Here is a 115,343-nt window from a genome sequence, read left to right on the forward strand (position 1 = left end):
ACTACCTGACCGCGCATGGTATCGACGCGAGCCGCCTGGAAGGCCCGATCGGTCATGGTGAGAACGATCCGATCGACACCAACAAGACGGCAGCGGGTCGTGCTCGCAACCGTCGCACGGAATTGCAGGTTCAACAGTAATCGAACGACAGGCGTTAACGAAAAATCCCGGCTATGCCGGGATTTTTCTTATATGCATACAGCAAACAGTTGCGAATTGTGTCGTACGGTAGCGAAAACGCACGATGTAGCTGAACAAACCTTCACCGAAAGCATACATCTCGACATACCGCGGTACGGATTCCTTAACAGTTTTGCTACACTTCTCGGGCTTGCTGTTAGGGACAACAAGCAAGGTAGCGAATAAGTCCCCCGCATACCCATAAGTTCTGCCGCGCGATTTCCGTCTGGGGTGGAATGGACGCGAATACCAATAATCGAGGAGACACCTGATGAAACGTAAGGGCCTTTATTTCTTGATTGCTCTTGCCCTGGGCGGCGTAGGTGCCGTTCACGCGCAGGACAATACGGCAGCGGCTGCTGGCAGCAGCACTTCCGCGCCGGCATGGCCAAATGGTTTTGATGATCGCTGGTACGTCGCTCCGACCCTGGGCGGCTATTACAACGACACCGATCGCAACACCCACAGCCGCCAGATCTTCTACGGCATTTCCGTGGGTAAGTTCATTAGCCCGAACGTTTCGGTGGAACTGTTCGCCGACCGCACCAGCCGTGACGCCGATACCGCCACGTTCGGCCAGGGCAACAAGTGGTCGAGCAACAACTACGGTGTGTCGGCCCGCTACTTCTTCGGTGACTGGAACTCCTGGCGTCCGTACCTGATGGGCGGCATCATGGGCAGCTACCACATCAATCCGGTCAATGATGGCTGGGACCCGGCCGTGCAGGCTGGCGCGGGTCTGTCCAAGACGATCACCGACAGCGTCGACTTCCGTGTTGAAGCTGCGTACCGCTACGACTACGACGACAAGACCCAGCCGGCTCGCAACGGTTACGGCGACTGGTACCTGGGCTTCAGCCTGGTGGCTCGCATCGGCTCGGTTCCGGCTCCGGCCGCCGCTCCGGCGCCCGCTCCGGCTCCGGTTGCTCCGGACTGCTCCAAGCAGTTCCGCAACGGCGTGAACCTGTGCGACAACAAGTGCCCGGATCTGCCGGAAGGCACGATCGTTGGTCCGGACGGTTGCCCGGTCCACGTTGTCATCGACCTCAAGGGCGTGAACTTCAAGTTCGACCGTCCGAAGAAGGGCGAGACCAACATCGAGCCGACCCTGGCCGAGCCGAGCAGCGATTCGCTGGCTATCCTGGATCAGGCGGTGGATACGCTGAAGCGCTATCCGCAGGTGAAGGTGATGGTGGCTGGTTACACCGACAGCGTCGGTACCCCGGCTTACAACCAGGGCCTGTCCGAGCGTCGCGCTCAGATCGTGTACAACTACCTGACCTCGCACGGCATCGATGCAAGCCGTCTGGAAGGCCCGGTTGGTCACGGCGAGAACGATCCGATCGACTCCAACAAGACGAAATCCGGTCAAGCTCGCAACCGTCGTACCGAACTGCAGGTTCAGCAGTAATCGAACTGCAAAGCGTTATGGAAAAGCCCGGCTCAGGCCGGGCTTTTCTTTTGCCGTCCCATTAATCTTTCAACGCCATGTCCATGTCTTCCAATGCCCCGCGCTTTGGTCTTGCACGCGTACTCAGCAAGCTGGGCGTCTGCTCGCGCAGTCAGGCGGAAAAGGCGGTGCGTGAGGGCAGGGTGAGCGTGGACGGCCGGGTCGTGCGTGATCCAGAGCAGTCGGCAGATCCCGAGCGTCAACGCATCCGCCTCGACGGTGAGGATGTCGTCGCGGCGAAGCGCGTGTATGTGGCGCTTAACAAGCCGCGAGGCATCGTGGTGAGCGCAGCCGACGAGCGCGGCCGCGATACGGTCTACGAATTACTGGCAACTTCCGGCTTGCCTTGGCTTGGTCCGGTGGGGCGGCTCGACAAGGCCAGCGAAGGGCTGTTGCTGCTCAGCAATGACAGCGTATGGGCCGCGCAGCTGACCGATCCGCGTTATCACGTGGACAAGACTTATCACGTGCAAGTCGACACGATTCCGGATCAAACAGTGTTGGAGAGGGTGACCGGCGGTGTCACCGATAAGGGCGAACATTTGTCGGCAAAGCGCGCTTACCTGCTGCGTACGGGAGAGAAAAACGCTTGGCTGGAAATCGTGCTCGATGAGGGGCGCAACCGCCACATCCGCCGGTTGCTGGAAGCGCACGGCATCGGTGTCATGCGCCTGATTCGCGTAGCCATTGGAGACCTTGTGTTGGGTGATCTCGCCAAAGGGCAATGGCGCCATCTGACTGCTGCTGAAGTTGCAGGCTTGCGTCATGTGTCGGGTGATCAGGCATCCACAAACGCGCCATCCCGCAACACGATCAGCTCAAAGCGCACTTCCGCACGATCTGCAGCATCTGCTCGATGGCCGCGTGACCCAGCACGGCGTAGATAGTGTTGCGGCAAGCGCATCGGGCGTAACCATCATGGCTGTCATTCCCGAAAAAGCGAGAATGACAGCCATGGGTTTTACGACTGAATCAGCCGATCACGCCCAGTGCACGACCAACTTTGGTAAACGCCGCAATCGCCCGGTCCAGATGTTCACGCGTATGCGCCGCGCTCATCTGCGTGCGGATGCGCGCCTGGCCCTGCGGCACCACCGGATAGAAGAACCCGGTGACATAAATGCCTTCCTCCAGCAGCGCAGTCGCCATTGCCTGGGCCTTCTTGGCGTCGTACACCATCACCGGCACGATCGGATGCACGCCCGGCTTGATATCAAAACCAGCCTTGGTCATCTGGTCGCGGAAATACTTGGTGTTTTCCTGCACGCGCTCACGCAGGTCTCCTGCCGAGTCCAGCATGTCGAATACCTTGATCGCCGCAGCCACGACATGCGGCGGCAGCGAGTTGGAGAACAGGTAGGGGCGCGAGCGCTGGCGCAGCATCTCGATCACTTCCGCGCGGCCGGTGGTAAAACCGCCCAGTGCACCGCCAAGCGCCTTGCCCAGCGTACCGGTGAAGATATCGATCTTGTTCAGTACGCCATGCACTTCCGCCGAGCCGCGGCCGTGCGGCCCAAGGAAGCCGGTGCAATGACATTCGTCGATATGCACCAGTGCGTTGTACTTGGCCGCCAACGCGGTGATCTGATCCAGCGGGGCAATAAAGCCGTCCATCGAGAATGCGCCATCGCTGGTGATCAGCTTGGTGCGGACGCCAGCGGCATCCGCGGCTTTCAGCTGCGCTTCCAGGTCGGCCATATCGCAGTTCGCGTAGCGGAAGCGCTTGGCCTTGCACAGGCGGATGCCGTCGATGATCGAAGCATGATTGAGCGCATCGGAAATGATCGCATCTTCCTCGCCGAGCAAGGGCTCATACAAACCACCGTTCGCATCGAAGCACGCGGCGTAGAGAATGGTGTCTTCGGTGCCGAAGAACTGGGCGATCTTCTTTTCCAACTGCTTGTGCAGATCCTGGGTGCCGCAGATAAAGCGCACCGAGGCCATGCCAAAGCCGTGGGTGTCCAAGGCATCCTTGGCGGCCTGGATCACTTCCGGATGATCGGCCAGTCCGAGGTAATTGTTGGCGCAAAAATTCAGCACCTTGCGGCCACCCTCCAGCTCGATCTCGGCCGACTGGGGCGAGGTGATGATGCGCTCGGCCTTGAATAGGCCCTGTTCGCGGATGGATTCGAGTTCTTGGGCGTAACGCGCCTGGCCGGAATAGCTCATGGGGAGACTGCCAATTGGAGGAGATTGCAATTGTCGGACTTTCGGGCTGAGCTTTGAAGAGCGGGGCCGGGGATGAGTGGCCAGGGCGCAAGTCCGTTCGCTCAACGTACGCCAAGGCATTGTGCTTTGGCGTCCCGGCATTTTGCCTTCGTCACTCGGCCTTATCCCTGCTTTTCGTCAATGCAAGCCGAAATCGTCCCGTGTCGTCTTGCCTTTGTCGTCGATGCCCTTGGCATCGAGTTTCGGCGCAAGCACAAATACGCGGCTATCGTCGATCTTGCCGTGCATGTATTGCCTTACGGCGTCGGCGCGCCGTTCAGCCAGATGGCGCAGCGCGTCCTGATCCACGTTTACGTTGGTTTCCATCAACTTGGTCATCACATCCGGCGGCTGTGACTTGGTCAGGCCGATGAAGTCGCGCGGCTTTTTGAAATCAGCGTGCTTGTAGGCCTTGGCCAGGTACTTGTTGTAATCGTCCGTGCCCGGTTTGACGGGCGCAGCCTTGGCGGCGGCGGTGCCGATATCGTCGGCTTCTTCTTTCTGCACGGCTTGATCGACCATCACGGTGCGCAGGCCATTTTCATCGAAGGCGGGATCGACGCGGCCGGTGATATCCAGCTTCAGCGATGGTTTCTTGTTGAGAATGTCGACGATCTTCGCCAGCCGGTCGTCGGCCTGTTTATCGAGCACATCGGAACCCGGTGCGAATTCCACATAGCCAAGATCCTGCTGCCCGCCACCCATCGCCGAGGCCAGCAAGCGGAACGGCGCGGTGACGGCGCGTTTGATCAAATTGACAAAAGCCTGCCAGATCACGCCGCCAAGACTGAAATGCGGATCGTTGAGTGATCCGGATACCGGTACGTGGATATCGATGTTGCCGTTGGAATCCCGCAACAAGGCCACCGCCAATTTCACGGGAAGATGGCTGATGCCTGGACCTTCCATGCGATCGCCAAAGGTGAGCTGGTTCAGCACGATGTGGTTGTCGGCGTTCAACTTGCCCTGGTCGAGCTGGTAATGCACGTCCATGGTCAGGCGCCCTTTGGTGATCGGGTAACCGGCGTATTTGCCGGAGTAGGGCGTCAGATGTGTGAGCTCCACGTCATTGGCATTGGCCTTGATGTCCAGGAAGGCGACCGGCGTGAGCGGATTGATGCTGCCGTTGATGTCGACCGGCGAGTTGTTGTCGAGCGAGCCTTGCAAGGTGACATCGGCGGGTTTATCGCTGGTGTCGGTACCGAACGCACCGATCTTGCCCGCGAGCTGGGTGATATTGGCGGTGTAGTTGGGCTTGATGAAGTTGTCGGTGTAATTGAGATTGCCATTGGCCAGAGTGATCTGGCCGATATGGATCTGCGGCGGTGGCGCAGCGGCCGTACTGGCCGAGGCGAGGGTGGCGGATGAGCTGGTAGCGGGCGCGGGTGGTGGCGTATTGGCCGGCGCCGGTGGCGCAGAACCGTTCTCCGCACGCGTGACCGACACCGGCGCTTGCGCGGGATTGGACACTACATCCTGCACATTGATGCGGCCGTTGGCGTTGACGATCACACGCGCATAAAAGTCATTGAGCGCCAGTCCACCGATATCCACCTGTGGAGCGCCTTGGCCCATGCGTACCTTCATGCCGGTGGCCACCAGCGAATTCCAGCTCAGGAAATCATCGTTGGTGACTTTATCCAGCACCTTTACCCGGCCAAGCACCATGCGGCCCTGATAACTGATCAAGGGCGATGGCTTGCGATCGCGGTAACGGGCGCGGCCGTTGGCGCTTAACACAGCGCTGTCCAGGCGCACGTTCAACGGCACCTCCACCAATGATGCAAAAGGCGCTACGTTCAGCCGTGTCGCCTGGATACGCAGATCTGCGTCCAGCGGCTCTGGCTTTACATTGCCGTTGACGTTGAATTTGCCGCGACCAATGCCTCCGGCCAGATCCAGCTTGATCGGCTTGTGCATATCGTCAGAAAGCTGATCCATGCCGAACTTGTCGGCATTGATCACGATATGCCCGTCCTTGCTCGGCAGGCTGGGGTCGGTCAACGCAAATGTGCTGCCGTCAATGCCCAGATGCGTAATGCTCCAGTGCCATGACGATGAGGCTTCCTGCTTGCCATGCGAGGGCGCGGATTTCATCAGGCCAGTAAGGTCGATGTTGCCGTTTTTCAGGCGCCGTGCGTCGATCTTCAAACCCTGGAGCGTTACATTGCCAAGCTGCGCAACGCTGCTGCCAAGATCGAGATGATCGATCTCGGCCGTCAGTGCCTGCCATGCGACCGGTTTGCGGCCGCGTTGTTCCAGCGCAAAGTTGTTGGCCGCCAGCTTGCTGTTGTCCATGGTCAGTGCAAGCGTCTTGCTCCAGTCGACTTGCAAATGCATGTCACCATCAAGCGTACCGCTGGCAATCTGCGCATTGAGCATCGGTGGCGCCATCGCGAGCAGCGGCTGAAGGCTTACGCCATTCATGCTCACTTCGCCGTTGTAGCGGTCGGCGCTCATGAACAGACTGCCGGTGGCATGCACACTGCCGCCAGCCAGCCCGGACGTGATGTCGATCGTGCCCGGCTGCGTGGACACCGTGGAAAGAGTACGTATCGTGCCGCGCAGACTATCCAGCGTCAGCTGCGCGGGTTTGGGGCCACTGCGATCGGCATAGTCGAACGTGCCGTTTTCTATCGCGAGTGTGGAGATCTGCGCATCGGTTGGCGGCGTGCCCGGTTTTGTAGGCGCCTGGCCCTTGCCGAGCAGGGCATCGAAATTGGTGTGATCGCCCGGCAGCTTGGTGTAGTGCAGCTTGACCTGGTCCAACTGGATCGTGCCGAAGTGATAGCGCGACAGTAGTGGTTGCACATCATCCAGCGTGGCGGTGCCGCGGCCGAGCTCCAGCATCGGCGCGTTGTCGTGCGTGGTCATCGCAAAGTTGTCGACCTGCAGCTGACCTTGCAGCTGCAGTTGCTGGTTCGGCTGCGTTTCGATGAAGTGCAGATCCAGCTTGCCCGAGAGCTGGCCACTGGGAATATTCGCTGGCAGCGGCTCGGGTACGTAAGCGAGATATTTCGCCAGATCAAGGTGATCCATGCTGAAGCTGATCACCGACTCGTGGCTGTCTGCAAACGGTTTGGTCTGCCCCTGGATACGCAGCGGACTGCCATCCACCTGCATCGCCAGCAGCGGTTGCACGAAGATATCCGTGTCATGCGGCAGGTTGGCCAGGAACGGAATGCCGATTTCCAACTGATCGACGTGATGCACAGCGTTGAGCACCTTGTCGTCAAAGGTGATATCGCCGTTGTGTACGCTGATGTTGGAGAGCGCAAACCGGGTGGGCGATGCATTCGGCTCCGCGGGCTTGTTGGCGAAGCGCTGCACGATATCGGTGAAGTTGAACTGCTGCGGTCCGGTGCGGGTAATGTGGATCTGCGGATGCACCAACGAGAGTTCGTCCAACACTGGCGCCATGCGAAATAGCGAGCCCCAGGACGCGTTGATCACCAGATTATCGACGTCAATGAACGGTGAAGTTCCGTCGCGCTCGCCGATATGCAGCTTGTCCACTGCCACGTGTAGCGTGTATGGATCGACGTGGACCGCCTCGATCGTTATCGGACGATCAAGCTGCTCGCTGAGCTGCTTTTCAAGCTGGTTCTTGATGATGCCCGGCGCGATAAAGAACCCGAACAGGCCGAGTAACACCAGGAAGATGACAATAACCAGCGCCGTGATGCGCAGGCCGCGGGATCGATAAAGGCCTATGGCGCGTTCGCGGCCGGCCTCCACCAGGGCCTTGGGTGATGCGTTCCGGTTTGCCATGCCGTCGATGCTCCCTTCAACATCGCGGACCGACCGTGCCCGGCAGCAGCCGTGCACTTACCTAAGTCTGAAACTCATGTCGGCACGCCCGGGACGAAGTGTAGCCCGCGGCGTAGAAGTTTGCGCAGCACTCAGTCGGCAATTTGCCGTTTCATTGCCTTCCCGCTGGGGGATGTGGGGAAAGCACATGGATATTCCGGATTTTCAAAGCTGGGCACCTTCATGTGCCCAGCTTTGAGGGGTGGGGAAGCAAAGGGTCAGTACCAGGAGCAGACCACCTTGCCACATACACCGGCATCCATCAGGTCGAAGCCCTTCTGGAAATCGTCGATGTGGATCTGGTGGGTCAGCACCTTCTGCAGCGGGAAGCCGGTCAGCACCATCTGGGTCATCTTGTACCAGGTCTCGAACATGCGGCGGCCGTAGATGCCCTGCAGGGTAAGGCCCTTGAAGATCACCCTGTCCCAGTCGATGCCGGCGCCCTTGGGCAGAATGCCCAGCAGCGCGATCTTGCCGCCGTGGTACATGCCATCGAGCATGTCGTTGAAGGCGCGTGGATTGCCGCTCATCTCCAGGCCGACGTCGAAGCCTTCCATGTGCAGGTCTTTCATCACGTCTTTCAGTGACTGGTTCGCCACGTTGACCACGCGCGTGGCGCCCATGTCAGCGGCAAGCTTGAGGCGGTAGTCATTGACGTCGGTCACCACTACGTTGCGCGCGCCGACGTGCTTGGCGATGCCGGCGGCGATGATGCCGATCGGGCCTGCGCCGGTAATCAGCACATCTTCGCCGACCAGGTCGAACTCCAGCGCGCAGTGCGCAGCATTGCCGTAAGGATCGAAGAAGGCGGCGAGTTCGGACGGGATCTGGTCCGGAATCGGCCACAGGTTGGAGGCCGGCATGGTCATGTATTCGGCAAACGCGCCGTTGCGGTTCACACCGATGCCGATGGTGTTCGGGCACAGATGCTGGCGGCCTGCACGGCAGTTGCGGCAATGGCCGCATACGATATGGCCTTCGGCGGAAACGCGATCACCGATCTTGTAGCCGGTGACGCCGGGGCCGATCTCCACGATGCGGCCGACGAATTCGTGGCCGATGGTGAGGCCGGGCTTGATGGTGCGCTGGGACCATTCGTCCCATTTGTAGATATGCAGGTCGGTACCGCAGATGGCGGTCTTTTCGAGTTTGATCAGTACTTCGTTCGGGCCGACTTCTGGTACCGGCACCTCTTCCATCCAGAGGCCTTTCTCGGCGTGGCGCTTGACCAGGGCTTTCATCGTTTGCGGCATGGGGCACATCCAAAGCGGGCGGGGGAATGAGCACAACCCGCTAATTATAGATCCGCCATGCAGCATGCCTTGACGCGCTGCGGCATCACCGCCGCAGCGCTAAGCCTGCCTGCGGCCTACAGGCCGCGAGGTTGTCAAAGATCCAAGCGGTCGTAACTGCGCTTGAACACAATCGGCATCTCCACCTCCGTGGTGGTCCAGGTTTCCGTCACGGTCAGGTGATGGCCGTCAGGCGAACGCACCCAGGTCTGGTCAAGGCGGGTGCCATCTTCGAATTGCATCGACACGTGCATGCCGTCTGGCGAGAGCTGTGTCTGCACCTGGGCACTGCCACTGAGCGACTGGCGGGTGACGCCGTCGAACTTGGTATCAAGGCGATCGGTGTTGTTGTAGTCCACCTGTACGCCCTTTTCCGTCTGCTGCACGTTGAGCAAGGCGTCGTCGCTGAATAGAGGGGGCGTGGGATCTTTCTTCGGTGCGGTCTTGCTACTGAGCAAGTCCTGGGAGTCATGACCGCCGCCGCCATGCCGGCCACCACCACCCATACCGCCGCCGCCCATGCCACCACCACCCATACCATGACCGCCGCCGCGGCCGCCGGAAGAGTTGGAGGACGATGCCGGGCTACCGCTCGAACTTGCGCTCGCTGGTCTGGAGGAGGGCGCTTCTTCGCGGCGCTTCTCCGCATGCAGGCGGCGGGTGATGTCCTCCGCGCTGTCGCTCGCCTTGTCGTTGAGTTGCCAGATGCCGGTGAAATCCGGGTTGGGCGGCTGGTTCTGCGCGATAGCCTGGCTGGCAAGCAGCACACCCGCGGCTAGCAACAGGAATGACGAGCGGGGGAGTTTCATTGGATGCATGGGTCTTTTGTCTCAGCAATAAACCGGAACTTGGAGAGTTCAACGCACCGATAGCCATCCAGTGCACGTCGATGGTCGACAGGCCAGCGGCAAGGAAGTTGCGCACATCGCATAAAATGGTTTGATGCCAGCCGATCGCCGCCCACTTGCGATATTCCTGATGGGCCCGACCGCGTCGGGCAAGACCGCGCTGGCCTGCGCGCTCAGCGAGCGTTTTCCGCTCGGCTTGATCAGCGTGGATTCCGCGCTGGTCTATCGCGGGCTGGACATCGGCACCGCCAAGCCGGATGCCACCACGCTGGCGCGCTATCCACATGAGCTGATCGACATCCGTGATCCGGCCGAACCTTACTCGGCCGCCGACTTCAGCGTGGATGCGCAAGCGGCCATGCGACGCATACATGGCTCGGGCAAAGTGCCGTTGCTGGTTGGCGGCACCGGCTTGTATTTCCGGGCCTTGCAGCGGGGTCTGTCGAGCTTGCCGGAAGCCGACGCCGGGATCAGGGTGCGGCTCACCGAAGAGGCTGCCGTTGTTGGCTGGGATGGCATGCACCGGCGGCTGGCCGAGCTCGATCCGCCTGCAGCCGGACGCATCAAGCCCAACGATGCCCAGCGCATCCAGCGGGCCCTGGAAGTCATCGCGCTCACCGGGCAGCCACTCAGTGCTCAGCAGCAAGGCGGGCGTGGGCAGCCTTTCCCCTGGCGGGTACTCAAACTCGCCTTATTGCCCGAGGATCGGGCTCCGCTGCACGCCCGTATCGCGCAGCGCTTTGAGGCCATGCTGGAGCACGGCCTGCTTGATGAGGTGCGCACCTTGCGTCAGCGCGGCGATCTGCAGCCGGATCTGCCGGCCATCCGCGCGGTCGGCTACCGCCAGGCGTGGGAGCACCTGGATGGTCTCTACGACGCAGCCGGGCTGCGCGACAAGGGCGTCTTTGCCACCCGCCAACTGGCCAAACGGCAGATCACCTGGCTGCGCAGCGAGCTGGATGCGCGCATGCTCGATCCCGAAATAACGGGGTTGCTGGAACGTGCTGCCGACGCCGTCGGCCTGTTTCTTGGCCGGGACTGAGCGACACTCGTGAAGCTTGTGACGCAGTTTTGTTATCTATTTGTCATAACTTACAAAAGTCTTTCAACCACGATTTAAAAGCGGTTAACATTCGAACAACTAGGGCTGAGGTGCCGTTGGCACCGTTTTTTTTCGGCCCATCCGATGGAAGAAAGGGGGGAGAACAAAAATGTCAAAAGGGCAATCCTTGCAAGATCCGTTTCTGAATGCATTGCGCCGTGAGCGCGTACCGGTCGCCATCTATCTGGTTAATGGCATTAAGCTGCAGGGCACGATCGAATCCTTCGATCAGTTCGTGGTACTGCTGCGCAACCAGGTGAGCCAGATGGTCTACAAACATGCCATCTCCACCGTGGTGCCCAGCCGCAATGTCCGTGTCGGCAACGGTCACGAAGGCCATGACGGCCATGAAGGCCACCTTGAGCACGCGTCGGCCGAAAGCGAAGGTTGATTCACCCTGTTCGATAGACAAAAGAAAGGCGAACGTGCCGTGCTGGTCCTGCCGCATTCACGCGGCGGGACCGATGCGGCCGAACGGGCAGAGGAATTCGTTGAGCTGGTGAAATCGGCTGGTGCCGAAGTGCTGGCCACTATTTCTGCGCGCATTGATGCGCCCAATCCCCGTTATTACATCGGTACCGGCAAGGCCGAAGAGGTTGCCGAAGCCGTACGCGCGCTCGGCGCGGATCTGGTGCTGGTCGATCACCTGCTTACACCTGTGCAGGAGCGCAATCTTGAAAAGGCGCTCAGCACTCGCGTGGTCGATCGCGCCGGACTGATCCTGGACATCTTTGCCCAACGTGCCCGTTCGCACGAAGGCAAGATGGAAGTGGAACTGGCCCAGCTCAAACACCTGGCCACCCGCCTGGTACGTGGCTGGACCCACCTGGACACCCAGCGCGGCGGTGCCATCGGTAACCGCGGCCCTGGCGAAACCCAGTTGGAAACCGACCGCCGGCTGCTGGCCGAGCGCGTGAAGATGCTCAGCAAGCGGCTGGAAAAAGTGCAGACCCAGCGCAACCAGCAACGCCGCGCCCGCCTGCGCAACACCGTCCCGCGCGTGGCCTTGGTGGGCTACACCAACGCCGGCAAATCCACCTTGTTCAATACGCTCACGCAAGGCGAGGTCTACGCAGCCGATCAGCTGTTCGCCACGCTCGATCCCACCGTGCGCAAGCTTGACGATCTGAGCTGCGGTCCGGCTGTACTGGCCGACACGGTCGGCTTCATTCGCGAACTTCCACATGACCTGGTCGCGGCCTTCCGTGGCACCCTGGCCGAGGCCCGTGATGCGGATTTGTTGCTGCACGTCAGCGATGCCGCCGACGAAGAACGTGAGCGGCTACATCAGGTGGTCGACCAGGTACTGGAAGAAATCGACGCGGGGGACGTGCCCCAACTGCACGTGATGAACAAGATCGACCTGACCGGCGGCGAGCCACGCATCGTGCGCAATGCAGAAGGCATGCCGCAGCAGGTGTGGTTGTCCGCCTATACCGGCCAAGGGCTTGAGCTGTTGCGCCAGGCACTGGGCGAACTGCTTGGCGGCGAACGCGTGCAATCCGAACTGCGCCTGCCGCTATCCGCAGGCCGCCTTCACGCCAGGCTCCGCGCTGCTGGTGCGATTGCTGAAGAAGCCGTCGATGAAGAAGGCTGGCGTCTGCGTATTGATGCCCCGCGCAGCGTGCTGGCGCCGCTGACTGGCGGGCAGGGCGCGGATATCGCTTTGCTGCGTGGGTTGCTGGGCTCGCCTGATCCGACCTTCTAGCCTGCTTTTCCTTACCGTGTACGGGGGAAGGCCAGCGCCGCTTTTCTTCCTCTCCCCTCCGGGCGACGCAAAGCTAGTCCCTGTGGGAGAGAGGACCGAGGTGAGGGGCCAGCCTCGCGACAACCTTGCATCGAAGCCGCTTCGAACGCGCCTGCAGCGCAAGATTGCCTCCTCACCCCAGCCCTCTTCCCGCTGGGGAGAGGGAGCTAACCTTAGGCATCGCTACGGCTCTTGCCGTCCGTCTCTGCTAGAATGCGATCGTTTGTGCGCGGCACCTTTCCGGCGCTTGCACGTCCCTTTACCCGTCACCATGTCCCATCCTGCACAGAGCGTTTTCCGGCCGTTGCTGCCGGCCTCCCAGCGGCCCCAAGGAGACTGACCATGGCCTGGAACGAACCCGGAAACGGGCAACGCGATCGCGATCCATGGAACAAGAACAAGCGCAGTGCCGGTGGCAAAACGGGCATTGAGACCACGCTCAAGGATCTGTCCAGGCGGCTCGGCAAGCTGGGTGGGCCCGGCGGTCTGTTCACCATCATCGGCGTCTTCATCCTCGCCTGGCTGCTGATGACCAGCTATGCCGTGATCGGCCCCGGCCAGGTAGGCGTGGTGCAGCGTTTCGGCGCCTATGCACGCACGGTCGGCCCTGGGTTCCATCTCAAGCTTCCGTTGCCGATCGAATCAGTGCAGCCGGTGGCCACGTCGCGCGTGCGGGTCATGTCCGACCAGATCCGCATGCTGACCCGTGACGAAGACATCGTCTCGGTGGATTTCAACGTGCAATACCAGGTCGCCGATCCGCAGAAATACCTGTTCAACACCCGCGATCCGGACGGCACGCTGAATGAAGCCGCGCAGGCGGCAGTGAGCGCGGTGATCGGCGCCCAGCCGATGGATGACATTCTCACCAGCCAGGGCGACGGCAACACGCCTGCAACGGCCTTGAGCTCCTTGCAGCAGCAGGTGCGTGATCAGTTGCAGCACACGCTGGACGCCTACGACTGCGGCTTGCACGTTACCGACGTCAGCTTCCAGTCCATTTCGCCGCCGCAGGAAGTGAAAGACGCCTTTGACGACGTCAACGCCGCGCGCCAGGATCGCCAGGGCCTGATCGATCAGGCGCATGCCAACACCAGTCAGGAAATTCCGCTCGCCAACGGCGATGCCAAGCGCATGGCTACCGAAGCGGATGCCTATAAGTCCGAGCGGATTGCGCGCGCCCAGGGCGATGTCGAGCGTTTCAACCTGATCCTGAAGGAATACAAGGCCGCGCCGGATGTCACGCGTCGCCGCCTGTGGCTGGAAACCATGGAAGACATCCTGCACGCCAACAACAAAGTGATCGATGGTTCCGATGGCCGCAGCGTCATCAACATCACCAATGATCGCGCCGACAACCCGCCGGCCACCAACCTGCCCGGCGTGGGCACCGTGGCACAACCCGGCAACACCTTTGGCGATGACGCGGACAAGGGAAAGCAGCCATGAAAACCACTGCTGCCATCATCATCGTTCTGGCGCTGTTGCTGGGTTTCAACAGCTTTTACACCGTGAACGAAGGCCAAAGCGCGCTCGTGCTGCAGTTCGGCAAGATTCTGCGCACCGACAAGCAACCCGGTTTGCATGCCAAGGTGCCTTTGCTGCAACAGGTACTGACGCTCGATGACCGCATCCTGGCGTTTGATGGCCAGCCGGAGCGCTATGCCACGGTCGACAAGCAAAGCGTCAACGTCGACTACTACGTAAAGTGGCGCATCGCCAATCCGGGCGACTACTACCGCGCCACGGGTGGCGATGAACTGCAGGCGGGCCAGCGCCTCAACCCGATCGTCAGCAATGTCCTGCGTGGCATCGTCGATACCCGCAGCTTGCAGCAGCTTATCGCCGGTAACCCGGGTGAGCTCAGCGATGGCACCGTGCAGCAGGCGAACGAGCAGGCGCAGAAGGCACTGGGCATTTCGGTGGTGGATGTGCGCATCACCGGCATCGAATTTCCCGACGACATCAGGGCCTCCGTCTACAAACGCATGCAGACCGAACGCCAGCAGCAGGCCGCGGCCATTCGCGCGGATGGCAAGCAGCAGGCCGAAGCGATCAAGGCCGATGCCGATCGCCAGGCCCAGATCATTCGCGCCAACGCCGAAAGCGATGCCGACAAGGTGAAGGGCGAGGGCGATGCGCAGGCTGCGCAGACCTACGCGCAGGCCTATGCGCAGGATCCGGATTTCTTCGCCTTCTACCGTAGCCTGGAGGCATACAAGAAGGCGTTTGGTGACGGCAAGGGCACCATCATTCTCCAGCCCGATTCCGAATTCCTGCGCTACTTCGGCAACCCGACGCCTGCGCCGGCGCGCCATTAAGCCAGCATCATGTCACGCGATTTCTATGCTGCGTTATGCCTGGTGCTGGTGATCGAAGGTCTGGTGTTGTTTGCCGCCCCGCACGGCTGGCAGGCAATGATGCGCGAGGCGCTGAAGCTGGATCCGCGCACCCTGCGCATGTTCGGTGCGCTGGCCATCGGCATCGGCCTGATCACCTTGCATTGGGTGCACTAGGGCTACGCCATCCACGCAGCCTCAACATTTTCACCGCGCGGTAACCAGAGCGCGCGATAGTTTTCCCGTTCCGCCGATCGGAACGTCTTAGAGCGAGAAGTATCATGGGTAAGTCAGTTGTAATTCTTGGCGCACAGTGGGGCGACGAAGGCAAAGGCAAGATCGTCGACCTGTTAACCGAACGCGTGGGCGCGGTCGCGCGCTTCCAAGGCGGTCACAACGCCGGTCACACCCTTGTCATCAAGGGCAAGAAGACCGTGTTGCACCTGATTCCCTCCGGCATCCTGCGCGATGACGCGCTGTGCCTGATCGGCAACGGCGTGGTGCTGTCGCCCGCCGCACTCAAGCAGGAAATCGAAGAGCTGGAAGCGCAAGGCGTCAACGTGCGTCCACGCCTGAAAATCAGCCCGGCCACGCCGCTGATCATGCCGTACCACATCGCCGTGGATAAGGCCCGCGAAGTCGCCGCCGGCGGCAAGGCCATCGGCACCACCGGCCGCGGTATCGGCCCTGCGTATGAAGACAAGGTCGCCCGCCGCAGCGTGCGCGTGGCTGACCTGATGTATCCGCACGAGCTGCCCGACCTCATCAAATGCGCGGTCGAATACCACAACTTCATCCTGACGCAGTGGCTGAAGGCCGAGCCGGTGGATTACCAGAAGGTGCTCGATGATGCGATCGCCTATGGCGAATTCATCCGCCCGATGGTTGATGACGTGGCCACCATCCTGCACGACCTGCGCAAGGAAGGCGGCAACATCCTGTTTGAAGGCGCACAAGGTGCGCTGCTCGACATCGACCACGGCACCTATCCGTATGTCACCTCCAGCAACACCACGGTAGGCGGCGCACTGGCCGGCACCGGCGTGGGCGCCGGTGACATCGACTACGTGCTGGGCATCTGCAAGGCCTACGCCACACGCGTCGGCGGCGGTCCGTTCCCCACCGAACTCCACGATGAAATGGGCGAGCGCCTGCGCAAGGTCGGCAACGAATTCGGCGCCAGCACCGGCCGGCCGCGCCGCTGCGGCTGGATCGACCTCGTCGCGCTGAAGCGTGCGGTACAGATCAACGGCATCAACGGCCTGGCCATCACCAAGCTCGACGTGCTCGATGGCCTGGATACCATCAAGGTCTGCATCGCCTACGAATACCGCGGCAAACGCCGTGAGCTGGCCCCGCTCGACGCCGACGGCTGGGCCGAGTGCAAGCCCGTCTACCTGGAATTCCCCGGCTGGCAGGAATCCACCGCCGGCATCCGCGACTGGAACAAACTGCCGCCGGCCGCCCGCGCCTACCTGCGTGCGGTGGAAGAACTCTCCGGCTGCCGCCTGGCGATCGTGGCCACCGGTGCGGATCGTGACGACACGATTGTGCTGGATGATCCGTTTGCCTGAGCTTAAGGGATCGGTGAAATATGCAAAAAGGCCATCCTGTTGGATGGCCTTTTTGATTGAATAGCGTACTGATCGGCAGGCTTGGGGGCGCCTTTGATGTACGCCTGGTCAAGTTTTAACCAAAGGTCACGCGCACCAGCTTCCCGAATGGGGGTATTGGCACCGTAAAATCGAAACTACGGTTTCGATTTTACGGTGCCAGGGTCCGAAGATCCAGAAATCGAAACTGTAGTTTCGTTTTCCTTGCAAATCCTCAATAAATACCAATAATCTAAGGCACAGCTTAGATTTCTGGGGGCCTCATGCAAATCCGAGTAGCCAATCCGGCCGATATCGGCCACGCGATCAAGGCGGTGCGGAAGCACCAGCGGGTACGCCAGGACGATCTGGCCGCCATGGTCGACTCCAGCCACGTTTTCCTGCGGGACGTTGAATCAGGCAAGGGCACGGTGCAACTGGGGCGCGTATTGCACTTGCTGGAAGAGCTGGGCATCGGTGTGATTCTGGATGTACCTGACGCCTCCGGAATCACCACCACTAGCACTACCACCAACCCCAGGGCCAGAACATGAATGTTCCCGCCGAGCGGACCTTGGTGGTCTGGGTGGACCAGCAACGCGTCGGCGAGCTGCGTGAAAGGGGCAATCTCTGGACCTTTGCCTACGACGCAGAGTGGCTGGATACGGCAGATGCTTTTGCACTCTCGCCGAGCCTGCCGCTGCAGCGCGAAGAAATGATGGACGGCGCCACGCAACGCCCCGTGCAGTGGTTTTTCGACAACCTGCTTCCCGAAGAGGGCGAGCGCGCGTTGCTGGCGCACGATGTGGGTGTGGATGCAGCCGATGCCTTCGGCCTGTTGCAGAGATATGGACCGGAATCGGCCGGCGCACTGACCTTGCTTGCTCCAGGGGTCACCTTGCCAGACGGTGATCTGCAGGCGCTCAGCGACGAGGCCTTATCTAAGCGCATCCAAAATTTGCCGCGGCTGCCGCTCTCGCATGACGCACCCAAGCGCATGTCGATGGCTGGCGCGCAACACAAATTGGCGGTAGTGCTGGCAGGCGGCCAATTGTTCGAGCCGGTTGGCCGCGTTGCTTCCACGCATATCCTCAAGCCCAACCACCCCAGGCCAGACGACTATCCGCATAGCGCCGTCAATGAATGGTTTGTCATGTGTTTGGCGCACAGGGTTGGGCTCAACGTTCCCAGCGTAAGCTTGCGGCGCGTCCCCGAGCCGATCTACCTGGTCCAACGTTTTGATCGTGAGGGCGAATCACCGGATGTGCGTCGTCGCCACGTGCTGGATGCTTGCCAGCTACTTTCGATTGATCACATTTTTAAATATCAGCAGGCCACTGCCGAAAACCTGCGCGAACTGGCCGAGCGTTGCCGTAGCAGGGCGGCGACACGCCAAGCTATTTTTCGCTGGAGCGTGTTCAACTTGCTGGTTGGCAATGGCGACGCGCATCTGAAAAACTTGAGCTTCTTTCCGAGTGCGCAAGGCATCGAACTGGCACCGCACTATGACCTGCTCAGTACCAGCATTTATCGCGAGGCAAAATGGCGGGACGCAGAATTGATTACGCCCATTGGGCAAGCACGACGTTTTGGAGAAGTTCGTCCTGCGGACATTCACGATTTCGGTAGGGTGCTTGGCCTCCCTGCGGCAGTTAGCCAACGCCTGCTCAATGAAATGCTTGCCAGATTTGCTCAACACGCCAAAGCATGGCTGGAGCGGTGTGAAAGCGATCAAGCATTGGGCTTATTGGCTGGTGAGGCGATGCTGCTCCGGCAAATTGTGCACGGAGCCATCAAAGACATGGCACAGCAGCTTAGCTAAACAAGCTCGATATCATAAAAGTACATTGATACATTAAACATGATCACCGGCGCCATCAAAAGTCAGATCGTCCGCATTTGGGGCGCCTTCTGGGCGGGTGGCATTTCCAATCCGCTGGAAGTGGTCGAGCAGATCACCTACCTGCTTTTCATCAAGCGCCTGGACGATCTGCAAACGCTGGAAGACAAGAAAGCCGAACTCACGCAGCTTGGGCAAGAGGTGCGGCTTGTCACGCAGGGTCTGGCCGATGTTGGAGCCGGGCGGGTTTTCGCGTAACGACAGATCGATCAGGTAGGGCTCGATGCTCCGTAGCTTGACCAGTTTTGCATCGGCCTGCGCCAGGATGGCCCGGGGTTTTCCAACGCTTGCGTCGACGACATGAATCTCCCTGATTCAATGCGGTGCGCAACTGCCAACGCGGTGGCTGGTGACTGGGCCTGATATGTCTTCTTGGACTTAGCCTTCCCTAAAACATCACAGGTATGCAGCCGCATGCCCGCGAGTATCGAAGTTTTCCCCGCGCCGGGCTGGTAGGCCCGAGGTAAGGCCCATAATTTGCTTGGAGTGTGTGTGGTAACACTTGCCGTTGCGTAGCCACGCCATGGCAGGGCTTTGTTGGGGCCGGGGTATGCTCCGAATGTGACCCATTTTGTCCATAGACGCCGCGTCGTCGCCGCTGTTTGAACGCTTAGGGAGAGGTTGGTTTGCGCGTAGTCTGGTTGCTGCTCTCGTTGCTGGTAGCCCATCTGGTTCTGGCGAATCGGAGCGGCCATGCGGAAGATGTGTGGCCGCAACTGACCATGTTGGCGGTGCAGGGGACGGCGCTATGGGCGGTTTTCATGCGCTACAAGCGCAGCCCGACGCTGATCCGGTTGCCGTGGCTGCTGCTGGCACTGGCCGTCTTGATGCAGGTGCTGTGGGGCAGTACCAACCTGCTTACCACGGTACTGGGTGACAAGGGCGGTTATTTGTCCGCGCTCGCCACGGTTTTCTCCAGCTTGTATGTGATCCCGTGCATATTCATGGTGTCACGCTCGTTTGTGCGGAACGAACCCCGTGCCGTAGCGGTGCTGGATCTGGGGATGTCGTGCGTGGTGGCGGGGCTGCTGTATGAGTTCTTTACGCAGATGCTGAGTGGTCCGCTGGCCAAGGACCCTTCCAGCATCTACATAGTCCTCTATCAAGCTGACGCCATCGATTTTTCACTGGCAATCATGGCCATCCTGCGCTTGCTGGGCGCGCGCAGTTTTCGTTGGCGTTTCTTCTATTACGCCGCCAGCAGTTATTTGCTGGTCAATGCGATCGTCGCGACGGTCTACAACCGGGTCGAACTGCATGGCTTGCCCTGGTGGGCCGGCTCGCTGATCGATATTCCCCACGCGCTGCTGGCGCTGGTGGCCACACGGCAGCCGCCCCGCTGGTTGCGCGCCTACCGTCCCTCGCTGGTGGTGTCGCAAACCATCGCATCGTTTGCGCCGATCATCCTGTCGATGATGGTGGTCGTGCTTGGGGTCAGCATGACGCGCATCAGCTTTGTGCTCGGCCTGTCGACGGCATGCGCTTCCGTGTTGTTCTACGGCTTGCGCGTGGCCTTCATCCAAAGCCGCCATATGGACATGCAACGCGCCGGTGACTTGAGCGCGTTGCGCCTGGAGCAGCAGGTTGGCCGCGACCCGCTCACCGGTATTGCCAATCGCGCGACGCTGGACACGCGCCTGCGCGAGGCCTTGCAGGAAGGACAGCGAACCGGCCAGTGTTGCTCGCTGTTGATGATCGATATCGATTTTTTCAAGCAGTACAACGACAGCCTTGGTCACGTCGCCGGGGATGCATGCCTGGTCAGCGTGGCTGCTGCGCTCAGCAGCCAGCTCCGCGCATGTGATCTGGTCGCGCGCTACGGTGGCGAAGAATTCGTGGTCGTGTTGATGGACGCTTCTGCCGAGCGGGCTGTGGAGGCGGGCAGGCGAATGGCGGGTGTCATCGAGCGTTTGGATATTCCACACCGCTGCAGCCCGTATGAGCGGATCACGGTAAGTATCGGTATTTCCACGCAGACGCCCGATATCCTCATGGACCCGGTGTTTTTGCTCGAAGAAGCGGATCGGGCGCTTTACCTGGCCAAGAACAATGGCCGCGATCGCGTGGAAGTCGCCGACGAAGTGCGTTGACGCGACGCCGATGCGTGCTGCGACTTGGTACGCAAGGGAAATTCGCATATCGCGACGGCGCGTTGCGGGTAAGCCGAGCGACTGGCGTGCCGAATCTTTTCCGGTGTTATGACAGAGTCTGCAGGCTCAGGCTCGCATGTCCGCGTAGAGGGCGGCACCCCCGGCATCTGCCCGGGAGAGCAGGGGCGCAGCCCGGTGGCTATCGAATAGGCAGTCGGGCACTCGTCAATAAACGGAAAAGGTTGTCTCATACGCGTGAAGCGTACGTGGTGTGTCATCGATATCCACCGACGATCGTTTTCATGACGGCCTTTCCCCCACCCGGTTTGTCAATCACAGGGAGTGTTTGCATGTCCAAGCTATTTCGGAAAACCGTGGGCGTCTTGTTGCTGGGCATCCCGTTCGCTGCTGCATCGTGGGCGGCGACAACGGATGCCCAGGCTCCTGCGTCCTCTAGTACCAGCAACTATGTGCCCAGCGATGCGGAACTCGCCGCCGCCCATTGCGTGATCGGCGAGGAGCGTTTCCTGCCTGGCGATTATTACTATTGCCTTGGTGGCCTTACCTATGGCCAGCACAATTACGCGCAATCAGTGCGTTTCTTCACCACGGCGGCGAGCTGGGCCAGCAAGCCCGCGCAGTATGTACTGGGTGTCATGGCTTTGAACGGTGATCATCAACCGAGAAACCGCGCGCTGGCGCTGGCCTGGTTTGCATTGGCAGCGGAGCGTCCGGAGTCACGTTTCAAAGCGCCCTACGAGGAAGTCTATAAGGCATCGAACCAGGCCGAACGGCGTGCTGCTGACGAGTTGCTGGAAAAAATGCGCCCGACCTATGGCGATGCCACCGCCGCTGTGCGTGCGCAGGAGCGTTATGTCGAAGGCATGAAATGGCTGGCGCGGATGAACAGCAGCGGCAACCAGTTCTGCATGGAAGGCATGGGAACGCTCGACCGCCCGGTTACGGGTCCCGCTGCCTGTCCGCCGGTCCAGCAGGTAGTGACCACGATCGACAACAAGGCCGCCACTGTCTTCGAAGGATGGGCGGGGCATGTGACGGTGGGGTCGTTGCAGCAGATTCCTTCGTCTTCGGGGCCGACCAATTAGCCCGCATTTACGGTAAAGAAAGCGCATCGCCAGCGTGCGCGACGCAAAGTCCGTTCCAGTATCCGCCGGATGGAGGCTTGGCCCTCATCCGGCGAATTGATTTTGGCGCTATGGGTCTACCATGCGCATCCGATCCCATCCTGTCCGGCTAACTCCACCTCCGGAATTCGGTCAGCTGCATGACTTCTGGCGCTGTCTGAAGGCCACGGGCAGGCTGCACTATCCGCCGTTGATATGAGATAGGGGAGCGCCATGCGTCATCTTTTGTTTTCCGCGATCGCCATTGCCCTGGCCGGTGCTGCCGTCAGTCAGCCGGTACTGGCCCAGTCGAATGCGCCGGCCGAGATCATCGGTACCACCCAGTTGCCGCGCAGCGTGCGGCCTACGCATTACGACGTGGCGGTGACCCCGCACGTCGACGCACTGAGTTTCGACGGCAAGGTCACGGTAACGATCGATGTGCTGACGCCAACGGCCAGCATCACGCTCAATGCGATCGATCTGAAGTTTTCATCGGTCAGCCTGACACCCGTATCGGGCAAGGCCGGCTTTGGTGCGCCGAAGGTTGCCGTGAATGCGGATGCGCAGACGGCCACCTTTACCTTCGCCAAGCCGGTGCCGGTCGGCAGCTACCGCCTGAGCATGGATTACACCGGCAAGATCGATACGCAGGCTAACGGCTTGTTCGTGATCGATTACGACACCAAGGCTGGACACAAGCACGCCTTGTACACGCAGTTCGAGAACTCCGATGCACGCCGCTTTATCCCGAGCTGGGACGAGCCCGCCTACAAGGCCACCTTTACGCTGACGGCTACGGTGCCCACCGGTCAGATGGCCGTGAACAATATGCCGGTCGTGCAGAAAACCGATCTCGGTAACGGCCTGACCCGCGTGCAGTTCCAGCAGTCGCCGAAGATGTCGACCTATCTGCTGTTCTTCGGCACCGGCGACTTCGATCGCGTGACGACCAGCTCCGATGGCACCGAGATCGGCGTAATCACCCAGAAGGGGCTCTCCTCGCAGGCCGGTTTTGCGCTGGATTCGGCCAAGACCATCCTGCACGAATACAACGGGTATTTCGGCACGCCGTACCCGCTGCCCAAGCTGGACAACATCGCCTCGCCGGGCAGCAGCCAGTTCTTCGCTGCGATGGAGAACTGGGGCGCGATTTTCACTTTCGAATACGCCATGCTGCTGGATCCCTCGATCTCCACGCAGGCCGACAAGGAAGAAGTGTTCAGTGATGAGGCGCACGAGATGGCGCACCAGTGGTTCGGCGATCTGGTGACCATGCGCTGGTGGGATGACCTGTGGCTCAACGAAGGCTTCGCGTCATGGATGGCGACCCGCACCACCGAAAAGCTGCATCCGGAATGGCATGCCGAACTGGGTACGGTGGATATCCGTGAGACGGCGATGGCCCTCGATGCGGTGTCTACTTCGCACCCGATCGTGCAGCACGTGGAAACGGTGGAGCAGGCCAACCAGGCCTTCGACGCGATCACCTATTCCAAGGGCGAGTCGGTGATCCGCATGCTGGAGCAATACCTTGGTCCGGATGTGTGGCGTGATGGTGTGCGCCGCTATATCAAGGATCACGCGTATGGCAACACGGTTTCCGACGATCTGTGGAAGGCGATGGAAACGGTCACCGACAAGCCGGTGACCACGATCGCGCACGATTTCACCTTGCAGCCCGGCGTGCCGTTGATTCGCGTGGCGTCGGAGACCTGCAAGAACGGCAGCACCGCGCTCGAACTGACCCAGGGCCAATTCAGCAAGGGCGCCGCCAACCGCATGATGCGGCACTGGCATGTGCCGGTGATTGCGCAAGCTGTGGGCAGTGCACCCGCCAGCGCGCTGGTGAACGGCGATACTTCGCTGGTCGTGCCGGGTTGCGGGCCGGTGGTGGTGAATGCGGGGCAGAGCGGTTATTACCGTACGCTGTACAGTCCCGAGGCCTTCGCTGGGCTCAGTGCGAATTACGCCAGGCTCGCGCCGATCGACCAGCTCGGCTTGCTGGATGACACCTACGCCCTGGGCCTTGCCGGATTGGAGCCGGCGTCCTCGGTACTGGATTTGATCAAGGCAACGCCTGGCGACGCCAATCCGGTGTTGTGGGAAAACATCGCCGGCGTGCTTGGCAGCCTGAATCGCTATTACCGCGACGGTGATGCGGGGCAGGCCACCTTCCGCGCGTTCGCCATCGCCAGGCTGGAACCGGTCTTCAAGCAGATCGGCTGGGAAGCCAAGGCCGGCGAGCCGGCGACGGTGGCGATCCTGCGCGATCAGCTGATCGAAACACTTAGCGATCTGGGTGATCAGCATGTGATCGGGGAAGCACAGCGCCGTTACGCGGCGCAGGCCACGGATCCCTCGGCTGTGCCCGGTGCTTTGCGCAAGACCATCACCGCGGTGGTAGCCTACAACGCCGATGCGGCAAGCTGGAACCAATTGCGTGCGCGTGCGCAGACCGAGAAAACACCGCTGGTGAAGGACACCTTGTACGCCTTGCTGGCAACGGCCAAGGATGAAGCGCTTGCCAAGCGCGCGCTCGATCTGGCGTTGACTAACGAGCCGGGTGCCACCAACAGCTCGAACATGATCTCCACCGTGTCGCGCCTTCATCCCGAACTGGCCTTCGATTTTGCCGTGGCACATCGCGAACAGATGGATCAGTTGATCGATGCCACTTCGCGCAGCGAGTACTACCCGCGCCTGGTCGCCTACTCGCTGGATCCGGCAATGATCGAGAAAATGCGTGCGTTTGCGCAGGCTTATATAGCGCCCACGTCCCGCCGCGGCTCGGATACGGCGATTGCGAACATCCAGTATCGGACTGGGGTGCGCAAGGATCGTATTCCCGCGATCGACACCTGGTTGAAGAAGAACGGCTGAGGTTTGGCGATACCCCCTCTCCACGCGGGAGAGGGGGGCTTTGCCCGGTCCTGGCCCGTAAGAAACCGCGTGGTATGCTCCCGCGGACAGGCGTGGAACGCCTTAAAGGGGAGTCATTCAATGGGTCTGACCGTTTTTGTGGCCATCATCGTGTTGGCCGTTTTGTACGTGGTCTCCATCTACAACGGATTGGTGACCTCGCGTAACAGCTACAAGAATGCATTTGCGCAAATCGACGTGCAGCTCACGCGTCGCCACGACCTGATTCCCAACCTGGTGGAAGCCGCCAAGGCCTACCTCACTCACGAACACAGCACGCTCGAAGCGGTCATGCAGGCACGCAATGCGGCGGTCAGCGGCTTGGCCAATGCCAAGCGCAGTCCGGGCGACCCCCAGGTCATGCAGCAGTTGTCGTCGACTGAAGACAGTCTGACGCAAAGCCTTGGCCGTCTATTCGCAGTGAGCGAGTCCTATCCGGAGCTCAAGGCGAATCAGACGATAAGGCAGCTCTCCGAAGAGCTTACCTCCACGGAAAACCGGGTGGCGTTCGCACGCCAGGCCTATAACGATGCGGTGATGACCTATAACAACCGTTGCGAAGTCTTCCCTGGTTCGTTCATTGCCGGCAGCTTCAGCTTCACCGAGGCGCACCCGCTGCAGGTCGAAGACCAGGCAGTGCGCGAAGCGCCCAAGGTTTCCTTCGGCTAATCGATCGGGCTGCAAAGCTCGGATCGCGTCGATTCGCCGGGGGAAGGCGCCATGGATTTCTTTGCCAGACAGGCGCAGGTGCGCAGCAGCACGCGAGTACTCGTGGTGCTGTTTGCCCTGGCCGTTATCGCCATCGTGCTCGCGGTGGATGTTTCGGTGTTTGCGGTATTCGGCCATCCTTGGCTCAGGGCCGGTGATCTGGTGCGGTACCAGCACCGGCTGATCACGTGGACGACGCTGGCCATGTTGGTGCTGATCTTTGGCTGCGCGTTTTACCGCATCCACAGTCTTGCCGAAGGCGGCTCGGCAGTGGCCGAGGACGTGGGCGGGGTCCCCGTGCCGCCGGATGTCACCGATGCGAAGCTCAAGCGCTTGCGCAATGTGATCGAAGAAGTGGCCATCGCTTCCGGCATGCCGGTGCCCGATATCTACGTGATGCCACAGGAGGCGGGCATCAACGCGTTTGCCGCGGGTTATTCGGCCTCCGACGCGGCGATCTGCGTCACGCAGGGTTGTCTCGACCACCTCACACGTGACGAACTGCAAGGCGTGATTGCCCACGAATTCAGTCACGTACTCAACGGCGACATGCGGCTCAATATCCGCCTGATGGGCTTGCTGTTCGGCATCATGGCGATATCCGTGATCGGGCGGCAGTTCGCCTGGACCGATGACTATGAAGACCCTGAACGCGTGGCCGAGAAAAAAGTGATCGGCTACATGTTTGGCCTGGGTTTCATCATCATCGGGTCGATCGGTTATTTTTTCGGGCGCTTGATTCAGGCGGCGGTGGCACGTTCGCGTGAATCGCTGGCTGATGCGTCCGCGGTGCAATTTACGCGGCAAACGTCGGGTATCGCCGGCGCGCTGAAAAAAATGGCGGTGGTGCCTTGGGGCTCGCTACTGCGAGTCGGAAACCGGCATGAAGTCGCGCACATGATGTTTGGCGACGTGGATAAGTTCAATTCCTGGTTCGCCACTCATCCACCGCTCATGCAGCGCATACGGACCTTGGAGCCCTGGTTCCGCGAACAGCAGCTGTCGGAGCTGGAACGAAGCGTGAGTGGCGCTCTCGCGGAGGATGACGGCGTCGCTTCGGCTGACGTGGATGCTGTGGTGGAGAAGAAGGAATTGCCGCCGCTGGAATGGCCCGGTGATACCGATACAGCGACAGCTGTCGCGCCGGTGGCGGTCGTTGCCGCGGTGGCCGCGAATGCTCCCCCGCAAGAACGCTTCCAGCAAGTACGAACCGTGCAGCGGAGCATGCCGGCGAGCCTGACCACGGCAGCGCGCAAGCCTGAAACCGCACTTACCTTGGCGTTGGCCCTGGCCATGTCGGAGCACGAGGATTTGCGGCCGCGGCAACGGCGGTTTATCGCCAATGCGTTCGGCGATGATGTGCTGGGTGCCACCGACCAGCTGGTCGCCGACGAGCTGACCCTGACGGCGGCCCAGCGCATGCCGCTGATCGCTTTGTCGTTCCCGGCCTTGAAGCAGCTGCCACCGGGGCGCCTGGAAACGTTGCGCGAAACGCTGGATGCCATCGTCAGCGTCGATCCGCAGGTCGAACTCGACGACTATTGCCTGGTACGGCTACTGCGCATGTACCTGCGTGAGGCCGCCAAACCGCGCAGCGCGCCGGTGGAAGGTCAGAAGAAGCTGCCCGCATGCCGCGATAGCCTGTCGCTCGTCTGCGCGGTCGTGGCTGTCTACGGCAGCAATGACGATGCCTCGGCACGACGTGCGTGGCTGACGGCGATGGATCAGGCGTTCCCGGGGGCGACCTTCCAGTGGCAGATACTTCCGATGGAATGGCAGCCGAAGTTGGATAGTGCGCTGGATGATCTCGACAGGCTGCTGCCTGCGGCCAAGGAGATCGTGATTCAAAGCCTGCAGCGTGCGATTGAGGCAGATGGCGTGGTGACGCCAACCGAGAAGGAACTGTTGCGCGTCGTGTGCGCCAGCCTGCATTGCCCGGTTCCACACCAGACGTCTGCCTCGGTTTGAGCAGATGTTTCTACTTCATCAGCCTCAAGAGCCTTGCGAAAGCAGGGCTCCTTACGCCTGCTTGCGGGGCAGGGCTTTAATCCTGCGCGCTGTTTTTAACGACGAGCTTGATCAGATAAACCAGGAAGAAAACCGCGGCACTGGAAAGCAGATAAGTGGCCGCCGCTTTCGACAGCAGCTCGCGGGTTATTGTCATACCGAGCGTGAAGTGAAAGAAAAGCAGCGCCGATGCCGTCAAAAGCACCCACAAGGTCAGGAACATTTTTACAAGAAACGTGTTCCTGGCGGGACTTTTGTTCATGGGGGCTCCGAGGTATGTCCGCCGCGGACGTTGGCGGGGGGAATCGAGCGCAAACCTGCGCTAACGGTTCAAGGATCAGCCTGACAAGTTCTAAGACGTCCAGGGCAGCCCAAAACCTACCTTGCGCGATCAACCATGCCGTATGCCTTTGCGAATCACGGATGCCGCTTTGGACGGCAAAAAAAAGACCCCGCCATAAGCGGGGTCTTGCGTAGGCCTTGCTGGTAAGGCTTAAGCCTCGGCTTCTTCCTTGTAAGCGTCGATCGGAATACACGCGCACATCACGTTCTTGTCGCCGTAGACATTGTCCACGCGTGCCACCGGCGACCAGTACTTCTGCAAACGCAGGCTGGGCAGTGGGAAGGCGGCCAGTTCGCGCGGATAAGCATGCGTCCACTCCGTGCCGGTGACCATGGTGGCGGTGTGCGGCGCGTTCTTGAGCGGGTTGTCCTCGCGATCCAGGCGGCCGTCTTCGATGGCGCGGATTTCGTCGCGGATCTGGATCATCGCATCGATAAAACGATCCAGTTCGTGCAGCGATTCGCTCTCGGTCGGCTCCACCATCAAGGTGCCGGCTACCGGGAAACTCAGCGTCGGCGCATGGAAGCCGAAATCGATGAGGCGCTTGGCCACGTCTTCGGCGCTGATGCCGCTGCTGTCCTTCAGCGGGCGCAGATCAAGAATGCATTCGTGCGCCACCAGGCCGTTGCGGCCGGTGTAGAGCGTTTCGTAGTGAGGCGCTAGGCGCTTGGCGATGTAATTGGCGTTGAGCAGGGCCACTTGCGTGGCCTTGCGCAGGCCCTGCTGGCCCATCAGGGTGATGTACATCCAGCTGATCGGCAGGATGCTGGCGCTGCCGAACGGTGCCGCAGACACCATGCCACCGGCGCCCTTATGAGAAGTACGGCCATGGATGGCTGCTGTTTGATCTTCGTCGGCATGGATGCCGACATAAGTCTTGGGCAGGAAAGGGGCCAGGTGCGACTTCACTGCGCACGGACCCACGCCCGGGCCGCCGCCGCCGTGCGGGATGCAGAAGGTCTTGTGCAGGTTGAGGTGCGAGACGTCCGAACCCCACTTGCCGGGTTTGGCCACGCCGACCAGCGCATTCATGTTGGCGCCGTCGGTGTACACCTGGCCGCCATGCTGATGCACGATTTCGCAGATGCGCACCACGTCTTCCTCGAACACGCCGTGCGTGGAGGGGTAGGTGATCATCAGCGCGGCGAGGCGATCGGAGTATTTCTCGGCCTTGGCGCGGATGTCCTCGACATCGACGTTGCCGTTGCTATCGCACTTGGTGACCACCACGGTCATGCCGCACATCTGCGCCGAAGCCGGGTTGGTGCCGTGCGCAGACTCGGGAATCAGGCAGATATCGCGATGGTCTTCGCCGCGCGAACGGTGATACGCGCGAATCGCCAGCAGGCCGGCATATTCGCCCTGCGCGCCGGAGTTCGGCTGCAGGCTGACGGCGTCATAGCCGGTGCACTCCACCAGCATGGCTTCCAGTTCGTCGATCAGCTGCTTGTAGCCCTGGGTCTGATCGGCCGGCGCCAGCGGATGGATCTGGCCGAACTCGGGCCACGTCACCGGAATCATTTCGGCGGTGGCGTTGAGCTTCATGGTGCAGCTGCCCAGCGGGATCATGGTGCGATCCATCGCCAGGTCCTTGTCGGCCAGCGAGCGCATATAGCGCAACAGTTCGTGCTCGCTGTGATGCGTGTTGAATACCGGATGCTGCAGGAACGGCGTTTTGCGCAGCAGCGTGGCGGGCAGGGCGTTCGGGGTGTTGGCATCGACTTCGTCGATATCGCCCAGATCGGCGCCGAACAGTTCGGCCAGTGCCAGCACGTCAGCGCGGGTGGTGGTTTCGTCCAGGCTGATGCCCACGGCCTGGCCATGGATCTGGCGCAGGTTGAGACCCTTGCTTACCGCTTTGGCGTGGATAGCGTCAGCATCGACGTTGGTGATGTGCAGGGTATCGAAGAAATCGCTGCCCACCGTCATACCGGCGCTACGCAGCGCAGCGGCAAGAATCGCGGTGAGGCGATGCGTGCGGCGCGCAATGCGCTCCAGCCCCTCCGGGCCGTGGTACACGGCGTACATGCTGGCCATCACCGCCAGCAGCACCTGTGCGGTACAGATGTTGGAAGTCGCCTTTTCGCGGCGGATATGCTGCTCGCGCGTCTGCAAGGTCAGGCGATAAGCCGGCTTGCCTTCCGCGTCCACCGACACGCCGATCAGGCGGCCCGGCATGGAGCGCTTGTAGGCATCGCGGCAGGCGAGATACGCAGCGTGCGGGCCGCCAAAGCCGAACGGCACACCGAAACGCTGGGTGTTGCCGATCACGATGTCCGCGCCCCAGGAGCCGGGCGAGGCGATCACGGTCAGCGCGAGCAGGTCGGTCGCCACAGCGACGACACCGCCGCGGGCATGGACTGCATCGGCGACGGCGCTGTAGTCGTGAATCTGGCCGTAGGTGTTGGGGTATTGCAGCAGCACGCCGAAGCTGTCGACGCTGGAAGCTTCCGCCGCGTCGCCGATGTGCAGCTCGATGCCCACGCCATCAGCGCGGGTATGCAGCACTTCCAGCGTCTGCGGATGCACGTCGTTGGCGACAAAGAACACATTGGACTTGGACTTGGCCGAGCGCTTGGCCAGCGTCATCGCTTCGCCCGCGGCGGTGGCTTCGTCCAGCAGCGAGGCATTGGAGATGTCCATGCCGGTGAGATCGGCCACCATGGTCTGGAAGTTGATCAGCGCTTCCATGCGGCCTTGCGAGATCTCCGCCTGATATGGCGTATACGCCGTGTACCAGGCCGGGTTCTCGAGAATGTTGCGCAGGATGACGTTCGGCGTGAGCGTGCTGTAGTAACCCTGACCGATGAAGTTCTTGAGCACCTTGTTCTTGCGCGCGATGGTGCGGATCTTCGCCAGCGCTTCTTCTTCGGTCATGCTGGGCGACAGCGCCAAGGGCTGTTGCGATTTGATCTGGCCCGGCACGATGGCGTCGGTCATCGCTTCCAGCGAACCGTGGCCGATCACGTGCAGCATCTGCGCGATCTCGGCATCGTTCGGGCCGATGTGGCGCTCGATAAAGGCGTGGTGGTGCTCGAGTTCGCGTAGCGATGGGGTGTTGTTCTGACTCATGGCAAGGGCGTCCGAAAAACGCGTGCAGGCCGCACGCGGGGCGCCCCTCTGTCCTTTTGCCTGAGAGTTTGGAAGCGGCGGCTTGCGCCTGTGCTTCGTGCCCCTTCGGCGCCGGATTCAACCGGTCTCTCCAGAGTCTTGGTCCACGGCGGTATGGGGCCTGAGCGATTACGGGCGTTGCGCCTTCGGCAGCGGGTTTGGCCCGCTTCTCCCACCATGTACATCAAGGCGCGAATTATACCTCGCGCCACGCTGTATGGCGCCCTCTTCCTTGCGGGGGAAGAGGGCAGTCCCGCCTTGAAATTTCCACGGAGCGCACAACCGTGGGGACATGTTTCACACCGCAACAATCCCTGTCACCAGCGTGCCCCTGAGCCCGCCCCTCCATCCGGGAGCGGTAGCCGCCATCGGCGAGAGTCAACATCATGAACAAACCGCCCTTCCGCATTGAACAGCTCGATCATGTGGTACTGCGCGTCTACGACGTTCCCAGCATGCTGGCGTTCTATTGCGATGTGCTGGGCTGCACCGTGGAGCGCAGGCAGGATGAGATCGGCCTGGTCCAACTGCGCGCTGGCCACTCCCTGATCGACCTGGTCGGCATCGACGGCAAGCCGGGCCGTCAGGGTGGCGCCGGCCCGGGCACGCAAGGGCACAACATGGACCATCTGTGCCTGAGTGTGGACGGGTATGACGAGGCGGCGATCGTCACCCATCTGAAAGCGCATGGCGTGCATGTCGGCGAGATCGGCAGCCGCTATGGCGCCGGAGGCGAGGGGCCCTCTATTTATCTCTTTGATCCGCAAGGCAACATGGTCGAGTTGAAAGGGCCGCCGACGCACTGATGGCGCACGGGTGAGATTTGCTCAGCGGTATAGAGCCGTGGGCGTTTCGAGCTGGCGCTTGAAAAAGCATGTGTCATTAGTCACGAATTTAACTTTTGCGGTATTTGACTCGTTATAATGGGCATTCCCCAGGACGCTTATGTGCAACCGCCGAGCAGGCGAACTCGACGCATAGGCGTGTGCAGTCCCACGAACGATTCCCCCTCGGCATTCGTGTCGGACTTCACGACGGCTTTTTGCTTTTCGTTGTTGTGAACACGCGGATCCCGCGCCCATACGCATGATGTGTGCGTCAGGCCGATCCGGGCTGTTCCTGGTGCGAGCAAGGAGTTTGAGGATTCACCGGCTTCCCCACCGGCGAATTCATTAACGGCGAATGTATTCGCGATGTTGTCCACGACGCGTTGAAGCTCGCGCTTCAACGCGCACGGGCACGCGCGGCCATCACGACCGGAAAGGTTCCGCGCTGCCGAGGCGCTCTCTCTGCCATGGAATAGACAGGCGCTTCTTCAATGCGTTGCGAACGGCGATGGATATGGCCGCGCAAGCTTGTCGTTTGAGGGTGTCGTTGTGTGTGAATCGGAAGGTTCAATGCGGGCGTTCGATGGCGATCAGACCATGGATGCCGCTGCCATATCGGATCAGGAAGTGGGTGCACTCCTGAGTAATTTGCCTACGGCCCACGGGCCCAAGGTCGTGCAGTCCGTTGAGGCGTCCAGCCTGGGCAATCGCCTGCGGGCCTGGAAGCGTCGCCTGCGTGATCCGGCCAAGCGCGCGCGGCGCGCGGCGCGCGTGACGCGCCACATACGTTTTGTGTATTTCGCCCACGTCGATGATGACAGCCTGTTCGGCGAATACCACCACGAACTGGTGACCGTTGAAGTGTTGCTGGATCGCGTGCTCGCGGCACGCGGCGCCGGCATGAAGGCGATCCACCCCAGCCTGCCGGGCGATGCGGAAGAGCGGCTTTTCAGCCGTCCTCCGCGTGGCAGTTTTTATCAAGTGACGCCGGAATACATTCGCTGGTACGGACGCGATGGCGTGCGTCGCACGACCCCGATGGTACGCGAGGAACTCGCCATCGAGCTGATGGGTGAATACGCATACACCTATGCCGATGCGATGGACGTTGCCACCAACCACTCCGGCTCGCTGACGCGCGATGACCAGACGTGGTTGCTGACCAGATCCAAGGCGCCGATTTCGTGCCGACCGCTGCATGCCACTGAATTCCGGCAACTGGTGAAAGCCATCGAAGCGGCTTACGACGTTCCGCGTGGCGATACGAATGTGATCAGTGCCAACCGGGATATCGCCCAACGCGCGGCTGCACTGCTCGGCGCCGTGCTGGACGAATACATGGAAGCGCCATTCACCACACCGGAACTTGCGCAGGCATTTACCGATTTCCACAGCGCCCATTTGCAGCGCGTGGCAGCGGCATCCCGCCTGGTGGGTTTGTTGCCGATGCCGATTACCGGTGTGTTGGGCTGGTTTTCTGCAAAGCGAGCGCGCATCTATGCGGAAGTGCAGGCACGGTTGGCTGCGCGCTGACTGTCTTGCACCGTCATTCCGGCTTTCACCGAAATGACGGTATGGCAAGGATGGCCTGACGGCTAAAGCGCAATGGGCTTTTCGCCGGCCGCTTTGAGCTTGTCATTAAGCGCAGACAGATCGTGCTGCTTCATATGCTCCCAATCGCCAAGCGTGGCGGTCAGTGTCTGCGATAGCGTTGCGTAAGCCGTCCGCGCATCCGGACTGGGATCGGCGTCGGCGTCGTCGACCGCACTAAGCAACTTGCTCAGATTGGTCGACAGAGCGCGCAGACTGTCGGTACGACGCGGTGGCGCGCCGACGGTATCACGTGGATCGGGATGCAGCGGCATACCGGAAAGATCGGTGGTCTGTGCGATCAGGGCGCCGATCTGGTCGTGCAGCGCGCCGTTGGCATACGCCTGCCGTTCGTCCAGCGCTTGCAGCAGCGCTTCGGCTTCCGCCCCAGCCTTGGATGCTTGTGCCGATGCGGTTTCCACCTTGCGAGCGAGTTCGAATTCACGCTGCATGGCCAGCACGGACACGGTGACGCGCGGATCCGGCTTGACGATCAGCGGTTGCCGATAGCTGTGCCCGTTGACGCTAAGCTCGATGGTGTAGGTGCCGGGAGGCGCCCATACGCCATCCTTCGAATGCTTGCCGGTTTCGCCTTGCGATGCATAGCGAAGATTCCAGACAAAACGATGCATGCCCGGCGTCGTGAACAGTGGCGTGGGAATCGGCACCCACTCCGGGGCAAATTCAAGTTTGGCTGGATCCAGCATCGGCGGTTTGTCATCGCTGCTAAAGCGGCGTACCTGGTTGTTCTGTGCATCCAATATCGTCAGCGTGACAGGGCCTTTCACATGTTCCGGTAACACGTAGTCGATCATGGCGCCATCGGGTGGATTGGCGGCTATGGGTTCGTCTTTCGGCATCGGCGTGCCGGTGAAAGCGGCGTGGCGCACGCGGATCGCATCCGCCGGCTTGAACAGCGTCACCTGGGTGGCGCTCACACCGTCCATTTGGCGCAGAGCCGTCATGTCGTCCATGATCCAGAAGCCACGGCCATGGGTGGCGATGACGAGGTCATCCTGATGCACATCGATATCGCGCACCGATGTCGACGGCAGGTTCTGCTGCAGCGATTGCCAGTGCGCGCCATCGTCGAAGGAGACATACACGCCTTTTTCGGTGCCGGCGTAGAGCAAGCCCTTACGGGCGGGATCTTCGCGCACCACGTTGACAAAGCAGTCGGAGGGGATGCCGCTATCGATGCGTGTCCAGTTCTTGCCGGCGTCGGTGGTGCGGTAGATATAGGGCGCATCGTCGTCCAGGCGATGACGATCGATGGCGAGATAAGCCACATCTGGACTGAAGTGCGACAGCTCGATGCCGCCGACTTTTGACCATGGCGTCAGCGCCGCCGGTGTCACGTTGTCCCAGTGCGCACCTTCATCGTCGGTACGCCACACCAGGCCATCGTCCGTGCCCACCCACAAGGTTTGTGCGATGAGCGGGGAGGGCGCGATGGTGTAGATCACGCCGCGACGCTTGTCGACATGATCGTCGTCGGCGGCGGTCGGGGCGTCGAGATTGGCGGGTACGCCTGCATCGGGGCGGGTGAGGTCGGGGCTGATCGGCTTCCAGTGATCGCCGCCATCGTCAGTTTGGAACAGACGCTGGTTGGCGAAATACAACACCTTGGTATTGCGCTTGGAGAACGCCAGCGGCAGCGTCCACGCCGCGCGGTAATGCACGGCAGGATAGGCCAGGGTGGGGTCGATACTGCGCACTTGTTCCGTGCGTGTGTCGAGCTTGTCGACGCGGCCGCCGTAGACGATATCGGGATCGTCCGGATCGGGGGCGATCATGTCGCTTTCGCCGCCGGGCGCGATCTCGTGGAATTGCGCCATGGTGATGCCGTCGCTGCCGCCGCGGCTGGGCAGCGCCACCGCGCCGGAGTCCTGCTGCGCGCCATACACCCAGTATGGGAAGCGGTTGTCGGTGCTGACGTGGTAGATCTGTGCAGTGGGCTGGTTGTACCAACTACTCCAGGTGGTGCCTCCATTGAGCGTGATCAGCGTGCCTTGATCCACGCCGAGAATCTGCCGGTTCGGGTTGGTCGGGTCGATCCACATTTCGTGGAAGTCATCGCCCGTGGGGTCGCCTTTCAGCGCAATGAACTGTTGGCCGCCATTGTCCGAGCGCAGCACGATCGTGTTCATCACATAGACGCGGTCAGCGTTCTTCGGATCGACGGCGAGGCGGTTGAAATACCAGCCGCGCTGCCAGATGCGCTGATCGTCGGTGGTGTGCTTCCAATGCACGCCGGCGTCATCGGAGCGGTAGAGTCCGCCTTCGCCATCCGGTGCATCAACCAGCGCATAAAGGCGATCAGGCTGGCTGAGTGCCGCCGCCAGCCCAATCCGTCCGGGGTGAGCCGGGAACCCGTTGCCCTGGATCTGCGTCCAGTGCGAACCGCCATCGTGCGACACATACAAGCCACTGCCCGGTCCGTTGGAGGGCGGATAAACGCTCCATGGTGGACGGCGGGTTTGCCACAGCGCGGCATAGATCGTATTCGGGTCGTTGGGCTTGAAAGCAAGATCGATGGCGCCGGTGTTGTTGTCCTTGAACAACACTTTTTCCCAGTGCTGACCACCATCGGTGGAGCGGAAGACACCTCGTTCGGCATTCGGGCCGTAGGCATGGCCCAGCGCGGCTACGAACACCACGTCGGGATTGCGCGGATCGACCAGAATGCGCCCGATCTGGCGGCTGTCTTCCAGGCCGATATGACTCCAATGCTTGCCGGCGTCGGTCGATTTGTACATGCCATCGCCGTGCGCGATGTCCGAGCGCATATCTGCTTCGCCGCTGCCCACATAGATGGTATCCGGCCGTGACGGCGCCAGCGCGAGCGCGCCGATCGATCCCACATGCTCGTCGTCGAAGATGGGCTGCCAGGTGCGGCCTGTGTCATTGGTTTTCCACACGCCGCCATCAACCGCGCCGAAATAGAAATGCCGGTCATCGCCGGGAATGCCGCTGACCGCCAGTACGCGACCGCCGCGGAATGGGCCGATCAGGCGCCAATGCAGCGCTTGGAACAAGGAAGGATCGACGGTTGCGTGCGCGACAAGCGCAACGGTCATCCCAAACGAGAATAAGGCGAGGCGGCGCAGGTGCACGGGGCAAGTCTCATGCGGGAAAGAAGGTTTCTCCCTCTCCCCGGCCGGGGAGGGCGAGTTGCTGGCGCACTGTAACGCGACAGGCCGGCGATCCGGACGGTAAACCGATGGCATATAGCCAAGCGTGCGACCATGCGCGATAACACAAGGCTACCCGCCGTCACCTGGATACCGCATGTTGCCGTTGCGCCGCGCTGTCTTGCCGTTGGCTGTGTTGATGTCGTTGACTTCGGTCCCGTCCGCCTTCGCGCAGGACGATGCCAGTCAAAGCCAGGGGCTTAATCAAAGCCAGGGCGCCAAGAAAGCCACCAATCTAGAGGCGGTGAACGTGATCGCCAACGATTGGCGGAAATATCTCAAAGCCAAGTTGATGTACCAGATGCCGGAGGTGGACGGTCCCAAGATCACCGTCACCAAGAAAACCACGGTGACACATCTGGACAACCAACCCACGGTGATCGGCAATAATCTCAACCAGGTCTTCGCGCGTACGCCGGGCGTGCTTGTTTCCGAGCAGCCGACACCGACGCAATTCAACTTCAGCTATCGCGGTATCGGCAATCCGCAGGAATCGGAATTCGTGCTGGTGATGCAGGACGGTATTCCGCTGGAAGGCGACTGGATCGGTTTTCCCACGCTGTATGCGTTCCCGATGACGCAAAGCCTGGCGGACGTACAGCTGATCCGTGGCGGCTCCAGCTTGATGTACGGACCCGAACCTGAGCCGGTGATCAATCTCGTGTCCAAGCGGCCCGCTCCCGGCACGCCGCTGACGGTGAGCACCGAGAACGTGGTCGGCGAGCATGGTCTGCTTTCCAACTACAACGTGATCGAGCGCAATCAGGGAGCATGGGCATTCCGCGCCGACGCCGGCTACGTGCATAGCGATGGCACGCGCGCGGACGATGGCTCGCAAAATCGCCAAACCGATCTGTACCTGGCCTACAAGCCGGACGAGCATCAGCAATGGTGGATCGATTTTCATGCCATCAGCACGGTATCCGGCAATCCAGGATTGCTGAGTTACACGCAATGGCAGCAGGATCCGCGCACCGTCACCACGCCGTATAACCGCAACTGGGTCAATCGCGATCAGCTGGTGCTGGGCCATACGCGTGATCTGGGCCATAACTGGTCGCTGGAAGCCAAGTTGTGGTTCACCTACCAGGATCTGGTCAGCCGTACGGCGAATGCGCAACTGCCCGGACAACCGCCGCCGAGCAGTACCACGCTGCAGGACGAGGCCTTCCGCACTTACGGTACGGATATTCGTCTGCGCAAGAACTGGGGGCAGGGCAATGCCTTCACCGTAGGCACGGTGCTGTACCACGGCAATGATCCATTCCGGCAATGGAGCAGCCCGGATCTAATGGTGGCGCGCGACGATCACAGTGGTACACAGATCCTCAATGAGAATCGAAATTCGCAGTACGAATCGCTGTTCGCCGAGAACGTCTTCCGTTTGCCGCATCGCATCCACTTCGTGCCTTCGGTGCGCCTGGAGAACGAGCGCATCGCCGTGGATGAAACCGTGCGCCCACCGTTCCTGTCGCGCCCGCTGATCAACGAAGCTGACAGCCGTCATCTGCCGCTGTTCGGTCTCGGGCTGGGCAATGATTTCGGCCACGGCAATGAAACCTATTTCAACGTATCGCAGGGCTGGCGCCCGCTACGCTATTTTGATATTGCCTCACCCTTCAGTAACCTGCTGCCGGGTCACGCCGCGCAACTGTCCAAATCGGTGTCGTGGGAAGCCGGTGTACACGGCGCGCCGGTAACCGGCTTGTATTACGACGTGAGCGTATTCTGGGTTGATTTCAAGAATCGCCTGGAAACGGAGTACATCAATGAGATCGACACGATCGAGGTGAACACTGGCGACACGCGCAGCCGAGGTCTGGAAGCACAGCTCGATTACGATTTCTTCGCGCCGACCCAATGGGCCACGCAAGGGCAGCATCTGGAAGCGTTCTTCAACGCCAGCCTGCTCAACGCCCGCTACACCGCTAGCAGTATCCCGGGGCAGGTGGGCAAGACGCCGGCCTTTTCGCCCGACTATCTGCTGAAAACCGGTATCACCTGGCGCAATGAGCGGGTCAAGCTGAGCCTCACCGCGGTGTCATCGGCGGCGCAGTACTGGCAGGATTCCGATCAATCCTACGGCAGCGGCGAAACCTTCATGCCGGCGCGCATTCCAGCCTATACGGTGGTGGATCTTGCCTCGGACTGGCAGTTGAACCATTCGCTGCGCTTGCTGGCGGGCATCAGCAATCTCGGCAATCGCCATTACTTCGATCGCGTTTGGGACAACGGCTTGGAGCCGGCGTTTGGCCGGACTTGGTATACGGGTTTTGCGTTGACTTACTGATTTTTGAACATCGCTCCGCTCTCCCGAAGGGAGAGCAAGTAAGTCAGCTTCACTTTTACGCGGGGGTCATCATGTCGACACGCGCCTTAGTTCGTTCTCTTTCCGTCATGGCCGGTATGTGGCTGCTTGCCAGCGCTGTGCCACTGCATGCGGATGCGCCGCCGCCGGCCGGCGTGGGCGCCGCGTTCGAATGGCGTTTGGTCGGCCCTTACCGCGGCGGCTGGGCCACCATGGCGGCGGGTGATCCCTCCCGGCCCGATACGTTCTACATAGGCACCGCCGGTGGCGGTGTGTGGAAAACCAACGATGCTGGCCGCACCTGGCAGCCGACCTTCGATGCCATGTTCGCCGCGCCGATCGGTGCCATCGCCGTTGCGCCGTCCGACCCGAACGTGATCTACGCTGGCTCGGGCCAGGTTGCCGCGCGTTATGACGTGGCCGCCGGCAACGGCATGTATCGCTCCGATGACGGGGGCAAGAGCTGGAAACACATCGGGCTGATCGAAAGTAAACATATCGGGCGCATTTTGGTCGATCCGGACGACGCCAACACCCTGCTGGTCGGCGTGCTCGGCCATTACTTCGGCCCGAACAGGGAGCGCGGTGTCTACCGATCCACTGATGGCGGCAAAACCTGGACGCAAACCTTGTTCATCGACGCCGATACCGGTGTGGTGGATCTGGCAGCAGATCCGGCCGATCCACAGACCGTCTACGCCGCGGCGTGGCAGGTGCGCAATTATCCGTGGCTCTCGTATTTCGAGCCGAACGCGGGACCGGGTAGCGGGCTGTACAAATCCACCGACGGTGGCCGCAGTTGGAAGCGAGTCAGCGGCAGCGGATGGCCTGACGGTACGCTGGCGCGTATCGGTATTGCCACGGCCAGCGGCCATCGCGTGTATGCGGTGGTGAACTCCGCCAAACCCAGCAAGGACAGTGGCCTGTATCGCTCCGACGATGGCGGCGCGACCTGGCAGGCGGTAAGTCATGAATCGTGGCTGCCGAACGATTACTTCAGCCGGCTCACGGTCGATCCGAATAATCGTGACCGTCTCTATTCCGCCGGACAGTCGATCCGGCGTTCTGAGGATGGCGGCAAGCATTGGGAAATTTTCAAGGGTGCGCCGGGTGGCGACGACTACCATTTCCTGTGGATCGATCCACGCGACTCGCAACGTATGATCGCGGCAAGCGATCAGGGCGCCGTGGTTACCGTCGACGGTGGCGTTACCTGGAGCAGTTGGTACAACCAGCCGACGGGTCAGTTCTATCACCTTGCCACCGACAACCAGTTTCCGTATTGGATCTATTCCGGTCAGCAGGATTCAGGCACGGTCGGCATTGCCAGCCGCAGCGATTACGGCGCCATTTCCTACCGCGATTGGCGTCCTGTGGGTGGTGACGAGCGCGATTACGATATTCCGTACCCGAACGATGCCGACATCGTATTCGGCTCGGGTCTCGGCGGACGCGTATCGCGCTGGGACCGCCGCACGGGCGTGGTACAGAACGTCGCGCCTTGGCCGGTGAGCAGCTACGGACAGCGTCCCACCGATTTCAAATACCACTACACCTGGATTACGCCGATCGCTTTCTCGGCGAAACCGCCTTACGCGCTGTATCTGGGCGCGCAAGTGCTTTTTCGCACCACGGATCAAGGGCAGCATTGGGATGTCATCAGTCCCGACCTCAGTGCGAAGAAGGCTGGCGCCACGGGGTGCGAGGGCAATCCCTCGGCGCAGCAGGCGCGCGATTGCGGTTATGGCGTGATTTACAGCATTGCGCCATCGCCTTGGACGAACGACGAAATCTGGATCGGCACCGACGACGGCGCTGTCCGGCTTACGCTTGATGGCGGCAAGAATTGGCAGGACGTCACGCCGAAGGATCTGCCCCATTGGGGCATCGTCAGCTCGCTCGACGTGTCTACGTTGCACGCAGGCACCGCCTATGCCGCCGTCGACAATCACCGGCAGGATGATTTTCGGCCGCACGTATGGCGCACGCATGATTACGGTAAAACCTGGACGGATATTTCCGCGGGTTTGCCAGAAGACGATTTCGTAAGCGTCGTGCGTGCCGATACGCAGCGCGAAGGTCTGCTGTTTGCCGGCACCGATCGCGGGATATTCGTATCGTTGGATGATGGCGCGCATTGGCAATCGCTGCAGCGTAACCTGCCCACAGCATGGGTGCGCGATCTGACGATACACGGCGATGATCTGATCGCCGGCACCCAGGGTCGCGCGATCTGGATTCTCGACGACATTACTCCCTTGCGTCAGGCTGGCGTCGATGCCGCGCGCAGAACTATGCTCTTTACACCAGCCAGCGCCATCCGCGTGCGCGCCAACGAAAACCGGGACACGCCGCTGCCGCCGGATGAGCCGCTCGGCAAGAATCCACCCGCCGGCGCCATCATCGACTACCAATTGGCGAACGCCGCCAAAGGACCGGTGACGTTGGATATTCTCGACAGCAGCGGCAAGCTGGTGCGCCACTTCTCCAGCGCGGACAAGCCCGAAGTTCTGCCCGCCGAACGCTATTTCCAGAAAGGCTGGCTCGGTTCGCCGCAAACATTGGGCACCAGTGCGGGCGCACATCGTTTCGTATGGAATCTGCGTTACCCGCGTCCGCAGGCCTTGCTCTACGGTTACAGCATCGCTGCTACCTGGGATTCCGATACGCCGTTGACGCCGGAAGGCCCGTTGGTATTGCCGGGCAGGTACGACGTCGTGCTGACTGTCGATGGAAAGTCTTATCGCGCACCGTTGAATGTGGCGACGGACCCGCGCGTGACGCTCGACCAGCAGACGTTGGCTGCGGGGCTGGCCTTCTCGCAGGAAGTCGGCATTGCTTTGCAGCAGGTGTGGCAAACCCACGGTGAGGTGGACGCCGTGCGTGATCAGCTCGATCAAGCGGAGGAGAAGCTCGGCAGCGATGCCGCGCATCAATCACTGCGCGAAGCTATCGACGCGTTCCGCAAGCAAACCGATCCGCTCGTATCCGGGGACGGCGAAATGTCCACCAACTTGGAAGCCATGAACGACGCGCTCACCGCCATCGCCACCGATATGGAAGGTGCCGACCGCGCCCCGACGGACGGGCAGCGGCAGGCCTTTGACGAGTACAAGTCCAATCTGGACAAGGCCATCGCACAATGGCAATCGATGCGTGGCAAGGATCTGCCGGCGCTCAACGCCCGGCTGCATGTGGCGGGGATGAAAGCGATCACGGTACCGGCGGCGAATCAGATTCACGCCGAAGCGCCGGTCGATTCAGACGATGTGCCCTGATCAGCCATTGAGAAGCGGCGGTGGGGCGGTTCTAGCACCGCGAATTCAGCTCGCCAGGTGCTGGATTCGTCAAAGCCGAGTTCGGCCATGCGCCGGACTCGGCAAGTTGAGCAAGTACGGAACAGCACTTTCTTGTCATTCACCAAATCCACATAGCGCATCTCGCTGTCATATTTCCTCTGACATATTGCACCGCACGATCGCGCGGCCGGTCATGCCGGCGTTTTTGACAATGCAAAAAACGCATGCGCAGGCGCAGTTAGCATCACCTCATGCGGCATGTCAGCGGTCTCATGCTGCGAAGCGGTAAGAGATGATGATTGAAATCACCGGCTCTGCCGTTTTTAGGCTAGAGTCGTGTGCATCACCAACATGATCAGTTTGTTGTCCCGCGTTTAGATAAGGGGAGACGAGCATGACTGTCGTGCCTGAAGCTGTAACGGCGTCCGGGGGAAGATCGCCGGGATTGTTGGCAAGGGAACGCATCATTGCTGGGCCGCGCTTCAATCGCTGGCTGGTCCCGCCTGCGGCTTTGGCCATCCATTTGTGTATCGGCATGGCCTATGGTTTTTCGGTGTTCTGGCTACCGATGAGCAAACTGGTACCCGGTGCGTCCAGTTGCGAAAGCATCGGCTTTTTCGCGCAGCTTTTCGCTACCTCGTGCAACTGGACCGTGCCGGCGGTCACGCACATTTTCGAAACCTTCATCGCCATGCTTGGCATTTCGGCCGCCATCTGGGGCGGCTGGCTGGAGCATGCCGGTCCGCGTAAAGCCGGCTTTATAGCGGCTTTGTGCTGGGGTGGGGGGCTGATCATCGGCGGTATCGGTGTGTCGATGCATCAGTTGTGGCTGACCTTTCTGGGGTGTGGCGTGCTCGGCGGCGTAGGACAGGGATTGGGCTATATCACGCCGGTATCGACCTTGATCAAGTGGTTTCCGGACCGTCGTGGCCTGGCGACCGGCTTTGCGATCATGGGCTACGGTGGCGGGGCGATGATCGGCGCACCGATTGCGGTGGCGCTGATGGCGCGCTTCGCTCAAGGCGAGATACTCGGCGTGGCCAGCACGCTGATGGTGATGGGCGTTCTGTACTTCATTGCCATGTCGGCCGGCGCTTTCGGCTTCCGGGTCCCGCCGAAAGGCTGGACGCCAACCGGCTGGACCGCGCCGTCGACCGCCAGCAGCCTGATTACCCGCAACCATGTCCATCTGAATCGCGCCTGGAAAACGCCGCAGTTCTGGATGATCTGGATTGTGCTGTGCATGAACGTGACGGCGGGTATCGGCGTGATTTCGATGGCCAGCCCGATGTTTCAGGAAGTGTTTGGCGGGAAGCTGCTCGGGCTGGCGTCCGCGACGGCGCTCACTGCCGCACAGAAAGCGGCGATTGCCGCGTCGGCAGCCGGACTGGTGGGATTGATCAGCCTGTTCAACAGCCTGGGGCGCATTTTCTGGGCATCCAGTTCGGACTTCCTCGGCCGCAAGAACACCTACATCGTGTTCTTCGTGCTCGGCATCCTGTTGTATTGCAGCCTGCCGACGCTTGGGCATATGGGATTGGCCGGCATGTTTGTGATTGCGGTGTGCATCATCATCTCCATGTACGGCGGCGGCTTCGCCACGGTGCCTGCTTACCTGGCCGACGTTTTCGGTACACAAATGGTCGGTGCGATTCATGGGCGGTTGCTGACGGCATGGTCGGTGGCGGGTATTGCCGGGCCGTTCCTGATCGCCGCCGTGCGCCAGGCGCAGCTCGATGCCGGTGTGGCGAAGAACCTGGTTTATGACCGCACGCTGTACATCCTGGCCGGTTTGCTGCTGATCGGCCTGATCGCCAACTTGCTGGTCAAGCCGGTCAAGGAAGAGCACCATATGACCGATGAGGAGCTTGAGCGCGAACGCTCACTTCAGCATGAAGCCTCTCACCTTGCAGCCAATGCCGGCCAGGCCGCGCGCGGCGGTTTCGGCGTGGTGGGCATTGTCGTCTGGGCGCTGGTGGGCATTCCCTTCCTGATCGGTGTGTGGATTGCGCTCAGCAAGGCCGCCGTGCTGTTTTGAGGTTGATGTCAGCCATGAAACCCGCCAGGAACGTCGCCACATTGCCGCCGATCGACGACGCGCTGCGTGATGCCGTGCTGGCAGTCACCACCCGGCTGAAAGATCAGCCGGGTGCGCTGCTGCCGGTCTTGCACGGTATCCAGGCGGCGGTGGGTTATGTGCCCGAGGATGCGGTGCCACTGATTGCGCGCGAGATGAATCTGTCGCGTGCGGATGTGCATGGCGTGGTGTCGTTCTATCACTTCTTCCGTACACGCCCGGTCGGCAAGCGGGTGATTTATCTGTGCCGCGCTGAATCCTGCCAGGCAATGGGCGCAACCAAGCTTGAGCAGCATGTGAAGCATCGCCTGGGCGTGGCTTTTCACGAAACAACCGCAGATGGCGAATACACGCTCGAACCGGTTTACTGTCTGGGCAATTGCGCCTGTTCGCCGGCCATGATGGTGGACGATGCATTGATGGGACGCGTCACGCCCGCAAGTTTCGACGCGTGGCTGGAGTCGGAGACGACATGAGCATCACCGTCTATGTACCCCGTGATGCCAGCGCGCTCTCGCTGGGTGCCGAAGCCGTGGCCCAAGCCATCGAAGCGGAAGCCGCGGTACGCAAGCTGGATGTACACATCGTGCGTAACGGTTCACGCGGGTTGTATTGGCTGGAGCCGATGGTGGAAGTGCAGACGGCCAACGGGCGCGTGGCTTACGGTCCGGTGCATGCGGGTGATGTTTCCGCCTTGTTCGATGCCGACTTTCTGCATGGCGGCGCGGATGTACTGGCGTTGGGTCCCACCGAAGACATTCCGTGGTTGAAGAGTCAGCAGCGTCTTACCTTTGCGCGTGTCGGTGTAGTGGATCCACGAAGCCTGGACGATTACCGCGCGCACGGTGGCTATCGCGGGTTGGAAGCGGCGTTGCAGATGGAATCTATAGCGATCGTGCAGGCGGTCACCGATGCCGGACTGCGCGGCCGGGGTGGTGCGGCGTTTCCTGCCGGCATCAAATGGAAAACCTGTCTGGATGCTCGCGCGGACCAGAAGTACATCGTGTGCAATGCCGACGAAGGCGATTCCGGCACGTTCGCCGATCGCATGGTGATGGAAGGCGATCCCTTCGTGCTGATCGAGGGCATGACCATCGCCGGACTCGCGGTCGGCGCCACGCAGGGCTATATCTATCTGCGCATCGAATACCCGCATGCACAGCGTGCGCTCGAAGCCGCCATCGAAGCGGCCCAGGCCGGCGGTTATCTCGGTGCCAATATCTGCGGCAGCGGCAAGCGCTTCCAGCTGGAAGTGCGCATGGCCGCCGGTGCGTACATCTGCGGCGAGGAGACATCGCTGCTGGAAAGTCTGGAAGGCAAGCGCGGGCAGGTGCGATTCAAACCGCCGCTACCGGCTATCGAGGGCTTGTTCGGCAAGCCGACAGTGATCAACAACGTGATCACGCTGGCGAGTGTGCCGATCATCCTCGAGCGTGGCGCGGCGTTCTATCGCGACTACGGCAGTGGCCGTTCACGCGGCACCCTGCCGCTGCAACTGGCGGGCAACGTCAAGCGGCCAGGATTGGTGGAGCGCGCGTTCGGCCTGAGCCTGCACGAGCTGATCGAAGACTACGGTGGCGGCACGGCCAGCGGTCGTCCGGTACGTGCGGTGCAGGTGGGCGGTCCGTTGGGTGCTTACATTCCGGTGTCTCGACTCGACACGCCGATCGACTACGAGGCGTTCGCTGCCATCGGCGGCATGGTCGGTCACGGTGGCGTGGTGGTGTTCGACGATACCGTCGACATGGCTGCACAGGCGCGTTTTGCGATGGAGTTTTGCGCCATCGAATCGTGCGGCAAGTGTACGCCCTGTCGCATCGGTTCGACGCGTGGTGTGGAAGTGATTGATCGCATTCTGGCCGGCGATGCGGCCGAGCGTGAGCGCAACGAGGTGCTGCTGCGTGATCTGTGCCAGACCATGCTGGCCGGTTCGCTGTGCGCGCTGGGTGGCATGGCGCCGTTCCCGGTGCTGAGCGCGATCGATCATTTCCATGAAGATTTTGAGCGAGCGCCGGCTTTCGACCCTCTGCCCCATTAGGGAGAGGGTAGGGTGAAGGAGCCTTCACCGTGTCGGTTTGAGGAGGTAGGTCCATATGCTATCCATTGTCGACATCGATCGCGGCACACCCGCGGTGAAATCCGACACAGTGGTGACGCTGGAGATCGACGGCCGCAGCATCCAGGTACCGGAAGGTACGTCAGTGATGCGCGCCGCCGCGCAGGCCGGCATCAATATTCCCAAACTGTGCGCCACCGACATGCTCGAGGCCTTCGGCTCCTGCCGCCTGTGCCTGGTCGAGATCGATGGGCGCAAAGGCTATCCGGCTTCATGCACCACACCGGTAGCCGCCGGCATGAAGGTCAGCACGCAGACCCAGAAGCTGGCCGAGATCCGGCGCGGGGTGATGGAGCTTTATATCTCCGACCATCCGCTGGATTGCCTCACCTGTCCCGCCAACGGCCATTGCGAGTTGCAGGATATGGCGGGCGTGGTCGGCTTGCGTGAAGTGCGCTATGGCTATGAGGGCGCCAATCACGTTTTCGCCAAGGACAAGCAGGGCGAAGCCAATCCGCATTTCGTGGCCAAGGATGAGTCGAACCCATACTTCACCTTCGATCCGTCCAAGTGCATCGTCTGCTCGCGTTGCGTGCGTGCCTGCGACGAAGTGCAGGGCACTTTTGCGCTGACTATTCAGGGGCGTGGCTTTGAGTCGAAAGTGTCGGCCAGCCAGGACAACCGCTTCCTCGATTCCGAATGCGTGTCCTGTGGCGCCTGCGTACAAGCCTGCCCGACCGCAACGTTATCGGAAAAATCGCTGATCGACCGCGGCCAGGCCGAACACAGCGTGGTGACCACCTGTGCCTACTGCGGCGTCGGCTGCAGCTTCCGTGCCGAGATGAAGGGCGAGGAAATCGTGCGCATGGTGCCGAACAAGGACGGCCATGCCAATCACGGCCATTCCTGCGTGAAAGGTCGTTTCGCGATCGGTTATGCCACCCATCCGGATCGCATTAATGTGCCGATGATCCGGCAGAAGATCAGCGATCCCTGGCGCATCGTGAGCTGGGAAGAAGCGATTGCGCATGTGGCCAGCGAATTCAAACGGCTGCAGGCCGCGTACGGCAAGTTCTCGATTGGCGGCATCACCTCCTCACGCTGTACCAATGAAGAAACCTATCTGGTGCAGAAGCTGGTGCGCGCCGGGTTCGGCAATAACAACGTGGACACCTGCGCGCGGGTTTGCCACTCGCCGACCGGTTATGGGCTGAAGTCGACGCTGGGCGAATCGGCCGGTACGCAGGATTTCGATTCAATCGAGCATGCCGATGTGGTGCTGGTGATCGGCGCGAATCCGACGGATGCGCATCCGGTGTTCGGTTCGCAGATGAAGCAGCGCCTGCGTGCAGGGGCAAAGCTGATCGTGATCGATCCGCGACGCATCGATCTGGTGCGCACGCCGCATATCAAAGCGGACTACCACCTCAAGCTCAGGCCGGGAACCAATGTCGCGGTACTCGATACGTTGGCTCATGTGATCGTCGCGGAAGGTCTGGTCGACGAGGCGTTTGTTGCCGCACGCTGCGAACCAGCAGCCTTCGAGAAATGGCGTGCTTTGGTGGCGCAGGAAAAATACAGCCCCGAAGCCATGGAAGCCGAAACCGGCGTACCGGCCGAACTGGTGCGTGGCGCGGCACGCCTGTACGCCACGGGTGGCAATGCGGCGATCTATTACGGATTGGGCGTTACCGAACATTCGCAGGGTTCCACCGCGGTCATGGCGATTGCCAATCTCGCCATGGCGACCGGCAATATCGGCCGCGAAGGCGTGGGCGTGAACCCGCTACGCGGGCAGAACAATGTGCAAGGTTCCTGCGACATGGGCTCTTTCCCCCATGAGTTTACCGGTTACCGGCACGTCGGCGATGCATCGGTACGTGGTTCGTTTGAAGACGCCTGGGGTGTACGCTTGCATGATGAGCCCGGCTTGCGCATTCCCAATATGTTCGAGGCCGCGCTGGATGGCAGCTTCAAGGGGCTTTACATCGAAGGCGAAGACATCGCGCAATCCGATCCGAATACCCAGCACGTCACGGCAGCCTTGCAGGCGTTGGAGTGCGTGGTGGTGCAGGACCTGTTCCTTAACGAGACGGCCAAGTTCGCGCATGTCTTCCTGCCGGGCAGCTCGTTCCTGGAGAAGGATGGCACTTTCGTCAATGCCGAACGCCGCGTTTCACGCGTGCGCAAGGTGATGGAGCCGAAGGGCCGTTATGCGGATTGGGAAGTGACCCAGTTGCTGGCCAATGCCATGGGCTATCCGATGAACTACACGCATCCATCGCAGATCATGGATGAGATTGCGCGGCTCACGCCGACCTTCCACGGTATCAGTTTCGACAAGATCGATCAGCTCGGATCGGTCCAGTGGCCTTGCAACGAGCAGCATCCGGAAGGCACGCCGGTCATGCATGTGGGCGAGTTCGTGCGTGGCAAGGGGCGTTTCATGCTGACCGAATACGTACCGACCTCGGAAAAGGTCAACGCCGAGCATCCGCTGATCCTGACCACCGGCCGCATCCTCAGCCAGTACAACGTCGGTGCGCAGACGCGCCGCACCGCCAATGTGATGTGGCACGACGAGGATCGTCTGGAAATCCATCCGCACGATGCGGAAGAGCGCGGTATCAAGGAAGACGACTGGGTCGGTATCGAAAGCCGCGCTGGTCAGACCGTGCTGCGAGCGAGGGTTTCCGAGCGCATGCAGCCTGGCGTGGTCTACACCACCTTCCATTTCCCCGGCTCCGGCGCCAATGTCATTACCACTGAAAATTCGGACTGGGCAACCAACTGCCCCGAGTACAAAGTGACTGCCGTGCAGGTCACGCGTGTCAGCCAGCCGTCGGAATGGCAGAAGCGTTACCAGGCTTTTTCCAACGAACAACAGGCATTGCTGGATGCAGCCGAAACACCCTGAAAGCCCGGCCATCGGTCAGGGCTACGTGACGCGTCGCGTTGACCGTTATCGGCATGGCGAACACGAGCAGTTGAACGACGCGATCACCGAAGAAGTGCCGGTGGCAATGATCTACAACGATGTGCCGTTCGCCGTGATGATGGTGACGCCGCTGGACCTGGAGGATTTTGCGCTTGGTTTTTCCTTGAGCGAGGGACTGGTGGCGACGCAATCGGAATTGACCTCCATCGAAGTGCGTCCGCGTCTTGAAGGGGTGGAGCTGGTCATGCAGGTCGCCACCGATGCGGTGGAGCATCGTTTGGGCAGCCATGGCGAGCGCCTGTTGCCGGGGCGCAGTGGTTGCGGCCTGTGCGGCGCGCGCATGCTGGAAGACGCCGTGCGTCATCCCGCGCCGGTGGGTGAGGGGCCGCGGGTCACACCAGCGGCGCTGGAGCGTGCGCTGGATTCCTTGCGCGCCGCGCAGCCGGTGAATGGCGCCACGGGTTCCGTCCACGCCGCGGCGTGGGTGCATGTGGATGGCCGTATCGCGATGGTTCGCGAAGACGTTGGCCGGCATAACGCGTTGGACAAGCTGATCGGCGCGATGGTCAAGGCCAGGCTCGACCCGCAGCAAGGATTCCTGGTCGTCACCAGCCGCGCCAGCTACGAAATGGTGACCAAGGCGGCCAGCGCGGGCATCACCTTGATGGCTGCCATCTCCGCGCCCACTGCCTTGGCGATTCATCTGGCCGAAAGCACCCGCCTCACCTTGGTTGGTTTCGCCCGCCCGGGCAGTTATGTGGTTTACACGCATCCGCAACGCTTGGTGCATGCGGCAGGAGTGAAGGCATGAACATCGAGCGGCTGATCGCCATGGCCAACGATATCAGCCATTACTTCGCTGCCGAGCCGGATAAGGCGGCGGGTGCGGCAAGCGTTGCCGATCACCTGAAAAGGTTTTGGGAGCCTGGCATGCGCCGGCAGATCGTGGCGCATCTTCATGCGGGTGGCGAGGGGCTGGAGCCGTTGACCAAGGTGGCGATTGAACGGCTTGCGCAGATCGACCCAAAAGCGATGAGCTAGCCCAATCTACGCGCCTGTCCAGTAGCGAATCGCTTCCGGCGGTAGATGCAATGCAAGTGTTTCCGGCAGTGGCTGGTTGCCATGCATCGCGACCCATAGCCTGGCCTGTCCGCAGCGCATGCCCCATTGCGTGACACGGCCATTAACATGGCGTACCTCGACGGTTGCCGGTATGGCGTCAGACGATGCATCACGGATGTCTGTGACGCGAATCGCCGAGGGATCAATCATCCATTCCACTTGCATGCCCACAACCGCCTGACCTTTGATCGGCAGTGACACGCCACCCTCGGGCCACACCAAGCGTGGCGCACTGGCCGTGCCGTCGATGTGCCCGCGATGCACGTTGCGATAACCAAGCAAGCGCGCCGCGGCGCCGCTGACCGGTTGGGTATACACCGCTTCCGGAGTACCGATCTGGATAATGCTGCGTCGGTGCATCAACACCAGGCGATCGGCTACTGCAGCCAGATGCGGATCGTGGCTCACCGCCAGTGCAGGAATGCCGAATGCATGGACTTCGGCGATCAGTTCGGCCATCACATCCTCGCGCGTGACCGGATCGAGCGCTGAAGTCGGTTCATCCAGCAACAACAGTTGCGGCCGGCGCGCCATGGCGCGCGCCAAGGCAACGCGCTGTTGCTGGCCGCCGGAGAGTGTCACCGGATAACGCTCGGCCCATTCGGCCATATGAACGCGTTCAAGCCATTGCATGGCCTGTTGGCGGCGTTGCGCGCCGTGCAAGGCAAACGCCACGTTCTGCCAGGCATTGAGGTGTGGAAACAGGGCGTAGCCCTGCGGCAGATAACCCACTGCGCGATGTTGCGCGGGCAGGCCGCCGAAGGGCTCGCCTTGTGCGGGAACCAGTCCGGCGATGGCCCGCAGCAACAGCGACTTCCCTTCGCCACTCGCGCCTAGCAAGACAGTGAAACCCTCGACATCGAAGGCGGCATGCAAGGCAATTGGATGCTGGAGGGTGTAGTCGATGCGCATCAAAGCAGGTGCCGCCGACGTACCGCCAGGCCCAGCATCAGCGGTAGCGGCATCGCTACCAGGAAAAATACCCAGAGCAATGGATACACTGCGCTCAAACCGATGTTCTGCAGATTCACCCACAGTTTGACCGGAATGCCTTGCGGGTAATAAGCAACGATCAGCACCGCGCCAAATTCGCCCAGCGCACGTACCCATGCCAACGCAATGGCTGCAGCGAGCCCGAGCCGCGCCAGCGGCAGGCTTACGTGCAGAAAGCTGCGCCACGGAGAATGGCCCAAGGTGAGTGCGATCTGCTCCAGCTCGCGCGGTACGCTCTCGAAAGCGGCGCGTGCCGCCATGACGTAGTAGGGCAAGGCGCTATAGAACTGCGCCATTACAAAAGCGGGGACGGAATTGGTCAGTACCAGTCCGGCGCGTTCCAGCAGGCTGCCCGCAGGTGCATAGGGGCCATACATCGACGCCAGCAACAAACCCAGTGCCAGCGGCGGTGTAAGCAAGGCCAGTAACAGCAAGGCATCGATCAGCCATTTGCCGCGCATCGGATGTCGCGCCAGCCACCAGGCCAGCGGCGTGCCCAGGGCGATGATCAGGATGAGTGCGACAAGGCTGTAGAGCAGTGAAACCAGCACGGCGCTGCCATCGCCGTCAGCGAAGCCGAAGTCCCGCCAGTGCGTGACCATGACCAGGCCGATGAATGGCGCTGCCAGCAGGATCAGCGTCAGTGCGCTGACGGCAACCGGCAGGCGTGCGCGATGCGTGGCTTCTCTCACAGACCGTTTCCGCGCGGCGGACTGTAGCCATGCTCGCGAAACATGGCCTGGCCTTGCGGACTTTGCAGAAAGGCCACGAAATCACGGGCCAGTTGCGGTTGCCGTGCGTTGCCGAGGACGGCGGCATAGAACACCAGCGGTTGCACTTTCAGCGTCTTGCCGTTGTCCAGCGTGATCGATGCGCGGTCGTACCACGATGATTGCATGGCTGGATCGCCCAGGTTGATTTCATCGGGCAGGCTGATGGTGGGCAGATCATGCGATTGTGCTGCACTGAGGTAGCTGACGGCGGCGTCGATCTGGCCGGCTTCCAGCCGTGACATCAGCGATGGCTCCGTGAAGATTTGCGCGGGATTCTGCGGTGAACCGGTGATCCGCTTGAGCAAATCCGGGCGATGGTAGTAGTCCGCGGCGAGCTGCAGAGCAAGTAGCACGTTGGCGCCCTGCGGATCTACGGCAGGATCGGTGCGTCCCAGGCGCAGCCCCGGTTCGCTCAGCACGTCATACCAGGTTTTTCTGCCTTGCGCCGCGGCGGCAAAATCACCGGCGAAGCGGCTCTTCGGGCTGTAGCTGATCACCATCTGCGTGCTGGCGACGGGAACCGCATTGGCCACCATGTTGGCTTGCTTCAGCACCTGCATGGGGCCGGGCGTGATGGTGACGAAGACATCCGCCTGCAATTGATGTCCCGCCAGCAAATGTGCCAAGGCGTACGATCCCTGACCGATGCCCTGGTAGCTGGCATGGTGAGCACTGGCGAAAGTGGGGCCCGCGGCGCTATCCATCACGACGCCCATTGAGCCCGCATAGGCGACGCGCAGCACTGGCGTGTCTTGCGCCAGCAAGGCCGTACAAACCAGGCTCAGGACGAGTAACCGCCAGCTCCCTTTCCCCTTGGGGAAGCAGAGCAGGGCGAGGGACCGCCTTGGCAAGAAACGCAGCAGTTTCACGAAGCTTTTCCTTCGCCAGATTTATGTAAGCGCTTGCGCGCGCTATCGCGCACATCGACGTCGAACAGGATGTCCAGTTTGCCGCCCTCTGGCGTGGACAGATCAAAGTGCAAGCCTTCGCGCGACGGCAAGCGCGCGCTGAGTGTGCGTACTTCGGCGTCTGGCAGGCCGATGCGCCAATGGGCGTCTTCACGCTGCCAGCCGAGCTGGCGGGCGAGGTGAACGTGCTGTATTTCCTGGCGCCCGTCCGGCAGCCGCGTGCGGTTCTCGGCGACGCCGCCGGCCAACAGTTGCGTCAGCTCCGCTTCGTCGACACGTAGCCGCAGGGTCTGACCTTCCAGTTGCACTCTCATTCGCATACCTCGTGCCAGGTTTGTTCGGTATTGCAGTCGACCAGTTGTGTTTCTTCGTTGGCTTGTAGGGGGAGCGCGCTGGCGCCGACGCGTTCCTGCAAGGCGCGCAAGGAGCGAGCACGCTCGTTATCGGCGGCCATCAGCTCGATCAATGCAGCGCGGCAATGTGCATCCAGCCGCAAGCGCATCGGCAATACATGCCCCGCGAAATGCGTACTGCCCACAGGTGTTGTCGTGGTGAGCAGGCGTTGCAGCAAGGCGGGTTGCAGACGCGGCATGTCGACCGGAACGATCAATAATTCTGCATCCGCGCAGGCCGCAGCAATACCGGCGATGCCACCAAGCGGCCCCGCGTGCGCGATGGAATCGGCAATGCCGTGGTAATCGGGACGCTCCCCGCTGACGTGCACGGTATCCAGGCCGACGGCATGTAGCGTGGCGATCTGGTGTTCGATCAAGGGACGCCCCTGCCAGGGCAGCATGGCCTTGTCGCGCCCCATGCGCGAGGAAAGCCCGCCGGCCAATACCACGCCGATGCGCGGCATGGGGTCAGTGGCCGTGTCCATGCTTGTTTCCGCCCTGTTTCGCTGCAGCCAGCTCGGCATCCCGGTGTTCTTCGCACAGGGAACAACCTTCACTCCAGGCGCTGTCGCCATCGACATAGTGCTCCTGCTTCCAGATCGGCGCTTCGTGCTTGACGGCTTCGATGGCCAGCCGGCAGGTGCGAAAGGCTTCGTCGCGATGTGGCGTGGCGGCAGCGATCACGACGGCGAGATCGCCAATACGCAAGTGGCCCTTGGCATGCGCGATGTACAACTTCATAGGGCCGCCGACTTCCTGGCGCGCGCGTTCGCCAATGGCCTGGAAGGTGCGTAGTGCCAGCGGTTCAAACAGGTCGTAGCTGACGCCAGTCACGACGCGTCCAAGATTGTGTTGCCGCACGCGGCCGATAAACGTGGCGACGCCGCCAAAGCGTGGATCGGAGACGAAATCGAGCGCGCCTGCAACGTCCAACGGCGCGTGGGCGATATCGACAACGGCGGTATGGATGTCGGTCATCGGCTCAGCCTCCGCTTACCGGCGGCAAGATCGCAAGCATACCGTTCTCCGGGATTTGACGATGATTGTGAAGAACTTCCTCGTCGCTGGCGAAGGCCGAACGCTGGATCAGGTTGGGGCTGATGGTTAGTGCGTGTTCGCGCACATAGCGCTGCACCGCTTCGCGCACCTGGGCGATGGTGCTGTGATCGGGCACATCGAGTTCGATGAAGCCGCGTGCATCGGCATCGCGCAAGGCCCCGAACAAGGTGATCCGCAGCATCATGCAGCGCTCTCGCAAGGCAAGGGGAATTCAAGATGGCCGGGGCCGTAGACGTCGACATAGGCGCCGGCGGACAGGGCATCGACATCGGCGGGCACGATGCTCCAGGCATTGGCGTCCGACAAGGGGCGGATGCGGTAGGACTCCTGGCCATCCAGCACCTCTACCGCCAGACGGCCCTGGGCATCGATGCGCAGCCTGCTTTTCAGATGGAAGCGCAGGCGCGGCTTTTTGCTGTACGCGTTGAACAACGGGACTCGCCGCGGTGTTTCGTTCGGCAAGCCAAGCATGACGCGCAAGGCGGGCTCTACAAAAAAGCGCAGGCCGACCGCTACCGCAATCGGATTGCCGGGCAGGCCGAACAGCAAGGCGTCGCCGGGCAGGCGCGCAAACAGCAATGGTTTGCCCGGGCGAATGGCAACCTTGTGGAACAGCGTTTCGGCGCCAATGCGTTCCAGCGCCTGTGGCACGAAGTCGTAACGGCCCATCGATACGGCGCCGCTGGAAATAATGACTTGCGCGCCGGCTTCGCGTGCGCGACGCAGGGCCGACTCAAACGCAACGGCGTCGTCGCCGACGGTTTCCACATGCACGACATCTGCGCCGGCCAGTGGCAGGCGCGCGGCGAGGAACGGACCGTTGGAGTTGCGGATCTGTCCTGCCGCGAGTGGCTGGGCCGGATCGTCGACCAGCTCGCGGCCGGTGCACAGCACTGCCACGCGTGGGCGTTCGGCGACGTGCACTTCGGCGATACCCAGCGCCGCGAGCAGCATCAGATGCTGGGGCGCCAGCACTGTTCCTGCGCTCAGCACGGTTTCGCCGTGATGCACATCCGATCCGGCATGACGCACGTTTTGCCCTGACTCGACATGGGCGAGCAGGCGAATACGCGATGCTGCGAGGCGCTCGGTTTGCTCGACTGGAATCACGCGATCCAGGCCATCCGGCATGCGCGCGCCGGTCATGACCTCCCACGCGCCACCACGTGTGCGGGCGATGCCGTCACCCGCGGCGTGTTCGCCTTCGATCTCCAGTTCGGTGCCGGCGGAGACGGTGGTGTCGCCATGCAGCGCAAAACCGTCCATCGCCGAATTGTCGAACGGCGGCAAATTCATGCTGCTGGTAACGGAGGTCGCCAGCACACGGCCGAGACACCGGGTGCTTGAGCAGGCTTCATTCGGCAGACGCGTGCTGGCGCCCAGCACGATGCGCAAGGCGTCTTCGTAGGCGAGTGTGTCGCCGCTCATGCGTGTCCTCCACCTGCGGCCATGCTCAGCGCGTGGGCGAGAATCGGCGCGAGAATATCCATGCCCTGCGCCGCCGCCTTGGCGCTGCCGGGCAGGGCGATGATCAGCGTCTCGCCGATCAGCACGGCTTCGGCGCGGCTGAGCCAGGCCATCTGCGTGTGCTGGCTGCTCTCACTGCGAAACAGCTCGCCGATGCCTTCGACGTGGCGATCCGCCACCAACGTCAGCGCTTCCGGCGTACGGTCGCGCGGTCCCAGGCCGGTGCCGCCGGTGCAAAGCACCAGGCGTACACCACTGGATGCGAGCGCCCGCAGGCGCGCCGCCAGCGGTTGCGGATCATCCGCCAGCACGTCGGCGTGATCGATATCGGCGCCAAGTTCACGCAGACGATCGACCAGCAACGGGCCGGCCATATCGGCATACTCGCCACGGCTGGCGCGATCGCTGAGCGTCAGCACCGCGGCGCGGATCGACTCCAACCGGGCGATGGCGCGTGGCTTGTAGTGCGCGTGTTCGTCATCACTCATGCCATCGGGATGCAGCCACAAACCTTTCTTGCCGCCTTCCTTGAACAGCAAACGCACCCCGCCGAAGGACAGCGCCGGTTCGACCGGCTTGGTGAGGTCGTACAAGGTCAGCAGCGCAGCACTCGTGCCAGCCAAGGCTTCCATCTCGACTCCGGTGCGCGCGAAGGTGGCGACCTCGCAATAGACGCGGATGGCGTGACGCTCAGGGACCGGTTCGCAACGTACGTTGATGTATTCCAGTGGCAGCGGATGGCATAGCGGCATCAGTTGCGAGGCGTTCTTGGCGCCTTGCAAGCCGGCGATTTCGGCCATCGTCAGCGCATCGCCCTTCGGTAAGCGGCGTTCGACGATCTGCGCGAAAGCCATGGCCCCTGCGCTCAATTCGCCCACCGCCACGGCGCGGCGTGCAGTGATGCGTTTGTGGCGCACGTCGGCCATCTGGAAGTGGGTGCGATCCTGCAAGGGTTAGCCTCCGGTGGATGCGAGATGAGGGGTGATGCCGGTGCGGCCTTCGTGCAGGAAATGTCCTTGTTCCTTGCGGCCGATCTGACCGCCGATGGCATGCACCAGGTCGTCAAGCTGTTCGTCGGCCTGCAGCAGTGGGCGCAGTGGTATGCCGAATTCGCCGAACAGGCATAGGCGCAGGTCGCCGGTCGCGGTGACGCGCAGTCGATTGCAGCCGGCGCAGAAGTCTTTCGAATACGGCGCGATGATACCGATGCGGCCGGCGTAATCCGGGTGACGGTACTCGCGGGCGGGACCGGCGTCAGCAGCGCGTGGCAACACCTGCCAGCCGGATTCCAGCAACTGGGTTTCAAGTGTTTCAGCGCGAACGTGGTGGTCGCGGAAGTACGGCAGGTTGTCGCCGGTCTGCATCAATTCGATAAAGCGCACGCCGAGGCGGCGCTCGCGCAGGTAATCGAGCCAGGACGGCAGCTGCTTGTCGTTGACGTCGCGCAGCAGCACGGCATTGAGCTTGACCGACGGCAGGCCTGCGGCAAGCGCCATGTCCACGCCATGCAGGATGTCTTCCAGGCGGTCGTGGCCGGTGATGCGCGCGAACACGGCGCGGTCGAGGCTGTCCACGCTGACGTTGATGGCGTTCAGCCCGACATCCATCCACTCATGCAGTTTGCGGGTCAGCAGGGTGCCGTTGGTGGTCATGGCCAGCCTGGTGATGCCAGGCACGGCGGCGGCGGTACGCAGGATGTCCGCAAGATCATGGCGGACGCTGGGTTCGCCACCGGTAATGCGCAGCTTGTGCATGCCAAGCACGGTGAAACCGCGCAGCAGGCGAGTGATCTCCGGCAACGACAATGGCTGCGCAGCCTTGGGATCGGGGTGATAACCATGGGGCAGGCAATACGTGCAACGGAAGTTGCACGCAGGAATCACCGACAGTCGTAAATACGGAAACCGGCGGCCGTAGCGATCAGCCAGCGGGGACATGGTCTGTGCTCCTTTCCAAGCCGGGAGGCGAATGCGTTTCCGCGCTCACCCTGGTGATCCTTTGATCACGGACGCCAAGCCGTATTCCCTAGGCAGGAACCGCAGGCCGGACGCCTCGGAGTTGTGGGTTCGCTGTAAGTGTAGCTATCCGCGGGTCCCGGGGGTACGTCCGGGAGATAAATGCAGTTCCTTCTGTGGCGGGCGGTGGCCGATGCCGCGATCAACCGGCCCGGATATCACGCACCACGCTGACCAGCCGATCCCGATGGGCCAGGATCAAGGCCAGCTGGCTCAGCACCAGGCGTGCGGTTTCGTCGTTTACGCCATCTGCATGCGGCGTCATGCTTTGTTCCACTTCGCTGTCGGCGATCCCGGCGGGTGTGTTTGTCGCCAATGCATCGGCCAGATGCTCAAGCTTGGTTACGGCCAGGTTGCCGGCGAGGGTGACGGTGTCGCGCGACTGCGCGGATCCGATCACCTCGCGGTGTGCGCCAAGTGCCGAAATGTGGCCCAGCATCGTATGCGCGATGGTCAGGAACCTGAGCAGGTCTTCGTTGCCGCGGCGCTGGCGACCGGGTTCACGCAGCATGTTGGCGAGCATGCCGCTGAGGGCGGCATCGGCGTTATGGGCCTCGCGCCGGGCGATCCGATAGGTCAGGTCATCGCGCTTGCCGTGGATGTATTGCGTAATGATCTGCTGCAGGTAGCGCGCATCGTTGCGCAAGGTGTCCGATAGCACACGATCCAGCTGACGGCCTTGCCAGTCAGGCAGGATGAGATAGATCGACAGCGCGGCAATCCCGGCGCCGATCAGCGTATCCAGCAGCCTTGGCCACATCACGTCATAGCCGTGGCCAGCCAGGTTGAAGCACAGCACTACGAACAAGGTGATGGCCGCGGTGGCGGTGGTATACCGCCGCAGGCGCGCCGCGAAAAACAGCACGCCCGACAGCATGATCAGCAGCAGTTGCCACGGCGCGGCCGGCAGCATGCGCAAGGTAGCCCAGCCGATGACCACGCCGATCAGCGTGCCCAGCACGCGCTGCAGCATGCGCATCAAGGTCGCCCCGTAGCTGGGCTGGCAGACCAGCAGCGTGGTGAGCAGGATCCAGTAGCCATGGCGCAGGTGGATCAGATGCAGGACGGCGTAGCCGATCATCAGAGCGATGGCCAGGCGAATCGCATGCCGGAAACGCGAGGAGCGCGGCGTCAGCTGGATGCTGATGCGTTCCCAGGCTTCGCGCAGGGTCTGCGGACCGGGGTTTTGCAGCGTGCTTTCCTCATCTTCGGTGCTGCTCATTGGCGGTGTTTCATTTTCCAGCAGCGTCTGGATCGCCGAGATATTGCGCAGCAATGCGTCGAGCGAACGCAGGAGCAAGGCCGGTGGTGCGGGTGTGTCCTTGCGCAGTGCGTCGATGGCCGCGCGCAAGTCCGATTGTGCTGCCCGCATATCGGTCTGCGTGGTGAGCGCGGTGCGCAAGCGCAGCGCATCGGCATGCAAGCGGCAATGGCGAGCCTGTAGCCGCAGGAGGTGCTCACAGCGGAACAGCACGTCGCTGTGATAGAACGCTTCGGCCAAAGCGGCGTAAGGATAGTGCGATGAGCTGATGCGCTCATGGATATCCTGTGCCTTGAAATAGAGCTGCAGGCGTGCAGCTGTCGCGCCACGGGGACGCCGCATGCCGATCCGGTCGATCAGTACGATGCGGGTGTCATTGAGCGCTTCCACCACTTGTTCGTTCTGCATCGCCAGGGTCAGCAGCAAAGCGTCCCGGTCCACGCCATGCACGGGCGTAAACAGTTCTGCCTTGCTTTCCAGGTAGTCGGCCAGGGCATCGAATACCCGGGCCAGGGCGTGCCGTACGGCCAGTTGTGGCGACAGCGTGGCCCACAGCAGGGACAGCGCGCCGTACCAGGCTGCGCCGCCAAGCAGCTGGATCGGCTCGCTCAGCATGTTGGCGGGCGGCGTGGGCTGATCCGCGCCAATCATGGTGTAGACCGCCAGGATCAGTGTGCCGCCTGCCACGGTGGCGTAGCGCGCACTGATCGCGCCCAGCATGACCAGCGCAAAGGTCATCAGCGGCAACGCGAAAGCAAATGCCAGCGGATAAGGCAGCAGCCATTCCACCGCAAAGGCCACGCCGGCGAAGCAGAACAGGGTGATGAGCAGGGTACTGAGCCGGCTGCGCCAATGATCCTCCGTTTCGGCCAGGGCGCAGGCGATCACCCCCAGCATGGCTGAAACCATCACCTCGGCGTGCTTGCTGAGCAGGCAGTAGGCGATGACGCCGCCGAGTGCGATGAGCACGCGCAGACATTCCGCCAGCCGGTCCGAGCCGCGCAGGCGGCGCCAGTGGTGGGCAATGGGGGCATGGGAAAGCATGACGCAAGCATACGATGTTGCGGTGCATCATGTCTTGCGTATCCTGCATCTCCCTCTTCGCCGGGCAGCGCCGCGGCATGAGCCGGGAGAGGGACACCGATGGAGGGTATGAGCTAGATTTCAATCCCCCACCTTTGCCACGCATCCCTGCATGTCCACGACCAGTAACGCCTCACCTGAAGCGTTCGAACTGCATGGCGTCTGCAAGCGCTATGGCGGCGTGGTGGCGCTCGACCAGGTGAGCCTGGGTTTTCCGGCCGGTAGTGCGACCGCTTTGATCGGCAGCAGTGGTTCCGGCAAATCCACCCTGCTGCGAATGCTGATCGGCCTGGAATGGCCGGAGCAGGGCTGGGTAAAAGTGGATGGGCGTGTGCTGGAACCTGCGCACGTGCTGGAACTGCGTCGCCGCGTTGGCTATGTCATCCAGGAAGGCGGCCTGTTTCCGCATCTCACGGCGTTGGGCAATCTGGGTTTGCTGCCCTATCACCTGGGTTGGAGCAGGGATCGTATTCGCGCGCGTGCTGAAGAATTGGCAACACTGGCACATCTGCCGCAAAGCGCGCTCGAACGCTATCCGGCTGAGTTGTCCGGCGGACAGCGCCAGCGCGTGGCCTTGATGCGTGGCTTGATGCTCAATCCGGGTGCCTTGTTGCTGGATGAGCCGTTAGGTGCGCTCGATCCGATTGTCCGCCACGAATTGCAGGATGAGCTCAAGCACATCTTCGATCAGCTGGGCAAAACGGTCATCGTGGTGACGCATGACGTCGCCGAAGCCGCCTGGTTTGCCGATCGCATCGTGCTGATGCGCCAGGGCAAGGTGGTGCAGGATGGCCGGCTGGAAGATCTGCGCCAGCATCCGGTTGATCCGTTTGTCACGCAGTTCGTCGAGGCGCAGCGCACCTTGCGGGAGCGAACCGCATGAAGCGCTGGGTGATGACCATGCTGGCGCTGGTGGTGGTGATGCCGGCGCTAGGCGCGACGCCGGTACGCATCGGCTCCAAGCAGTTCACCGAATCGGTGATTCTGGGTGAAGTGGCGCGTTTGTCAGCCAGAGAGGCTGGCATCGATGTACGGCATCGGCGTGAACTGGGCGGCACCAGCATTCTCTGGAGCGCTTTGTTGCATGGGGATATCGATGCCTATCCCGAATACACCGGCACCCTGACGCATGAGCTGCTCAAGAACGTTGCGCCGGATGCGGACATTCCCACGTTGCGTGCGGCGCTCAGGCCGTTGGGTATTGGCATCACCGACTCCCTCGGTTTCAACGATACCTACGCCATCGGCATGCGCGACGATCAGGCAGCGCAACTGGGTATTCGAAGCATTTCCGATCTGGTCGCGCATCCGGAGCTGCGCTTCGGTTTCTCCAATGAATTCATGGATCGCGCCGACGGTTGGCCGGGTTTGCGGCAACGTTATGGATTGCCACAGAAGCAAGTGCGCGGCCTCGATCATGCGTTGTCGTATCGGGCGCTGTCCAGCAATGCCGCGGATGCGATCGACCTATACAGTACGGATGCGGAAATTCCTTACTACCATCTGCGCACGCTTGACGACGACAAGCATTATTTCCCGCATTACGACGCAGTCTTTTTGTATCGCCTGCAACTGGAGCAGACTAATCCAGCCTTTGTCGACGTTCTGAAGCATCTATCCGGCCGCATTCACGAAGACGCCATGCGGCAAATGAATGCCCTGGTGAAACTTCAGGGAGAGAAGGAAACCGTGGTGGCGGCGGGTTTCCTGGGTGTGCAACCCGATAGCGATGGTACCGGGCTGTGGTCACGGCTGCTGCAGCGCACGCTGGAACATTTGCGGCTGGTGTTGATATCGCTCACCGCTGCGGTGTTGCTCGCCGTGCCGTTAGGTGTTTTTTCGGCACGTTCACGACGGCTGGGTCATGTGATCATGGCGGGCAGTGGCGTTTTGCAGACCATTCCGTCGCTGGCCATGTTCGTGTTCATGATCCCGTTCTTCGGCATCGGCACCTGGCCAGCGATCGCCGCGCTGTTTCTTTATAGCTTGTTACCGATTGTGCGTAACACGTATGCAGGCCTGATGGGTATTGCGCCCGATCTGCGCGAATCTGCCGCTGCATTGGGTTTGCCGCGCGGCGTACGCCTTCGTCGGGTGGAATTGCCGATGGCGATACGCTCCATCCTGGCCGGCGTGAAAACCGCCGCGGTGATCAATGTTGGGACCGCTACGCTTGGCGCGCTGATCGGCGCCGGCGGTTATGGCCAGCCGATTGTTACCGGCATTCGGCTTGATGACACGGGCCTGATTCTTGAAGGCGCCATTCCCGCGGCCTTGATGGCACTGCTGGTGCAGGGGTTGTTCGAGGGTGTGGAGCGTTGGCTTACGCCGCGCGGCATGCGCATCGAGGCGCGGCAGTAAGCGTTTCCTTGGAGGCGTGCTCAGGCGTGGTGAACGAGAGACGCGGATTCATGCGGATCGGTCATGCCCGGATCGTTCTTTATGAGGTCGGCCCAGCGAACTTCGATGCCATTGCGATGGGCTTTCCTGGTGATCTTGATACCGGTGGCATCCATCGTCACGGTAAAAGCTTGTCCTTGAATATCGATTTGGCGCTTGAGTGGTTTGTCCAGTGGTGTCATGAAAATCTCCCGGCAAACATAAGCAACGCATGGCGGATGCGTTTACCTATGTCTCGTTATTGAGTGTTTGTGTGCCGACGCAGTGAAGGTATTCGCGCAGCCAATGCGGGATGTCTCCCTGCGTGATCCACGCCGTCACCATGCAACGACGTTCGTCAAGAACAAGGCAAGGAGTTGTGAGCGTTATGCGTACAACGCTGCCGAGCCGCGCGGATATTCATATTGCGGTACATGACTGCATGTGCCGCAATATGGTTTTGATTCATGTTTTTGGCTGTCTAGGCAAGAAGAAGCTGCGTTTTTCGCGACTTTCTGAGCATGGGTGAAGCATCGCTTGTCCGAAGACACGCAACGCCGTAACGCACCGCGCGCAACAGCTCTGCTTTTCCGTAAGGTTTGCGAAGGACGCTCATGTCGTGCGGATACTGCGGTCCCAGTGCATCCCAATCACCAGAGGCAAGGATGTAATGACGATGGCGCCGGCTTTGCCGCATTTTTCCGGCCATTTCCATGCCGGTGATTTGATGATCCAGGCGCATATCCGTCACCACGACACCGATGTCCGGATACTGGTGCGACAGGCGTAATGCCTCCGCAACACCTCGGGCCTGGAAGACTTTATAGCCCGCTTTGCTCAGCGTGTGCGAAGCGAGGTCGCAGGTGTCCAAATCGTTATCGACCACCAAAACATGCATAACCGCTTTCCATTATGGCGCGGCATCCTGGTTTCCCCGTGAGATGATTTTTGATCTGGTGTATGACAGCGGCATGAACCGGGCCTTCCGGCGGCATGCTGCTATTCAGCATCCAACAGCGTTTTCGCCTAAAGTTGGTGCCAGGAAAAAGTATGCTTTTCGCACCGAATGGCGTGATTATTTGCTTTATAACGACAGGCTAAGCAAAAGCAGTGCCGAAGCGCATGTATAGCCGGCGTTACAAGAGGATGTTTACACTTAGTACACGAAGTCTTGCATACAAGTGAGTCAAGGTGAGGCTGTAATCGTCGAGCATGCGTGGCAGGAAGCCGATTCGAGCGTATGTGTCGGATAGCGGTTACAGTTCACTCGGCACGACGCAAAAATCATGTCGTCACTTCAGGAGAAACCTCATGAATCGCATGGTATTGGGCTTTGCAGTCGCTTGTATCGGTTTGGCCATCGGCGGATGCCAGAATCCGAGCAGCAGCAACAATGGCGCGGCTCCCGCCGCCGGCGGGGAAGGAACGCCTGCTCCAGCCGCGCCAGCACCATCTGCCACCGCCAATGCTCCCGCAGGCGCTCACAGCGCCATGATGCCGCCCGCCGCCAGCGGAACGGCCCAGATGCCGGCCTCTCCGTCGACCTCGTCGGGCCATTAATACCTTGGGCCGGTTTGCCGTCGGCGGCCCTGCCGACGGCAAGCTTGCAGTAGCTGTATTCACAGCTGCTGAAACTTGTTTTGACCTCATCTTCACGTCATTCGGCGCCTTCGGATTTATCGGCCACTGTCCGGGTGAATATTCATTATCTGTTGGGTCATTCCCGAATACCGTTCGTCGCAGTGCCGGGATCGGCACGTTTCGAGTGAGGATGGCATGAAGACTGTTCTGCTCGTCGAGGACAATCGCGATGTCCTTGTTTCCACGGCGTACATGCTTCAGGACGCCGGTTACGAAGTGGTAGCTGCAGCCAATTCCGGTCAGGCCAAGGAAGTTGCCTCGGTCCGAACGGATATCGGCGTGATCGTTACCGATCTGAATCTCAACGAAGGCATGAACGGTATCGAGTTGGGGATGGCCATGCGCGAAGACGGGCTGAAATGTCCGTTGATCGTGATGTCCGGCGATGCCGATCCGCCGGAGCACGGCATGCTTTCCTGGATGACGTACCTGCCCAAGCCGTTTGATCGCAGGGCCTTGCTTGCCGCGATTACCGGTAACGTGCAGCCGGTCGTTTCATAGCCAAGAAGCCACTGGTACGTTCCAGAACAGGCTGCAAAAGTCCGCTCAGCTTTTTTGACAGCGAACGTCCGGCATTCGGTCGGGCATGTATTGGCAGTCGTGAAAAGCGCTGCCTGTCAGTTGCCAGCCGCCATGACCTTCGTCGGCATCCGTGTTCCAGATATACGTCCATGACAGATAGGTCATCGTGGTTTGCGAAACGATGGTGACGTGTTCGCCCGGCTGCCCGGCTATCGGAAGCAATGCAGGCTTTTCATCCAGCGATGCATGCGAATGCAGTGAGGGGGATGATTCGGTATTGGTGGAGCGAATCGCTGTCCTGATGGTAATCAGATCCACATCCGTGCTGATGGCTTTGGCGACGAACTGGCCATTGCGGAAATCATGATAGTTGGCCGTATCGCGCGCGATCTGTGTGCGAATCCAGTTTGCCCACATGGCATACGTAGGGGTGTTGGGAACCAGTTGCATGGTTTGCACGCTGTTGGTTACTTGTTCGTCGCTGATATTCGGCGGCGATGCCAGCGTTATCGTCGACATGACAGCTGAAAAAACCGTAGCGATCGATATTCCCTGTGCCTTTCTCATCGTCACGCCCCTGTGGCTGAGTAAGGATGTAGTTCGTCCGTTTGATGTGGCGAAATCCCTGGTGATTACCGTACCGCCAGAGCCCGCGGCCCTATTGAACCACAACGAAAAAGGCCACCCGATGGGGTGGCCTAAGTCGTTGAATAGGTTGGTGGGCGGTACAAGGATCGAACTTGTGACACCTGCCGTGTGAAGGCAGTGCTCTACCGCTGAGCTAACCGCCCGCCGTGAACGCGCAACTATACGGATTACGAGCGGATAGGTCAACCACCTGGCGGGTTTGCCGTTCCCTTGATCAGCCCTGAGCGCTGGGCGGCTAAAATGTCCCGTTCCCCTCCTTAAGCAGCCTTCCCCATGCACTTCGATCTCTCGCATATCCTGCATTCCCTGCAGAATTTCCACCTGACACCGTGGAAGGCAGTCGGCTATCTGGGCACCCTGATGTTCACCGGCCGCTGGTTCGTGCAGCTGTATTACACCCGCAAATACAAGCGGGTGGTCATGCCGCTTTCGTTCTGGTGGATGTCGGTGACGGGCAGTGCCTTGTTGCTGGCCTATTTTGTCTTCGGCAAGAACGACTCGGTGGGCATTCTTTCCAATTTCTTCCCGGTATTCGTGTCGGTCTACAACCTGGTGGTGCACCTGCGGCATCACAAGAACAATACGACCGGCGACGATACCGCGTGAAAGGCGAGGAGTGAGTGGAGAGGAGTGAGAAGTAAGAGAAAGGCCCGTTTATCGCAGCGCAGAAGCTCTTCTCTCACTTCTCACTCCTCTCCACTCACTCCTGGCTCCCCCTACTCGGGATCGTAGTCCAGATTCGGCGCCAGCCATCGTTCGGCTTCTTCGCGTGTCCAGCCTTTGCGCTTCGCGTAATCATCAACCTGTTCGCGGGTGATGCGGCCCACTACGAAATACTGGCTGCCAGGGTGGGAGAAATACCAGCCGGATACCGCCGCTGCCGGGTACATGGCGAAACCTTCCGTCAGCTCGATGCCGGTGTTGCGGGTGGCGTCGAGCAATTCGAACAGCGCCGTTTTTTCGGTGTGATCCGGGCAGGCGGGATAACCGGGGGCAGGGCGGATGCCGAGGTATTTCTCGTTGATTAGCGCTTCGTTGTCGAGCGATTCCTCGGACTGATAACCCCAGAATTCGCGGCGAACGCGTTCGTGTATGCGCTCGGCAAAGGCTTCCGCCAGCCGGTCAGCCAAGGCCTTGAGCAGGATCGCGGAGTAGTCATCGTGCGCGGCCTCGAAGCGCGCAACGTGCTCTTCGATGCCGATGCCGGCGGTGACGGCAAAGCCGCCCAGCCAGTCCTGCTTGTTTTCGTCCTTGGGGGCGATGAAGTCAGATAGGCAGAAGTCGGGGCGTTCGACAGGTTTTTCCGCTTGTTGGCGCAGGTGATGCAGGCGTGCGCCCGTTTGTTTCCCGGAGCGTGCGAGGTTTTTAGCCGTGGTGATCTCGATATCGTCGCCGATGCTGTGTGCCGGCCAGAAACCGATGACGCCACGTGCGGTAAGCCAGCGCTCGGCAATGATCTTGTCGAGCATCGCCTGCGCATCGGCGAATAGTTCAGTGGCCTGCTTGCCGACGATGTCGTCCTCAAGGATCGCAGGGTAACGGCCTGCCAGTTCCCAAGCCTGGAAGAATGGCGTCCAGTCGATGTACTGGCGCAGTTCGGCCAGATCGTAATCGTCGAACACGGTCAGACCGGGCTTTTGGGGCTGCGGCGGTGTGTAGTTGGTCCAATCGCCCTGAAAGCGCTGATTGCGCGCATGTTGCAGTGGCACCAGGGTCTTGGCGGTGCTGCGGTTCTTGTGGCGTTCGCGAATGTCCGCGTATTCGGTTCGGATCTTCGCCATGAAGTTGTCGACCAGTTCCTTGCTGATCAGCGATTGCGCGACGCCGACAGCGCGCGAGGCGTCCTTCACCCACACGGTAGGGGATTTGTAATGCGGCTCGATCTTCAGCGCGGTGTGCGCACGCGACGTGGTGGCGCCGCCGATCAGCAGCGGAATCTGGAAATCCTGTCGCTGCATTTCGCGTGCGACCTGACTCATTTCTTCCAGTGACGGCGTGATCAGGCCGGACAGGCCGATGATATCGGCGTTGTGTTCGCGGGCGGTGTCCAGGATCTTCTGTGCCGGCACCATCACGCCAAGATCGATGACCTCAAAGTTGTTGCAGCGGAGCACCACGCCGACAATATTCTTGCCGATGTCGTGCACATCGCCTTTGACGGTGGCCATCACGATAGTGCCGTTGTTCTTGCCGGCATCGCCCGTGCGCAGTTTTTCTGCCTCGATATACGGCAGCAGATAGGCCACGGCTTTCTTCATTACGCGAGCGGATTTCACCACTTGTGGCAGGAACATCTTGCCGGCGCCAAACAGGTCGCCAACGACGTTCATGCCGGCCATCAGCGGGCCTTCGATCACGTCCAGGGGGCGACTGGATTGCTGGCGTGCGTCTTCGGTGTCTTCGTCGACGTACTGGTCGATGCCGTGCACGAGCGCATGGGCAAGGCGTTCGTGCACCGGTTTCTCTCGCCAGGCCAGATTTTCGGTAACGGTTTCGCCTTTCCTGGCTTTGTACTGATCGGCGATTTCCAGCAGGCGCTCAGTGGCGTCAGCGCGACGGTTGAGTACTACGTCTTCAACGCGTTCGCGCAATTGCGCGGGCACATCGTCGTAGATCATCAACGCACCAGCATTGACGATGCCCATGTCCATGCCGGCTTTGATCGCGTGGTACAGGAATACGGAGTGGATCGCTTCACGTACCGTGTTGTTGCCGCGGAACGAGAATGATACGTTGGATACGCCGCCTGACACATGGCTGAGCGGGAAGCGCTTTTTCAGCTCGCGCGTGGCTTCGATGAAATCCACGGCGTAGTTGTTGTGCTCTTCGATGCCGGTGGCGATGGCGAAAATGTTCGGATCGAAGATGATGTCTTCCGGCGGAAAGTCCAGTTCTTCGGTCAGCAGCTTGTACGCGCGCGAGCAGATGTCCACTTTGCGCGCGCAGGTATCGGCCTGGCCCTGTTCGTCGAAGGCCATCACCACCACGGCGGCGCCGTATTCCAGCACTTTGCGGGCATGCTCAAGGAAGACGTCCTCGCCCTCCTTCATCGAGATCGAGTTGACCACGCCTTTGCCTTGCAGGCAGCGCAGGCCAGCTTCAATCACACTCCACTTGGAGGAGTCGACCATCACCGGCACGCGGGCGATGTCGGGTTCGGCGGCGATCAGGTTGAGGAAGCGTGTCATCGCTGCCTCGGAATCGATCAGGCCCTCATCCATGTTTACATCAATGATCTGCGCGCCATTGGCAACCTGCTGACGTGCAACGTCAACGGCTTCTTCGTAGCGTTCTTCCTTGACCAATTTCTTGAACTGCGCCGAGCCAGTGACATTGGTGCGCTCGCCGACATTGACGAACAGCAGGTCTGGCGTGATGACCAGCGGTTCCAGGCCGGCGAGGCGGGTGTAGCGTGTGATGTTCATTAATGACGCGCGTGTTCACACCCTCTCCCCTTCGGGGAGAGGGTGTGGGTGAGGGAATAATCTTGCGTGAGGGTTGGACTGCCAGCGTTTGAACGCGAGATCTGTGGCTGCACGTACGAAGCTCCGCGCGCGGCTGTACTCTCGCCCCAACTCTCTCTCCGGAGGGGAGAGGGAGCTGTTTGGGGCAATAAGAAAAAGCCGCTCATGCTGCTTCCTGCTCTTCAGACGGCAGCGCGCGTGGCGCGCATTGGCTCACTGCCTCCGCAATCGCCTTGATATGCGCGGGCGTTGTGCCGCAGCAGCCACCTACCATGTTGAGCAGGCCATCGCGCGCGAATCCACCAATCACCGCAGCCATCTGCGCCGGCGTTTCATCGTATTCGCCGAAGGCGTTTGGCAGCCCCGCGTTTGGATGCGTGCTGACGTAGCATCCGGCCACGTTCGATAGCGTTTGCACATGCGGGCGCAGGTCGGCCGCGCCGAGCGCGCAATTCAATCCCACCGACAGTGGACGGATATGCTTGATCGAGTAGTAGAACGCTTCCGACGTTTGACCCGACAGCGTGCGGCCGGAGCGGTCGGTAATAGTGCCGGATATCATCACGGGCAAGCGGGAGCCACGAGCGCGGAACAGCTCGCTCAGTGCGAACAAGGCGGCTTTGGCGTTGAGCGTGTCGAAGATGGTCTCGACCATGATCATGTCGGCGCCGCCATCGATCAGGCCGCTGGCCGATTCGGTGTAGTTGTCGACCAACTCTTCAAAGGTGACATTGCGAAAGCCGGGGTCGTTGACGTCCGGTGACAGCGACGCAGTTCTGCTGGTGGGCCCGAGAATGCCGATGACGAAACGCGGCTTGTCCGGCGTCTTCGCCGTATACGTGTCACAGGCCGCGCGGGCCAGCTTCGCTCCTTCACGATTCAACTCGTAAGCCAGATGTTCCAGGTGGTAGTCCGCCTGGCTGATGCGCGTGGAATTGAAGGTGTTGGTTTCGATCAGATCGGCACCGGCTTCCAGATAGGCCTCATGAACGCCGCGGATGATCTCGGGCTGGGTGAGCGTCAACAGGTCGTTGTTACCTTTCAGGTCGCAGGAACCGGGATGATCGTGACCATGTGCGTGGTTGCCGTCATGTCCATCGACGAAGCGTTCGCCGCGAAAGCCGGTTTCATCCAGCTGATGACCTTGCAGCATGGTGCCCATGCCGCCATCGAGAATTAGAATGCGCTGGCGCAGAGCGGCTTCGAGCAACGCGACACGGTCAGGATGAAGCCAGGGCAGGGTGCTCATGAGGAAACTCCTTTACGGCTTGCGCGCCAACAGGCTGATGACTTCGAAATGTGGTGCCTTGCGCTCGCGGCTCAAGCGATTGCAACTGATGACCTCCAGCTTGGCCTGGGCGGCGAGCTTGGTCAGATCCTGCTGTGTAAAGCCCAGGTTGCGGTGATCGAAGGGCTCCACGACGGCGCGGTGATCATGTCGGTCGAGGGTAACGGCCAGCAGTTTGCCGCCTGGACGCAAGACGCGCGCGGCTTCGGCGATGGCCTTGGGCGGATGCTCGGAATAGGTCAGCGCGTGCAGCATCAACACCAGATCAAAACGATTGGCTTCCAGTGACAATGCATGCATGTCACCGTGGCGTACTTCGACGTTGTCGAAGTTGGCGAGCCGTTTGGCAGCCGCTTCCACCACGCGCTCGCCCGCATCCACGCAGACGATCGAGCGTGCATGCGGAGCCAGCAGTTCCGCGGTAACACCGTCACCGGACGCGATATCCAGCACATCGCCGGTTTCGAGTAATTGCAGCAACGAACGGGTCAGGGTTTCCCAGGTGCGGCCGGGTGAATAGTGGCGCTCCATGTCGCCTGCAACCGTATCGGCCCAGCCTTCATCGCGGGCGCGTTCGGCGAGTACGCCGGGCAGACGAGCGGCATCTTCGCGTAGCAGGGCGTCATCGATGCTTTCGCGCAGCGAACGGATCAAGGCGTGTTGACGCTCATCGCCTTCGCTATTGGCGCGGTAATAAGCGGAAACGCCGGCACGCCGGTCACGGACCAGTTCGGCTTCCTTGAGCTTAGCCAGGTGGGTGGACACGCGCGGTTGCGCCAGATGCAGCACAGCGGCGAGTTCGGCCACGGTCAGCTCCTCGCGTTCGAGCAGGGCCAGCAGCCGCACGCGAGTGGGATCGGCCAACAGGCGCAACACGCTGGAGGCGGTGGCCAGATCCATCGTGCATCCTTATATCGCGATAGAGAGATGGTTAGGGTAGGTGTGGAACGGGCAAGCGTCAAGAGCCAGGAGAGAAGAGAGAGGAGTTAGAAGTGAGAGGAGTTAGAAGTGAGAGGAGTTAGAAGTGAGAGGAGTTAGAAGTGAGAGAGAGCATCCGTCGGTGCCGACAGGCTTTTCTCTAACCTCTCACTCCTCTCTCTTCTCCCCTAGCTCTTGCTGCACCTGCACAAGGCTCCGTGCCCGCTCCCGGCTAAAATGGCCGGCTCTCCCACCTGTTCGTCCCCGGAGCCCCTCATGGATTTCCGTTTTACCGAAGACCAGCTCTCCATCCAGGCGATTGCCCGCGATTTCGCGCAGAAGCGCATTGTGCCGGTAGCGGCCGAGCTCGACGCCAAGGGCGAGTTTCCGCTGGAGAATATTCGCGAGATGGGGCAGTTGGGCCTGATGGGTATCGAAGTGCCGCATGAATACGGCGGGGCGGGTATGGATCCGATCGGCTACGTGCTGGCGATGATCGAGATTGCCGCGGCAGATGCGGCGACCTCCACCATCATGTCGGTGAACAACTCGCTGTTCTGCAATGGCATCCTCAAGCACGGTACGGAAGCGCAGAAGCAGAAGTACGTGCGTGCCATCGCGGAAGGCGAGGCGATCGGCGCCTACGCGCTGACAGAGCCGCAGTCGGGCTCGGATGCTTCGGCCATGCATACGCGTGCCTGCAAGAATGATGACGGCGACTGGGTGATCAATGGCAAGAAGAGCTGGATCACCTCGGGCCCGGTGGCACGCTATATGGTGCTGTTCGCCATTTCCACGCCGGGTATTGGTGCGAAGGGCGTGTCGGCGTTCATCATTGATACGCAGAAATCGGGCTTCCACGCAGGTAAGACCGAACCGAAGCTCGGTATTCGCGCGTCGGCCACCTGTGAAATCGAGTTCAACGATTATGTCTGCTCGAAAGACGACCTCCTGGGTGAAGAGGGCAAGGGCTTCTCCATCGCCATGGGCGTACTCGACGCCGGCCGCATCGGCATTGCCTCGCAGGCAGTCGGTATCGCCCGCGCCGCCTACGAAGCAACGCTGCAATGGTCGCGTGATCGCAAGGCGTTCGGCCAGCCGATCGGCACTTTCCAGATGACGCAGGCGAAGATCGCCGACATGAAGTGCAAGCTCGACGCCGCCACCCTGCTGACGCTGCGCGCGGCGTGGGCAAAGGGTCAGGCGGAGAAGAATGGCGGCCGTTTCGGCACCGAGGCGTCAGTAGCCAAGCTGGTGGCTTCCGAAGCGGCGATGTGGATTGCACATCAGGCCGTACAGATCCACGGCGGCATGGGCTACTCCAAGGAAATGCCGTTGGAGCGCTACTTCCGTGATGCCAAGATCACCGAGATCTATGAAGGCACCAGCGAAATCCAGCGCATGGTGATTGCACGCGCCGAAACCGGTTTGCGTTGATACGTTGAGCAGTACTCGTGCAGGGTCGTTCAGCCCGTGCGTGGTAACTGGACGGCGTATCACTAGTCCACCGGAATGCGGAATGCATTCCGGTGGCGGATGAAAGAAGGCGTGGTTGTCTTCTCGTGGAGCCTGTTCAAAGGCGTCCACGCAGACGCCGCATCGCAAGGGACGCGGCACCACGTGCGGAAATAGAACGCCCGGCCGTGCACCGAAGTCAGTGACACGGATCAGATCGTGCGTTTCGAAGACGTCCATGTGGATGCGCCGCTTTATCGAGGCGGTTGAAGCACAACCGCGTACTGCGTAATCCCGACCGCAAGGCGTCTTGCCCACTTCACGGGCGCAGCTCGCTCCCGATCGACACGGTCGTAGCTCCCTGATCTGAGCGCTTATCGATAGAGTGAGAGTCATTTCGCGTGGACTGCCAATGCCGCGCCATGCTTGCCATGCCTCGTGGATTCCATCCCATTGCAGCGCAATTAATCGGCGCGGCGACAGGTTGTACTTCGACATCACGACCGGGCCGCGGCGCGTGCTCCGTTTCGCGCATCTCGGATAAGTCGGTTACGACACCAAGTCCCGTCTGATAGGACGTCTGCCGCTTTCTGTTTTTCTCGGCCAATGGAGGGTTCGACAGATATAAATATATACCGCACCACGACGATGATCAGTACATACACTGATGACGTTCGCCGTATTGACCGCCCTGTTGGTGGCTAAAGGATGCGCTGATGGCTTGTGCGATTTGTAGGTGGATGCCGCACGTTCGCGTACGAATGAGGAGTTGTGCGCGTCTGTGGTGTTTTTTAGGCATGGTTTGATAGTAATTTGCCATGTCAACGCGCAACTGATTGTCGAGTTGTTGAGAGCGTTCTTGAGTGGTTGTTTTTGGACCCATAAGAGCGCGCACAGGGATGTTGCTGATAGGGGCGGGACGGATTGTGGAAGCTTCGCAAGTTGCTGGTGTGGCACCGGTTTCAGTCAAGGAGCGAGCCAAGGAAAAACTGATTCGCGACTTGGGTGCAACCTTTATGGCTGCCTTTCGCGATCCGACTACGGTTGAAATCATGCTGAATGCCGACGGCAGGCTCTGGCAGGAGCGGCTGGGTGAGGGCATGCGGCCCATCGGCCGTATGCGAGCCAGTCAATCCGAGGCAGTGATCAAGACGGTCGCGGGTTTCTATGGCAAGGAAATCACCGCGGCCAATCCGGTGCTGGAATCCGAATTCCCACTCGATGGCTCACGCTTTGCGGCGCAGCTCACGCCGATCGTGAGTGCCCCGACCTTTGCGATACGGAAAAGGGCCGTGGCGGTGTTCTCGTTGGAGAAATACGTAGAGAAGGGAATCATGACGGCAAGACAGCGTGAGATTCTTGTGCAGGCTGTACGCAATCACCGCAATATCCTGGTCATCGGTGGAACCGGCTCGGGCAAGACGACCCTGGTCAACGCCATCATTCGCGAAATGTCGGAGCAGTGTGCTGAAGAGCGCGTGCTGATCATCGAAGACACCGGTGAAATTCAATGTATCGCCGAAAATCACGTGCAGTACCGCACGTCGCCGGATATCAGCATGACGCAACTATTGCGCACTTCCTTGCGCATGCGTCCGGATCGCATTTTGGTGGGTGAGGTGCGTGGTCCGGAGGCGCTGGATTTGCTGATGGCCTGGAATACCGGCCATGAAGGCGGAGCTGCGACGTTGCACGCTAATGATGCGCGTGCCGGCCTGAGTCGCCTGGCGATGCTAATCAGCATGCATCCGGATGCGCCCAGACCCATCGAGCCGCTGATTGGCGAAGCCGTGCACGTGCTCGTGCATATCGGACGAACGCCAACCGGTCGAAGCGTTCGCGAAATCGTCGAAGTCGGTGGCTACGACAACGGGCGCTATCAGCTGCGTCAAATCTAAACCAACCTAGTGAGTGAATTTATGGTCAGTAACGCTGCCGTTCTGCGGCTTTGGGAAAAGTACGGCATGGTCATGCTGATGTTGTGTGTAGCGTCGGCGATGGTGCTTGTGCCGGATTTGGCGCACGCGACCGACGTGGGCGCTGGCACAGGCCAGGACAGCCTCCCGTTTGAGACACCTCTGAAAAATTTGGGCGAATCACTTTCCGGTCCCGTTGCTTTTTCAATTTCATTGATTGGCATTGTGGCAGCGGGAGCCATACTTATTTTTGGCGGTGAATTGAGTGGATTTATGCGCTCGATGGTGTTTCTGGTTCTGGTGATAGCGGTTCTCGTCAATGCGTCGTATGTCATTAAATTCATAAGCAGCGACGCAGCGACCATTGCGATGCGTGGGGTGACGGTGCATGGGGCGGCTTTTCTTCAAGGCCTGCAAGTGGTGTTGGGCTGATGGCCATCCGAACCATTCCCATTCGTCGCGTGGGTAACCGGCATACCCTCTTTCTTGGTGGGGACCGTGAACTCGTGATGTTCAGCGGTTTGCTGGCCGGGGCGCTGGTCTTCAGTGCGCAGGAATTCAAAGCCTTCGTGGTCGGCGTCACGTTGTGGACGCTGGCACTGATGGTATTTCGAGCGATGGCCAAGGCTGACCCCAGGATGCGTCATGTATACCTGCGTCAACGTCGCTATCGCGTCTACTACCCGCCGCGCTCCACCCCTTATCGGGTCAACGGTGTCGCCGAGGATAAGCAGTTCCGATGATGCTGGTAATTGTTGCGCTGACTATCGCGATAGCAGCACTGGGCGTGCTGTTGACGCTTACGTTATTCCTGCGCATTCGCAAGCTGGATTCCGAGGTAAAGCTCAGGAAGTATCGCGATGGCGGTCAAGGTACGGCCGATCTGCTCAACTACGCTGCGGTGGTCGACGATGGCGTGATCGTGGGCAAAAACGGCTCGTTCATGGCCGCATGGCTGTACGAAGGCGATGATATCGCCAGCAGTACGGACGAGCAGCGTGAGCTGGTTTCCATGCGGTTGAACCAGGCCATGGCGCGGCTGGGTAATGGTTGGATGATCCATGTGGATGCGGTGCGCAAGCACGCAACCGGCTATGCATCACCGGATGCATCCGCTTTCCCTGACCCGGTGTCAGCGGCTATCGATGAAGAGCGGCGCCGGCTGTTTCAAAGTCTTGGCACGATGTATGAAGGCTACTTCGTGCTCACATTGACCTATTTTTCACCGCCGCTGGCACAGCGAAAATTTGCCGAGCTGATGTTCGACGACGATATGGAAATCGGTAGCCGGGCGGAGCGGACCCTATCGGTGATCGAGCACTTCAAGCGTGAGTGCGAAACCTTTGAATCGCGTATCTCCAGTGTGATTCGCCTGATGCGTTTGCGAGGCCATGCCAAGGATACGGAAGAGGGCGGGCAGGTTACCTATGACGATTTCCTGCGATGGCTGCAATTTTGTGTCAGCGGCACGGATCACCCGATCCAGTTGCCGAGCAATCCGGTGTACCTGGATGCGCTGATCGGTGGGCAAGAATTGTGGAGTGGCGTCGTGCCAAAGATCGGGCGGCACTTTATTCAGGTGGTGGCTATCGAAGGCTTTCCGCTGGAATCCTATCCGGGCATGCTCGGTGTGCTGGCAGAGTTGAACTGCGAATACCGCTGGTCCAACCGCTTCATCTTCATGGACACGCACGAGGCACTTAGTGACCTGGAAAAGTACAGGAAGAAATGGCGCCAAAAAGTACGCGGCGTATTCGACCAGTTCTTCAACACCAATAGCGGCGCGGTCAATCACGATGCGCTGATGATGGTCAATGACGCCGAGGCCGCCATGGCCGAGGTGAATAGCGGTCTGGTGGCGTTGGGTTATTACACCAGTGTGGTAGTGCTGATGCATGAGGATCGCAATCAGTTGGCGGCTTCGGCGCGCCAAGTGGAAAAGGCGATCAATGCGCGAGGTTTTGCGGCACGGATTGAAACGATCAATACCCTGGACGCGTTCCTAGGCAGCTTGCCAGGCCATGGCGTCGAAAATGTGCGCCGGCCGCTGATGAACACACTTAATCTGGCCGACTTGTTGCCCAGCAGCACGATCTGGACCGGCAGCGCTACCGCGCCGTGCCCAATGTATCCGCCGCAGTCGCCGGCATTGATGCAGTGCATGACCCAAGGTGCTACGCCGTTCCGGTTGAATCTGCATGTCAACGACCTGGGTCATACCTTCATCTTTGGTCCAACCGGCGCAGGCAAGTCCACGCATCTGGGCATGCTGGCGGCGCAGTTGCGTCGCTACCAGGGCATGTCCCTGTATTGCTTCGACAAGGGCATGTCGATGTATCCGCTGGTCAAGGCATGTGGCGGTTTGCACTTTGAGGTCGCCGGTGACAATGACAGTCTGGCCTTCAGTCCGCTGCAATTTCTGGAGACGAAGTCGGATCGCGCCTGGGCCATGGAATGGATCGACAGCATCCTGGCCTTGAATGGCGTGAACACGACGCCGTTGCAACGAAACGAAATCAGCAACGCCATGCTTAACCTGCACGCGAGTGGCAGCTCCACGTTGTCCGAGTTTGTGATGACGATCCAGGACGAAAGCATTCGCGAGGCACTTAAGCCTTATACGGCCGATGGCGCGATGGGGTATTTGCTGGATGCCTCTCACGATGGGCTGGCGCTGTCGGATTTCACGGTATTCGAAATCGAGGACCTGCTCAATCTGGGCGACAAATATGTGTTGCCGGTACTGATGTATCTCTTTCGTCGTATCGAGAAGTCGCTGTGTGGTCAGCCGGCCGCGATCATTCTCGACGAAGCATGGCTGATGCTGGGACATCCGGTGTTCCGCGCAAAGATCCGCGAATGGCTGAAGGTGCTGCGTAAATCGAACTGCCTGGTGCTGATGGCGACGCAGAGTCTCTCGGATGCGGCCAATTCCGGCATTCTGGACGTGATCGTCGAGTCGACGGCGACCAAGATCTTCTTGCCGAACAGTTTTGCGCGCGAAGAAGACGCGTCGGCGCTGTATCGGCGGATGGGCCTCAATTTCCGGCAGATCGAGATTATCGCGACCGCCGTGCAAAAGCGGCACTACTACTACGTCTCGGACAAAGGGCGCCGTCTTTACGACCTCGCCCTGGGGCCACTGGCCCTGGCTTTCGTGGGCAATACCGACAAGGAATCCATTACCACCATCAAGCGATTGGAAGCCGCGCACGGTGAGCGCTGGGTGGACGAGTGGTTGCATACCAAGGGACTTAGGATCGCCGAATACGGAGCTACGGCATGAGTTTTTTCAGGAAGAAGTCGCGCCCATCGGCGGAAGACAGCAAAAACCCTTATCTCAATGCGCAGCGAACCTGGAATTCGCATGTCGGCAGCCTGGTCGCTTCGCGCATGATCTGGCAGGTCGTGGCGGTGACCTCGCTGATGATCGTGCTGGCAAGTGTGGGTGGTCTGGTCTACATCGGTAGTCAGTCACGCTTCATTCCTTATGTGGTGGAGGTGGACAAGCTTGGTCAGGTGGCTGCGCAGGCGCCGGTACAGCGTACGGAAGCGATCGACCCGCGCATAGTTCGCGAAGCAGTAAGTAATTTCATTACCAATGCACGCGTGGTGACGCCGGATATTGCGTTGCAGAGAAAGGCCGTCTTCGATGTATACGCCATGCTCAACAAAGGGACGCCAGCGTCAAACAAGATGACGGAATTTCTCAACGGCAAGCCGGAAATGAATCCTTTCAACCGCTCTGCAAAAGAGACGGTAAATACCGAAATCCTTTCCATCATTCCTCAGACCGCCAAAACATGGCAGGTGGATTGGAAGGAAATCGTGCGCGATCGAAAAAGTGGCGCGGTCATCGGCAAGCCGTATTTGATGCGTGCGCTGGTCAGTACCGGCGTACGTGCGGGCGACGGCGGGGCAGGCGATGAACAGATGCGGGTCAATCCGCTTGGCATTTATGTCTCCGACTTTGCCTGGTCGAGACAGAATTAAAGAGAAAGGATATGAAAAAAAGGATTTTTCTGGCCATGGCCGCCGGCCTGGTTGCACAGGCGACGTATGCGGAAACGGATACCGAGCTTGCCGACAACTACTTCAACAAAACCAATCCAGTACTTACCGCACAGGAAAAGGCGGCGCTGAATATATCCAGGAAATGGAGCAACGATTCGGCCAATGGCATTAAGCCCGTGGCGGGTCCCAATGGCACGGTGACCTTCGTTTATGGCGGCACAGAGCCAAGCATCGTTTGCGCCGTGATGCAGGTTTGCGATGTAGCGCTACAGCCGGGCGAACAGGTCAGTTCGGTGAATTTGGGCGACTCGGTGCGCTGGCTGGTCGAGCCGGCGGTGAGTGGTGCGGGTGCCAACGCTATCCAGCATCTCATTATCAAGCCGCTTGACGTAGGTCTGGAGACTTCGTTGGTGGTTACGACCGATCGTCGTACCTATCATATGAGATTGCGTTCGCATCGTACCGAATACATGGCTAGCGTGGCTTTCAGTTATCCGGAAGTCGCTGCGGCGCAATGGGCGGCGCTTCAGCGTGCGCAAGCGACGGAGCGCAAGGTCAATACCTTGCCCACCACCGGCGAATACCTTGGCGATCTCGATTTCAACTACAAGCTTAGGGGGGCGGCGCCGTGGAAACCGGTACGGGTTTATAACGACGGCACCAAGACCATTATCGAAATGCCCAAGGCGATGTCCCAGACCGAAGCGCCAACCTTACTGGCGATTCGCGACAGTGGATCGGCTTTCAAGAAAGACGAGCAGGTGATGGTGAACTATCGCCTGCAGGGTAGCCGTTACATCGTTGATACGGTGATCGACAAAGCTGTTCTGATCGCTGGTGTGGGAAGTTCGCAGCAGAAGGTCATGATTGAGCGGAGCAAGAAATGATGCGCCCCTGCTCACGCTGGCTGGTCTTGCCGATGCTGGTAGCGTTCGCTGGTTGCGCGTCGATGCCTAAACAAGATGCCGCGCGCGCCAGGATTGCATCTGACGTCGGGCAGGCGGCGGCCAATGACGTCATCGGGGCCATGGTGCAAGTGGTTCCACCCGCACAAACGACACTATCCCTCAAGCGTCCGGCTACCGACAGTTTCGGAGAGGCTTTGGTGCAGGGCTTGCGGGCCCGCGGTTACGCTGTGGTAGAGCCCGTATCAGTACGGTCCGGCAAAGCTCGAGCCGGGACAGCGGAAGCGTCGGGTCCAGCGGTTTCGGCACCAGGTGTCGCGTTCGATTACCGCATCGTGGAGGTCGGCAACAGCGGGCTTTATGGCATGACTCTGTACCTGGGAAGTATTCGCCTGGGGCGACTTTACGCGTTGGATCAGGAGCGAGTAGAGCCGGCCGGCCAATGGACACGCAGCGAGTGATGAACCGTCATGGATAGGAATGAATTTGACCCCCTTTCTGACAAGAGACCGCCAGCGAAAGCATCCGGTGTGCGGCGCGTCAACAACATGCCGCTGATGATCGTGTGCGGTGTGATTGTCGTGTTCATAGTTCTTATTGTCATGGTGGCGGCGGAGCGCGCCAGCAAAGTGAAAAGGACGGCAGGGACTGAAATAGGGCGTCTGGACAAGGCGATGGCCGATCAGGTGCTGGGTGCTGCGGCTGGCCGTACCGGCGGTATCGTGGATGCTGACATCAAGGAGCCTTCGCTGCCTATCGCTGTGGTCGACGATCCCGACCAACCACCGTTTCCGCCCGGGAAAGGTGATCCGGAAATGGATGCGCTGCGCGCTTCCCGCATGGCTATGTTGCAGAAAGCCATCAGCGCGAGTATGCAGGTCAGTACGGCGATCCCCAAAAACAATACCAAATCTCAAGCTTCGGCGGTGCAGGCCGGTGGCGCCAATGATCCCGCCCGGATACCTCAGAACGGCACGCAGGATGATCATGCTTCAGATGCGTCACGAAACGGGGTGGAGTTTTCCGATGGCAACGAAGACAAAGCGGATCGCTGGCGTCTCGATCACACAGTGGAAGCACCTAGGACGCCGTTCGAATTACGCGCGGGCTTTGTCATTCCTGCGGTGCTGATGTCAGGTATCAATTCGGAGCTTCCTGGTCAAATCATTGGGCAGGTGAGTCAGGATGTGTACGACACGCCCACCGGCAAATACAAGTTGATCCCGCAGGGTACGCGCCTGGTAGGAACATACAACTCCCAGGTCGTTTACGGACAATCGCGTGTACTGGTTGCCTGGCAGCGATTGGTCTTTCCGGATGGAAAGGCATTGGATATTGGTTCAATGCCGGGCGCTGACGGTGCCGGTTACGCCGGTTTTGGCGACAAGGTCAACAATCACTACTTGCGCATTTTTGGCTCGGCGCTGCTGCTTTCCGGCATCGTGGCTGGCGTCAACTCGTCGCAAACAAATCCCGCTAACGACCCTTTTGGCACATCGACCAATACTCTCCTGACGCAGGCCATAGCGCAGCAGATGGGTACGGTGGCTACCGAGATGGTAAGGAAAAACATCAATATCGCGCCAACGCTTGAGATCCGTCCCGGCTATCGGTTCAACGTCATGGTCGTCAAGGATCTCACCTTTGCAAAGCCTTATCAGCCATTCGATTACTGAGCGGCGTTGCGGCGCTGGCTTCAGAGGAATGGCGAGCCCTGTTACGTGCCATGGGCGCACGCAATGGCCGTAAATATGCCCAATGATGGGTAGCCACAATAGCAAGGAGAAAGATATGTCTTACACGTTCGCCAAAAAAAGTGTGTTGGCGGCAAGCCTGATGGTGGGTGCCGGTTTTGCCGGTTCGGCTTCGGCGACCTTCTTTTGGTTCGTGCCTGCGAATATCGCAACGGAGAAAACGGCTAAGGATATCGAAGTAAATACTAGGAAATTGTGGGGTATTTCCGACAATACGCAGCAAATTTCTTCTAGTACGCAGAATATTTCTAATTATACGAATGATATAAAGGAGATTACAGAGAATAATTATGAGGTAAATAAAAATTTCACCTGGAATGACGAGAGTCAGGTTATCAACAATTACTATGGTTCTGACTCAGGTGTCATTCCGGTCAACACGGCGGTGAACACGGCTAACTACGGTAGTGTTGGAAGCTATATGGAGGATCCCAATGCCAGCAGCAACGGTCAGGGGGCTATCAGTAATCAGCAAGATATCAATAATGACCTGGTTGAGGTGGTGAATCGTCAGAGTACGCAGTTGGATGCGGAAAAGAAGCAGCTCTCTGCTTTCGCGGCGCGTACCTACGATGCGAAAGGCCTTGGTAATCAGATGCAGATTGCCAATTCGCTCGCAGCCCAACAGACCGTGCAGCAAATGGAGACGCGCTCGCTGATGGTCGCTCAAGCCAACGCGCAGGCAGCCGCTGCGCAGGCGGATACCGATCGCCAGGCTCGCGCTTACGCCAAGAGCCAGGCAATGCGGAAGGGTTTGGCTGACAACAGCAAGCTGACGTTTGCTAGCAACAGCGCGGGTCCTGAAGGCTAAACGAATAAAGGGTGCGCCAGCCACATGGCTGGTGCGCTTCTTATCCGTGTTGGCTCGCATGAGGCGCCAGAATGATCATGAAGCTGCTTGTCATGTTGCGCAGAGTCAGCGCTTGTCGATTTTTTTGCACAAAAGCATCGGCAATTGGAGATGGGAAAAAAATAAAAGGATTTAAATCGAATGGTCTTGTCTATCGGAGTGCCTTGCACAAGTGCTTGTCTTTTGAATGATGCCGGGCTTTGCCGCCGGGTAACGGTCTAGTTATGTTCTCTTTTCGTGTTAGATCTTGTGAGATGTTGCTGGCATTGATGCTGTGCCTGCTGCCGGTCGCAGTACAAGCACAGAATGCCCCGCAGGATGGTCAGCTGGTACCCGGCGTGATCAACCTGTTCACTTCGCTGAATCTCAATCTGGATGTTCTCCATGGCGCGGCGGAGAACCTTTTTTGGGGATTGGCAATCATCGGTCTGTTCTGGAGCATGGTTGTTCTGTTATTTCGCCGGGCAGACATTTCCGAATTTTTCTTCGAGATGGTCAGCTTCACCCTCTTTACAGGTCTTTTCTACTGGCTGTTGACTCAGGCCAGTGATTCGAGCGGACTTATTTCCGTTATCACCAATTCATTCAAGCAGCTCGGTGGAGATTTGACGGGGCAAGGCCAGGGCGGCAGTGATCTGGCCGTATCCGGCAATAACATCATCAACATGGGCTTGAGCATCTTTAACACAGCGGTCAACCAGACAGACGGCATGGCGCCGGGTGAGCAGATGATGCTCTTTACTGTCGCTCTATTGGTGCTAGGGGCACTCGCGCTGATCGGAACGCAGGTTGTGCTTGTTCTGATCATGGCCTGGATGCTGGCCTACGGCGGTATTTTCCTGCTCGGCTTTGGCGGTTCGCGTTGGACATCGCTAGTCGCCATTAGCTACTACAAGCATGCGATCGCCGTGGGTATCGCCCTGCTTGGCTTGATGGTGATTGTCGCGTTCGGCGAAAGTGCATTGTATACGTCGACGACCCGGCTCGTTGGCGGTACCGCGATCGATATGTACACGCTTGCGCAAATGTTGGTGCTTAGCCTGATCATGATGGTGCTTTCCATCAAGTTGCCGAGCCTTTTGTACAGGATGGTTACGGGTTCGCAGCTGGGGCTGTTGGCCGGCACCGCAACGATGACCGGGCGCGCCATCAGCACGGGGAGTGGCGCGATTTATAGCTCGGTTTATAACTCCGCGACGCAAGCATTTAACGACTATCGGGCGCATTACCCTTCAATCTCGCATGAACGGAGCGATCAGCGCGGCCATATCGAGGGCGCATCAGCAGTCGTGCGCACTTCGGCCGTCGAGGCTATTCGCCAGGCCACGGTTGGCGTGGGTGTCGGTGATCCTGTTTATCAGTCGATGAATATGCCGCAGTACAACGCGGTAATGGGCCGAGTGACGCCTGAGGCGGTATCGGCGGCAGATGGCCAGAGCGGTAGCGTTTTTACTCACGCAGGCGACTCGAGCCAGCCCGGGTTCCACGCAACCTCACCTTCGGCGCAAGCTTCCCCCGCACCTCAGAAGACGAATTCGCAAGTAGGTGAGAATAGCGGGCCTGCAACATCCAACACGAATGTTTTGTACCGCGCGGGTTTGGCATCTGCGGGTACCACATCCGGTAGCGTTGCCATGCAGGAAAGCACGTCCCGCCATCCGATGCAGGGCGGTGCATCAAACGCCGCGTCGGCTGCGTCTAAAGCATCGGGTGCCGTTGCAACCGATATGACGGATGTACGTCAGCATGGTGGCATGGCGGCCGTCGGCGGCGCAGGAGCAATTACATCCGCCGCTGGGGCGACGCTTGGTGGTGGATTTCAGCCCAACATGCCCGCTCCGCAGACGTCCTCCGGCCATGCTGCTCAAGGCTCGCCACGGACGTCATCGGACGGTGTGTCCAACCAACAGGCGGGAGTCGCGGTGGCGGCCACTGGCGCGGCGATGGCTGCGGCTGGTGCGACTCAAAGTGCTGGGGCGCCAGCAAACATGCCCACTTCGGTGGCGTCTCCCGGCAAACCGGGTCAAGGTTCACCTGGCGTGTCGATGGATGGCGCGTCCAGCCAGAAGGTCGATGCCACCGTGGCAGCCACCGGCGCAGTTCAAGTCGGAGTGCAGCCGAACATGCCGGTGTCGGCAGATACTTCCCAGAAGCCTGTCGGTGGATTTCAGCCGAACATGTCTGCCTTGTCGTCATCCGGCAAGTCGGACCAAGGCCTGCCGCGGACATCGCCGGATGCGTCCACGCAAAAGGCCAGTACAACAGTGGCGGGCGCAGGTGTGGCTCAAGCTGGGACGCAGCCGAACATGCCTGTCCCGGCAGAAAAATCCCAGGAGGCTGGCGGTGGATCTCAGCCGAATGCGCCTGCTTCGTCGTCGCCTTCTGGCAAGTCGGATCAAGGTCTGCCGCGGACGTCGTCAGATGCGTTCACGCAAAAGGCCAGTACAACGGTGGCAGGCACAGGTGCTGCCCAAGGCGGCACGACCCAGTCGAACATGCCGGTCACGATGACTTCATCCCAGAGGCCGAACCAGGATTTGCTCCGGAATGCTCCGGATACATCGACCCAGAAGGCGGTTTCGTCTACTCGTACACTGGCGCGAGACGATCAACCCAGTCCGGTTGTTTCCAGTCGACCGGTCAAGAGCAAGTTCAAGCGCCGTGCCGGAAAAAACAAGATTGCATTGAAGCGTGAAGCCGGCAAGACCTCGTCTTCCGCCGATCCACGCCATCCGCGCAAGGACAGAAAACCTGTCAGGGACGACACGAAACCTGCCAATAGCGGCAAACCTGACCATGCCGGACCCACCGCACCCGCCGAAGATGAAGTGACGTCTTTACGAGATCGATCGTCATCGCAGTCCGGTGCAGACGCTGACGGAGATTGAGTCATGTTTCCCGCGTTGCCGGAAATGCCACCGCAGCAACAGGAAATGGTCGTCTGTTCCATAGGCGCCGGTTTGGCCTACGGCGTGCCGGTGAATATCGTTCTGGCGGTAGCTCAGCAGGAAGGAGGCAAGCCAGGGCAGTGGGTCAGAAACACTAACGGCACCTATGACGTAGGGCCTATGCAATTCAATACCACTTATCTGCGCCAATTGGCTCAGTACGGTATTACTCCGCAATCCGTTGCCCAACCTGGTTGCTATCCCTATCGATTGGCCGCGTGGCGGCTGCGTGGACATTTGAAGAATGACATGGGCGATATCTGGACACGCGCGGCGAATTACCACTCTCGAACACCGCAGTACAACGCACCGTACCGTCATGAAATCCGCCGGAAAGCGGATGCGTGGGGAAAATGGCTAACCGCGCACTATACGACCCATACAGTAGATACGTTGTTCTCCACGAAATTGGCAGGTACCGAGTGATCGTCCATGTTCAAACACATGACAGTGGCTTACAGCAATTAAGAGTGGTCTTGGTGGCCCGCGCAGGGTACTTTTGCTACAGCGCATGATCGTGCTTATCTGCGTCCAGGAAATTGCGATGGTGGCTGTGCGCACATTCCAAATCGTGTGGCGGGCATGCACGGCAACCATGTCGACGCAGGGTCAACGGCGACTTGGGTGGACAGCAAGCCCTTGATCCTAAACGCCTCGCTGGCAGCAAATATCTCGCTGATATTTGTAGCGCATCTGGATCAATTCCCATGGCTGCCAGTTGCCGGAATTTATGAAGACAATGCGCTGCATCGCATCCGGGCTGGATTGGAAATTCCGGTGAATTGCCTGAATCGCGTGCTGAAATAGCGTTACGAATAGGCCATGGCAGAGTCAATCTGCAAGTGCGTCGTCGGTGCAGTCAGCAGGCTCGATTGGATCTATCTAGTGTCGCTGCGGGGGTGGAGACACGATGAAAGTCGCGCCTGACGATCCTAAAAGACCCGCGGCTTCAAGTAGCGATTCGCATGTCACGTCGTCTTTCAGGTCGATGCGTCGTTCATGCATCACGTATTCGTCGTCGCCAAGCCAGGCAAGTCACGTGGGTAACTCAACGTGACGTTTTGCATGAGCGTGATCCCCAGAAAAACAACACCCTACCTCGGTGCACGAGGTAGGGTGGGGAAGGATCATCTCATTGGCCCCGGCATAGCCGGGGCATTGGTCGGGATGGCGATTGCCTCAATGCGGCGTGTGTTCGTGACGCGCCAGCTTGTGCGTAGTCTCATCCAGCTTGTCACCCAGCATGCGGCGCACGCTGACGTAGAACACCGGAATCAGCAGCAGGCCGAGGAAGGTGGCGAACATCATGCCGCCGATCACGCCGGTACCGATTTCGTGACGGGAGTTGGAGCCGGCACCGCTGGAGGTGACCAGCGGCAACACGCCGAGGATGAAGGCCATCGAGGTCATCAGGATCGGACGCAGACGTTGACGGGCTGCGGTAAGCACAGCGTCGAACAGCGTCTTGCCTTCGGCCTGCTGCTCCACCGCGAATTCCACGATCAGGATCGCGTTCTTCGCGGCGAGGCCTATCACCGTCACCATGCCGATCTTGAAGTACATGTCGTTTGGGAAACCGCGCAGCATGCAGGCCAGGGTTAAGCCGAGCACGCCTAATGGCACTACCAGCAACACTGCAACCGGAATCGACCAGCTTTCATACAAGGCAGACAAGCACAGAAACACGATCACGATCGACAGAATCATCAATAGCGTCGCCGAGTTGCCTGCAAGTACCTCCTGATAGGACTGGCCGGTCCAATCTGCACCAAAGCCTGCGGGCAGATCGGTGTTGATGATGTCCTGCAGCGTTGCCATCGCCTGGCCGGTGGAATAGCCCTTGCCGGCATCGCCCACGATTTCGATCGCCGGATAGCCGTTGTAGCGCGTAAGCGAAGGTGCGGCCATGCTCCAGGTGGAATGCACCACGCTGGACAGCGGGATCATGTTGTAGGGGCCATTGACCGACGGAGTGGCCGAGCTGGTGGAACTGGTGCTGGTGGTGAGCGTACTGGGCGTGTATATGTGACCGAATGCATCGGTATCCATGCGATACGCTGCGTCGGCCTGTACCATCACGCGCTTCACGCGGTCTTCGTAGATGAAGTTGTTGATGTACACCGGTGCCAGCATGAGCTGGATGGCGTTGTACACGTCACTTACCGACAGGCCCAGGGCAAATGCCTGCTGGCGGTCGACGGTCAGGTTGTATTGCGGGGCATCAGGCAGGATGTTCGGGCGGGCGCCGAACAGTGTGGGGCTTTGCGCTGCCTTGCCCAGTAGCATGCCCAGCGCTTGGGCGAGTTGTGTACGGGGTTGGCCGCTACGTGCCTGCAGATACATGTCCAGGCCGCCGAACTGGCTGAGGCCGCGGATGGTTGGCAGGTTCACTACGAAGATCTGCGCATCGCGAATGCCGTGCAGAACGCCGTTGGCCTGCCGGATGAAGTCATCCGCAGTGATCGAACGCACACTCCAGTCCTTGAGCTTGATGAACACCATGCCGGTGTTTTCGCTATGGCCCACGAAACTGAAGCCGCTGATCTGGTACATGCCCACATAAGTGTCCTTCAGCGGACTGGATGCGAGCTTGTCTTGTACTTCCTTCATCACCTGCTCAGAGCGCTCCAGCGTGGCGCCCGGCGGCAGGCTGACGATGGCCAGGGCAAAGCCTTGGTCCTCGCTGGGTACGAAGCCGGTGGGAAGCTTGGTGTAGAGGTAGCCGGCCAGCATGGTGACCAGGGCGAACACGATCATCCAGCGCGGTGCATGACGCACCGCACTGCCGATATGGCCGTGATAGGTGTGCGTCACCCGGTCGAAGGTCTTGTTGAACCAGTTGTAGAAGAAGTTCTTCTTTTCTTCGTGCGTGGGCTTGAGGATGGTGGCGCACAGGGCCGGTGTGAACGACAACGCGAGGAACGCCGAGAAGCCCATCGACACGGCAATGGTCAGCGCGAACTGCTTGTAGATCACGCCGGTGGCGCCCGGCTGCAATGCGGACGGAACGAACACCGCCGCCAGCACCACCGTAATGGCGACCACGGCGCCCTGGATCTGGCCCATCGCCTTGCGCGTGGCCTCCCTCGGGGAGAGGTTCTCCTCGGTCATGATGCGTTCGACGTTTTCGATCACCACGATCGCGTCATCCACCACGATGCCGATGGCCAGCACCATGCCGAACAGGGTGAGCTGGTTGATGGTGAAGCCCAACGGCGACAGGCCGATGAAGGTGCCGAGCAGAGCGACCGGGATCACCAGGGTAGGAATGATGGTGGCACGGAAGTTCTGCAGGAAGATCAGCATCACGAAGAAGACCAGGATGATCGCCTCGATCAGCGTGTGCACCACTTCCTCGATCGATACCTGCACGAACGGCGTGCTGTCGTAAGGAGCGAACCAGGTGACGCCTTGCGGGAAGTCCTTGGCCAGTTCGTCCATCTTGGCGCGCACTGCTTCGGCCACGGCCAGCGCGTTGGCGCCCGGCAGCAGCTGGATACCGAAGCCACCGACCGGTTGACCGCTCCAGGTGGACGTAAAGCCGTAGGTCTGCGGGCCGAATTCGGTGCGCGCGATATCCTTCATGCGCACCACGGTGCCGTCGGAGTTGGCGCGCAGGATGATGTTGCCGAACTGCTCGGGCGTGTTGAACAGACCCTCGGCCGAGACCGTGGCAGTGAAACTCTGCCCGCTGGTGGCCGGGTCGGCGCCCAGCGAGCCGGCGGCGAACTGCACGTTCTGCGCAGTGATCGCGTTCTCGACGTCAGTAGCGGAAAGACCGTAACCCTGCATCTTGTCCGGGTTCAGCCATACACGCATGGCGTATTCGGAACCTACCTGGAAGGTGGCACCTACGCCGGGAATGCGGCCGATCTGGTTGATCACTTCCGAGCCGACAATGTCACTGAGGCGGTTGCTGTCAATCTCCGGGTTGTTGGAGATCAGTCCCACGAACATCAGGAAGTCCGGATTGGACTTGGCTACCACCACGCCCTGCAGGTTCACTTCGGACGGCAACTGTGGCTGCGCCAACGACACCTTGTTCTGCACCTGCACCTGGGCGATGTCCGGATCGGTGCCGGTGGCAAAGCTCAGGGTGATCACGGACGTGCCGTTCGAGTTCGAGGCCGAACTGAAGTACAGCAGGTTGTCCACGCCGGTGAGCTGCTGCTCGATCACCTTGGTGACCGTATCTTCCATGGTCTGGGCGCTGGCGCCCGGGAAGGTGGCCGTCACTGTCACCTGCGGCGGCGCAATGTTCGGGTAGGACTCCACACCCATGTTCAGTACCGAGATGGTGCCGACGAGGGTGATGAGGATGGCGACCACCCAGGCAAAAATGGGGCGGTCGATAAAGAAACTCGGCATCAGTGTTCTCCTTACTGATGGCCAGCGGCGGCAGGAGCCTGTCCGGCTGGTGCCTGGTCAGGCGTCCATGGGGTTGCCTTGGCGGGCGCGCCCGGCTTGACGGCCTGGACACCCGATACGATGACCTCGTCGCCTGCGTCGAGGCCACTGGTGACGACCCAATTGGTGCCGAGCGTGTTGTCGGCCATCACGCGCTTCTGGGCAACCTTGCCGTCCTTGCCCACAACCAGGGCATAGGCACCGACAGGATCACGCTGGATCGCAGCCTGCGGGATCAGGAACACCTTATTGAGTTCACCCATGTTGGCCGTCAGGGTGACGTACATGCCTGGCAGCAGGCGCCGCTCCGGATTGGGCAGGAGAGCGCGCATGTTGATGGCGCCGGTGGTCGGATTGACGATCACCGAGGAGTAATCCAGCGTGCCGAGCTGGTCGTACCTGTTGCCGCTGGGCAGCGTGATCTGCACGGTGGTCTTGGCCTGCTCCGCCAGTGACACGTTGCCGGCGTGCTGGGCGTGCTCAAGGGTATCCAGGTCGGCAGCGCTGAGCGTGAAGTTCACATACATCTGGTCAAGTTGGTCGACCGTGGTCAGCAAGGTCGAGCTGGACCCCGTATCGGCGGTGCTGGCGCCGACGATGGCGCCTTCGGTGACTTGCTGTTCACCGGCGCGGCCGGCGATGGGGCTGGTGACGTTGGTATAGCTGAGGTTGACCTGGGCCGTCTGCACATTGGCTTCGGCCTGTTTCACCGCGGCCAGGGAGGAGCGCTCGATAGCCTCATCGCTGTCGAGCTGGGCCTGCGAGATGTAGCCCTTTGGCACCAGCTGGCGGTCGCGGTTGGCGACGATGTGCGCATTGGTATAGGTGGCCTGGGCCGACGCCAGTGCCGCCTGGGCGGCAGCGAGGGTCGCCTTGTACGGTGCCGGGTCGATCTGGAACATCAGCTGGCCTTGCTTGACGTCGGTGCCTTCGGTGTAGACGCGCTTGAGCAGCAGGCCCGACACGCGGGCGCGCACGTCAGCGCTGCGATACGCCGACAGGCGTCCGACCAGATCCTTGTTGAGTGGAACGTTTTGTGGCTGGGCTTCTACCACGCCCACTGTCGGCGTAGGCATCTTGGGTGGGCCTTGCTCCTTGCCGCAGGCGGCAAGCGCCAGCAAGCTCAGGCACAGCACCGGTGTGCGCATTGGCGTCGACTTCATGAGAACTCCATGACTAGCGTAATCGGGGTAGGGGGAAGCAACGTCCATCCGCATGCCTGGAGGAACTTGCCGGAAAATCTTACGTTTATCGGATAACCGCCCGTTTGTCCTGTGTCGTTCGTCCCTCAACGGTAGGGACGCCAGCAAGACTATACCGATCAGTTTACAATTTGTTCGCGGTGCGAATCCAGCCCCTTGCGATCATGACTGAAGACACGGGCTCCGCTGTGGCATCCATGGCGATCCACTTGTCATGCGTCCGACTCAAGACGCCAGCAACATATTTGCTGCGTGAACTATATACACCTCCCCCCGGGTGCTTTGACCAGGAGAGCAGCTTCCGCGCACGCTTCAGGCGATGGCTTTCCTGGTCATTTTTCCGCGAAGGCCGGGGCTGTGGGCCTGCCTTTCGACGCAGACGCGCGCTGGATTCCGGCCTGCGCAGAGATTAAAAACCGGGAAGGTCCAACGTTTGAGCGTTTGCCTGACACCACGTTGCATGACTGCACGCTGATCCATCCACGCGCGAATACAACGTGTTGCTGCGCTGCCGATGGATTCAATGCAAGGCGAAGCGTATGCTTTGAAGGCTTTCTGCTCCATCCCCAGACTGTTTTCACGTCCTATCCATCTCCACTTCTTAAGTCGAAGCCATGAATGCGATCCGTGCGACCAACGACATCCCCCTCGCGTCTGTCGTGCTCGAAGAGTTGAAGAAAAGCGGTTTTCCGAATAAGCGCCTTGATGAGGCGCAATTTTTTATCAGCGCCTTTTTCTCGCGCATTGTCAGTTCCGATGTTGAACTGCATACCCCAGCCGAATGGGCCGCGGCGATCGCCGGACTCATTGATTTCATGCAGCAGCGTCCTGCGGGCCACGCGGTGATACGCATTGTCGGCGCCGGTCACGCGGGACGCAGCGCCGTTCAAATCATCAACGACGACATGCCCTTCCTGATCGACACGGTCAGCATGGTGCTTACCGCGTATTCGCCAGTGCACGCCGTGATCCATCCGGTGGTAAAGGTCAGCCGCGATGGCAACGGCCAGTTGCAGCGTATTGGCGACGAACAGGGTGGGCCCGAGTCGGTGATCCACTTCGAAGTGGATCATATCGAGGGCGACGCCGCACAGGCACAGATCAAGGCCCAGATCGAGGCCGCGCTGGAAGACGTGCGCGCTGCTGTGCGTGACTGGAGCGCGATGCGCGACAAAGCGTTGGCGATTGCCGACGACTTGCCGAACCGCAAGCTGCCGCTCGATGCCGCATCAGTGAAAGAAGCCAGCCAATTCCTGCGTTGGTTGGCGGACGACAACTTCACCTTCCTGGGCTATCGCGAATACGAAGTTGCCAAGGCCGAAGGTGACGAAGTGCTGCGGCCGATCGAAGGTTCGGGTCTGGGTATCCTGCACGGACGCGAGCGTTCGGTGGCGCCGCGCTCTTTGCGCACGCTGGTTGCACACGATCTGCCGCAGTCCGGTGCTTACGACGCCATTATCCTGACCAAGACCAATGCGCGTTCGCACGTGCATCGTGCTGGCAACATGGATTACGTCGGCGTACTCAAGTTCGACGCCAATGGCACGCCGGTTTCCGAGCAGCGTTTCCTTGGCCTGTTCACTTCCAACGCTTACATGACGCGTCCACAGGATGTGCCGCTGGTACGCCAGCGCGTGGAAGCGGTGCTGGCGCGTTCGGGCCTGAAGCGCGATTCGTATTCAGGCAAGTCGCTGCGTCACATCCTTGAAACTCTGCCGCAGGAAGAATTGTTCCAGTCCAGCGAAGACGAGCTGTTTACCACCGCTACCGGCATTCTTGAATTGCAGCAGCGCGCCCGCGCGCGTTTGTTCGTGCGCCGCGACCGTTATGGCCGTTTCTTCACCTGCCTGGTGTTCGTGCCGCGCGATCGTTTCAATACGGCTGTGCGTGAGCGCGTGGAAGAGATGCTGCGCGAGGTATTCCACGGTGAAAGCCTGGATTCCAACGTGCTGATGGGCGAGTCCGTACTGGCGCGCCTGCACGTCACGGTGCGCCCGCATCCGGGCGATCAGCCTGCCTACGATGTGCAGGAACTGGAAGCGCGTCTCGCCCATATCGTGCGTAACTGGCAGGACGGTTTGCGTGACAGCCTGATCGGCCATGCTGGTGAAGCGCAGGGCGTGGCCCTGCTCAACCGCTTCGGCAAGACGCTGCCGGCCGGTTACATCGAAGACGTTTCGCCCGAAGTGGCCGCCCACGATGTCATGGCGCTGGCTGGCCTCAAGAGCGATGACTCGATCCATCTGAATCTTTACGAAGATCCGCGTGATCAGAGTCTGCGCTTCAAGGTGATCCACGTCGGTGCACCGATTTCGCTGTCCGATGCGTTGCCGATGCTGGAAAACATGGGCGTGCGCATGCTCGCCGAACACGTCTACACGCTGGAAAGCGAAGGCCGCACGCTGACCATCCATGATTTCGAGCTGAAGCCGAAATCACCGTTGGCGTTTGATCTGCCGCATCTGCGTCATCGCTTCGAGCGCAGCTTCGAAGCGTTGTGGCGCGGTCAGGCCGAGAGCGACGGTTTCAACAATCTGGTGCTATCGGCTCAGGCTGACTGGCGTCAGGTGGCCGTGCTACGCGGCTATTGCAAGTATCTGCAACAGGTCGGCATCGCGTTCTCGCAGAGCTACATGGAAGAGACGCTCAACCGTTATCCGGCGATTGCCGGCTTGATGATCGAGTTGTTCAACGCCAAGTTCGATCCGCGTCGTGAACAGCTCAGCGCAGCCGAGCTGGAAAAGGCCCAGGCTGATCTGCGCCGTGAAATGCAGGCGCTGATTCCTGCCGACACGCAGAAGGCGAAGCCGGAACTGATCGATGGCATCGTCCATGTGCTGTCTCAATCGCGCGAAGCGCAGGTGCATGGGCTGTGGGAAGCGTTGAAGTCGCTGCTGGACGATGTCGCCAGCCTTGACGACGAGCGCATCCTGCTGAGCTTCATGAACACCATCCGCGCCACGCTGCGCACCAGCTTCTTCCAGAAGTGGGACGGTGCGCATCGTCACTACGTCAGCTTCAAGTTCGACTCCAAGCAGGTGCCGGATGCGCCCAAGCCGGTGCCGTATCGCGAGATTTTCGTGTACTCGCCGCGCGTGGAAGGCATTCACTTGCGTTTCGGGCCGGTGGCTCGCGGCGGCCTGCGTTGGTCCGATCGCCGCGAAGACTTCCGCACCGAAGTGCTGGGCCTGGTCAAGGCGCAAATGGTGAAGAACACCGTGATCGTGCCGGTAGGCTCGAAGGGCGGTTTCTTCGTCAAGCATCCGCCGGTGGGTGGCGATCGCGATGCGCAGCTGGCCGAAGGCATTGCCTGCTATCGCCTGTTTATCAATGGCCTGCTGGATATCACCGACAACCTGGTGGAAGGCAAGGTAGTACCGCCGCACGATGTGGTGCGCCATGACCAGGACGATCCGTACCTGGTGGTGGCTGCCGACAAGGGCACGGCTACGTTCTCCGACATCGCCAATGCGATTTCGGTCGAACACGGCTTCTGGCTGGGCGACGCCTTCGCTTCCGGTGGTTCCAACGGTTACGACCATAAGGGCATGGGCATCACCGCCAAGGGTGCATGGGAGTCGGTGAAGCGCAGCTTCCGTGCGCTGGGCCGTGATTCGCAGACCCAGGATTTCACCTGTGTCGGTATCGGTGACATGTCCGGTGACGTGTTCGGCAACGGCATGCTGTTGTCCAAGCACATCCGCCTGCTGGCGGCGTTCGATCATCGCCACATCTTCCTCGATCCGAATCCGGATACGGCCAAGTCCTTCGCCGAGCGTGAGCGCATGTTCAAGCTGCCGCGTTCGAGCTGGGACGACTATGACAAGTCGCTGATCTCCGCCGGCGGCGGCGTGTGGCCACGCAGCGTGAAGTCGATTCCGATTTCGCCAGAAGTCCGTGCGGCGCTCGGTTTGAAAGCCGATGTGCAGCACATGTCGCCGATCGAACTGCTCAGCGCCATCCTCAAGGCGCCGGTCGACCTGCTGTGGAACGGCGGCATCGGTACCTATGTGAAAGCCTCCAGCGAAACTCACGCTGACGTGGGCGATCGCGCCAACAACGCGCTGCGCATCAATGGCGCGGAGCTGCGTTGCAAGATGGTCGGCGAGGGCGGCAACCTGGGCTTCACGCAGAAGGGTCGTATCGAAGCCGCACAGCATGGTGTGTTGCTCAACACTGACTTCATCGATAACTCGGCTGGCGTGGACACCTCCGACCACGAGGTGAACATCAAGATCCTGCTCGACGATGCCGTGCAGCGCAACGAGATCACCGTGGACGGCCGCAACCAGCAGCTCGCCGCGATGACCGACGAAGTGGGCGAACTGGTGTTGTGGGACAACTACCGCCAGAACCAGGCCATCACACTGATGGAACATCAGTCGGTGAAGCGTCTGGGTTCGATGGCGCACTTCATCCGCACGCTGGAAGGTGAAGGTCTGCTCGACCGCCAGGTGGAAAATTTGCCCAGCGAAGCCGAGCTGACTGAGCGCAAGACGCGTGGCCAGGGCCTGACCCGTCCGGAACTGTCGGTGCTGTTGTCATACGACAAGATCCGTCTGTATCAGCAACTGCTGGACTCGGACGTGCCGGAAGATCCGTACCTGTCGAAGGAACTGGTGCGCTACTTCCCGGCGCCGCTGCACGACAAGTACGCCGTGCATATGCAGCGCCATCGCCTGAAACGCGAAATTATCGCCACCGCCGTCACCAATTCCACCATCAACCGCATGGGCGCCACCTTCATGATGCGCATGCAGGAAGATACGGGGCAGGGCCCGGCGGCGATCGCCAAGGCGTATACCGCCGCGCGTGAGATTCTCGGCGCGCGTGACCTGTGGGCGCAGATCGAAGCACAGGACAGCAAGGTCGCAGAAGACACGCAGGTCGATGCGATCATGCAGATCTGGTCGCTGCTGCGTCACATCACGCGCTGGCTGCTGAACCGCCCGGGTGGCACGCTGGACATTGCGGCCAATGTGGAGCGTTATCAGGCTGCCGTGGCCGAGCTCGGCGCCACCGTCCCGGATGCGCTGACCCCGGCCGGCAAGGCTGACTTCAGCACCAGCCAGGAAAAGTGGGAAGGCCTTGGTTTGCCGACCGATCTCGCCGTGCGGCTGGCCAAGGTGCCGGAGCTGCGTGCGATGCTCGACATGGTCGAGGTGGCCAAGCAGACCGGACGGCCGCTCGCCAAGGTAGCCAACGTGTTCTATGAACTGGGTCAGGTGTTGGATCTGGAATGGCTGCGCGGCCAGATCGAAGCCTTGCCGGTGGAAGGTCACTGGCACGCCCAGGCTCGCGGCTCGCTGCTGGATGAACTCAATCATCAGCATCGCGCACTGGCTATCCAGGTGCTCACGCTGGATGGTGGCAATAAGGATGTCTCGCTGGTGCAGGCATGGCTGGATCGCGATGATCCCACGCTGAAGTACACCCGCAGCATGCTGTCGGAAATCCTCACGCAGAACGCGGATTACCCGATTGCCTCGGTGGCCGTGCGCCGTCTGGCACAGTTGGCGCAGGTGCCAGTCGCCTGATGTTGTAAGCCCTCTCCCTTTCGGGGAGAGGGCTTGGGTGAGGGGCAAGCTCAAATGGTGCCTGCCTATGCGCAAAAACAAAGTGCAATCAGGCGCGCATGAACATGTTTTTTCCGCGAGCCTGGTCCCTTAGCTCCCCCTCTCTTTCCAGCGGGGCTTGCCCTCCGGTTGTGAGGAGAGCAGCGGGCTTCATGGATTCAGGCATGGTCAGCCCACCCTGTGTGTCGTAAGCTCGACCGCATACTTGCATCGAGATGGACTTTATGCGCCTCGCGTTTGTCGCCAGCGAAACCAATGTTGCCCAGCAAGCACGTCGCAAACTTGTGGAACGTTACGGCGATGTACCTGCTACCGAAGCGGAAGTGATCGTCGCCTTGGGCGGTGACGGCTTCATGCTGCGCACCCTGCACGCGCATCGTGCAGTCGCCGCGCCTGTTTACGGCATGAAGCTGGGCCGCGTCGGCTTTTTGATGAACAAGCACAAGATCGAAGAATTGCCGGAGCGCATCGTGCGTGCGCACGCTGCCGAATTGTTCCCGCTGGAAATGCAGACGACTGATGCGGATGGTCAGTCGCGCTGCGCGCTGGCTTTCAACGAAGTGTCGCTGCTGCGGCAAACCAATCAGGCCGCGCACCTGGAAGTGAAGCTTAACGACGAGGTCAAGCTCGCCACGCTGGTCTGCGACGGCATCCTGGTTTCCACGCCAGCCGGTTCCACCGCGTACAACCTGTCGGCACATGGACCGATTCTTCCGCTGGATGCCAATGTGCTGGCGCTGACGCCCATCAGCCCATTCCGTCCGCGCCGCTGGCGCGGCGCCATCCTGCCGCACCGCACCCAGGTCAGCCTGCGCGTGCTGGATCCGGGTAAGCGGCCAATCAGTGCCACGGCCGACTTCCTTGAGGTACGCAATGTCCGTAGCGTGGACATCCACCAGTCGCAGGAGCAGGGCGTGCGCTTGTTGTTCGATCCGGAGCACAATCTGGAGCAGCGCATCCTGGACGAGCAGTTTGCTGCGGATTGAAACCACTTCAGCCATGACCCGAACACCCGTTGCTCACGATCCCCGCGCCGCCACCGACAACAAGCTGGTGGTCGCGATCTCGTCGCGTGCCTTGTTCGATCTGGGTGACAGCCACAATTTGTTTGAGCGGGAAGGTCTCGATGCCTACCGCGCATTTCAAATCGAGCATGAAAACGAGATCCTGCAGCCGGGCGTGGCCTTTCCGCTGGTGCAGAAGCTGCTCGGTCTGAACAAGCTGGCGGGCGATGTGCCGCCGGTCGAGGTGATTCTGCTATCACGCAATTCCGGCGATACCGGCTTGCGCATCTTCAACGCCATCCAGCATTACGGCCTGGAAATCAGTCGGGCGGCCTTCACCAGCGGCGCGCCGACCTCCGATTACATCGCGCCATTCAGGGCCGATCTGTTTCTTTCCGCCAATGCCGAGGATGTCGGCCGGGCGCTGAAAGCCGGGGTGGCTGCCGCCACGATCCTGCCTTCGGTCGCACCGCCGCGCGCTAGCGAGCAACTACGCATTGCTTTTGATGGCGATGCGGTGATTTTCGGCGATGAAGGCGAGCGCGTTTCGCGCGAGGAAGGCCTGGAAGCATTTCACCGCAGCGAGACCGAACTGGCCGATGAGCCGCTATCGGTGGGGCCGTTCCGTGGTTTCCTTTCCGCGGTGCATCGTTTACAGGCGGCATTCCCGGCAGAAAACTCACCTATCCGCACCGCACTAGTCACCGCTCGCTCTGCACCGGCGCACAAGCGCGTGATTCTTACCTTGCGCCGCTGGGGCGTGCGCATCGATGAAGCGCTATTCCTTGGCGGCCGTGACAAAGGCCCGTTCCTGGATGCTTTCGGCGCCGACATCTTTTTCGATGATTCGCCGGCCAACGTGGAGTCCGCGCGCAAGCATGTGGCGACGGGACATGTGCCCCACGGCGTCAGTAATGGCTAGGGCCTGCTTACACTATTTGCGTGGCTCCCGGCGTGAGCTACGCAAATAGTGTAAACAGCCCCTGGAGTCTAATCATCCATCACGGTACGCCGTGCCCTTTGCTGGCAACCCAGATGGCGTACCAGTCTTCCGCGTCGAGCTTCAGCTGCAAAGCGGAAACCGCATCGCGCAACCCATCGATGCGGCCGGTGCCGGTAATCGGATATGGGCGTGACGGGTGGCGCAGTATCCAGGCGAAAGCCAGCGTGGTCAGGCTGACGTTGTGCTTCGCGGCGATCGCGGACATCTCGCCGCGCACGCGGTTAGCCTGCTCGCTTGCTTCGTTGAACAGGCGGCCACCCGCCAAGGGCGACCAGATCATCGGCCGCAGACCGTATTGCTGGGCCTGATCGAGCGTGCCGTCGTCCAGCGCGCCCATTTGCAGTGGCGATAGCTCGACTTGATTGGTGTGCAGCGGATGGTGCTGATGCAGCAGGGCGAACTGGCTGGTGGTGTGGTTGGAAACACCCCAATGAGCCACTTTGCCTTCGCGTGTGAGCGTGGCAAAGGTTTCCGCCAGTGCCGCCGCGTCCATCAGGTAATCGGGACGGTGGATCAGCACCAGGTCCAGCTGTTCGGTATGCAGATTGCGCAATGATTGCTCGACCTGGGCGCGTATATAGCCCGCGCCGGTGTCGTAGTGGTTGATGCGATAAGGGCGTTCCGCTGAACGAAAACGAATGCCGCACTTGGTGATCAGCTGCATGCGGTGACGCAGGGCCGGTGCGGTCTTGAGCGCTTCGCCGAACAGCGCTTCGGCACGGTAAGCACCGTAAATGTCTGCGTGATCGAACGAGGTGATGCCCAGCTCCAGCGCCTGTTCAATCCAGCTTACGCGCTGTTGCACATCGAGGTTCCAGTCCACGATGCGCCAAAGGCCGGCGACGATAGGCGAGAGCTCAAGCATGTCAGTGGATGCGTTCAACGTGCTGCACCAGTCGGTTGTTTCGAGTCACTGAGTTGATCGGCAGACCAGCCGCCGCCCAGATCGCCGATCAGCGACACCGTATCGAGCAGGCGTTGCTGTTGAACACTCAATGCGCTCTGCTCGGTACTCAGCTGCGTGGCCTGTGCGGTGGCGGCGGTGGTGTAATCCACGGTGCCTGCCTCATATTCGTTCATGGCGATTTGGGCACCCTGGGTGGAATCCTTGACGGCGGCATCGACCACCTCAGCCTGCTGCGCCAGGATGCGCAAGCCGGAGAGATCGTCCTCGACGTTCTGGAACGCCGTCAGCACGGTGCCGCGATAGTTGGCTACGGCCGCCTCGTAGGCCGCCTTCGCTGCGGTGACTTCACCGTGACGCGCACCGAAATCGAATACGGTTTCGTCCACGTCGGCGCCGACTGACCACACATGGTTGGCCAAGTGCAGCAGTCCTGCTAGCGGCGACTGCGAAAAACCATCGGCTGCCGACAGCGAGACGCTGGGGTAATACGCAGCAATCGCCACGCCGACGGCGGCGTTTTGCGCGGCCATCTGGCGTTCGGCGACGGCGATGTCCGGGCGACGTTCCAGCAAGGTCGAGGGCACGCCCACCGGTACGTTCGGCAGCGCGGGCAGTGTCGTGCTGTGCGGGATATCGAGTTCTTCCGGATTCTTGCCGACCAGCACGGCAATCGCATGCATGTATTGCGAGCGGGCTACGCCCAGCGCAATCAGGCTGGCCTTGGCGTTCTCCAGTTGCGTGCGGGCGGTGATCACGTCGGACGGCGGCGTCGTGCCGGCGGAGCCCTGGTTCTCCACCACGCGCAGGAATTCGGTATAGGCATCCACCGTTTTTTGCAGCAGATCGATATTGGCATCCGCCACGCGTAGTTCGACCACCGCGGTCGCCAGTGCGGTCTGCTCGGACAGCGTGGCATTGGCCAGCGTGGCCTGGCTGGCCTGGGCCGTGGCCTTGTTTTCCTCGATCGTACGGCGGACCTTGCCCCACAGATCGGGCGCCCAGCTGATATTGCCTTCCACCGAGCCGGAGGTGCTGACCGGCTGAAAGCTTGGGCTGATCGTGGTGGTGCTGCGAGCGGTACGCTGCTTGGTGCCCGACCCACTTACGCCGATGGTGGGAAACAGCGAGGCGCGCGCGATCTTCACGTCGGCCAAGGCTTCCTGGTAGTTCGCATAGGCCTGGCGCACGGTCTGGTTGGAGACCGATACCTGCGGCTCCAGCTCATTGAGCAGCGGATCGTTGAACGCGCTCCACCAGTCCCCCTTCGGCGCTGCGTCAGAAGGTGCCGCCTGCGTCCAGCCGGGCAGTTCCTTGTACTGAGTGGCTACCGGCACCTGCGGGCGATGATAGTCAGGGCCGACCATGCAGCCGCCGAGCAGCAGTGCCAGCGAGGCGGCCAGAGCTGTGTGGGAAATCTTCATGTTCATGCGCTCGCGTCCGATCTGTTCCACGGCAAGGTGGCGGACCACCTGGCGAGTCGTTCGCGCAAGCGGTCGAGGAAAAGGTAGATCACCGGTGTCGTGTACAGGGTAAAGACCTGGCTGAGAACCAAGCCACCCATCACTGTGATGCCGAGCGGCTGGCGCAGCGATGAGCCCTGGCCGAGGCCGACTGCCAATGGCACCGCGCCGAGTACGGCCGCGGCGGTGGTCATCATGATCGGTCGCAGACGCAGCACGGCGGCAGTATGAATGGCCTGGGTCGGCGCATAGCCTTCGTCGCGCTGCAGGTGGATGGCCACGTCGATCATCATGATCGCGTTCTTCTTCACGATACCGATCAACAGGATGATGCCGATCATCGCGATCACCGAGAACGGTGTGCCGAAGATCAGCAGCGCCAGCGTCGCACCGATGCCGGCGGAGGGCAGGGTAGACAGGATGGTGATCGGATGCACGGTGTTCTCATAAAGAATGCCCAGCACGATATATACCGCGGCCAGCGCCGCCAGGATCAGCAGCGGCATGGTCGACATCGATTGCGAATAGACCTGTGCCGCGCCGGCGGTGGCGCCGTGGATGGATGCGGGCATGCCCAGTTCGCGCATCGCCTGATTGATCGCGGCAATCGCCTTGCTCAGCGAACCGCCGGGCGGCAGGTTGAACGAAATAGTGCTGGCAACCAGGCCATCCTGGTGGTTCACCTGGGTAGCCGTGTGGTTGCTGGTGTAGCTGAGCATGGCCGGGAACGGCACCATCGTTTCGGCCGACGTACTGTCTGCGCTGCCGCTGGAAGTTCCGCCCTTGGAGTTGGAAATCGCGTTGGTCAGCTGGTTGGCCTGCGCGTTCGCGTTGAGCGTGTTGGTATTGGAAGCCGATCCCGCTGATCCCGCCGTCACCGCGGAATGCTCGGTAACACCCGAGACCGTACCGCCCGGCATCTGCGTCTGCTGGGTGCCGGAGGGATTGCCTGCCGCGGTGCTGAAGAACATGCGATCCAGCATTTGCGGGTATTGCCAATATTTGGGAGCGACTTCCATCACCACGAAATACTGGTTGAGCTGGTTGTAGACGGTGGACACGGTGCGCTGGCCAAAGGCGTCATACAGCACCGCATCGATCTGGTTCGGCGCAAAGCTGTAACGGGCCATGGTGGCTCGATCGAAATTGACGTAGGTCTGCAAGCCGTTCTGTTGCAGGTCCGAGTTCACGTCCTGCATCTGGCTGCGGTATTTGCCGAGCTCCGTCACCAGTTTCGGCACCCAGGTGTACAGCGCGGTGGGATCGTCGCTGGTCAAGGTGTATTGGTACTCGGCGGCCGACTGCCGTCCGCCGATATGCAGATCCTGCGCCGCCTGCATGAACAGCTTCGCGCCGGAAACCGCATTGAGCTTGGGACGCAGGCGGTCCACCACCTGCGCGGCGGAGAGCTTGCGTTCGTTCAGCGGTTTAAGCTCCACGAACACGTTGGCCGTGTTGAGTGCGCGACCGCCGGTGAAACCTGCAACCGAGGCGACTGCGGGATCTTTCTGCACAATGCTCTGCAACTGGGCCAGCTTCTGTTCCATCGCCTGGAAAGAGATGCTCTGGTCGGCAATGATCTGGCCGATCAGGATGCCGTTGTCCTGTTCCGGGAAGAACGTGGACGGCACCAGCTTGATCAGGAACACGTTGAGCACGATCAGGCCGATCAACATCAGGCCGATCATCAGCGCGTTATTGAGCACAGCGCTGAGCGAGCGCGAATACGCCTGCTTGAAGCGTTCGAACTGCCTTTCGTACCACAGCGCCCAGCGCGCCTTGGAGTGCATGGCCGCGCCGGGGCGCAGCAGGTAGGCGGCCATGGTCGGCGTGACGGTCAGCGAGATCAGCAGCGACAGCAGAATCGCGATCGACAGCGTGACGGCAAATTCGTGGAACAGCAGGCCGATGATGCCCGGCATCAGCAGGATCGGCAGGAACACCGCGATCAGCGAGATGCTCATCGAGATCACCGTAAAGCCGACCTCGCCGCTGCCCTTGAGCGCCGCTTCGCGTACATCCATGCCCGCTTCGACATGGCGCACGATGTTTTCCAGCACCACCACCGCATCATCGACCACGAAGCCGGTACCGATGGTCAACGCCATCAGCGAAAGATTGTCCAGGCTGTAGCCCATCAGGTACATCGGCCCGAAGGTGCCGATGATGGACAGCGGCAGTGCGACTGCAGGAATCAGGATCGCCCGTGGCGATTGCAGGAACACGTACACCACCCCGATCACCAGCAGCACGGCGATGAAGAGGGAGCGTTCCGTGTCGCCTACGGCAGCGTTCACCGATTGCGAGCGGTCCACGGCGATGCCGATATGCACGTTGCGTGGCAGCGTGGCTTCGATCGAGGGCAGTACGTTGCGGATCTGCGCAACTGTCTTGACGATATTGCCGCCGGGCAGTGGGTACACGATGACCAGCACCGCGGGCTGGCCGTTATAAAGGCCCATGTTGCGGAGGTTTTCGGCGGAATCTTCCACGTCCGCGACATCGCGCAGCAGCACCGGCGAACCGTCGCGATACGCGATGACAAGGTCGCGATAGGGGGCCGCTTTGGTGATCTGGTCGTTGGAAGTGACCTCGTAGCGTTGGCCCTTCTGATCAATATGGCCCTTGGCGCTGTCGGCGTTGGCGGCGCTGATCGCGGCGCGCACGTCTTCCAGGCCGATGCCGTAGCTGTTGAGCTTGTTGGGTTCCAGCTCCACGCGTACCGAGGGCAGGGCGCTGCCACCCAGCGTGATTTCACCGACGCCACTCACCTGCGACAGCTGCTGCTGGATGACCGAGTCCGCCGAGTCGTAGAGCTGCGCACGAGTGAGGGTCTTGGAGGTCAGCGCGAGCACCATGATCGGCGAGTCCGCCGGGTTGTATTCGCGATAGTTCGGATTGTTGCGCAGCGTGGTGGGCAGGTCGGCGCGAGCGGCCTGAATGGCGGCCTGCACGTCGCGGGCGGCGCCATTGATGTCGCGATTCAGCCCGAACTGCACCACGATCTGGGTGGAGCCGACGAAACTTTGCGAGGTGAGCTCCGTGACATCGGCGATCGTGCCGATGCGCTTTTCCAGCGGTTCGGCAACGGTGGATGCCATGATGTCCGGACTGGCGCCGGCCAAATTGGCCGACACCACGATGACTGGATAGGTGACGTTGGGCAGCGGTGCAACGGGCAGATGGAAATACGCCAGGAAGCCCGACAGCAGGATGGCAATCGCCAGCAAGGTGGTCGCCACCGGACGCTTGATGAAGAGCGCCGAGATGTTCACGGCGTGCTATCTCCTGCTGCCAACGACGGCTTGCGCTGGAAGCGTTGCGCCAACCGGTCGAAGAACAGGTAGATCACCGGTGTAGTGAACAAGGTCAACAACTGGCTCAGGGCCAGACCGCCGATGATGGCCAGGCCCAGCGGCCGGCGCAGTTCCGAGCCCGTGCCGGTACCCAGCAACATCGGCAACGCACCGAGCATGGCAGCCAGCGTGGTCATCAGGATCGGACGGAAACGCAGCAGCGATGCTTCGAAGATCGCCTCCGCCGGTGGCTTGCCGTGATCGCGTTCGGCTTCGAGTGCGAAGTCCACGATCATGATCGCGTTCTTCTTCACGATACCGATCAGCAACACGATGCCGATGATGCCGATTACGTCCAGATCGGAACCGGCGACCATCAACGCCACCAGCGCGCCGATACCGGCGGAAGGCAGGGTGGAGAGAATGGTCACTGGATGAATGAAGCTTTCATACAGCACGCCCAGCACGATATACACCGCTACCAGCGCAGCGATCAGCAAGTACACCTCGCTGGACAGCGAATCCTGGAACGCTTCCGCGGCACCCTGGAACGACGAGGTGATCGACGGCGGCAGTTTCACCGCCTTCTCGGCCTGGTTGACCTCATCCACCGCCTTGCTCAGCGATGCGTCCTGGGCGAGGTTGAAGGAAATCGCCACTGCCGGGAATTGTGCGAGGTGGCTGATCACCAAGGGTGACTTGGTCACTTCGATCTTCGCGATCGCACTCAGCGGCACCTGTCCGGTGCTGCTGGTCTGGCTGGGCAGGTACAGCTCGCCCAGCGATTGCAGGGTCGGCAGCTTTTCCGGCTTCGCCACCAGGATCACGCGATACTGGCTGGACTGATCGAAGATGGTCGACACGATGCGCTGGCCCAACGCGTCGTACAGCGCATTGTCGATCGTCGCCGCGGTAATGCCGAAGCGCGCGGCCAGCTGGCGATTGACCTCGACATTGACGCTCAAGCCATCGTTGTTCAGATCGCTGGTGACATCGCGGATCGACTTGATCTGCTTCATGCGACTGATCAGGGCCGGCACGTATTTCTGGAATTCCGCCTGGCTCGGCCCACGCAGCACAAACTGGTACTGATTGGGTGAAACGGTGGTGTCCAGCGTGAGGTCCTGCTCCGGCTGCAAGTACAACTTGATGCCGGGGATGTTCGCCACTTCGGTCTGAATGCGGCGGGCGATTTCCTCGGCGGTTTCGGAGCGGTCATCGCGCGGCTTGAGGTTGATCAGGAAACGGCCGTTGTTGAGCGTGGTATTGGTGCCGTCGATACCGACATAGGAAGTCAGATTGACGACATCTTTGTCCTTGAGGATCGCCTCGGCCAATTCAGCCTGCCGATCGACCATCGTGGTGTAGGACACCGAGTTGTCGGCAATACTGATGCCCTGGATCACACCCACGTCCTGCACCGGGAACAGGCCCTTGGGGATGACTACGTACAGCACCACGGTGACCGCCAGCGTGATCAGGAAAACCACCAGGGTGGCGCGCTGGTGATTCATCACCACGCGCAGGCCGCGCTCGTAGGCGGCGAGCGTCTTGTCGAACAGGCCCTCGCTGAACTTTTCGAAGCGACTTGGATGCCGCTCTGATTCGGCGCGCAGGATGCGCGCGCACAGCATCGGCACCAGGGTCAGCGAGACCAGGCCCGACAGTACGATCGTCACCGCCAGCGTCACGGCGAATTCGCTGAACAATCGCCCGATGACACCACCCATGAACAGCAGCGGGATCAATACGGCAATCAGCGAAACGGTCAGCGACAGAATGGTGAAGCCGATCTGTCCGGCGCCGATCAGCGCGGCGTTGAGCGGCGTTTCGCCTTCTTCCAGATAACGCACGATGTTCTCGATCATCACGATCGAGTCGTCGACTACGAAGCCGGTGGCGATGATCAGCGCCATTAGCGAAAGGTTGTCGATCGAATAATTGAGCTCGTACATCATCGCCAGCGTGCCGATCAGCGAGACCGGCACGGAGATGCTGGGAATGATGGTGGCGGGCAGGTTGCGCAGGAAGACGAAGATCACCAGCACCACTAGTACTACCGCGAGCACCAGCTCGAATGCTGCATCGGAGACAGAGGAGCGAATCACGCCAGTACTGTCGGAAACGACCTGCACCTTCATGCCGGCCGGCAGGGTGGATTCGAGTTGCGGCAGCTCCTTCTGGATCTGATCGACCGTGGCGATCACGTTTGCGCCCGGCTGGCGCTGCACGTTGAGCACGATGGCCGGCGTCTTGTTGTACCAGGCGCCTTGCTCGGTATCCTGCGCGGCTTGCGTGACGCGGGCGACATCCTTCAGATAAACCGGTGCGCCGTTCTGATAGGCGATCACCGTATCCAGATAATCCTTCGGATCCTGGATCTGGTCATTGCCGTTGATCGTGTAGTCGAGCTTTGGCCCGTCGAAGTTGCCCTTGGGCTGGCTGACGTTGACGTTGGAAATCAGCGAGCGCAGGTCGTCGATGTTCAGGCCATAGGCGGCCAGCTTCTGCGGGTCGGCCTCGACCCGCACCGCGGGCACGTTGCCGCCGGCAGGCGTGACCAGACCCACGCCGGATACTTCGGAGATCTTGGTGCCGAGCCGGTTGTTGGCGATGTCCTGCAGCTGAGTCAGCGACATCGAATCGGAAGTGACCGCCAGCGTGAGAATCGGCTGGTCGGCCGGATTCACCTTGGCATAGGTCGGCGGTGCAGGCAGGCCGCTGGGCAGCAGACTGTTGGCGGCGTTGATCGCCTCCTGCACATTCTGCTCAGCCACATCGAGGTTGAGCGAGAGATCGAATTGCAGCGTGATGACCGACGCGCCGGCCGAGCTGCTCGAGGTCATCTGCTGCAGGCCGGGGATTTCACCCAGCTGTACTTCCAGCGGCGCGGTGACGGTCGTGGCCATCACGCTGGGGCTGGCGCCCGGATAGAAGGTTTGCACCTGGATCGTCGGATAGTCGACGTCGGGCAGGGACGATACCGGCAGAAAACGCATCGCGACCAGGCCCACCAGCACAAGGGCGATCATCAGCAGCGATGTGGCTACCGGCCTGAGTACGAACAGGCGGGAAATATTCATCAGATCGCGCGCCCGCCGATTACGAAGCCGAAGAGGCGGAATCGGATGCGTGCTTCCGCTTGCCGCTGTGATGCATGGCCTGTCCTGCCGACGAGGCGGATGCTGGCGCACCGCTTTGCCCGGATGGCTTGTCCTGCGCAATCTTGATCTTGGCGCCGTCGTTGAGTCGATCCATGCCGTCGGTCACCACGGTCTGTCCCGCTGACAGGCCGGACAGGATCACGGTGTTCTTGCCATCACTGGGACCGATGCTCACTTTGTGGACCGAAACGGTGTCGTTGGCATTGACCAGATAGACATAGTCGCCAGGCGCGCCGCTCTGCACGGCGGGCGTGGGCACCACCACGGCTTGCTGAAGCGTATCGACCAGCAGCTGCGCGTTGACGAATTCATTCGGATACAGCGACTCGTCATCGTTCGGGAAGGTTGCGCGCAGCGTGACCGTGCCGGTGCTGGTGGCCATCTGGTTGCTGATTGCATACAGCGTGCCGGTAGCGAGCTGCTTGGTGTTGTCACTGTTGTAAAGCGTCACCGGCAGCTTTGCGCCCGAGTTGAAGCGCTGCAGCACCTGGCTCAGAGAATTCTGCGGCACCGTGAATTCCACCGTGGTCGGTTTCATTGTGGTGATGACGGCGATGCCCGGCGCGCTGGAGGCGGTGACGTAGTTGCCCGGATCGACCAGACGCAAGCCAATGCGGCCATCCACCGGCGAGGTGATATGACAATAGGTCAGATCGAGCTCATCTTGTGCGATGGCGGCCTGGTCGGCCTTCACCGCGGCCTCATCCTGTTCGACCAGGAATTTCTGGTCGATGTAGGTCTGCTCGGCGATCGACTTCTGCTGGTGCAGTTGCTCATAGCGAGCCAAATCGCTGCGGGCCTGATCGAGGCTTGCCTGATCCTTGGCCAGCTGCGCTTCGGCCTGCTGCTTGTTGATCTCGTACTGGCGTGGATCGATCTGGGCCAGAAACTGGCCTTTCTTCACGTCCTGGCCTTCCTGATAGCCCACTTCCGTCAGGTAGCCGCTTAACTGCGGCAGCACGGTGACGGTGGCAAGCGGCGTAACCGTGCCCAGCTCGTTCAGGATCACCGGCATATTGCCCAGCCTCGCGCTCGCGGCACTGACCACTTGGGGCGGACTGCCATTCCGGGCTGGCTTGCCCCCGAAAATGAGATGGAAAACGATTAGCAAAATGATCGCGACCACAATCACAACGGCGATCAAGGTGCCGCGCTTCTTGCGAAAGTGGCCGGCTGCTCGCTGGGTGTCGGCACTCATAACCATCTCCAGATGTTCACTCTTGCGTCTGCAAGAGCGCTTTCAGTTGTCTGAACCATTCCGCAGTAGCGGTTAATAGGCCGTCACACGACGGTCAACGTCGTTTTTAACGGCCAGTGGTCCATGCGGTTGACACGAAACTGACGATTTCCCTGCTTTTTGAAGCACCTTAAATTTATTCGGCGCATCCAGGCTGTTTATAGAATTAGCCAACCTGTCATTCTGACGGCTCTGGCGCCATGCATGCACTGCGAATAGTCATATTGCAAATGACGTCGCGATATGGCTGTTCCTCGTGGCTGCTCACGAGTTGCCGGTGTCGAGGCCGGTAAGCGGTCTGTCATCTCAGACCAGCTTGGCGCGCTTCCACCAGCGGGTCACTTTTTCTTCGCGGACCAGGGTAAACAGGCCTGCGCCGAGAATCATCACAATACCGGTCAGCATGGGCCAGTCGAGTTTATCGCCGAACAGCCAATAGCCAAATCCGATGGCCCAGAGCATCTGGCTGTATTGCGTGGGGGCAACCCGATTGGCGGGCGCCAGCAAGGTGGCGTACATCAACAGTACGCTGGCGAGTGCGGCCAGCAGTCCATAGCCGGCCAGCAATTGCCACTCATGCCAGTTTGGCCATGCAAAATGGGGAATCATCATTAGGCCGCCGATGATCATCGGTCCGATCACGCCGGCACCATAGAGGCTGATGCGCTTCTCATGCGGGCCGGCTACACGCAGCGCAACCACCGAAGCGGCGGCAAACAAGCCACAAACCAGTCCTGCGATATCGCCCACGCCCAGCGCGCGAAAACCCGGACGCAGCACCACCAGCACACCCGCAAAGCCGACGAATACCGCCAGCCAGCGCCGCCAGCCGACATGCTCTTTCAAGAAAATCACGGACAGGATGGTCACGAAGATCGGCATCAGAAAAATCATCGTGAATACTTCGGCCATCGGCAGCAAGGTGAAGGCGGTGACCGAAGCAATATTGCCGCCAGCACCCGCGATCGCGCGCACCCACCATAGCGATGGCCGGCGCGCCACCACGACGTCGCGCCAGCGATCGCCCTTGCTCATGATGAAGGGAAGCGCCGAGAGCCCGAACAGCGCGCCAAAGAACACCGATTCGTAGGGCGGGATGGATCCGTGCAGTGATTTGACGAAGGCGTCGCTGATCGCATACGCGGCAAAGCTGGCGAAACCGATAAGCACACCCTTAATCATGGCATTCCCACTCCATCCATGCCGCGGGGACTGCCACCGGCGATAAGCAGATCGTGTGTTGCATGGCAGGGCAGTGCGCGATGGACGCTGCATGAGAGCGCCCGTGATGGAGGCGTGCCATATCCATTGATAAGGGGAGCATAAAAAAGGCGCGTGGGGGATTTTCATTATCGTCCCATAGCTTCGCATTTATGTGCATGGATAGTCTCTAAAGCCATTAGCCCATGTTTCACTCAAGCTCGCTTTCGCTTAGCGAGTCATGGGTTTTATCGCTCATGCTGCGCCGTCAGAAGGACCGACGCAGTGCGCGCCGACTGGAGACAGTGCCAGCAGGCCCGCTGTTGCGGCGATCCAAGCTATGCAGGGAATGCAATGACCATGCACCAAGGACGATTACCACCGCATTACGCCGGCTTGCTATGCACATGGCTGTTTGCCTTGAGCGCTCCGGTGCTGGCCGTGCAGGTGGGGGATCACTGGGATCTTGGCGGTGCGGTGCGCATGCGTGTGGATGATGATTCGCAGCGTCATATCCACAAGATCGGCATGGATACGGTCATGCTCGGCGCCAGCTATGCATCCGATAGCTGGATTGGCGCGGCGCGTTATCGCTTTTACGGTGCGGAGTATCCGTATCAATACGTCCCGCATTTCGGCGATATCCGTTTTATGGAATATGCGTGGATTGGCTATCGCTTCGATCCCCGGCATCAGGTCGAGCTTGGTCTGAACCAGGTTCCGTTCGGGCTGCAGCCGCTGTACAGCAGTACCTTCTGGGAAACGCTCGGCAATATCGTGGGCATGGAAGACATCGACATGCTGGGCGGCAAGTACCGCTGGGATACGCACGAGTGGAACGTGCAGGCTGGCTATTACGTGCGTCAGGCCTGGCCGGGGCATGGCACAGGCCGTGGCAGTACCTACTCGGTGGTGGTGACACCTGCCGATCCTGGTGTCGCAGGCGGCACGCGTAACGTAGAGCGCGATCTGTTTGTTGGACGCGTAGCGCGAAAGGCACGTTTCGGTGAATGGAAGGGCGAAGTGGGTTTCTCGCTGCTCACATCCAGTTTGTACAACGACGACACGCGGCGTTATGGCCGGCGCAACGCCTATGCCGTGCATTATTCAGCGCAGAAAAATGGCTGGGCTACGAAGCTGCAGTATGCGCGGCAGCAGATGGCTCCCAGAAATCCGCACGGTGAACAGACCATTACGGTCGGCGGTTATGACGGCACGTTCAATCTGGCCACCCGCGGCAACTTTTATACGGGTGATCTCAGCTACACCTTTGTTGACAGTTATCTCGTCGGTTGGGTCAAGGATCTGACTTTCTACAGCTCGTACAGTTTGTACGAGAAATCCAATCCTGCTTTTCGCAATTCGCAGCGCTTCATTCTCGGCACATCGTTCTCGCTCAAGCCCTTCAGTATTTATCTGGAGTGGCTCAACGGCCGCAACGATCCGTACATTGGCGGCAACAGTTACACCCAGAGCCTCGCGGCAGGCAGCATCAATCGCTGGCGGAACCAGCTGTACATGAACATCGGGTACTACTTCTGATCTGCAGATCGGTGCTGGGCCGCATGCCGGAAAGGCCTTGTATGCCTGGCCGACACGATGTGGCGGAAAAAGCTTCCCTGATCCTGGAGGGCGTAAGTGCCTGCTCCGACAGCGGATTGCGGCGGAATCCTACAGCCTGGCTGGCTCCAGCCTGACGGCTGTTGCAGCCCGGCATGACCGAAATGACAGGCCCCGGCTACACTATTGAGCTCCCCCGATTGTTTCCGGAACTCCTATGGCAGCCCGTTTGAATCCGCTCGATCTGTATGACGTCCGTTCCCTGCTCAGCGATGAAGAGCGCATGGTGCAGGACACCGTGGGCCGTTTCGTCGATGAGAAAGTGCTGCCGATCATCGGCGATTGCTTCGATCAGGGCCGCTTCCCCAAGGAGCTGATTCCGGAAATCGCCAATCTGGGCCTGCTGGGCGCCACCATTCCCGAAAAATACGGTTGTGCCGGCATGAACGGCGTCAGCTACGGCCTGATCTGCCAGGAGCTGGAGCGCGGCGATTCCGGCCTGCGCAGCTTCGCCTCGGTGCAGAGCTCGCTGTGCATGTATCCGATCTATGCCTACGGCAGCGAAGAACAAAAGATGCACTACCTGCCGAAAATGGCGGCGGGTGAGGTGATTGGTTGCTTCGGCCTGACCGAACCGCACGGCGGCTCCGATCCGGCCAATATGAAAACCAACGCCAAGAAAGACGGCGGCGACTGGGTGATCAACGGCGCCAAGATGTGGATCACCAACGGCAATATCGCGCAGATCGCGATTGTCTGGGCGCAGACCGAAGACGGCATCCAGGGCTTCATCGTGCCCACGGACACCAAGGGCTTCACCGCGCAGGAAGTGCACAAGAAGATGAGCCTGCGCGCGTCGGTCACGTCCGCGCTGTTCTTCGACAACGTGCGCGTGCCGGAAGCCAACCGCCTGCCGAACGTGAAGGGCCTGAAGGGGCCGCTCGGCTGCCTGACCCAGGCGCGCTATGGCATCACCTGGGGTCCGATCGGCGCCGCCCAGGCCTGCCTGAAGGAAGTGCTGGACTACACGCAAGAGCGCGTGCTGTTCGGCCGCCCACTGGCCTCCAATCAGGCGATCCAGCTGAAGATGGCCGACATGGCACGCCGTATCACTAGCGCGCAACTGCTTTCGCTGCAGCTTGGCCGTCTGAAGGACGCCGGCAAGATGGAACCCACCCAGGTTTCGCTGGCCAAGTGGAACAACTGCCGCATGGCCATCGATATCGCACGCGAATGCCGCGACATCCTCGGCGGCGCCGGCATCACCGTCGAACACTCGGCGATTCGCCACGCATTGAACCTGGAATCGGTCATCACCTACGAAGGCACCGAGACGGTGCATCAGCTGGTGGTCGGCCGCGAACTCACCGGTATCAACGCGTTCTGATGTGATCCGGCCTGGTGAACCCTCTCCCTTGCGGAGAGGGTGCCGGCAGCACCTGCCCTGGACTCGATCGTGTCGATCCACGCTATCCGCATCGAAACCGAGCGCCTGATCCTGCGCCCACCTGTTGCGGCGGATTTTGACGCGTATGCCGCCCACATGGCCGACGCCGAGGCGGTGCGCTTCGTTGGCGGCGAGCAGCCGCGCGCCAGGGCCTGGCGCGGTTTTTTGGTGGTGGCGGGAGCGTGGGTCATCCAGGGGTTTTCCACTTTTTCGGTGATCGAGAAAGCATCCGGTCGCTGGATTGGACGCATCGGTCCGTGGCATCCGGTCGGCTGGCCGGGAACCGAGATCGGCTGGAGTCTGGTCCGTGATGCCTGGGGCAAGGGATATGCCTATGAAGGCGCGGTGGCGGCGACCGATTGGGCGTTCGCACATCTCGGATGGCATGAAGTGATCCATCCGATCCATCCTGACAACCGTTCCTCGCGGTCGCTGGCCCGGCGTCTTGGCGCGCAACTGCGCGGCACCATGCGCTTGTCATCGTCGATTCCGAACGACGTGGCCGAGATCTGGGGCCAGACGCGCGAGCAGTGGTTGCAACGGCAAGCGAGCCCAAGGAGCTGAAGCATGTTCACTGCCGATCTTCGCATCGAGACCGAACGCCTGATCCTGCGTCCGCCGGTGCAGGACGATTTCGAGGCTTACGCCGCCAACATGGCCGATCACGAAGCGTCGCATTTCATCGGCGGCCCGCAAGCGCGCGAAGTGGCGTGGCGCGGCTTTCTCTCGCTGGCCGGCGCGTGGATGATCCAGGGCTTCTCGATGTTCTCGGTGATCGAGAAAGCGAGCGGGCGCTGGATCGGCCGCCTTGGTCCCTGGTATCCGGAAGGCTGGCCCGGCACCGAAGTGGGCTGGGGACTGGCGCGCGAGGCCTGGGGCAAGGGATACGCCTATGAAGGCTCGGTGGCCGCCATCGACTGGGCCTTCGATCAGCTTGGCTGGAGCGAAGTGATCCACTCCATCAATGCCGAGAACCATTCATCGCAGGTGCTGGCCCGCCGCCTGGGTTCGCAGTTGCGTGGCCCGACCAAACTGCCGCCACCTTACGAAAACATCACCGTCGATGTCTGGGCACAGACGCGCGAGCAATGGAAACAGCGCAAATGACGCCCCTGCCGCAGGCATTGCGCGACGCGCTGGCGGCCGCGGTGCCGCCACTGCAGGGGCATTGCCTTGATGCGTGGGTGGTTATCGGCAGTGCGGCGGCGGCGCTGGCCGGCGCCCAGGTCGAGGTTGCCGATCTGGATCTGCTGACCAGCCAGCGCGATGCAGAACGGCTGATCACGCTTTGGCATGCCGAACTGGATGCGACCTACCAGCCTGCAGCCGGCGACCGTTTCCGCTCGCGCTTCGCCCGCTTCCTGTTCCCCGCCATGCCGGTGGAAGTCATGGGCGGACTCGAACTGCGTGCCGCGCAGGGCTGGATGCCGGTGCGGGTGCATGCGATCGAGCATGTCGCCTGTGCGGGCGTTGAGGTGCCGGTTCCGTCCCGTGCCGAGCAGATTCGCATCCTGGAGAGCTTTGGCCGCCCCAAGGATCTGCAGCGTGCCCACTTGTTACGCGCGCCATGAAATACCGGTTGCCCGCCACACTGGCAGCGCTCAGGTGCGCCCACCGATAATTCCCCATTCCGTGCCGCTGGTCGGCACGTCTTTACCGAGAACTTCGCCATCATGTCCGCCACGCCTATCGCCGCCCGCCACAAGGGCTTCAACCGCGCCGAGATCGTCGACCAGAACTTCACCGAGTTCGTGCAGCTCTGGCAGGGCCAGGTGCACAGCAAGCCGCGCGAGGACGCCCCCATCCTGCCGGGCAGCGCACTTGATGCACGCGGTTTTCGCGAACTGCTGGAATCGCAGCTGATCTCGCGTCATCTCGACCTGATGGCGCGCGTGCTGCGCGTGCAGAACAAAGTGTTCTACACCATCGGCAGTTCCGGTCACGAAGGCAATGCGATGGTCGCGCGCCTGACCCGTCACACCGATCCGGCCTTCCTGCATTACCGTTCCGGCGGCTTCATGGCCGAGCGTTTCCGGAAGCTGCCGGGCATGGATCCGGTGATGGACTCGGCACTGTCGTTCGCCGCCAGCAAGGAAGATCCCGCTTCCGGCGGCCGCCACAAAGTGTGGGGCAGCAAACCGCTTTGGGTATTGCCGCAGACCTCGACCATTGCCTCGCATCTGCCCAAGGCCTTGGGCACCGCGGTCGCGATCGAGCAGGGCCGTCGCATCGGCCATCAGCTGCCGATTCCGGAAGACTCCATCGCTATCTGCTCGTTCGGCGATGCGTCCAGCAATCACGCCACCGCGCAGACGGCGTTCAATGCCGCCGCCTGGACGGCTTACCAGAAGCTGCCGGCGCCGGTGCTGTTCGTGTGCGAAGACAACGGCATCGGCATCTCGGTGAAAACGCCGAGCGGTTGGGTGGCGAACAACTTCCAGCATCGCCCGGATCTCGACTACTTCTTTGCCGATGGCCTGGATCTGGCCGAAGGCTATGCGCAGGTAGCGCGCGCGGTGGAGCATTGCCGCAGCACGCGCCGCCCGACCTTCCTGCATCTGAAGACCACCCGCATCATGGGTCACGCCGGTACCGATTTCGAAATCGAATGGCGCAGCATCGAGGAACTGGTGTCGGTGGAAGCTTCCGATCCGCTGCTGCGTTCGGCCGCTATCGCGCTGGAATCAGGTCTCTACAGCAAGGACGAACTGCTGGCGCTCAACCAGAGCATCCGTCAGCGTTGCTTTGCGGCGGCGGAAGAAGCCGACCGCAGCCCCAAGCTGGAACGGCTGGATGATGTGATGGCCCCGCTGGCGCCGTACACGCCCGAGCAGGTGAAGGCCGAAGCCGAGCGTGCGGATTACAACGACAAGCGCGCCGCCGTCTTCGGTGGCGAAGAAAAACTCCCGGAAAAGCAGCCGCCACGTCACCTGGCGATCCAGATCAACCAGGCGCTGCACGATGTGATGGCGAAGTATCCCGAGACGCTGCTGTTCGGCGAAGACGTCGCGCAGAAGGGCGGCGTTTATACCGTGACCAA

The 115,343-nt window shown here is 60.6% G+C and carries 86 protein-coding genes, 1 tRNA gene, 1 pseudogene and 3 riboswitches (2 of these 91 running past the window's edge); of the genes and pseudogenes, 55 read left to right on the forward strand and 33 right to left on the reverse strand.

The window, feature by feature from the left end:
* The 3 genes from ISP19_RS19210 to ISP19_RS19220 form a co-directional block, all read left to right on the forward strand.
* Window positions 1-140 carry the end of an OmpA family protein gene (locus ISP19_RS19210; RefSeq protein ID WP_204684026.1) on the forward strand. 1,003 nt of this gene lie to the left of the window's left edge, so 140 of the gene's 1,143 nt are visible here — the last part of the coding sequence; the start codon falls outside the window, past its left edge; its stop codon occupies window positions 138-140.
* A gap of 311 nt (window positions 141-451) precedes the next feature.
* Entirely contained in the window at window positions 452-1,591 is a 1,140-nt protein-coding gene (locus ISP19_RS19215; RefSeq protein WP_204684027.1) for an OmpA family protein, read from the forward strand.
* An 83-nt stretch (window positions 1,592-1,674) separates the two neighbouring features.
* Window positions 1,675-2,517, forward strand: a complete 843-nt coding sequence (locus tag ISP19_RS19220; RefSeq protein ID WP_204684028.1) for a pseudouridine synthase — start codon at window positions 1,675-1,677, stop codon at window positions 2,515-2,517.
* 85 nt (window positions 2,518-2,602) lie between these two features.
* Here the strand turns inward: ISP19_RS19220 and kbl are convergent, their stop codons facing one another.
* From kbl to ISP19_RS19240, 4 genes are all read right to left on the reverse strand, one after another.
* Entirely contained in the window at window positions 2,603-3,799 is a 1,197-nt protein-coding gene (kbl, locus tag ISP19_RS19225) for a glycine C-acetyltransferase (protein WP_204684029.1), read from the reverse strand.
* Between the two features lie 177 nt (window positions 3,800-3,976).
* Complete coding sequence (locus ISP19_RS19230; RefSeq protein ID WP_204684030.1) at window positions 3,977-7,609, reverse strand: DUF748 domain-containing protein; 3,633 nt, start codon at window positions 7,607-7,609, stop codon at window positions 3,977-3,979.
* A gap of 257 nt (window positions 7,610-7,866) precedes the next feature.
* Complete coding sequence (gene tdh, locus ISP19_RS19235; protein ID WP_204684389.1) at window positions 7,867-8,889, reverse strand: L-threonine 3-dehydrogenase; 1,023 nt, start codon at window positions 8,887-8,889, stop codon at window positions 7,867-7,869.
* A gap of 146 nt (window positions 8,890-9,035) precedes the next feature.
* Complete coding sequence (locus ISP19_RS19240; protein WP_204684031.1) at window positions 9,036-9,749, reverse strand: hypothetical protein; 714 nt, start codon at window positions 9,747-9,749, stop codon at window positions 9,036-9,038.
* 133 nt (window positions 9,750-9,882) lie between these two features.
* On the opposite strand from ISP19_RS19240, the gene miaA reads away from it, so the two are divergent.
* From miaA to ISP19_RS19315, 15 genes are all read left to right on the forward strand, one after another.
* A complete protein-coding gene (gene miaA, locus ISP19_RS19245; RefSeq protein WP_204684032.1) occupies window positions 9,883-10,830 on the forward strand; it encodes a tRNA (adenosine(37)-N6)-dimethylallyltransferase MiaA in 948 nt (315 codons plus the stop codon).
* 169 nt (window positions 10,831-10,999) lie between these two features.
* Window positions 11,000-11,281 carry an RNA chaperone Hfq gene (gene hfq / locus ISP19_RS19250; RefSeq protein ID WP_204684033.1) on the forward strand — a complete coding sequence of 94 codons (282 nt, stop codon included), beginning with the start codon at window positions 11,000-11,002 and terminating at the stop codon, window positions 11,279-11,281.
* A gap of 6 nt (window positions 11,282-11,287) precedes the next feature.
* Window positions 11,288-12,598 carry a ribosome rescue GTPase HflX gene (gene hflX, locus ISP19_RS19255; RefSeq protein ID WP_204684390.1) on the forward strand — a complete coding sequence of 437 codons (1,311 nt, stop codon included), beginning with the start codon at window positions 11,288-11,290 and terminating at the stop codon, window positions 12,596-12,598.
* 381 nt (window positions 12,599-12,979) lie between these two features.
* On the forward strand, window positions 12,980-14,086 hold the full coding sequence (gene hflK, locus ISP19_RS19260; RefSeq protein WP_204684034.1) for an FtsH protease activity modulator HflK: 1,107 nt from the start codon (window positions 12,980-12,982) through the stop codon (window positions 14,084-14,086).
* Window positions 14,083-14,958, forward strand: coding sequence for a protease modulator HflC (hflC, locus tag ISP19_RS19265; RefSeq protein ID WP_204684035.1), 876 nt, complete (start codon window positions 14,083-14,085; stop codon window positions 14,956-14,958). The genes hflK and hflC overlap by 4 nt, the downstream gene beginning before the upstream one ends.
* A gap of 9 nt (window positions 14,959-14,967) precedes the next feature.
* Window positions 14,968-15,153 (forward strand): DUF2065 domain-containing protein, encoded by a 186-nt coding sequence (locus tag ISP19_RS19270; RefSeq protein WP_204684036.1) that lies wholly within the window; start codon window positions 14,968-14,970, stop codon window positions 15,151-15,153.
* 104 nt (window positions 15,154-15,257) lie between these two features.
* Window positions 15,258-16,550 (forward strand): adenylosuccinate synthase, encoded by a 1,293-nt coding sequence (locus ISP19_RS19275; protein WP_204684037.1) that lies wholly within the window; start codon window positions 15,258-15,260, stop codon window positions 16,548-16,550.
* Window positions 16,551-16,852: 302 nt separating this feature from the next.
* On the forward strand, window positions 16,853-17,122 hold the full coding sequence (locus tag ISP19_RS19280; protein WP_239556949.1) for a helix-turn-helix domain-containing protein: 270 nt from the start codon (window positions 16,853-16,855) through the stop codon (window positions 17,120-17,122).
* The gene (locus ISP19_RS19285) at window positions 17,119-18,390 is read left to right on the forward strand and encodes a HipA domain-containing protein (RefSeq protein ID WP_204684038.1); all 1,272 of its coding nucleotides are present in this window, start codon (window positions 17,119-17,121) and stop codon (window positions 18,388-18,390) included. The genes ISP19_RS19280 and ISP19_RS19285 overlap by 4 nt, the downstream gene beginning before the upstream one ends.
* A 39-nt stretch (window positions 18,391-18,429) precedes the next feature.
* On the forward strand, window positions 18,430-18,666 hold the full coding sequence (locus tag ISP19_RS19290) for a type I restriction-modification system subunit M N-terminal domain-containing protein (RefSeq protein WP_204684039.1): 237 nt from the start codon (window positions 18,430-18,432) through the stop codon (window positions 18,664-18,666).
* Between the two features lie 428 nt (window positions 18,667-19,094).
* Window positions 19,095-20,558: a GGDEF domain-containing protein gene (locus ISP19_RS19295; protein WP_204684040.1), complete on the forward strand. Its 1,464-nt coding sequence runs from the start codon at window positions 19,095-19,097 to the stop codon at window positions 20,556-20,558.
* 350 nt (window positions 20,559-20,908) lie between these two features.
* Entirely contained in the window at window positions 20,909-21,664 is a 756-nt protein-coding gene (locus ISP19_RS19300; protein ID WP_204684041.1) for a hypothetical protein, read from the forward strand.
* 252 nt (window positions 21,665-21,916) lie between these two features.
* Window positions 21,917-24,565, forward strand: coding sequence for a M1 family metallopeptidase (locus ISP19_RS19305; RefSeq protein WP_204684042.1), 2,649 nt, complete (start codon window positions 21,917-21,919; stop codon window positions 24,563-24,565).
* 120 nt (window positions 24,566-24,685) lie between these two features.
* Window positions 24,686-25,273, forward strand: coding sequence for a LemA family protein (locus ISP19_RS19310; RefSeq protein ID WP_204684043.1), 588 nt, complete (start codon window positions 24,686-24,688; stop codon window positions 25,271-25,273).
* Window positions 25,274-25,324: 51 nt separating this feature from the next.
* On the forward strand, window positions 25,325-27,280 hold the full coding sequence (locus tag ISP19_RS19315; protein ID WP_204684044.1) for a M48 family metallopeptidase: 1,956 nt from the start codon (window positions 25,325-25,327) through the stop codon (window positions 27,278-27,280).
* 76 nt (window positions 27,281-27,356) lie between these two features.
* Here ISP19_RS19315 and ISP19_RS19320 read toward each other — a convergent pair whose 3' ends face one another.
* Complete coding sequence (locus ISP19_RS19320; protein WP_204684045.1) at window positions 27,357-27,581, reverse strand: hypothetical protein; 225 nt, start codon at window positions 27,579-27,581, stop codon at window positions 27,357-27,359.
* Window positions 27,582-27,812: 231 nt separating this feature from the next.
* Window positions 27,813-30,734 (reverse strand): aminomethyl-transferring glycine dehydrogenase, encoded by a 2,922-nt coding sequence (gcvP, locus tag ISP19_RS19325; RefSeq protein WP_204684046.1) that lies wholly within the window; start codon window positions 30,732-30,734, stop codon window positions 27,813-27,815.
* Between the two features lie 46 nt (window positions 30,735-30,780).
* Window positions 30,781-30,870: riboswitch (glycine riboswitch) on the reverse strand.
* A 3-nt stretch (window positions 30,871-30,873) separates the two neighbouring features.
* A riboswitch (glycine riboswitch) is annotated at window positions 30,874-30,958 on the reverse strand.
* Window positions 30,959-31,159: 201 nt separating this feature from the next.
* Here gcvP and ISP19_RS19330 point away from each other — a divergent pair.
* Window positions 31,160-31,579 carry a VOC family protein gene (locus ISP19_RS19330; protein ID WP_204684047.1) on the forward strand — a complete coding sequence of 140 codons (420 nt, stop codon included), beginning with the start codon at window positions 31,160-31,162 and terminating at the stop codon, window positions 31,577-31,579.
* A gap of 591 nt (window positions 31,580-32,170) precedes the next feature.
* Complete coding sequence (locus ISP19_RS19335) at window positions 32,171-33,133, forward strand: hypothetical protein (RefSeq protein ID WP_204684048.1); 963 nt, start codon at window positions 32,171-32,173, stop codon at window positions 33,131-33,133.
* 62 nt (window positions 33,134-33,195) lie between these two features.
* Here ISP19_RS19335 and ISP19_RS19340 read toward each other — a convergent pair whose 3' ends face one another.
* The gene (locus ISP19_RS19340; protein WP_239556950.1) at window positions 33,196-36,270 is read right to left on the reverse strand and encodes a WD40/YVTN/BNR-like repeat-containing protein; all 3,075 of its coding nucleotides are present in this window, start codon (window positions 36,268-36,270) and stop codon (window positions 33,196-33,198) included.
* Between the two features lie 211 nt (window positions 36,271-36,481).
* Between ISP19_RS19340 and ISP19_RS19345 the strand changes: the two genes are divergently transcribed.
* The 8 genes from ISP19_RS19345 to ISP19_RS19380 all read left to right on the forward strand — a co-directional run bounded on the left by ISP19_RS19345 (window position 36,482) and on the right by ISP19_RS19380 (window position 50,103).
* Complete coding sequence (locus ISP19_RS19345) at window positions 36,482-38,674, forward strand: TonB-dependent receptor family protein (protein WP_204684050.1); 2,193 nt, start codon at window positions 36,482-36,484, stop codon at window positions 38,672-38,674.
* Window positions 38,675-38,745: 71 nt separating this feature from the next.
* The gene (locus tag ISP19_RS19350; RefSeq protein ID WP_204684051.1) at window positions 38,746-41,970 is read left to right on the forward strand and encodes a VPS10 domain-containing protein; all 3,225 of its coding nucleotides are present in this window, start codon (window positions 38,746-38,748) and stop codon (window positions 41,968-41,970) included.
* Between the two features lie 415 nt (window positions 41,971-42,385).
* Window positions 42,386-44,029 (forward strand): OFA family MFS transporter, encoded by a 1,644-nt coding sequence (locus ISP19_RS19355; protein WP_204684052.1) that lies wholly within the window; start codon window positions 42,386-42,388, stop codon window positions 44,027-44,029.
* Window positions 44,030-44,043: 14 nt separating this feature from the next.
* Complete coding sequence (locus tag ISP19_RS19360; RefSeq protein WP_239556951.1) at window positions 44,044-44,544, forward strand: formate dehydrogenase subunit gamma; 501 nt, start codon at window positions 44,044-44,046, stop codon at window positions 44,542-44,544.
* Window positions 44,541-46,106: a formate dehydrogenase beta subunit gene (locus ISP19_RS19365; RefSeq protein ID WP_204684054.1), complete on the forward strand. Its 1,566-nt coding sequence runs from the start codon at window positions 44,541-44,543 to the stop codon at window positions 46,104-46,106. Before ISP19_RS19360 ends, ISP19_RS19365 begins: the two co-directional genes overlap by 4 nt.
* A gap of 55 nt (window positions 46,107-46,161) precedes the next feature.
* Entirely contained in the window at window positions 46,162-49,041 is a 2,880-nt protein-coding gene (gene fdhF, locus ISP19_RS19370; protein ID WP_204684055.1) for a formate dehydrogenase subunit alpha, read from the forward strand.
* A complete protein-coding gene (gene fdhD / locus ISP19_RS19375) occupies window positions 49,022-49,873 on the forward strand; it encodes a formate dehydrogenase accessory sulfurtransferase FdhD (RefSeq protein WP_204684056.1) in 852 nt (283 codons plus the stop codon). Before fdhF ends, fdhD begins: the two co-directional genes overlap by 20 nt.
* Window positions 49,870-50,103, forward strand: a complete 234-nt coding sequence (locus ISP19_RS19380) for a formate dehydrogenase subunit delta (RefSeq protein WP_204684057.1) — start codon at window positions 49,870-49,872, stop codon at window positions 50,101-50,103. The genes fdhD and ISP19_RS19380 overlap by 4 nt, the downstream gene beginning before the upstream one ends.
* Window positions 50,104-50,109: 6 nt before the next feature.
* Here ISP19_RS19380 and ISP19_RS19385 read toward each other — a convergent pair whose 3' ends face one another.
* From ISP19_RS19385 to yccS, 11 genes are all read right to left on the reverse strand, one after another.
* Complete coding sequence (locus tag ISP19_RS19385; protein WP_204684058.1) at window positions 50,110-51,096, reverse strand: ABC transporter ATP-binding protein; 987 nt, start codon at window positions 51,094-51,096, stop codon at window positions 50,110-50,112.
* The gene (locus ISP19_RS19390) at window positions 51,096-51,869 is read right to left on the reverse strand and encodes an ABC transporter permease subunit (RefSeq protein WP_204684059.1); all 774 of its coding nucleotides are present in this window, start codon (window positions 51,867-51,869) and stop codon (window positions 51,096-51,098) included. Before ISP19_RS19390 ends, ISP19_RS19385 begins: the two co-directional genes overlap by 1 nt.
* Window positions 51,866-52,819, reverse strand: a complete 954-nt coding sequence (locus ISP19_RS19395) for an extracellular solute-binding protein (RefSeq protein ID WP_204684060.1) — start codon at window positions 52,817-52,819, stop codon at window positions 51,866-51,868. The genes ISP19_RS19390 and ISP19_RS19395 overlap by 4 nt, the downstream gene beginning before the upstream one ends.
* Window positions 52,816-53,172, reverse strand: coding sequence for a hypothetical protein (locus ISP19_RS19400; RefSeq protein WP_204684061.1), 357 nt, complete (start codon window positions 53,170-53,172; stop codon window positions 52,816-52,818). Before ISP19_RS19400 ends, ISP19_RS19395 begins: the two co-directional genes overlap by 4 nt.
* Complete coding sequence (gene mobA, locus ISP19_RS19405; protein WP_204684062.1) at window positions 53,169-53,738, reverse strand: molybdenum cofactor guanylyltransferase; 570 nt, start codon at window positions 53,736-53,738, stop codon at window positions 53,169-53,171. Before mobA ends, ISP19_RS19400 begins: the two co-directional genes overlap by 4 nt.
* Complete coding sequence (locus ISP19_RS19410; RefSeq protein WP_204684063.1) at window positions 53,722-54,231, reverse strand: molybdenum cofactor biosynthesis protein MoaE; 510 nt, start codon at window positions 54,229-54,231, stop codon at window positions 53,722-53,724. Before ISP19_RS19410 ends, mobA begins: the two co-directional genes overlap by 17 nt.
* 4 nt (window positions 54,232-54,235) lie before the next feature.
* Window positions 54,236-54,496, reverse strand: a complete 261-nt coding sequence (locus ISP19_RS19415) for a MoaD/ThiS family protein (protein WP_204684064.1) — start codon at window positions 54,494-54,496, stop codon at window positions 54,236-54,238.
* Window positions 54,493-55,740: a molybdopterin molybdotransferase MoeA gene (locus tag ISP19_RS19420; protein ID WP_204684065.1), complete on the reverse strand. Its 1,248-nt coding sequence runs from the start codon at window positions 55,738-55,740 to the stop codon at window positions 54,493-54,495. Before ISP19_RS19420 ends, ISP19_RS19415 begins: the two co-directional genes overlap by 4 nt.
* A complete protein-coding gene (moaCB, locus tag ISP19_RS19425) occupies window positions 55,737-56,705 on the reverse strand; it encodes a bifunctional molybdenum cofactor biosynthesis protein MoaC/MoaB (RefSeq protein WP_204684392.1) in 969 nt (322 codons plus the stop codon). Before moaCB ends, ISP19_RS19420 begins: the two co-directional genes overlap by 4 nt.
* A 27-nt stretch (window positions 56,706-56,732) precedes the next feature.
* Window positions 56,733-57,716: a GTP 3',8-cyclase MoaA gene (moaA, locus tag ISP19_RS19430; RefSeq protein ID WP_204684066.1), complete on the reverse strand. Its 984-nt coding sequence runs from the start codon at window positions 57,714-57,716 to the stop codon at window positions 56,733-56,735.
* A riboswitch (molybdenum cofactor riboswitch) is annotated at window positions 57,709-57,849 on the reverse strand. It overlaps the preceding gene by 8 nt.
* A gap of 87 nt (window positions 57,850-57,936) precedes the next feature.
* Window positions 57,937-60,099: a YccS family putative transporter gene (yccS, locus tag ISP19_RS19435; RefSeq protein WP_204684067.1), complete on the reverse strand. Its 2,163-nt coding sequence runs from the start codon at window positions 60,097-60,099 to the stop codon at window positions 57,937-57,939.
* A gap of 151 nt (window positions 60,100-60,250) precedes the next feature.
* On the opposite strand from yccS, the gene ISP19_RS19440 reads away from it, so the two are divergent.
* Complete coding sequence (locus ISP19_RS19440) at window positions 60,251-61,021, forward strand: ATP-binding cassette domain-containing protein (protein WP_204684068.1); 771 nt, start codon at window positions 60,251-60,253, stop codon at window positions 61,019-61,021.
* Window positions 61,018-62,499 carry an ABC transporter permease/substrate-binding protein gene (locus ISP19_RS19445; protein WP_204684069.1) on the forward strand — a complete coding sequence of 494 codons (1,482 nt, stop codon included), beginning with the start codon at window positions 61,018-61,020 and terminating at the stop codon, window positions 62,497-62,499. Before ISP19_RS19440 ends, ISP19_RS19445 begins: the two co-directional genes overlap by 4 nt.
* Window positions 62,500-62,519: 20 nt before the next feature.
* Here ISP19_RS19445 and ISP19_RS19450 read toward each other — a convergent pair whose 3' ends face one another.
* On the reverse strand, window positions 62,520-62,720 hold the full coding sequence (locus ISP19_RS19450) for a hypothetical protein (protein WP_204684070.1): 201 nt from the start codon (window positions 62,718-62,720) through the stop codon (window positions 62,520-62,522).
* Between the two features lie 278 nt (window positions 62,721-62,998).
* Window positions 62,999-63,415 (reverse strand): response regulator, encoded by a 417-nt coding sequence (locus tag ISP19_RS19455; RefSeq protein WP_204684071.1) that lies wholly within the window; start codon window positions 63,413-63,415, stop codon window positions 62,999-63,001.
* A gap of 43 nt (window positions 63,416-63,458) precedes the next feature.
* On the opposite strand from ISP19_RS19455, the gene ISP19_RS19460 reads away from it, so the two are divergent.
* The gene (locus tag ISP19_RS19460) at window positions 63,459-63,647 is read left to right on the forward strand and encodes a hypothetical protein (RefSeq protein ID WP_204684072.1); all 189 of its coding nucleotides are present in this window, start codon (window positions 63,459-63,461) and stop codon (window positions 63,645-63,647) included.
* Window positions 63,648-64,293: 646 nt separating this feature from the next.
* Window positions 64,294-64,659, forward strand: coding sequence for a response regulator (locus ISP19_RS19465; RefSeq protein WP_204684073.1), 366 nt, complete (start codon window positions 64,294-64,296; stop codon window positions 64,657-64,659).
* Between the two features lie 45 nt (window positions 64,660-64,704).
* On the opposite strand, the gene ISP19_RS19470 is transcribed toward ISP19_RS19465, so the two are convergent.
* Both ISP19_RS19470 and ISP19_RS19475 read right to left on the reverse strand, forming a co-directional pair.
* Window positions 64,705-65,199 carry a hypothetical protein gene (locus ISP19_RS19470; protein ID WP_204684074.1) on the reverse strand — a complete coding sequence of 165 codons (495 nt, stop codon included), beginning with the start codon at window positions 65,197-65,199 and terminating at the stop codon, window positions 64,705-64,707.
* Between the two features lie 197 nt (window positions 65,200-65,396).
* Window positions 65,397-65,471 (reverse strand) — tRNA-Val (locus tag ISP19_RS19475).
* 130 nt (window positions 65,472-65,601) lie between these two features.
* Between ISP19_RS19475 and ISP19_RS19480 the strand changes: the two genes are divergently transcribed.
* Window positions 65,602-65,934, forward strand: a complete 333-nt coding sequence (locus ISP19_RS19480) for a lipid-A-disaccharide synthase N-terminal domain-containing protein (RefSeq protein ID WP_204684075.1) — start codon at window positions 65,602-65,604, stop codon at window positions 65,932-65,934.
* 110 nt (window positions 65,935-66,044) lie between these two features.
* On the opposite strand, the gene metH is transcribed toward ISP19_RS19480, so the two are convergent.
* From metH to ISP19_RS19495, 3 genes are all read right to left on the reverse strand, one after another.
* Window positions 66,045-68,753, reverse strand: coding sequence for a methionine synthase (gene metH / locus ISP19_RS19485; protein WP_204684076.1), 2,709 nt, complete (start codon window positions 68,751-68,753; stop codon window positions 66,045-66,047).
* Between the two features lie 202 nt (window positions 68,754-68,955).
* Window positions 68,956-70,041, reverse strand: a complete 1,086-nt coding sequence (locus tag ISP19_RS19490; protein ID WP_204684077.1) for a homocysteine S-methyltransferase family protein — start codon at window positions 70,039-70,041, stop codon at window positions 68,956-68,958.
* A gap of 12 nt (window positions 70,042-70,053) precedes the next feature.
* Window positions 70,054-70,980: an ArsR/SmtB family transcription factor gene (locus tag ISP19_RS19495; RefSeq protein WP_204684078.1), complete on the reverse strand. Its 927-nt coding sequence runs from the start codon at window positions 70,978-70,980 to the stop codon at window positions 70,054-70,056.
* A gap of 294 nt (window positions 70,981-71,274) precedes the next feature.
* On the opposite strand from ISP19_RS19495, the gene ISP19_RS19500 reads away from it, so the two are divergent.
* The 13 genes and pseudogenes from ISP19_RS19500 to ISP19_RS19560 all read left to right on the forward strand — a co-directional run bounded on the left by ISP19_RS19500 (window position 71,275) and on the right by ISP19_RS19560 (window position 85,647).
* Window positions 71,275-72,435 (forward strand): acyl-CoA dehydrogenase family protein, encoded by a 1,161-nt coding sequence (locus ISP19_RS19500; RefSeq protein WP_204684079.1) that lies wholly within the window; start codon window positions 71,275-71,277, stop codon window positions 72,433-72,435.
* 917 nt (window positions 72,436-73,352) lie between these two features.
* On the forward strand, window positions 73,353-74,351 hold the full coding sequence (gene trbB / locus ISP19_RS19505) for a P-type conjugative transfer ATPase TrbB (RefSeq protein WP_204684080.1): 999 nt from the start codon (window positions 73,353-73,355) through the stop codon (window positions 74,349-74,351).
* Between the two features lie 21 nt (window positions 74,352-74,372).
* Window positions 74,373-74,801, forward strand: a complete 429-nt coding sequence (locus ISP19_RS21445) for a TrbC/VirB2 family protein (RefSeq protein WP_275577154.1) — start codon at window positions 74,373-74,375, stop codon at window positions 74,799-74,801.
* Window positions 74,801-75,112, forward strand: a complete 312-nt coding sequence (locus ISP19_RS19515) for a conjugal transfer protein TrbD (protein WP_204684081.1) — start codon at window positions 74,801-74,803, stop codon at window positions 75,110-75,112. Before ISP19_RS21445 ends, ISP19_RS19515 begins: the two co-directional genes overlap by 1 nt.
* On the forward strand, window positions 75,109-77,655 hold the full coding sequence (locus ISP19_RS19520; RefSeq protein ID WP_239556953.1) for a VirB4 family type IV secretion/conjugal transfer ATPase: 2,547 nt from the start codon (window positions 75,109-75,111) through the stop codon (window positions 77,653-77,655). Before ISP19_RS19515 ends, ISP19_RS19520 begins: the two co-directional genes overlap by 4 nt.
* A complete protein-coding gene (locus ISP19_RS19525; protein WP_204684082.1) occupies window positions 77,652-78,362 on the forward strand; it encodes a VirB8/TrbF family protein in 711 nt (236 codons plus the stop codon). Before ISP19_RS19520 ends, ISP19_RS19525 begins: the two co-directional genes overlap by 4 nt.
* 11 nt (window positions 78,363-78,373) lie before the next feature.
* Window positions 78,374-79,270, forward strand: a complete 897-nt coding sequence (trbG, locus tag ISP19_RS19530; protein ID WP_204684083.1) for a P-type conjugative transfer protein TrbG — start codon at window positions 78,374-78,376, stop codon at window positions 79,268-79,270.
* Entirely contained in the window at window positions 79,267-79,749 is a 483-nt protein-coding gene (locus ISP19_RS19535; RefSeq protein ID WP_204684084.1) for a hypothetical protein, read from the forward strand. Before trbG ends, ISP19_RS19535 begins: the two co-directional genes overlap by 4 nt.
* Before the next feature lie 9 nt (window positions 79,750-79,758).
* Window positions 79,759-80,964, forward strand: a complete 1,206-nt coding sequence (locus ISP19_RS19540) for a TrbI/VirB10 family protein (protein WP_204684085.1) — start codon at window positions 79,759-79,761, stop codon at window positions 80,962-80,964.
* Window positions 80,965-81,079: 115 nt separating this feature from the next.
* The gene (locus ISP19_RS19545; RefSeq protein WP_204684086.1) at window positions 81,080-81,853 is read left to right on the forward strand and encodes a TrbJ/VirB5 family protein; all 774 of its coding nucleotides are present in this window, start codon (window positions 81,080-81,082) and stop codon (window positions 81,851-81,853) included.
* A gap of 293 nt (window positions 81,854-82,146) precedes the next feature.
* On the forward strand, window positions 82,147-84,780 hold the full coding sequence (gene trbL / locus ISP19_RS19550) for a P-type conjugative transfer protein TrbL (protein WP_204684087.1): 2,634 nt from the start codon (window positions 82,147-82,149) through the stop codon (window positions 84,778-84,780).
* Window positions 84,781-84,783: 3 nt separating this feature from the next.
* A pseudogene (locus tag ISP19_RS19555) lies at window positions 84,784-85,248 on the forward strand (lysozyme family protein); the annotation flags it as partial.
* 174 nt (window positions 85,249-85,422) lie between these two features.
* Window positions 85,423-85,647 carry a hypothetical protein gene (locus ISP19_RS19560; protein WP_204684089.1) on the forward strand — a complete coding sequence of 75 codons (225 nt, stop codon included), beginning with the start codon at window positions 85,423-85,425 and terminating at the stop codon, window positions 85,645-85,647.
* A gap of 372 nt (window positions 85,648-86,019) precedes the next feature.
* Here the strand turns inward: ISP19_RS19560 and ISP19_RS19565 are convergent, their stop codons facing one another.
* Window positions 86,020-89,208 carry an efflux RND transporter permease subunit gene (locus ISP19_RS19565; protein ID WP_204684090.1) on the reverse strand — a complete coding sequence of 1,063 codons (3,189 nt, stop codon included), beginning with the start codon at window positions 89,206-89,208 and terminating at the stop codon, window positions 86,020-86,022.
* Window positions 89,209-89,219: 11 nt separating this feature from the next.
* Entirely contained in the window at window positions 89,220-90,410 is a 1,191-nt protein-coding gene (locus tag ISP19_RS19570; RefSeq protein ID WP_204684091.1) for an efflux RND transporter periplasmic adaptor subunit, read from the reverse strand.
* 653 nt (window positions 90,411-91,063) lie between these two features.
* On the opposite strand from ISP19_RS19570, the gene ISP19_RS19575 reads away from it, so the two are divergent.
* The 3 genes from ISP19_RS19575 to ISP19_RS19585 all read left to right on the forward strand — a co-directional run bounded on the left by ISP19_RS19575 (window position 91,064) and on the right by ISP19_RS19585 (window position 97,951).
* Window positions 91,064-95,986 carry an NAD-glutamate dehydrogenase gene (locus ISP19_RS19575; RefSeq protein WP_204684092.1) on the forward strand — a complete coding sequence of 1,641 codons (4,923 nt, stop codon included), beginning with the start codon at window positions 91,064-91,066 and terminating at the stop codon, window positions 95,984-95,986.
* A gap of 263 nt (window positions 95,987-96,249) precedes the next feature.
* The gene (locus tag ISP19_RS19580; protein WP_204684093.1) at window positions 96,250-97,011 is read left to right on the forward strand and encodes an NAD kinase; all 762 of its coding nucleotides are present in this window, start codon (window positions 96,250-96,252) and stop codon (window positions 97,009-97,011) included.
* 13 nt (window positions 97,012-97,024) lie between these two features.
* The gene (locus tag ISP19_RS19585) at window positions 97,025-97,951 is read left to right on the forward strand and encodes a 5'-nucleotidase (protein ID WP_204684094.1); all 927 of its coding nucleotides are present in this window, start codon (window positions 97,025-97,027) and stop codon (window positions 97,949-97,951) included.
* A 79-nt stretch (window positions 97,952-98,030) separates the two neighbouring features.
* Here the strand turns inward: ISP19_RS19585 and ISP19_RS19590 are convergent, their stop codons facing one another.
* The 6 genes from ISP19_RS19590 to ISP19_RS19615 all read right to left on the reverse strand — a co-directional run bounded on the left by ISP19_RS19590 (window position 98,031) and on the right by ISP19_RS19615 (window position 109,278).
* Window positions 98,031-98,915 carry an aldo/keto reductase gene (locus ISP19_RS19590; protein WP_239556954.1) on the reverse strand — a complete coding sequence of 295 codons (885 nt, stop codon included), beginning with the start codon at window positions 98,913-98,915 and terminating at the stop codon, window positions 98,031-98,033.
* Entirely contained in the window at window positions 98,912-100,360 is a 1,449-nt protein-coding gene (locus ISP19_RS19595) for an efflux transporter outer membrane subunit (protein WP_239556955.1), read from the reverse strand. The genes ISP19_RS19590 and ISP19_RS19595 overlap by 4 nt, the downstream gene beginning before the upstream one ends.
* A 2-nt stretch (window positions 100,361-100,362) precedes the next feature.
* Window positions 100,363-103,674, reverse strand: a complete 3,312-nt coding sequence (locus tag ISP19_RS19600) for an efflux RND transporter permease subunit (RefSeq protein ID WP_204684096.1) — start codon at window positions 103,672-103,674, stop codon at window positions 100,363-100,365.
* Entirely contained in the window at window positions 103,671-106,778 is a 3,108-nt protein-coding gene (locus tag ISP19_RS19605) for an efflux RND transporter permease subunit (protein WP_204684097.1), read from the reverse strand. Before ISP19_RS19605 ends, ISP19_RS19600 begins: the two co-directional genes overlap by 4 nt.
* 19 nt (window positions 106,779-106,797) lie before the next feature.
* Entirely contained in the window at window positions 106,798-108,057 is a 1,260-nt protein-coding gene (locus ISP19_RS19610) for an efflux RND transporter periplasmic adaptor subunit (RefSeq protein ID WP_204684098.1), read from the reverse strand.
* A 345-nt stretch (window positions 108,058-108,402) separates the two neighbouring features.
* A complete protein-coding gene (locus ISP19_RS19615; RefSeq protein ID WP_204684099.1) occupies window positions 108,403-109,278 on the reverse strand; it encodes a DMT family transporter in 876 nt (291 codons plus the stop codon).
* 372 nt (window positions 109,279-109,650) lie between these two features.
* Here ISP19_RS19615 and ISP19_RS19620 point away from each other — a divergent pair, with 372 nt between their 5' ends.
* The 6 genes from ISP19_RS19620 to ISP19_RS19645 form a co-directional block, all read left to right on the forward strand.
* Window positions 109,651-110,838 (forward strand): hypothetical protein, encoded by a 1,188-nt coding sequence (locus tag ISP19_RS19620; protein WP_204684100.1) that lies wholly within the window; start codon window positions 109,651-109,653, stop codon window positions 110,836-110,838.
* Window positions 110,839-111,073: 235 nt separating this feature from the next.
* Complete coding sequence (locus ISP19_RS19625) at window positions 111,074-112,243, forward strand: acyl-CoA dehydrogenase family protein (protein ID WP_204684101.1); 1,170 nt, start codon at window positions 111,074-111,076, stop codon at window positions 112,241-112,243.
* Window positions 112,244-112,312: 69 nt separating this feature from the next.
* Window positions 112,313-112,867 carry a GNAT family N-acetyltransferase gene (locus tag ISP19_RS19630; RefSeq protein WP_204684102.1) on the forward strand — a complete coding sequence of 185 codons (555 nt, stop codon included), beginning with the start codon at window positions 112,313-112,315 and terminating at the stop codon, window positions 112,865-112,867.
* Window positions 112,868-112,870: 3 nt separating this feature from the next.
* Window positions 112,871-113,410 carry a GNAT family N-acetyltransferase gene (locus ISP19_RS19635; RefSeq protein WP_204684103.1) on the forward strand — a complete coding sequence of 180 codons (540 nt, stop codon included), beginning with the start codon at window positions 112,871-112,873 and terminating at the stop codon, window positions 113,408-113,410.
* Window positions 113,407-113,874: a nucleotidyltransferase family protein gene (locus tag ISP19_RS19640; protein ID WP_239556956.1), complete on the forward strand. Its 468-nt coding sequence runs from the start codon at window positions 113,407-113,409 to the stop codon at window positions 113,872-113,874. Before ISP19_RS19635 ends, ISP19_RS19640 begins: the two co-directional genes overlap by 4 nt.
* A gap of 102 nt (window positions 113,875-113,976) precedes the next feature.
* Window positions 113,977-115,343, forward strand: partial view of a thiamine pyrophosphate-dependent enzyme gene (locus ISP19_RS19645; protein WP_204684105.1) — the 5' portion only. 904 nt of this gene lie beyond the right edge of the window; 1,367 of the gene's 2,271 nt are visible here — the first part of the coding sequence; it begins with the start codon at window positions 113,977-113,979; its stop codon lies off the right edge, out of view.

Origin of the sequence: Dyella flava (genome assembly GCF_016904955.1) — a bacterium.
Classification (GTDB): Bacteria; Pseudomonadota; Gammaproteobacteria; order Xanthomonadales; family Rhodanobacteraceae; genus Dyella_B; species Dyella_B flava.

What these genes read in the sequence shown, in the direction of transcription:
- ISP19_RS19215 (WP_204684027.1), top strand. Translation starts at nt 452, where the DNA reads ATGAAACGTAAGGGCCTTTATTTCTTGATTGCTCTTGCCCTGGGCGGC.
- ISP19_RS19220 (WP_204684028.1), top strand. Translation starts at nt 1,675, where the DNA reads ATGTCTTCCAATGCCCCGCGCTTTGGTCTTGCACGCGTACTCAGCAAG.
- kbl (WP_204684029.1), bottom strand. Translation starts at nt 3,799, where the DNA reads ATGAGCTATTCCGGCCAGGCGCGTTACGCCCAAGAACTCGAATCCATC.
- ISP19_RS19230 (WP_204684030.1), bottom strand. Translation starts at nt 7,609, where the DNA reads ATGGCAAACCGGAACGCATCACCCAAGGCCCTGGTGGAGGCCGGCCGC.
- tdh (WP_204684389.1), bottom strand. Translation starts at nt 8,889, where the DNA reads ATGAAAGCCCTGGTCAAGCGCCACGCCGAGAAAGGCCTCTGGATGGAA.
- ISP19_RS19240 (WP_204684031.1), bottom strand. Translation starts at nt 9,749, where the DNA reads ATGAAACTCCCCCGCTCGTCATTCCTGTTGCTAGCCGCGGGTGTGCTG.
- miaA (WP_204684032.1), top strand. Translation starts at nt 9,883, where the DNA reads ATGCCAGCCGATCGCCGCCCACTTGCGATATTCCTGATGGGCCCGACC.
- hfq (WP_204684033.1), top strand. Translation starts at nt 11,000, where the DNA reads ATGTCAAAAGGGCAATCCTTGCAAGATCCGTTTCTGAATGCATTGCGC.
- hflK (WP_204684034.1), top strand. Translation starts at nt 12,980, where the DNA reads ATGGCCTGGAACGAACCCGGAAACGGGCAACGCGATCGCGATCCATGG.
- hflC (WP_204684035.1), top strand. Translation starts at nt 14,083, where the DNA reads ATGAAAACCACTGCTGCCATCATCATCGTTCTGGCGCTGTTGCTGGGT.
- ISP19_RS19270 (WP_204684036.1), top strand. Translation starts at nt 14,968, where the DNA reads ATGTCACGCGATTTCTATGCTGCGTTATGCCTGGTGCTGGTGATCGAA.
- ISP19_RS19275 (WP_204684037.1), top strand. Translation starts at nt 15,258, where the DNA reads ATGGGTAAGTCAGTTGTAATTCTTGGCGCACAGTGGGGCGACGAAGGC.
- ISP19_RS19280 (WP_239556949.1), top strand. Translation starts at nt 16,853, where the DNA reads ATGCAAATCCGAGTAGCCAATCCGGCCGATATCGGCCACGCGATCAAG.
- ISP19_RS19285 (WP_204684038.1), top strand. Translation starts at nt 17,119, where the DNA reads ATGAATGTTCCCGCCGAGCGGACCTTGGTGGTCTGGGTGGACCAGCAA.
- ISP19_RS19290 (WP_204684039.1), top strand. Translation starts at nt 18,430, where the DNA reads ATGATCACCGGCGCCATCAAAAGTCAGATCGTCCGCATTTGGGGCGCC.
- ISP19_RS19300 (WP_204684041.1), top strand. Translation starts at nt 20,909, where the DNA reads ATGTCCAAGCTATTTCGGAAAACCGTGGGCGTCTTGTTGCTGGGCATC.
- ISP19_RS19305 (WP_204684042.1), top strand. Translation starts at nt 21,917, where the DNA reads ATGCGTCATCTTTTGTTTTCCGCGATCGCCATTGCCCTGGCCGGTGCT.
- ISP19_RS19310 (WP_204684043.1), top strand. Translation starts at nt 24,686, where the DNA reads ATGGGTCTGACCGTTTTTGTGGCCATCATCGTGTTGGCCGTTTTGTAC.
- ISP19_RS19315 (WP_204684044.1), top strand. Translation starts at nt 25,325, where the DNA reads ATGGATTTCTTTGCCAGACAGGCGCAGGTGCGCAGCAGCACGCGAGTA.
- ISP19_RS19320 (WP_204684045.1), bottom strand. Translation starts at nt 27,581, where the DNA reads ATGAACAAAAGTCCCGCCAGGAACACGTTTCTTGTAAAAATGTTCCTG.
- gcvP (WP_204684046.1), bottom strand. Translation starts at nt 30,734, where the DNA reads ATGAGTCAGAACAACACCCCATCGCTACGCGAACTCGAGCACCACCAC.
- ISP19_RS19330 (WP_204684047.1), top strand. Translation starts at nt 31,160, where the DNA reads ATGAACAAACCGCCCTTCCGCATTGAACAGCTCGATCATGTGGTACTG.
- ISP19_RS19335 (WP_204684048.1), top strand. Translation starts at nt 32,171, where the DNA reads ATGCGGGCGTTCGATGGCGATCAGACCATGGATGCCGCTGCCATATCG.
- ISP19_RS19340 (WP_239556950.1), bottom strand. Translation starts at nt 36,270, where the DNA reads ATGACCGTTGCGCTTGTCGCGCACGCAACCGTCGATCCTTCCTTGTTC.
- ISP19_RS19345 (WP_204684050.1), top strand. Translation starts at nt 36,482, where the DNA reads ATGTTGCCGTTGCGCCGCGCTGTCTTGCCGTTGGCTGTGTTGATGTCG.
- ISP19_RS19350 (WP_204684051.1), top strand. Translation starts at nt 38,746, where the DNA reads ATGTCGACACGCGCCTTAGTTCGTTCTCTTTCCGTCATGGCCGGTATG.
- ISP19_RS19355 (WP_204684052.1), top strand. Translation starts at nt 42,386, where the DNA reads ATGACTGTCGTGCCTGAAGCTGTAACGGCGTCCGGGGGAAGATCGCCG.
- ISP19_RS19360 (WP_239556951.1), top strand. Translation starts at nt 44,044, where the DNA reads ATGAAACCCGCCAGGAACGTCGCCACATTGCCGCCGATCGACGACGCG.
- ISP19_RS19365 (WP_204684054.1), top strand. Translation starts at nt 44,541, where the DNA reads ATGAGCATCACCGTCTATGTACCCCGTGATGCCAGCGCGCTCTCGCTG.
- fdhF (WP_204684055.1), top strand. Translation starts at nt 46,162, where the DNA reads ATGCTATCCATTGTCGACATCGATCGCGGCACACCCGCGGTGAAATCC.
- fdhD (WP_204684056.1), top strand. Translation starts at nt 49,022, where the DNA reads ATGCAGCCGAAACACCCTGAAAGCCCGGCCATCGGTCAGGGCTACGTG.
- ISP19_RS19380 (WP_204684057.1), top strand. Translation starts at nt 49,870, where the DNA reads ATGAACATCGAGCGGCTGATCGCCATGGCCAACGATATCAGCCATTAC.
- ISP19_RS19385 (WP_204684058.1), bottom strand. Translation starts at nt 51,096, where the DNA reads ATGCGCATCGACTACACCCTCCAGCATCCAATTGCCTTGCATGCCGCC.
- ISP19_RS19400 (WP_204684061.1), bottom strand. Translation starts at nt 53,172, where the DNA reads ATGAGAGTGCAACTGGAAGGTCAGACCCTGCGGCTACGTGTCGACGAA.
- mobA (WP_204684062.1), bottom strand. Translation starts at nt 53,738, where the DNA reads ATGGACACGGCCACTGACCCCATGCCGCGCATCGGCGTGGTATTGGCC.
- ISP19_RS19410 (WP_204684063.1), bottom strand. Translation starts at nt 54,231, where the DNA reads ATGACCGACATCCATACCGCCGTTGTCGATATCGCCCACGCGCCGTTG.
- ISP19_RS19415 (WP_204684064.1), bottom strand. Translation starts at nt 54,496, where the DNA reads ATGATGCTGCGGATCACCTTGTTCGGGGCCTTGCGCGATGCCGATGCA.
- ISP19_RS19420 (WP_204684065.1), bottom strand. Translation starts at nt 55,740, where the DNA reads ATGAGCGGCGACACACTCGCCTACGAAGACGCCTTGCGCATCGTGCTG.
- moaCB (WP_204684392.1), bottom strand. Translation starts at nt 56,705, where the DNA reads ATGGCCGACGTGCGCCACAAACGCATCACTGCACGCCGCGCCGTGGCG.
- moaA (WP_204684066.1), bottom strand. Translation starts at nt 57,716, where the DNA reads ATGTCCCCGCTGGCTGATCGCTACGGCCGCCGGTTTCCGTATTTACGA.
- yccS (WP_204684067.1), bottom strand. Translation starts at nt 60,099, where the DNA reads ATGCTTTCCCATGCCCCCATTGCCCACCACTGGCGCCGCCTGCGCGGC.
- ISP19_RS19440 (WP_204684068.1), top strand. Translation starts at nt 60,251, where the DNA reads ATGTCCACGACCAGTAACGCCTCACCTGAAGCGTTCGAACTGCATGGC.
- ISP19_RS19445 (WP_204684069.1), top strand. Translation starts at nt 61,018, where the DNA reads ATGAAGCGCTGGGTGATGACCATGCTGGCGCTGGTGGTGGTGATGCCG.
- ISP19_RS19450 (WP_204684070.1), bottom strand. Translation starts at nt 62,720, where the DNA reads ATGACACCACTGGACAAACCACTCAAGCGCCAAATCGATATTCAAGGA.
- ISP19_RS19455 (WP_204684071.1), bottom strand. Translation starts at nt 63,415, where the DNA reads ATGCATGTTTTGGTGGTCGATAACGATTTGGACACCTGCGACCTCGCT.
- ISP19_RS19460 (WP_204684072.1), top strand. Translation starts at nt 63,459, where the DNA reads ATGATTTTTGATCTGGTGTATGACAGCGGCATGAACCGGGCCTTCCGG.
- ISP19_RS19465 (WP_204684073.1), top strand. Translation starts at nt 64,294, where the DNA reads ATGAAGACTGTTCTGCTCGTCGAGGACAATCGCGATGTCCTTGTTTCC.
- ISP19_RS19470 (WP_204684074.1), bottom strand. Translation starts at nt 65,199, where the DNA reads ATGTCGACGATAACGCTGGCATCGCCGCCGAATATCAGCGACGAACAA.
- ISP19_RS19480 (WP_204684075.1), top strand. Translation starts at nt 65,602, where the DNA reads ATGCACTTCGATCTCTCGCATATCCTGCATTCCCTGCAGAATTTCCAC.
- metH (WP_204684076.1), bottom strand. Translation starts at nt 68,753, where the DNA reads ATGAACATCACACGCTACACCCGCCTCGCCGGCCTGGAACCGCTGGTC.
- ISP19_RS19490 (WP_204684077.1), bottom strand. Translation starts at nt 70,041, where the DNA reads ATGAGCACCCTGCCCTGGCTTCATCCTGACCGTGTCGCGTTGCTCGAA.
- ISP19_RS19495 (WP_204684078.1), bottom strand. Translation starts at nt 70,980, where the DNA reads ATGGATCTGGCCACCGCCTCCAGCGTGTTGCGCCTGTTGGCCGATCCC.
- ISP19_RS19500 (WP_204684079.1), top strand. Translation starts at nt 71,275, where the DNA reads ATGGATTTCCGTTTTACCGAAGACCAGCTCTCCATCCAGGCGATTGCC.
- trbB (WP_204684080.1), top strand. Translation starts at nt 73,353, where the DNA reads ATGTTGCTGATAGGGGCGGGACGGATTGTGGAAGCTTCGCAAGTTGCT.
- ISP19_RS21445 (WP_275577154.1), top strand. Translation starts at nt 74,373, where the DNA reads ATGGTCAGTAACGCTGCCGTTCTGCGGCTTTGGGAAAAGTACGGCATG.
- ISP19_RS19515 (WP_204684081.1), top strand. Translation starts at nt 74,801, where the DNA reads ATGGCCATCCGAACCATTCCCATTCGTCGCGTGGGTAACCGGCATACC.
- ISP19_RS19520 (WP_239556953.1), top strand. Translation starts at nt 75,109, where the DNA reads ATGATGCTGGTAATTGTTGCGCTGACTATCGCGATAGCAGCACTGGGC.
- ISP19_RS19525 (WP_204684082.1), top strand. Translation starts at nt 77,652, where the DNA reads ATGAGTTTTTTCAGGAAGAAGTCGCGCCCATCGGCGGAAGACAGCAAA.
- trbG (WP_204684083.1), top strand. Translation starts at nt 78,374, where the DNA reads ATGAAAAAAAGGATTTTTCTGGCCATGGCCGCCGGCCTGGTTGCACAG.
- ISP19_RS19535 (WP_204684084.1), top strand. Translation starts at nt 79,267, where the DNA reads ATGATGCGCCCCTGCTCACGCTGGCTGGTCTTGCCGATGCTGGTAGCG.
- ISP19_RS19540 (WP_204684085.1), top strand. Translation starts at nt 79,759, where the DNA reads ATGGATAGGAATGAATTTGACCCCCTTTCTGACAAGAGACCGCCAGCG.
- ISP19_RS19545 (WP_204684086.1), top strand. Translation starts at nt 81,080, where the DNA reads ATGTCTTACACGTTCGCCAAAAAAAGTGTGTTGGCGGCAAGCCTGATG.
- trbL (WP_204684087.1), top strand. Translation starts at nt 82,147, where the DNA reads ATGTTGCTGGCATTGATGCTGTGCCTGCTGCCGGTCGCAGTACAAGCA.
- ISP19_RS19560 (WP_204684089.1), top strand. Translation starts at nt 85,423, where the DNA reads ATGCACGGCAACCATGTCGACGCAGGGTCAACGGCGACTTGGGTGGAC.
- ISP19_RS19565 (WP_204684090.1), bottom strand. Translation starts at nt 89,208, where the DNA reads ATGCCGAGTTTCTTTATCGACCGCCCCATTTTTGCCTGGGTGGTCGCC.
- ISP19_RS19570 (WP_204684091.1), bottom strand. Translation starts at nt 90,410, where the DNA reads ATGAAGTCGACGCCAATGCGCACACCGGTGCTGTGCCTGAGCTTGCTG.
- ISP19_RS19575 (WP_204684092.1), top strand. Translation starts at nt 91,064, where the DNA reads ATGAATGCGATCCGTGCGACCAACGACATCCCCCTCGCGTCTGTCGTG.
- ISP19_RS19580 (WP_204684093.1), top strand. Translation starts at nt 96,250, where the DNA reads ATGCGCCTCGCGTTTGTCGCCAGCGAAACCAATGTTGCCCAGCAAGCA.
- ISP19_RS19585 (WP_204684094.1), top strand. Translation starts at nt 97,025, where the DNA reads ATGACCCGAACACCCGTTGCTCACGATCCCCGCGCCGCCACCGACAAC.
- ISP19_RS19595 (WP_239556955.1), bottom strand. Translation starts at nt 100,360, where the DNA reads ATGAAGATTTCCCACACAGCTCTGGCCGCCTCGCTGGCACTGCTGCTC.
- ISP19_RS19605 (WP_204684097.1), bottom strand. Translation starts at nt 106,778, where the DNA reads ATGAATATTTCCCGCCTGTTCGTACTCAGGCCGGTAGCCACATCGCTG.
- ISP19_RS19610 (WP_204684098.1), bottom strand. Translation starts at nt 108,057, where the DNA reads ATGAGTGCCGACACCCAGCGAGCAGCCGGCCACTTTCGCAAGAAGCGC.
- ISP19_RS19615 (WP_204684099.1), bottom strand. Translation starts at nt 109,278, where the DNA reads ATGATTAAGGGTGTGCTTATCGGTTTCGCCAGCTTTGCCGCGTATGCG.
- ISP19_RS19620 (WP_204684100.1), top strand. Translation starts at nt 109,651, where the DNA reads ATGACCATGCACCAAGGACGATTACCACCGCATTACGCCGGCTTGCTA.
- ISP19_RS19625 (WP_204684101.1), top strand. Translation starts at nt 111,074, where the DNA reads ATGGCAGCCCGTTTGAATCCGCTCGATCTGTATGACGTCCGTTCCCTG.
- ISP19_RS19635 (WP_204684103.1), top strand. Translation starts at nt 112,871, where the DNA reads ATGTTCACTGCCGATCTTCGCATCGAGACCGAACGCCTGATCCTGCGT.
- ISP19_RS19640 (WP_239556956.1), top strand. Translation starts at nt 113,407, where the DNA reads ATGACGCCCCTGCCGCAGGCATTGCGCGACGCGCTGGCGGCCGCGGTG.